This is a genomic window from Bacteroides sp. OM05-10AA, from assembly GCF_003439055.1.
Lineage (GTDB): Bacteria > Bacteroidota > Bacteroidia > Bacteroidales > Bacteroidaceae > Bacteroides > Bacteroides intestinigallinarum.
In genome coordinates this window covers 173,015-288,357 of the sequence record NZ_QSUR01000003.1, presented here as the reverse complement: position 1 = coordinate 288,357, position 115,343 = coordinate 173,015, and the positions used below count along the sequence as shown (strand labels likewise).

Sequence of the window (115,343 nt, the reverse complement as noted above, 5' to 3'; positions counted from 1 at the left end):
GGTATGGGAAGCTACGGTCGCAACGTGAACCAGACGGCAGGACGAGCCGGAAGCATGGCGGGCAGCGTGGCAGGCGCAGCCGCAGGAAACATGGTCGGACGTGCCGGAAAACTGCTGAAATAACAAATCGGGATGAGATTGTCAAGGTAGCTACAAAGACAGGCTAAAGGTAGCTACCTTGACAGAACATCCGTAAGACAACGTATTTGACAATTAAAAACGAATAAACAACAATGGAATTTAAGTCACTCAAAAACATCGAATCATCGTTCAGGCAGATACGCCTGTTCGGTATCGTCTTCCTCTCGTTGTGCGCCGTGATAACGGTATGGAGCGTGTGGAGTTCCTACCGCTTTGCGGAACGGCAACGGGAAAAGATTTACGTGCTGGACAACGGCAAGTCGCTGATGCTGGCACTCTCGCAGGACTTGTCGCAGAACCGTCCGGCGGAGGCAAGGGAACACGTGCGCCGCTTCCACGAGCTGTTCTTCACGCTCTCGCCCGAAAAGAGCGCGATAGAGCATAACGTGAAACGCGCCCTGCTATTAGCGGACAAAAGCGTGTACAACTACTATTCGGACTTCGCCGAGAAGGGGTACTACAACCGCATCATCGCCGGGAACATCAACCAAGTGCTGAAGGTGGACAGCGTGGTATGCGACTTCAACGGCTATCCCTACCGTGCCGTGACCTACGCCACGCAGAAGATCATCAGGCAAAGCAACGTCACCGAGCGCAGCCTCGTGACCACGTGCCGCCTCTTGAACTCGTCCCGTTCGGACGACAATCCCAACGGTTTCACCATCGAGGGATTCACCATCATCGAGAACAAGGATTTACAAACCATCAAAAGGTAACGGACATGAAGAAAATCAGGAAATCATTTTGGCGTGCGTACTGGAAGCTCCACGACAAAAAGAAAATGCTGGTGGCAAGGCTCAAAGGCTATCTGGACGGTTTGCCCCCGAAGACACGCAGGCGCATCGTGCTGGCGATGCTCGCCGCCTTCGCGGTGCTTGCCCTCTACACCTTCGGAAAAGCCGTCTATGACATCGGCAGGAATGACGGCAACCGGATAGTGACAGACCATGCCGGACAGGTGGAACTGTCCGTAAAGCCGGACAACAATCATAATGTAATACCTTATTTATATGGAACAGACGAAGAATGAACCTAAAAAAGAGAACAAGGCGGCTCCCGACAACGGGAAACCGAAGAAGGAGCGCAAGCCGCTGACCGAAGCCCAAAGGCTGAAACGTCAGAAAATGATAGTGCTGCCCGCTATAGTGCTGGTATTCATCGGGGCTATGTGGCTGATATTCGCCCCGTCCTCCGACAAGGAGCAGCAACCGGGGACGGGAGGTTACAACATCGAGATGCCCGACGCTGACAAGGCGAACCGCCAGATCATCGGCGACAAGGCGAAAGCCTACGAGCAGGGGGCGATGGAGGAACGGCAGGAGAACCGCAGCCGCGCCATGCAGGAACTGGGCGATATGTTCGACCGAGAGGTGGCGGAAACGGACGGCGGCAGGGACTTCGACCTTGCCAATCCCGGAGACACGGAAGAAACGGTGAAGTCCGCCCCGAAAACCATCCAGTCCTCCGCAGCCGCCTACCGCGACCTCAATGCCACGCTCGGCAACTTCTATGAGCAGCCGAAAAACGACAACGCGGAAATGGACGAACTGTTGGAGCGCATCGCCTCGCTGGAAACCGAACTTGAAAGCGAGAAGGGGAAGGCGTCCTCTATGGATGACCAAGTGGCACTCATGGAGAAATCCTACGAGCTGGCGGCGAAGTACATGGGCGGTCAGAGTGGCGGCAAGCCGGAACCGGTGCAGGTGGCAGAGCCTTATCCCGTGCAGAAAGCCGGGAAGAACACGGCAGCACCTGTCAGGCAAGTAGCGCATCAGGTAGTGTCTTCGCTCAGTCAGCCGATGAGCAACGCCGAATTTGTCGCCTCCTTTTCGCAGGAGCGCAACCGCAGTTTCAACACGGCGGTGGGTGTCACGACCGTATCGGACAAGAACACCATATCAGCGTGCGTCTATGGGGCGCAGAGCGTAACTGACGGGCAGGCTGTCAAGCTCCGCCTGTTGGAGCCGATGGCTGTGGCGGACAAAATCATTCCCCGCAACGCGGTGGTGGTCGGCACGGCAAAGATTCAGGGCGAACGGCTTGATATTGAAATCACGTCACTGGAATATGCGGGTACGATTATCCCGGTAGAGCTGGCGGTGTATGACACGGACGGGCAGCCCGGCATCTTCATCCCCAATTCGATGGAAATGAATGCCGTCAGGGAGGTTGCCGCCAACATTGGTGGCTCGCTGGGCAGCAGTATCAATATCTCCACCAATGCCGGGGCGCAGCTCGCCTCCGATTTGGGCAAGGGGCTGATACAAGGCACGAGCCAGTACATCGCCAAAAAGATGCGCACGGTGAAAGTGCATCTGAAAGCCGGGTACAAGGTCATGCTCTATCAGGACAGGAATTGAAAACAGAAAAAGTAACAACAATCCAATTTTTATTTACCACTAAAATCCAAAGTAAAATGAGAAAAGTAATCATCATGTTTGCCCTCGCTATGGGCATCGCAACTGCCAATGCGCAGGAGAACGTAACCGTTGGAACGGACAACGGAAGTGAACAACCGACCTTGACAAAGGAAGTCTATCCGCAGAAGGAGGCGGACGGTGACCTGTATCACGGGCTGACAAAGAAGCTGACCTTCGACCGCATGGTTCCCCCGCACGGTTTGGAAGTGACCTACGACAAGACCGTCCACGTCATTTTCCCGGCGGAAGTGCGCTATGTCGATTTAGGCTCGCCCGACCTGATTGCGGGCAAAGCCGACGGAGCGGAGAACGTCATCCGAGTAAAAGCTACCGTGAGGAACTTCCCGAACGAAACCAATATGTCGGTAATCACGGAGGACGGGAGTTTCTATACCTTCAACGTGAAATATGCCGCTGAACCGCTGCTGCTCAACGTGGAGATGTGCGACTTCATCCATGACGGCGAGAAAGTGAACCGTCCGAACAACGCGCAGGAAATCTACCTGAAGGAACTGGGCAGCGAAAGCCCGATGCTGGTGCGCCTTATCATGAAGTCCATCCACAAGCAGAACAAGCGCGAGGTGAAGCACATCGGCTGCAAGCGATTCGGCATCCAGTACCTGCTGAAAGGCATCTACACGCATAACGGTTTACTCTATTTCCACACGGAGATAAAGAACCAGAGCAATGTGCCTTTCGATGTGGACTACATCACATGGAAAATCGTGGACAAGAAGGTGGCGAAGCGTACCGCCGTGCAGGAGCAGATCATTCTGCCGCTCCGTGCGCAGAACTACGCCACCTGCGTGCCGGGCAAGAAGAGCGAGCACACGGTGTTCACGATGACGAAATTCACCATCCCCGACGACAAATGCCTTGTGGTGGAACTCAACGAGAAGAACGGAGGTCGCCACCAGTCTTTCGTGATTGAGAACGAGGACTTGGTACGTGCCAATACCATCAACGAACTTCAAGTACGCTGACCATGAAGAAGTGCCTATTTATGATTATCGCGTCGCTTGCCCTGTGTACGGGGCAGGCGCACGCCCAGCGATGCCTGCCGAAGATGCAGGGCATCGAGGTCAGGGCGAACATGGCGGACGGCTTCAATCCCGGCGGCAACGACGGCGGGTACAGCTTCGGGGCGGCTCTCTCCACCTACACGAAAAAGGGGAACAAATGGGTGTTCGGCGGCGAATACCTGTTGAAGAACAACCCTTACAAGGACGGAAAGATACCCGTGGCACAGTTCACGGCGGAGGGCGGATACTACTTCAAGATACTCTCCGATGCCCGAAAAATCGTGTTCGTCTATGCGGGTGCTTCGGCTCTCGCCGGATATGAATCGGTGAACTGGGGCGAAAAAGTGCTGCATGACGGCTCCACGCTCCATGACCGGGACGCCTTCATCTACGGCGGTGCGCTGACGCTCGATGCGGAGTTTTACGTGGCTGACCGTATCGCTCTGCTCGCCAACCTCCGGGAACGTTGCCTGTGGGGTGGCGACACGAGAAAGTTTCATACGCAGTGGGGCGTGGGCATCAAGTTCATCATTAACTGACGCACCGCATGGAACGGACGGAAATCGATGCCATGCGGCAGATACCCCTTGCGGACTTCCTTGCACGGTTGGGACATGAGCCTATCCGAAGAAGCGGCAACGAGTTGTGGTATCGTGCACCATACCGCAATGAGCGCACGCCTTCTTTCCGTGTGAACGTGAAGAAACAGCTTTGGTACGACTTCGGTACGGGCAGGGGCGGCGACATCTTCACGCTTGCCGGGGAGTTTATCGGAAGCGGTGACTTCATGGAACAAGTGAAATTCATAGCGGAAACCGCCAATATACCTATGCCTGTTCCCGAAGTGAGCAAACTGACTTTCCAGCCTAAACCGTCAGAACCTGCCTTTGAAGGAGTGGAAGCCGTACCGCTGTTTCGTTCTCCACTGACGGACTATCTGGCGGAACGGGGCATTCCTTACGCTGTTGCATCACGTTACTGCTGCCGACTGAATTACGGAGTGCGTGGCAAACGATATTTTGCCGTCGGTTTTCCGAACGTGGCAGGCGGATATGAAATCCGCAGCCGTTTCTTCAAGGGATGCGTACCGCCGAAGGATGTGTCGCTGGTCAAGGCGAAAGGCTCTCCGGCTGACGTGTGCAGCATCTTTGAAGGATTCATGGACTTTCTTTCCGCTGCCACGCTCGGATTGGAAACGGGCGACTGCCTTGTGCTGAACTCTGTCGCCAACGTGGAAAAGGCTATGAGGTATCTGAACGGTTACGGGCGCATAGACTGTTATCTCGACCGTGACGAAGCCGGACGGCGCACATTGGCAATACTGCAAGAATACTATGGCAGACGTGTCTGCGACCGTTCCGCCCTCTATGACGGTTGCAAGGACTTGAACGAGCATCTGCAACTGACAACGAAAAAAGAACAATAACTTAAAAATCAAAGAACAATGAACATACTGAACAACAAGAACAAGAGAAAATCAATCTTCAAGGCGTTGGCACTCTGCCTGTTCGCCGCCGTTTCGTTCACGCTCGTGTCGTGTGACGACGACATGGACATCCAGCAATCCTATCCCTTCACGGTGGGAACCATGCCCGTGCCAAACAAGGTGACAAAGGGGCAGACGGTGGAAATTCGCTGTGAGTTGAAAAAGACGGGAGATTACGCCAATACCCTCTATACCATCCGATATTTCCAATTCGAGGGGGAAGGCACGCTGAAAATGGACAACGGAATCACGTTCCTGCCCAATGACCGCTACCTGCTCGAAAACGAGAAGTTCCGGCTGTACTATACGGCGGAGGGTGACGAGGCGCACAACTTCATCGTGGTGGTGGAGGACAATTTCGGCAACTCCTATGAGTTGGAATTTGACTTCAACAACCGCAACGTGAAGGATGACGGGGTTATTTCTGTTGTCCCCATCGGCAACTTCAAGCCCTTGTTAAGATGATACGTGTATTCATGGCTATCCTCTGTTCGCTTCTGGCGGTCTGTTCCGTGTTCGCACGGGACAGACACCATGAAGGAACGGACAGGCAGGCGGCTATCTATCGACTGCCGCCATTTGAGAGGGCGGTGCGATGCACGAAGTATTTTGAAGGCTGGCACTCGGAAAAACATCACCCGTATGTGGGATATGGGCATAAGTTGTTACCGGGTGAAAGGTTTTCGGCACGCACCATGACGAAGCGGCAGGCGGACGCGCTTCTGCGGAAAGACCTACGGAAATTCTGTGCGATGTTCCGGCAGTTCGGGAAGGATAGCTTGCTCCTTGCCACGCTTGCCTACAATGTCGGTCCATACCGTTTGTTGGGAAGCGGGAAGATACCCAAAAGTACGCTGATCCGAAAGCTGGAGGCTGGCGACAGGAATATTTATCGGGAGTATATCGCTTTCTGCAACTACAAGGGAAAACGGCATTCCATGCTGCTCAAACGGAGAAAGGCGGAGTTTGCATTTCTGTATATACCTTAAAAACAGGGGACTGTGTGTAAGCACAGTCCCCCTTAAAACTTATACTAAAGCCCATAACATCACCATCGCAGACGTTAATGCCATAATGACTTTAGCCAAGTCGATTTTAACGTCCACTTTAACATCAATTTTCATATCAATTAAAGTATTGGTTAAAAACGCCTACCAGTCAGGATGTCACATATTCATCTCCTGATATTCGATTATCTTCTGTTGGTAAATCTGGATGAATGTCAGACTCCAACTCAATATGAATTGAGCAAAAAATGTGCCAAACTCAATCATCGTAGATTGGGACAAAGGTTTCTTTGCCTACTTTCTTATCCGCCATCATGCTCATGAAAGAAAGTAGGCGGCTTTCGCCGCCCTCCTCTCAAAAACGGGTGTAAAGCCCCGTCACCATCGTGAACATTTCCTCCAGCATATCGCAATATATCCCTTCATGCGTTTCGATGTCTTTCGTCTTGCTCTCGAATGTATTTTTGCTGAACGTCCTGCGGTAGAAGCGCATATTGTAGAGGTCTGCCCCTGCATCATAGATGATGTCAAGGCGGTTGGCACTCGTCTTGTTCCTCGCAAGGCTCATGCGTAAGCCGTTGCCCATGTCTATGAAGTCTTTGCTTCCCGTCATGGCGGCAAAGCGTCTGCCACCTATCTGCTCCAAAATCGTCTTTGCTATCATATTCATTCTTCTTTGGGTGTTATGTTCGGGCGGTGCGGACACCGCCCGAATGTTCAAAATTCTGTTTTCTCGACTATGGGTGTGTTTCTTTCCAACCATGTTTTCACGCACTCCATGTTGTACTCGCTCGTTATGACTGTCGTGTGGGTGTCAATGGCGGTGAAACGTGTACTTTCGTAGTCCTCTATCCATCCTTTAAGGGTTTCCACTCCCCACGCTCCGGCATCGTCAAAGATGCCGTCCAATTCCGTGATGGGCTTGCTGAACTTGACTATCAGCGTTTGGTAGCCTGCTTCGTTCATCGCTTGTCCTCCTTTCCTCTTTTTACCGTCAGCCACTTGTCCCGTGCGGCTCGGCACTCGTTTAATGTGGGTTTGACGCAAGAAAACAATTCCCCGTCCGTGTGGCGGTAGTCGTACTGCACAAGTGTCCGCTTGCGTCTGCCGATACCCGTCTGGAATTTCTCGTACTTCTCCGTACCTGCCTCTGTGCAGGTGCTTACTCCGTTGATGGTCATTCGTGTACTCATAATCGTTGCTTTTAGATGGTTAGAAATGTACTGACAGCACTCTGTTTTGCATCACCATTTCGGGGTCGCTTGTATAGCGTTGGTGCAGGTAGAAATGGTGTGAGCCGAAGCCGTAAAGGAAGAACTTGTCAAGTTCGTTCTTTTCGGCGAAGTCCTTGACACTTGCCCTTAACTGCTCCTCATTCATTGCAAGAGTGAGGAGGTTCATAAACTCAAGGAACATCGTGGGGATTTTGTCATCCCACAAACAAATCATGTTTTCAAATCTTACTTCCATATTATTCTGTATTATAGGTTGATATTATGCTGCGTTCATCCGCTGACGGATAAGTTCGGTATTGTTCTCCACAAGTCGGATGATGCGGTCGTGGTACTCGGTATTGGAATTGCATACCCCTCTGCTCTGTACCACTTTCAGTGTTTTCAGTGACACTTCTATCGTTTCAATCCGTTTGCCGTCAATGGTGGCGGATAGGATAAGGGAGTTTGCCTTGTTGTGATAACTGCCCACACAATGGTGCATCATCCGTCCTTCCTCTACCATTTCCTCAACGCTCTCTATGACCTTGATGCAGATAAGGCTGTCGGAGAACACAAGTCCGAAGAAGATGCCTTTGGCTTTCAGATAGTTCTTCTCGTCCTCAATCGCCTTTTGCCGTTGCTGTTCCGTCCGCTCACGCTCCCTTTGCAGGTTGCGTTTTCTCACCAACTTGTCATGTTCCACTTTGAGGTCGGTAGGGCAGACGTACTTCGGGCTGTTCGTGTCCTTGCCGAAATGTCGCAGGAGGTCTATGGTGTCGCACCATACGGAGCCGTCCGAAATGGTGTAGCCGTTGCGGATGCAAATCTTGACGGATGCCCAATACCGTCCCATGTCAAAGGAACTGCGGATATAGTGGTGCAACATGGCGTATTGCCCTGCCTTCAAGAGTGTTTCGGCTCGGCTGTCGGAAAGGATAGCTGTGAAAAGGTCATACGGCAGTGTGTTGTGATAGTCCCCGTTGAAGCCGTTGCGTTTCAGTTCGGGGATGAAACGCTGTCGGGGATAGGTACACATAGGTGCTATATCGTATGCGTGAAGTCCGTTGTTCTTGCGCACCTCCATGTCGCTGTATTCCGCCCATTGGTCGTAATACAACATTGACATACCACGAAGTCGGGCAACGGTGGTGGTTGTGCCTTTGGGCGAAATCCACCTCTGCACCACTTCATAAATGGAATACTCGGCTGCTTGCCCTGCCTTGTATCGGGACTTGACGAAGAAGAAGCGTATCACTTGGTACTGCTTGCTGGTGGTGACGATGGAGAAGTATTCGTTCTCGCTGAAAACGCTCTTTCGGGTGCGCAACGCTTCCAACTGCATACCGCAATGGGGGCAGGTACATCCGCAAATGGTGTCCGCAAGGTCGTGGTCGCTCTTCCACGAATGTCCGCACTCGGTACAGATGTTCGTGCCGTCCGCTCTCTTGATTGCGTAGTGCTTGAAGCAATGACGGAAAGCGTATGCCTTTTGCGTGGCGGTCAATCTCGATAGTCGCTTGCTCAGATGTGCGACTTCCTGCTGTATGTATGTTCTCGGTTTCATAAGCCTAAATCAAATAATGAGGGTTGTTGTACTTCTTGGGTGGTCGCTTTGGTTGCGGTTCTCGGCTTGTGGCGGTTCTGCAACTTGCGGACTTCCTCGTCTTGGTATTGACGGATTGCGTTTTGCCGTGCTTCCGCCTTTTCCTCTGCGGTGAGTTCCACCACATGGTTCACGGCTATTTGGCATTGGATAGGCTTGCCCACCTCTATCTCGTTCTCGTCATAGTAGTGTACGGCTTGTCCGTATATCTCCCCGTCCGTGAAGCCGTTGCAACCGCTTTTCTGCACATAGTTCAGAATGTAGGTCACGCAATCGTCTATGTTCTTGGCAGGGTTGCGGTAGTTCTTGGCAAATAGCGCATCTTCCGCTGCACGTTGCTCCAAATACATCTGTATCGTTCTCTTGAAATGGTCTGTCGTTTTCATATCGCTGTTGTTTTAGATTGTCTGTTTCAGTATCTCTCTCCAATAAGTCGGCTCCACCTCGCTCAAAAGGAAGTCTGTAAAGTCCTTCCGTGCGTCTTTGTTCAGTTCGTGGTAGAGTTCACGGAACACGGATATGTTGCCGTTGATGTACGTTTCCACCATGTACTCGAAGATGTTGTCCACCCCGTAGTATCTGCACTGCTGCGCTGCTGTCTTGCTGTTTCTCTTTGCCATGTCGGTAAGGATTAAAGGGTGAATAACCAAAGGATGAAGCCGAAGAAGACGATTGTGGAAAGAATAGCCACGATTATGCCTATCGCCACTCGGAACACTCCGTTTACTATCTCTCTGACAATACCCCAAAGGATGTCTAACACCCCAAAGACGGTGCGCACGATGAGGGAGCATATCGCAAACCCTATGTATTGCGCCATTTGTCTGAAGTCCATTGTTGCTGTCATAATGTTTCTTTTTGAAGTTCCACAATTCGGTCTATCCTGCCGTATAGGTATCTGCGAAGCCCTGTCTTGTCCGTTGCCTTGTATTCCGTCCATTGTCCGTATTGGCTTACGAGGTAGGTGCGGAGAACATCGGAGAAGTCAAACCTCCAGCCTTGCAGGGGGACTGCGTTCTTGAAGTAGGTGTTGCTGTTCACCTTTTCTGTGAGCCAATCCTTTTCCTCTCGGTTCATCTGTCCTCCGTTGTTCAGTTTCTCACGGAGATTGTAAACCTTACTGCCTTTCAGTGCTTCCAATGTCGGCACTTCCCAAGCCACGAATTTTGTTGCCATTGCTGTTCTCATATCCGTTTTGTTTTTGATTTTTTATTTTTAATGCGGATTCAAGAGCTGAGGGAGTTGAGTTTCAAACTATCTTATCTGCCTCTCGTTTATCCGACATTTTTTTTATGCGTCTTTCTGTCGCATCGGTCGTTTTCGTTTCGGGTGCTTAAAAAGGTAGGGATTAGGGAATGCAAGGTTTTTCGAGAAAAATACTACCCGCAGGGCTGGAGATTTTTCCCGAAAACAGGAGGCTTGACCTTGCTTTCCCGTCAAATCCCGGAGTTACCTTTGCGCCCAGAACGGAAATGACTGCCTGATGCGGCCCACTGAAAGGCGCGAAAATGGAGGTAAACGGAAGTAGAGGCAGATTAGACAGAAAACTTCAAAAGAGAAATCCGTGAAAAAAGGAAGTCCCCAACAAAAAAAGGACATAGCCGGTAGCGTGAAACCGGGCAAACCACCTGCAAGGAAGTATGGTTTTATCTGTCTGGCCGGACGTGTCGGGGCGGGCAGATAAAATCATTCTTCCCGGTTTGCCTGCTGTGGGTGACGGCTTGTTACATTTATGGACAAACGGTCATACACGGCTTTCCGCTTCCGGCTCAAAGGAACAGCGAAAAAGAAAAATCATCTGAAAAACCGTAAAAGCACCTCTTTGGCATAAGCACAAAAGAAATGGGCTTTGCCTCATCAGTCTAAACTGTTGCTTAGGCGTGAGGCAAAGCCCTTTTCTCAGCTTATGCGATAGTCGGCACACGTTCGTTCAAAATTCTTTTGGGCGATGGTGTACTGACGAATAAAGCCGCTTTTACGGAAAAAAACGATGAATGAATTTTTGTGTATCTCAGACACTGGCATAATGTCACAACATGCTGACATAACGTCATGATATTCTTAGTCGTAAAGAAATAGCACTATAAAATTGATTGGAACTGATTTTGGCATGAATATTGTATAATTAATTCTGTGTTAATTTAAGAAAAAATGAATAAGTACGAAAAAGAAGCAAGAGTTTATCCAGCCATCGTGGGTATGATAATCCCCATTATCTTGACTACATTGTATGTCACATCGTTTATTCCAGATACCTTGGACGTATGGAAATCAATAATTGCCAAAATTGGATTGTTTATTCCGGTAGCTCTAATTTATGGTGCATTAGCCTATTGGGTTCGTCAACTGTTTATTGATGCCTCAAAACAATTGTTTCAATTCCGTCTATTTAAGGAAGATGAAACAGAAATGCCTACAACAAAACTTCTTCTTTGGAGTAGCGCTGAGCGAAAATCTGAAGCGGATATAAAACAGATTGCGGCAAAGGTGGAGGCTGATTTTGGCATTCGGCTGTTGTCAAAAGATGAAGAAATTGCTAATCCATCCGAGGCTAAACGTGCTATTGTTGATGCAGTTGGAAAGATAAGGGAGGTAACTCGCAAAAACGAAAATCTTCAACAATATAATCGAAAGTATGGTTTCTGTCGTAACTATCTTGGAGCATGTGTGTATGCTATAGGTGCAATCATTTTTGCTCTTGTTGTAAATTTCATTCTAGAGATGCCATATACAAAAGTATTGATGATGGCTTTAGTTGCTCAGGTATTGTTTGGTATTATCAATTATGTATCTTACAAGTCCAAAGCCTACGATTACGCAAGAGCAATGTACAATGCATATATAACAGGAGCAGAGTATGAAAGAGAATAAAATGAAATATGAATATGAAGCCCTAAAAGTGGGAGATGCTGATGCAATACTTATCAGGCACTATATAGGTAATGAACAGTTCATCATATTGATTGATGCTGGCAATGCAGGTGATACTTCTATTATAAAAAAGCATCTTAATGATTATTATGGAAGTTATTACATAGACTTAGCTATATGTACGCATCCAGATAGTGACCATAAAGATGGCTTTTTCGATTTACTTCAAGATGATGAAATTACTATAAAAACATTCTGGCTAACCGATCCTGCCCAATATCTTGATGTCAATGACATACAACGTTACAAAAACAAAGAGAATGCAACAAAAGCAGTCCGTAAGATTTGGCAAAAATCTACAAACCCCAATCTCAACCTTATTGATTTGGCATTGGATAAATGCACAGAGGTAATAAGCGTAACCGATGGTGTCCAACACCCAATCCTTCCAATAAGCATTGTTGGTCCTTCGGATAAATATTATGGCGAGGTAGTAAAGGCAATGGTCGCAGACTATGGTATTAAGACATATGAAGATAGTTCAAAAGAAGCATACGATGATACGTTCAAGATTGACGAGAAGGATATAAAGAGTGTAATCGACAATGATGAAGATTCATCCCCTTACAATGCTTCTAGCCTAATTATCTTGTACGAACCAGAGGATGGCAAAAGACTACTTTTTGCAGGAGATGCAAATACTACCTCTCTTCAGATGATGCTGAACAAATACAAATGGTTGAGAAATGTGGATTTTCTTAAAGTTCCACACCATGGAAGCCGTAGAAATTTGAATACATCAATTATAGAGGCTCTTTCTCCCCAAAAGTGCTATATATCTGCTGCTGGCAATAAGAAACATCCAAGTGGACGTTTAGTGTATTGGCTTGCAAAATATGGAAACGTTTACTCTACCCATACTTGTAATTCCTATATACATTGTCAGTCGGCAGCTATGCCAAATAGAAATGGTACTGTAAAATTATATCCATTAAAGAAAAAAGAATAGAAAAAAATGGATACTTCCATCTGGCTGAACAAGTTCTGTTAGATGGAAAATATTCATTTTTCAAGTTTGCCAGCTGTGTGTGGTCGCTTGTTTCATTCATGGGATAGGTAGCCACACAGCTTCCTTTTTTCGCTTTCGGATTAAACTACTCGCTTTTACGGAAAAACTATGAATGAGGGAATAAAAAACAGGGAAATCATATCCAAATCTCGGATAAAATAGCTACTTTTGCATACGAAGAGTTCTTTGAAGGTTACGCAACGCGCAGAGGAATAATGCAGTAGATAAATTAAGACATAAGACTTACAAGAATAAGAAATATGTAAAGCGTGTAGATGAAGCTGTTAATTGTTTGTTGGATGTAACTAGATTCGATGATATACTGTTCGATTATAACTGCATCTATGGTTTTTATCGTAACCTGATTGCGACAATATTTATGGATGGTATTGTCTTGTTTGCTCTTGCTGCTATCAACAACTGGGGCTTGTCACTACCACTTGGACGTTTCTTCTTGTGGGGAGGAATTACCTGTGTTATAGTCTCGTTTATTACCACATGGTTTGCATATACAAATGGTAGAAGATATGCAAAGAGATTATATAACGTCTTCTTGAATTTAGATGATGATAAGAATAACTACTAAAAAATAAGCTATGGAACATATTATTAAATATTATCCCGTGGGCAATGCAGATTGCACGCTGATTAAGTTAGATAACGGCAAGACCATTATAGTGGATTGCCAAATACTTGAAGACCTGACTGATGGTCATGGTAAACAAGTAATGTTTGATGTAAAGGCTGACTTGCTGCAAGAGTTGCATAAAGATGTCGCAGGTCGTCCGTATGTTGACCTATTCATCAGCACTCACCCTCACGATGATCATTGCAAAGGATTTGTAGAAAACTTCTATCATGGAGATGTGGCTGATTATGACAAGGATAAAAACAAAGACGAGATTATTATAGAAGAGCTGTGGATTACTCCTCGTGGCTTAAACAATAATTTGTCTGCACCTGCTGAAGATATACGCAAAGAAGCGAAACGTCGTAGAAAGCTATACGATGATGATGCGAACTTCAATGGTTCTAAAGGTAACTATTTGAGGATTATCGGATACGATAAAGACAAAGAGTTCGACAGCAGATATTGTTACGTTCCTGGCAAACTCGTTACAACTGTTCATGGTGCAAGTCTGTCTTGGTTAGACATTTTCATCCATGCTCCGTTTAAAGAAGATGTTGAGACAAGTAAGAAGTATGACGACAAGAATGCAACATCAGTCGTTGTGCAGTTTGGTTTTAAAATAGATGGATATACTGGTTACAAGAGCCGTGTGCTTATGGGAGGTGATGCTGAATACGAAATTTGGCAACACATTCTTGACAATAACACAGATGAAGAAAAGTTGAAGTGGAATATATTCCTTGCTCCTCACCATTGCTCTTGGTCGTTTTTCAATGAATCAGACAATAAGAAAGAAATAAAACCGTCTGCAGAGGCTATATTGAAAAAGCAGATTGGTAATTCTGCACATATTATAGCTTCTTCAAATGAAATAAAGAACAATGATAACAATCCTCCTTGCTACGAAGCTAAACAGCAGTATATAAAGAAACTGAATTCTGGTTCTTCGCATTTCCTTAATACCGCTACACATAGCAAAGTAGGGAATATACCACAGCCCATTGTCTTTAAGATTAACGAAAACGGAAAGACACTTAGAGAGATTTCTACAGTGGCGGGAGCATCATCTATTTCTAATCCTGCACCACGAGCTGGCAGATGAAAGATTATAACCATAAAATAACAAATGGCTCTCCAATTAGAGGTGAATACCTAAAACTTTCGAGAGCCAAGGCAATCTATAAGGCCGCCATGGTACATCCTTACACAAAGGATGTACTGTGTTATGTCAATGGCAAGGGGGATGCCATTGTCAAAATGCGCATGACGCATCTTGAAATTCCAGACGAACCTATTTATGAAATATGGGACGAAGAGGAAATAGCAATTATTTGCCATTCAAAAGATATCAATATACCAGAAGTATATGCACTAAGAAAAGATTTTCCAACGGAGCTACCTCATTCAAATGCAAAGCCGTTTACACGGCCTGTATCATTATGTGTGTCGGATGTCGCATTTGCAGATATTCGACCACAGTTTAATGCACACGATTTCTTGAATTCCATAAGACGATGGTTTAGCTTGAATAGCATAAACAAATTGCATGAGTCAAACCGTCCACTGGAGGTCTTCTTCGGGTTTCAAGAAGTCTGTTGTATTTTGAATGAACGCTTAGGTGGTAATCCATATATTAAGTACTCCCCAAAGACGAAGTATTCTTCTACCTTGGAATTTGTTGAGAAAAGTAAAGCTACCCACTATTTAATTGGTATTCCTACAGAAAAAATCCATGCAAACAATTTTGTACGAATACCTCAAACGATGGGAGATTTGAAAGACGTCCAGTCAACTGACGAATTCTCTTTGACAGACAGTCTTTTGGCTGTTTTGACAAAAAGTGTAGCAGGGAAGGCTACACTTCCGTTAGTTATATCGATTTATATCACTCAGACAAGCAAAGATGACAAAAAGACTTCACAGGAATTGTTCCTCATCAAAACAAACTGTCTTCCTAAGGATATAGTACATAAAAAGAAGGTTCTTACTAAGGATGCGTTTGAAAAATGGTTTTATGAATTGTCTGTAGAAGTTGTACTATTAGAATTTATGACTTCACGTAGTGGAAACGCCATCAATAATGGAATCAAAGAATGGTTCAAGAAAGTGGGAGTTATCGGAACTGGCACACTTGGCTCTGCTGTAATCGATCATTTTGTGAGACAAGGATGCTCTGAAGAAATCTGTCTAGTTGATTGTGATATATTGTTGCCACATAATCTTAGCCGTCATACACTTACCACAGACAAAGTGATGACCTCAAAGGTTCGTGCCATCAATGATAGCTATCATGGCATCTTGTTTCAGAAAATAAATGCCATAGAAGGAAACTTTCTGACGTTAAGCCGAAATGATAGAGAGCGTCTATTTAAGGACACTGAGTTGATAATGGATTTTAGCACTTCCATAGCAGTTGAAAGGAAACTTGCAGACGAAGAACATACATTCCGTAGATGTACCTCATTCTTGAACCCCAAGGGTGATGATGTCGTGTTGCTAATAGAAGATAAGGACAGAAATTCTCGTCTTGACTTGTTGGAGATGGATTATTATCGTAATCTGATAGTGGATGAAAGGTTTGCTCTTCATTTGGAACAATCAGGAACCGTGCGTACGAATACTTTCAGTTGCAGATCAGAATCGATGATACTTAATTATGAAAATGTACGTGTATTGTCGGCCATCATTTCTAAACAAATCAGGAAATATTATACGTTGGGGCAAGCTTGTTTGAGTATTTGGCACTTTGATGCCGAAAAAGGAACAGTGTCAAGTTTGCCGATGACAATCACAAATTGGCACCACGAAGTATTGGGAGATATTCAAGTTTATATCTCCGATGCTGTAGAAAAAGAAATTCAAACAATGACATTCACATCACCAAATAAGGAAACTGGCGGTTGTTTGTTTGGTAGCTATGACCGCGATCATAATAGCATTTATGTATATTATATGGTTCCAGCTCCAGAGGACAGTATTCATAGCCCTGTATCTTTTGTTCGTGGATTTAAAGGATTGACTGCGGAATATGAGAGAATAACGAAATTGACATATCATCAAGTGCGATATTTGGGTGAGTGGCATTCGCATCCCAATATGCCTAACACTCCAAGTGAAACAGACAAAAAGCAGTTTAAAGAATTGTGGGAAGAACAGCAATCTCAGGATCTACCTTTTGTTCAGATGATATATGGTAATAATGGATTGTTTGTTGCTGCGGTAATGTAAGTTTCGAGTCAAAGGTTATATAAAAAAGGATAGTCTAATTCATCTGAGGACTGTCCTTTTTCATTTATTTAGGGATATTCAGTAAATATCCAAACAATTGTTCTACAGAATGATATAAAATTTGTAACTTTACAAAGAACCCCCGACAGACCTTCACAGGCTTGGTTCGGGGGTAATTCTTTAAAAAAACGTTGTGAAGTTACAAAAAATATCCCAAATAGAACCTACTCTGCCGTTGACAGAGTTTGATTTTCTAAAAAAATGTCCTTTCCTGAAATAGGTTGACTCGGTTTGCAAACCGAGTCAACCTATTTCAGGAAAGGACAAATACTTCAAAAAAACAATGAGTTATATATCGAAATTTGGTCATATTGTTATTTTTCACTATTTTTGCATTGTTCCAATTTAGCCTATCAAAGCTAAGCAGAACAGCGAACTCTTCACGTTGGATTAGACGTTGGACTTTGAAAACTTGATTAAATAAGATATTGGTACAAAAGGGATTACGACTTGAGTTCGAGTCCCGTACGCACCGCAAAGGAGAATGAGTAAAATCATTCTCCTTTTTTATTGATAATAAATGCTTATCTAATTCACAGTTCTATCTAATAGAGAAAAAGAAATTCTCAACGACCTACCTGCCGTTGCTGTTCTGCATTATATCGGTCTCCTATAACAGGAATAGCTACAACGGCATCCTCCAATTCTTTCCACTCCTCGGGCGAAAGAGCAAAAGACAACGTATATAGGTTTTCCTCGAGATGTGACAGTTTCGTCGTTCCGGGAATTGGCACGATCCAAGGTGCTTTCTGCAACAGCCAGCCGAGTGCTACTTGCGCCGAGGTCATGCCTCGCGTGCGGCCAAAAGCTTGTAGAACATTCACGATACGGGTATTCATCCGCATCGCTTCCGGCTGAAAACGTGGCAAGGTCTGGCGGTTATCATTGTTCGGATCAAAAACCGTGTATTCATTGATACAACCACCCAGAAAACCGCGATTTAACGGACTGTATGGAACAAACCCGATACCCAATTCCCGACAGGTGTCGAGCACTCCGTTTTCTTCCACCAAACGATGCATCAAATGATATTCACTTTGAATCGCTGTGAGCGGACATACAGCATGAGCCTTGCGAATACTCTCGGCACTCACTTCACACATTCCCCAACGCTGCACCTTCCCTTCTTTCATCAGGTCGGCGATAGTCGATGCTACCTCTTCCACCGGAGTATCCGGATCAGCACGGTGCTGGTAAAACATGGGAAGTGAATCAAGTCGGAGGCGACGGAGTGACTCTTCACAATAACGACGGATGGTTTCCGGGCGGCTGTTCTGACGCCCCGTGGCTTTTCCGTTAATTACCTCATGTCCGAATTTAGTCGTTACGTTAATCCGGCCTTTAAATTCGGATAATGCTTCCCCGGCTAGTTCTTCATTCGTTAGCGGTCCATAGATAATGGCGGTGTCGAAGAGCGTAATGCCACGATCTACCGCTTCATGCAACAAGCGGATGCACTGTTTCTTATCCGGATGTTGACTGCGGTTGTAAGTCATCCCCATCACACCGAAACCAAGTGCCGATACTTCGAAAGCCGCCTTACCTGTACCCAATACTCGATGCTCTCTGATACGTGCAATCCCATTATCAGTACGGGATGTTTCGGGTTGCTTCGTTTCAGATGCAAAAACCTTATCTAATCCAGTCGGCACAGCCAATGCTGCTCCCGCCAGTGCCGTCGCCTTGAGAAATCCGCGACGGCTAATATTCATTTTATTGTTCTCTTCCATAAATCTACGTTTTTATATTACTCCTTTCGCCCACTCTCCGGCTTGCTTAACGCTTCCGTTCAACAACTGCCCTTCTCCCCATGTAATTTTTGGATAAAGTTTCTTGAGTTGTTTTACACTATTAGTTATCGAGCTTCCTCCGGAAGTAGCGAATGGAATAACGGTTTTACCGGAGAAATCATATTTCTCAAGGAATGTGTTGACCGGACGCGGACATAAATTCCACCATATCGGGTAACCAAGGAATACCACGTCGTAATCTTTCAGTTCAAGCGCTTCTCCCCCCAATTCCGGACGTGAATTTTCAGTCGTCATTTCAATTGAACTACGGCTACTCTTGTTGTTCCAGTCGAGATCTGCCGAGGTATAGGCCGTAGCGGGAGTTATCCGGTAAAGTTTTCCGCCAACCGTTTTTGCAATGGCATCGGCAGCTTTTTCTGTAGTTCCAGTACAAGAGAAATAGGCAACCAGGATTTTCTTATCGGACTGTACATTAGTATCCGCTATCTGATTCTGCGCTTTTGATGAGCAGCTAAAGCAAAGGAGACTCATAAATATGAATATAATCTGTTTCATTTTATTTTGATTTTAAATATTTCTTATCACTAATTAATTTAGACATTATCACGATGGAGCAATCCCACAGGCGTTTTCATTCTTCTATTACTTTGATAAAATGTGCAGGAACACCACCTACAACCGTATTCGCTTCCACATCTTTTGTCACTACAGCTCCGGCACCTACAACAGCATTATCACCGATAGTCACTCCCTGAAGAATCGTCGCGTTAGAACCTATCCATACATTCTTACCGAGCACGATAGGTGCAGGATAAGTCGTTTTACGGTCTTGCGGAGCCAACCCGTGATTAAGTGTAGCAAAAACGACATTATGCCCGATTTGACAACCGTCGCCAATAGTCACACCACCATGATCCTGAAAATGACAGCAGGCATTAATAAACACACCCTCACCAATGGTAATATTCTTACCAAAATCCGTATAAAACGGTGGAAAGACCCGGAGCGACGATGGCACCTGATAACCGAACAACCCGGAAAGTAATCGGCGCACTTCGTCCGGTGTATGATATGCCGTATTCAGTTGGAAGGTGATACGTCTTGCCTCATTGCTCATATCGTCCATCAAACGATGTATTTCTTCTGTATTAAGCGCCTTGCGCATCTTTACATATTCCTTAAATTCCTCGGTAGTCATATTATTTCCTTTCAAAAGATAAAACAGGATTAACAAAAATCATCGTTTAGTCTGTTCGAGTTTGTTATACTCGTCATCTGTAACCGGTTCAAGCCACTCATTGGAAGTGTTTTCACCGGAAACTTCGAAAGCCAGATGAGCAAACCAACTGTCGGCAGCAGCTCCGTGCCAGTGTTTCACATTGGCAGGAATATGGATAACCGTACCAGGCAGAATCTCTACCGCCGGTTTACCTTCTTCCTGATACCAGCCTCGACCGGCTACACCGATAAGCATCTGTCCGCCACCTTTCGTTGCACGGTGAATATGCCAGTTATTGCGGCAACGCGGTTCAAAAGTAACGTTAGAAATATTCACCTGCTCGCGCGAAACCGGAGCAAGATAACTGTTACCAATAAAATACTGTGCATAGGCTGTATTGGGTTCGCCAATAGGGAAAATCATCTCACGCTGGAAAGCTGTTTTAGCATCCTCACCAACAATATCTTCAGACCATACTCCTTTTGCCAAATTGAACGCCGCCCACGCCTTCGGCCAACCTGCATAAAAACCTATATGAGTGATAATCTCTGCGATCTCCGTGCGGGTAATGCCGTTCTTCTTCGCCGACTGAAGATGATAAACGAGCGAATTGTCCGTGATTCCCATACTGATAAGGGAGGTAATGGTTACTAAACTACGGTCACGCAAACCGAGTTTGTCAGTGCGGCTCCAAACTTCTCCAAAGAGAACATCGTCATTGAGTTCCGCAAACTTGGGGGCAAACGTTCCTAACTGGTCACGTCCTGCCGTCTGTACTATCTTTTCTTGTGCCATAACATTGAGTGTTAAAATACTAAATACTGAAAATAAAAGGAGTTTATTCATAATCATTTCGTTTATTGAATGAAGTTATTAATGCAATTTGCGGGGTTAAGCGGCGTTTGGTCAGAGAGTACGAGAGTCTTAACCATGTGCAGCGTTCCTTGCTTGTACTTTTGAAAATGCTCCGATGCAATATGAGATTTATAAGCCTCCTGACTCGCATAAGTTTCAAGAATAGTTATCCTGCCGGGATTCTCTTTTTCGCTGACGGCATACATAGTCAGCACTCCCGGTTCAGTACGCAAGGAGACTTCACCCACTTCGGTCGCATATTTCATATATTCTTCAAGATACTCCGGATAAACCTCGATTTTCGATAGCCGTACAATACCGTCAGCCGCCATAGGTAATTTGGCGCACATACCAGGCTGTTGTTTTGTATCCTTTTTCCCTGTCATACTGCATGATAACATAACGAATAAAGACAAAACACTTAGAATTATTTTTCTCATCATCTTCTATCTTTTCATTGTTAAACTTCTGATTGCAAATTTACTGCGATAAAATGAGTGAGCTTGTATATGATTTACTGATATTTGTACCCAAATCCTCGATTCTGTAATAAAGCCATCTATATTTCAAAGAAAATGAATTATATTTGCGATAAAGAAAATTAAAGAAAGGATTATGGAAGAGGTTATTAAACTTGATGAGGTAGATAAATACAACAAACTTTTCGGACTCGAAACACGACACCCGTTGGTAAGTGTTGTCGATCTGTCAAAAGCAACGCAATGGCCGGAACATTTCAAGATCAACTACGGCGTGTATGCTCTTTTTCTGAAAGATACTTATTGCGGAAATATCATGTATGGCCGTCAGAACTATGACTATCAGGACGGCACGATTGTCAGTTTTGCTCCGGGACAGGTGGCAGAAACCAAGATGGTTAAAGATGTCCAACCAAACGCTCATGGCATCCTGTTTCACCCTGATCTGATTCGTGGCACAGCACTCGGTCAGGAGATCAAGAACTATTCTTTCTTTTCCTACGAAACCCGTGAGGCATTACACCTTTCAGAGGAGGAACGAGAGACCGTGATGGATTGCCTGCATAAGATTGAGATAGAACTGAAACACAACATAGACAAGCACAGCCGCCGATTAATTTGTGCCAATATCGGACTACTGCTCGATTATTGCATGCGTTTCTACGAACGACAGTTCACAACACGCGAAGAAGTGAACAAAGATATCATCGTCCGTTTCGAGCGGTTGCTGGATGAGTATTTCGACAACGAGACTCCGCTACGAGAGGGATTACCTACCGTTAAATACTTTGCCGACAAAGTATTTCTATCAACAAACTATTTCGGAGATATGATTAGCAAACAGACGGGACAGACCGCCTCGGAATATATCCAGAATAAACTGATCGAACGCGCTAAAGAAGCTTTGCTGGCAACAGACAAGACTACAAGTGAAATTGCTTACGGATTGGGATTCCAATATCCGCAGCATCTAAGCCGGATGTTCAAGCGGATTACAGGTTGTACCCCCAATGAATTCCGCTCACAGAATTAGTCTTTATATGAAAAAGGTAAGAATAAATATGCTATGATTTAGAACGTAATCATAAATGACGACCCTAAAGTAAGCATATTCATATACTCACCACTGTTTCTGCTATGTGACGGAAGTAAGTTATAATCGAGAAAAAAACGGATTCCATAATATTCCTTTGCTTTGAACGTCAAGGAAATCCCACTTCCCATGCAGAAACCACTTCTTGCAGAAACCGACCGGTCAGTTAATTCCAATTGTGGATAATGCACGTATCCACCCAGAAGTTTACTGCCTATCAGCCATCGTGAAGACAACGGATATGAAAAATAGCTTCCTCCGCAAAGCGATATCGCATCAAATGTGTTATTCTCTGCCTGTTCTTCATTGACAATAATCAAAGTATTGGAAACTGTGAATCGTCCTCCAACGCCTACATACGGATTAAAGAAATAGGCCCCCTCCACACCGGCCGAACTGCCTGATGAAGTACGGAACTCCATTTCTTCGTCGATATCATAACCGCTCAACGGAATATTCAGCCCGAGATACAAACTGACAAATGAAGGCTTATCCATCCTGTCGAACATATTTTCATTCGCAAACCTATTGATCCCTTTTTCCCTGAATATCAGATCCGCAAAGTAATACCCCACTTCCGTTGACAATATTCCGATTCCTGCACCCGTCAATACATCACTTAACCAATGCTTGTTGTTTGCCATCCGCATAAGACCGGTTGCAGTAGCCACACTATATGCTCCGACACCTACCCACGGACTTTTATGTCCGTATTCCTTAGTAAACATGGTAGCAGTCATAAATGCCGTAGCCGTATGTCCGGATGGAAAAGAGTGTTTGTTTGAGCCATCCGGACGCTCGACGTTCGTCGTTTGCTTCAAAGTATTTACCACACCACCCATCAGCAGTGCAGAAAAAGCATCGGAAACGAGCATTCTACCCCATGAACTACGACTTTGCACTCCGGCTACTTTCATACCAAGCATCACCGCAGCAGGGGCATATTGCATATAATCATCCAAATGACGATTGAAACGGGGCAGATATTCGTTACGTAAACCTCGAAAATGATCGTCCTCACTTTTTACGATCAAGCCACCGACAATTAACGGAACGCCGATATACGTCATCTGATAGAAACGGGAAGATGAGAATTTATCAAGCCTTCTACTAAAATTGGTTGTTGTAGAGATACGCAAACTATCCCCTCTTTCTGCCATTACATTATCTGCCGAATTTTGAGCCGATAAGAAAGAAAAGCTACAAATGCCAACAATGCATATTACAATCTTTTTCATGCTATCATAAATCTTCTTGAATTAGGATAGCAAAGATAACAGGCAACTTTGTGGAAAGTTTGAAGATTTACAAAAATATGACTGTAAATTCATGTTTTCCATCGGAATAGGTATATGAAATTTTCCAGCCATGATAATCACATACGGCTTTTACGATAGCAAGACCGAGCCCGTTACCTTTCACCTTCTCCGACGGGCGGTAGAAACGATTGAATATCAATTCCTTATCCAATGCTTCCTCATCGGATGTATTCGACACCATTAACTGTTTGTCTGACAAGGCTACAGTGATTTCCCCATCAGATTTATTGTGTCGCACGGCATTTACGATAAGATTATTTATCATACTTTCCAATAATGGACGATTGGCTTTTATAGACAAAGAATTTACCAAAAAATCCTTTTTTAAGACCAGTCCTTCGGAGAGACTTTCGAGATAAGGCAGAAGTTCTTTTATCACCGCTACAACGTTGATAGATTCTGTCCGACTGAACTGGTTATTTTCCATTTTTGCCAACAATAACAAGTTACGATTCAGGCGCGACAGACGACTGTTCATCTGGTATAAATCCTGTATAATGGAGGCCTGCCGTTCGGTAATCTCCGGTTGTTGGAGCAACAAGTCAAGCTTGCTCTGGAATACCGCCAATGGAGTTTGCAACTCATGCGAGGCATTTTCGGTAAACTCCTTTTGCAGTTGGTAGCTGTGGAGACTGTCCGTCATCAGCCTCTCCAACGCCACATTCAGTCTCGTAAACTCTTTAATATCGCTTTCCGCCAATTGCGGGCACACCCCATTTTCCAGTTTAAAACACTCTATCGCTTCCAATGCCTTGTCAAACGGCTGCCACAACCGTTTGGAGATGAAGCGCATCATCAGTACGATAGCCGCCCCCAACACAGTGACGATAAGTGCAAACTGTATCATGATACCGTGCAGAATATCTTCTTCCAGATCAAGGGCAGGAACCGGTTTCCCTTGCTGTACGGCTTCGATAATATCTATCATGTCCTCGGCATAGAAACTTTTAGTCAGCCAATAAAACAAGGGGGTTGCCAACAGGAGAAGCAAGACCACACAGATGATAAACTGTGTGAGCGATTTATACATCAGACTCTTCTTTTTCATAACTCTGTCCATTTGTATCCTGTTCCATACACATTCTTAATGCAATCCTTACACCCCGCAGCAGCAAGTTTCGCTTTCAGGTTCTTTATATGTGTATAAACAAAATCGTGATTATCCATCATATCCGCCATCTCCCCACTAAGATGTTCGGCCATTGCGCTCTTTGATATGACACGATCTTTATTGCCAATAAAAAACAGCAACAGATCATATTCCGATTTAGTAAGCTCCACCGGCGTGTCGTTCACCATAGCCGACTTATTCAATAAATCAATCCGGATTCCGTTACTCTCCAATATATTATTTGCCGAGAACTCTTTTCGACGAATGATAGCATAAATACGCATACTCAATTCAGGCAAATGGAAAGGCTTGGCAAGATAATCATCCGCACCTATTTCCAACCCTTTCACCTTGTCATCGAGCGAGTCTTTTGCCGATACGATTATCACGCCTACCGGATTACGCTGTTTACGAATATCACGCAAAATGTCGAGGCCATTTCCACCCGGCAACATCAGATCGAGTAAAACACAATCATACTCATACATGTTTACCTTCATTTTGGCATCTTCATACGTGAACGCTTGCTCGCACAAATACTTCTCACTGTTGAGATATGCAACGATGCTATCCGAAAGGCTCCGTTCATCTTCTATAATCAATATCTTCATAGCTTCTGAATTTCATTAACAATATCACTCTTTGTTATTACAAATTTAATTATTTATTATCGGTTCGTTCTCTCTTTTTATAAATTAACAATATCATACTCGGCAATACCAGCAGAAGCAAGGGCAGCCCGACAGTAAATCCGCCTATAACAGCCACAGCCAACGGTTGCTGCATTTGTGCACCAAGTCCAATACCGAGAGCCAGAGGCATGAGGGCTAGTACGGCACCGATAGCCGTCATCAGTTTGGGACGAATACGCAGAGCTATGGCATAATCCACGGCTTCAAAAACATCTCCTCCCGAATGGCGGTTCATCTTGTATTGCCAAACGGTGAAGATAGCATTCTCCGCAATAATACCCACCACCATGATAATGCCGGTATAACTGCTTACGTTAAGCGGTACACCCGTCAGCCACAAAGCCAGTAAGCAACCACAGATACCCAGTACGGAGATAAACAATACGACGAGCGATATGCGCCATTCACGGAAAAGAAACATCAGAACAGCAAATACCAACAATACGGCAAGCGATAAAATCATCATCAGTTCGTGGAATGACTGTTGTTGTTCGGAGTAAGCTCCGCCGTATGAGATGCTGTAACCTGATGGCAAGTGAAGTTGCGTATCGAGAACTGCTTGCAAGTCAGTTACCGTACTACCCAAATCCCTATTCTCAAGCCGGGCGGTAAGAGTGATGTTGCTTTTCAAGTCTTCACGCCGTTGTTCTATTTCACCCGGAATGACACGCACATCGCAAAAGAATTTAAGCGGACGGGTGCTGCCATCGGGCAGGAATATGGGCTGTCCCTCCAGTCTTTCGAAAGAATTGTCTTTAAAATCCGTGAAACGAAGCAAGATACGACGCATCTGTTCGCCATCCTGTACGGAACCTATTTGCAGTCCGCCTGTCATGGCGGCCTGTGCAGGATTCGGTTCTATCATGTTCACAGGCTGGCAAAGAGGAATACCACCCGTATGTGCCGTAAGCTGTTCCTGAAAATCAGTCAGTGAAATACCGAATTGCGAGAGAAGCTCCTGATTGGGGGTAAAGACCAATGAAGCTCCGGCAGGCACAAGGCCATTGTCTATATCGACAATACCGGGAACGGATTGCATAACCTTCTCCGCATCGCCTGCCAACCGTTGTAAAGTTGTATAATTATCACCAAAAATCTTCACTTCGATAGGTTTGGGGGTACTCATCAAGTCACCCAGCAAATCGGAAATACGTTGACCGAAATCGATGGTCATCAATGGAACAGCAGCAGATAGTTGTCGACGCAGATCACTGATTACTTCGGGAGTACTTGCTTTACGGTCTGTTTTCAGTTGAATCAGGTAGTCACCGAAATTACTGGGGCGTGTTTTAAACGACATACCGAGGGCCGTACGTCGCGAGTAGGTCTGTACATCGGGATGAGCCATAATAATACGCTCCATCTGCCGACACAAGCGGTCAGTCTCTTCTATGTCCGTTCCGGCAGGTGAATGGTAATCGAGTACAATCGTTCCTTCATCCAGATCAGGCAGAAAACCTGAAGAAAGCCGGGAAGAAGCATACCAGCCTCCCATTCCTAAAAACAGGACAAATCCGGCGGCAATCAACGGTTTGCGGTAAACGACAGTCAGGAAATGAACTTTCCTGATGGAGTTTTCTTCGAGCATCTTTGCATCCAGATCCTTCGGACGCAACTGCTTCTTATACCCTATAACAAGATGCAACACGGGCAACAGTAACCATGTTACGAGGAACGATGCAACGAGCGTAAGTTGCATTGTGTCGGAGAGTTCTTTGAAAAAACTTCCTGCCAGTCCGCTCATCAACCGGAATGGAAAGTGAATAACAATCGTTGAAAGAGAGGAAGCTATCATAGCCGGGAAAAGGTTACGGATGGCATGGCGCACTACCGTGAAACGGTCTGTGCCGGGCCGCTCTTCATGTTCCCGATAAATCTGTTCAATAACAACAATGGCGTCATCGATAATCAGCCCCACCGAAGCTGCCATTGCACCGAGTGACATAATATTAATAGTAATGCCCGCCAGATAGCAGAGCAGGATACTGAAAGCAACCGTGACGGGAATAGTCAGCATAACTACCAGGCTCGACCGCCACGAGCGAAGGAACAGCACCATGACGATAATGGCAAGAAACAACCCCTCATAGATAGTTTTCAATACACTATGAATACTGTCACCCACAAAAGCACTCTGATTATAATAAGGCTTGAGTTCATACCCCTCCGGCAGTTGCTTTCTTATCTCGTTCGCCTTGCTTTCCACGTGTTTTGCAAAATCGATCAGATTCACGCCCGGTTGTTTCACCAAATCAACGAGTACAGCATCTTTTCCATCGGCATTTATCTTCAAGAATTCCTGTTGTTCCTGAATCTCCACTTGGGCAATATCCGACAGTCGGACCGTGCGAATGCCGTCATTACGTATAATTACATTCCGCAGTTCTTCCATATCGTTGATACGCGTATCAGTCAAAGTCAGATACAAACGGTTATAGTCAGCCACATTACCGTTACCCAACACAAAGTTCGTTTGCGCAAAAGCCGTCTTTATCTGTGCCGGAGTGATACCAAGAGCTGTCATCTTCGAGGCATCGGGTTTTACAACAAACTCCTTCGCCTTACCACCTCGTACCACGACATTACTAATGCCGTCCACTTGCGAGAACATCGGACGAACTACCAAGTTTCCCACATCACGCAGGGCTATCCGGCTGTGTGTCTTACTCTCCAACGTGAAGCCATAGACCGGAAACAAAGACTGGTTCATCGCTTCGGTTGAGATGACCGTGCCGTCGGGTAGAAAATTCTTAATCTCATTGATACGGCTCTCCAATTGGGTTTTCAAAGCATAAATATCCAGTCCCCAGTTAAAATAAACATCTATCACGCAACTACCCCGACTAGTACTGCTTTTAACCACCGTCGTGCCCTGCACTTTCTTCACTGCACTCTCCAACGGCTTGGTGACAGTAATCATCATGCGGTCAACAGGTTGCTGTCCGGCATCGGCTATCACCGTAATACGGGGGAACAATACCTCCGGAAACAGATTGGTCTGCATCTGCGTGTAACACCACGCTCCGGCAAGCAGTAAAAGCAGCCCTATGAACAGAATAGGGCGACTATATAAGTGATGGAGACTTCTTTTCTGTATCGTGTTCATAATGCAACCTCCTATTTCGTGATAATAACCTTCGCCCCTTCTTCCAAACCGTAGCCACCAGTGAGGATAATGCGATCTTGCATCGATAAAGTAGTCGATTTGATCTCAATTTCCGAAGTATTACTGTTGCCAACTTCTACAGGCACTCTGATCGCCGTACTGTCATCGAGCAATTTCATGACCCAGTATTCGGAAAGTGTCTCATCACTCTGCACGGCACTTTTGGGAAGTATCATACTCTTCTCTGATGATAAACCATTTGCTATAAATATGGCCTTGACATTCATTCCTTCGGGCAGGAAATGGGTAGTTGCCCGTGCGATTACCCGTTCCGATTGTGAAGCTGTATTCATCGTTACCAATGGAACATGAACGGTTGCATCCAGGCGTGTTCCGTCAGGCAATTCCAAAGTACATTTACTCCCACTGTGTACATACCGTTGTTGTTCATAGGGAACATTCACCTCAAAGACAAGGCTTTTAGTCTCGGCAACGGAACAAAGTATTGTGCCTTCAGTTACATAACTTCCGGCCTGCTGTTGCACATCAAGAACGATGCCGCTACATTCCGCTTTTATGGGAATAGCCACACGATTACCGTCACCCAAAGCATGTTGTTCCTTACTCTCGATCCGGTAGAGAACCTGCCCAGTGTTCACTCTTGTACCAGGTTGTACGAGAACCTCTGTGATGAATGCCGGAATCGGTGCACTGACGACCGATTTATTTTGATATACCGTTGTTGCGGACAGGAAAATTTCCTTCTCTATTCTGCCGAAAGCCACGTGAGTCAGCGTGACTGCCGTCCGGGGCTTCTTTTCCTGTGCATTTCCGTTTGACGCTTCCCGTTGTCCGCATCCGTTAAGACTCAATATAAGTGATAATAAAACAATAAAATATTTCATGATTGTGATGATTTTAAATTACCAATTCCAATAATTATAGGCAGCTATGACAAGTTGCCGGTTTGTCTTTAGCAACAAACGATCTTTCTCTGTCTGAATCCTGTTCCGTAGTACCGTGATATAGTCCAATACAGATACCTGTCCGACATTCATCTCTTTGCCATAATCGGACAAGACGGTCTCATATTGCATCAGCTGACTTTCCAATATCCTTTCTCTTTTATCGTATTTACTCAATTCCGAGAGGCACTGCCGGATTCTCATACTCCTCTGATATTCAGAATTATCTTTATAAGCCCGGATACTGCTCTGCTGCAACCGTATCTGACGCTCTTTCCAGCGTTTCTGCCGACCGTCGAAGATTGTCCACGAAAATGTCAGACCGGCACTCCACCCGAAATGCCGATACCATCCGGCAAAGTCACCGACTTGGATACCTCCGTTTACGAACAGGTCGAGCCTGGGTTTGTATTGCAGGTTGAAAGAACGCAAGGATACCAATGTATTCAGGCTGTCTAATCGGTATTGCTCGGTGAAAAGACTTTGTTCGTCGTTCCTCTGTAACCGGACAGGTAAATTTATATCCGACAATGCCACATCAGTCGTATCATCGATACCACAAAGTAGATTTAAGTCTATCAGATGGGCATGATAAGACTGGCAGGAAGCGACATGCAATTCTGCATTCGCCTCCTGTTCGATCATAAGCAATTTCAGATCCGATTGTTTGGATAAACCACTTTCAACCATTTTTTGTACGATATTCATCCGACAATCAATCACATCCCCGATTGAATCTGTAAAATCCATCTGTGCCCTGTCGAGCAGGCAAAGCAGGTATTGTTCCGTTACGGAACGCTCCAGCTGATGTTCTTCCATACGGATGCGGTTATTCACTATATCCGTATTAATTTTTTCCTGCTCCTGTGCTACCTTATATGTGCTTTTTCCCAAAAGGGGCTGTGTCCACGTCACTCCGGTATGGAAAGAGCCACTACTTTCTCCTAAATCATAACCATAATAATCTGTAGCCGACCGCGCATTCCATTGGAAGACAGTTCGTCCATCATCCTTTGAAATAATAGGTACAAACAAATAATCACCATTCAGTTCCAGATGGGAATGTGTGTACATGGCTTTCAGCCGTTCAAGTTCCGCTTGCTCTATTTCCGTTTGATTCCGATAATCCGTTATCAACGGGCTATTCTCTTTGGCAGTTTCTATGTAAAAGTGTAGAGACCTGCCATCTTCCTCCTGCCCATACGAATACAGGCTGATGACGCCAACTGAAAATAACAATAATAACCGATTCATAATTTTATTTTATTTTTTCAGCAAAAGTAGAAGGCGATTTTGGAGAAATTTGGTAGAAAAATATATCGTTACCGTATAAAATAGGAAAACAATAGACAGTGAAATATTGGCGAAGAAATAGGTAACTATCTAATCTTTCTTTTAGAATAGTGAGATAATTTTAAATACTAAATTTAGAGTTATTTTTTTACGCATATCAAATTATATGATTCTTCACAGAGTCTTTTTATCTCATCATCCGGCAAAATGATATTTGCATCAGGCAGAAGAGAGATATAAAAAATAGAATTATACCAACTAATTATTATATCTTTGTACCCATGTTATATATACTTGTAATTGGACAAGCGTTTCTACAAACTACCGTAAATAGTTACTTATAACAGTCAATTAAAAAAAATACTATAGTTATGAGTTACATTACAACTTTTACGGGGAAGCATTTCGACCCCACCCACCCTGTTCCTGAAAAAATTGATGTGAAAGACATCGCTCATGCCTTGTCTTTGATCTGTCGTGCAAACGGTCATACCCGTTTCTTTTATTCTGTTGCCCAACATTCTATCGCGTGCTGCAAAGAAGCTAAAACACGAGGGCTTTCCAACCGTATACAGTTGGGATGTTTGTTGCATGACAGCAGCGAAGCTTACATGTCAGATGTGACACGTCCGATAAAAGCCAAACTTACTGAATATCTTAAATTCGAAGATCACCTGCAAAATATGATTTGGAATCATTTTATTAGCGAACCTCTCTCGGATACAGAAAAGAAAGCAATATTTGAAATTGACGACGAGATGCTTTCTTATGAATTCATACACCTTTTGCCTGAAAGTATTTCTGACGATTATAAATTCATTTTATCCAGACCAACATTAGAATTTATAAACCCTACAATCGTTGAGGATGAATTTATAAGTTTATCTGCAGAGATTGGTACCCCCACAAGCTAAATGGCATGCGAACTCTGTTTTTAAAACCGATAAGATACTTTTATCTTCAGACTCTTGACAAAGGACTTTTTATGTTGTATCTTTGAGAGAAGAAAAAGTATAAACAGCATGAAAATAGTAAGAAATAATCATACATAAATCATAAATAACCTGGTATTTTACAATACCACTCCTATACGATATGGGGCAATAGTCGAATGATTATTGCCCCATTTTGTTTATAACTCAGCTTAAAATCTCTCATCTGATTCTAAAACTGTTCTACAATAGTTTATAATAAACTCGAATACCGTTTTACTAAAACTATCAAAAAGTTTATTATAAACAGCATCCGGGTTTATTAAAAACCACGTTTCCTTTTGTCAAAAATAGAGTAAACAAGATTTCTAGGATTCACCATAAAAAGATCTGCTACAACCTTACAAGTAATATAAACATACAATTTTTCATTTACTTCTTTATTTACACAATCGTTTTCCTCCCTCACATTTCATCTCTCTATTTTTCCAATTCGTTAATTAAATCAAAAACTTCAATTACAATTTGCTATATCTACCATATTTTTACATACATTTGCGTCTGACACATGTGTCAAACACAAGGTCTAATTTAAGATATTTGGTATATGAATGCATATAAAGTGGGGTTAGATATAGGCTCTACTACCGCTAAGATGGTAGTATTGGACAAAGATGGAACTACAGTCTTGTTTTCCGGATACAAAAGGCATCAGGCAAAAATACAAGAATGTTTACTCGGATTTCTTTATCAAATAAAGGAACAGTTGGGTGATATTCCTTTATCTTTCCATATTACGGGCTCTGTTGGAATGGGAATTTCAGAGAAATGCTCTCTGCCGTTTGTGCAAGAGGTTGTAGCTGCAACAAACTATGTGCGCCGGGAGCATCCGCACACAGCCACTATGATCGATATTGGAGGAGAAGATGCGAAAGTTGTTTTCTTTCAGGACGGACAGGCTACAGACCTGCGCATGAATGGAAATTGCGCCGGCGGAACCGGGGCTTTCATTGACCAGATGGCTATTCTGCTTGGAGTCTCCATCGACGAATTGAATGAACTGGCACTTCGTTCCAATCAGGTATACTCTATCGCTTCACGCTGCGGAGTATTCTGCAAAACGGACATACAGAATCTGATAGCCAAAAATATATCCAAAGAAAATATAGCAGCTTCCATTTTCCATGCAGTAGCCGTACAGACCACTGTCACACTTGCACGCGGTTGCAATATCGTAGCTCCGGTATTACTCTGCGGTGGCCCATTGACTTTTATTCCGGCCCTTCGGAAAGCATTTGCCAACTATCTGAATCTGTCACAAGATACAGATTTCATATTACCGGAAAAAGGAAATCTGATCCCTGCCTGGGGAGCAGCATTAACAGAGAGCAATGAAGAAAGTATTCATCTCTCCAACCTGATACAGGTAATAGAAAACAAACTAAGTGTTACCTCGCCTTTCCAGAGTGAGCTTTCTCCTATATTCGACAGTGAGGAAGAATATAGGTCATGGAAAAAGGAAAAAGACCAGTATAAAATTCAATATGCCAGTCTGCGTCCCGGATTGCAGGAAGCAACCATCGGCATAGACTCCGGCTCTACTACCACCAAAATCGTAGTACTCGACAACGATTATCGTATCCTTTACTCCTATTATCACGACAACAACGGAAACCCTATAAAAACAGTAGAGAACGGCTTGCAGAAACTACATGAAGAATGCCGGAGACGGGGAACTACCCTGCGCATAAAAGGAGGATGTTCTACCGGTTACGGAGAAGATCTGATAAAAGCGGCTTTCCACATGGATGCGGGAATCATTGAAACCATCGCTCATTATGCTGCTGCCAAACATATCAGCAAAGAAGTTTCTTTTATCCTGGATATTGGAGGGCAGGATATGAAAGCCATCTTTGTGAACGACGGAGTAATCAACAGAATCGAAATCAATGAAGCCTGTTCCTCCGGTTGCGGTTCTTTTATCAGCACATTTGCGCAATCGCTGGATTACAGTGTGGAGGACTTTGCCAAAGCAGCTTGTTTTTCGCAAGCACCATGTGATCTGGGTACGCGTTGCACAGTCTTCATGAACTCCAAAGTAAAACAGGTGCTTCGGGAAGGAGCGTCCGTAGCGGATATAGCTGCCGGATTATCTTATTCCGTTGTTAAAAACTGCCTGTATAAGGTTCTGCAATTAAAAGACACGGAGATACTTGGCGACCATATTGTCGTGCAGGGAGGAACCATGCGTAATGATTCCATCGTACGAAGTCTGGAAAAGCTGACCGGGAAACAAACCTACCGCAGTAACTGTCCTGAATTGATGGGTGCTCTTGGCTGTGCCCTATATGCCAAGCAAATCGAAAATGCCCGGGTGACGGAGCTGAACGAGATGCTCCAATGGGCACAATATACTTCCAAGCAACTTCAATGCCGAGGGTGCGAGAACCAGTGTGCCATCATGCGATATACGTTCAACAGTGAAAACCATTACTTCTCCGGCAACCGATGTGAGAAGGTGTTTTCCAATAAAGGAAACCATGCGGACAAAGGCATCAATACGTATGATAAAAAGCTGGAATTATTATTCGACCGGAGCGCAGACATTCCACAACCCCTATTTACCATAGGTATTCCACGTATTCTGAACATGTATGAGGAATACCCTTTCTGGCATACCTTATTTACTGCTTGCGGCATTCAGGTACAGTTGTCGGAACCTTCTACATTCAGCAAATACGAGACTGCTGCCGGCATGGTGATGTCTGATAACATCTGCTTCCCTGCCAAACTTGTGCACAGTCATATCCGTAACCTGACGCAACAAAACGTCAACCGGATATTTATGCCGTTCGTCGTTTTCGAAAAAAAGGATAAGCAACAGCAAAACAGCTATAATTGCCCCATCGTTTCCGGTTATTCGGAAGTCATCAAAAGTGTACAGGAAGAGAATATACCGATAGATGCTCCGACTATCACCTTCAAAGATGAAGCGTTGCTGTATAAACAATGCAATGAATATCTGAAATCTTTGGGTATCAGGGATGAGGTATGCAAAAATGCCTTCTCACGCGCATTACAGGAACAATATGCTTTCGAAGAAAAAATTGCTGCCTATAATCAGGAAGTTCTGAACGAGGGACGGGAAAAACACAAACTGATTATCTTACTCGCCGGACGCCCTTACCATAGCGATCCACTGATACAGCACAAAGTTTCGGACATGATTGCTGCGATGGGAGTTTATGTGATAACTGATGATATTGTCCGTCAGCAGGAGATTTCATTGGAAAAAACTCATTACCTCTCTCAATGGGCATTTACCAACCGTATTCTGAAAGCAACCAAGTGGGCGGCAATGCAAGAGGGTGACATACAATATATGCAGATGACTTCTTTTGGCTGCGGTCCGGATGCTTTTCTTATAGATGAGGTGCGTAACTTGCTGAAACGATACGGCAAGAATCTTACTTTGCTCAAGATAGACGATGTTAATAATATCGGCTCCATCAAATTACGAGTCCGCTCGTTGGTGGAAAGCTTGACTTTCAGTTTGAAACATTCTCAAGCGAAAGATCCCGAGCCATTTGTTTCAACTGCTCCTTTCACCAAGAAAGACAAAAAGAAGAAAATCCTCGCTCCATTCTTTACGCCTTTCATTTCACCACTCATTCCATCCATCATGAAAGTGGCCGGATATGAAATGGAGACTTTACCGTTGAGCGACACCGCATCTTGCGACTGGGGATTGAAATACTCCAATAATGAGGTATGTTATCCGGCAACATTGATTGTCGGCGACATAGTAAAAGCCTTTAAAAGCGGACGTTATGATCCTGCCAATACGTGCGTTGCCATCACACAAACCGGTGGGCAATGTCGTGCCAGCAACTATATTTCACTGATAAAAAAGGCATTGATTGAGAATGGGTACACCAATACACCGGTGGTATCACTTGCTTTCGGCAGTGGTATCGAAAATGAACAATCCGGTTTTAAGGTAAACTGGCTCAAGGTTTTGCCAATCATACTTGCGTCTGTGTTATACAGTGATTGTATCGCTAAATTCTATTATGCAGCCGTCGTTCGTGAGAAAGAACGGGGACAGGCCGCCCGTCTGCGCGATCTTTATCTGGATACAGCACAGCCCATCATCCAGAAAAATAAACCGGAGGACTTGTTGAGTTACTTATATCTCGCTGCCAGAGACTTCAACAAAATCTGTGAACAGAGATCCTGTCACAAAGTAGGTATTGTTGGAGAAATATTCCTGAAGTTCAATCCTTTTGCTCAAAAGGACGTCACCTCATGGCTCATCAACCAGAAGATCGAAGTGATTCCGCCACTGATAAGTGATTTCTTCATGCAGGGATTTGTCAACCTGAAAGTAAGACAGAACCAACACTTGCAGCGAAAACTCACTCCCGACTTTGTTATCGACTGGTTATACAAGAAAGTCCAGAAACAGATTAATAAAGTGAATGAAATCGGCAAAAGTTTCAATTACTTCACGCCGTTCGAATCAATCTTTGAAAAGGCAGAAAAAGCTAAACAAGTCATCTCCCTGGGCACCCAGTTTGGAGAGGGTTGGCTGATATCCGGTGAAATACTATCCTTTGCTTCCCAAGGAGTCAATCATGTCATTAGCTTGCAACCTTTCGGGTGCATTGCCAATCACATTGTAGAAAAAGGAATAGAAAAACGTATAAAATCGCTGTGCCCTCAAATGAATATACTATCTTTAGACTTTGACAGTAGCGTCAGCGATGTGAACATAACAAACAGATTATTACTTTTTATTGACAACATAAACAACTAAATTATGGCTACAACGGAACATAGCGATTTAGAGCAGCAAATAATAAAAACTGCCCAACAGCTTTTTATAGAAAAAGGATTTGTGGAGACCAGCATGAGTGATATTGCTGCAACGGTAGGAATCAACCGACCCACTTTACATTATTATTTCAGAACCAAAGATAAGATGTTCAAAGCCGTATTCGGCTCGATAGTCATGTCTTTAATGCCGAAAATACAGGATATAGTAAAACAGGATATCCCATTTATGGAGCGACTGAGCATGATTCTGGATGAGTATATTGAGCTTTTCACAAGTAATCCCTGTCTTCCCAGATTCATTTGTGGGGAAATACAGCGTGATGTAAACCACTTGCTTGCCACTGCAAAAGAACTTCAGTTCGGAGATGCTTTATCCCAAGTGAAAGACAGTATACTGACAGCAATGGAAGACGGTAAACTTAAAAAGGTTCCGATACATATTGTATTTCTGACTGTCTACAGCCTATTGAGCTATCCATTTCTTGCCAAGAACCTGATAGTATCTTTATTCTTGGAAGATGAAGCCGCTTTTGCAGATTTCCTGCAAGAATGGAAACAAAACATCATCAACCAATTGCAGAACTTATTGTGTTATGAGGAATAGTATAGACACTATATAAGAGAGTCAAAACACAGATTAACGCAAATTATCGCAGATTATTTCAATTATATTAATATATTAATCAAGGACTTATAAAATTATTTCTGCGATAATTTGCGTTAATCTGCGTTTTATTATTCATTATGCCACACCTTCGCATTACCATTCCAATCATCCCATCTTACACACTATCCGAGCACAAAATCTTCCGATTTAAAATTACTATAGAAACGTCCTGAAACAGCAGTAAACTTCAATACACAGTAATCAGGGTCCGTCACTCCCTCCGGATAATACATGGTATCTCCCTCCTGCCAGATCATCTCTTTACTGGCACTATCCGTCAAGACCTCCATCGTACCGCGTAGCATGACACCTCTAAAGAATCTCGTATCACAAAAGTAGATACATGCATGGTTGTTCTCCCGGTATTGCGCCACACGCATGGACGAAGTATTTGTTGTCAGATAAATCGTTTTTATCCCCTCTCTTTTTCTGGGTTGCAGCATCGCTTTGATAGTAGGAAATCCTTCACCGTCTATCGAACCGATAAAAGCTGTTTTCAGCTTATCAATCATGTTGCCTACTGTTTTTTCCGCGTCTTTCATCATTTTACTTTTTTATTATTGGTTTATTATCTGATGCGAAAGTAGAGAAATGCCAGGAAAGCAATGCAATAAAAAGAAAGGTAGAAATAGCACTTTTTACGGTTTGTGCGCTTTACGATACAATAACGGAGTTTCTCCCGTATGCTGCCGGAAGCTACGGATAAAATAAGAAACCGTTGAAAAACAGAGTTCAAATGCAATATCAGCTATAGGAAAGTCCGTATAAACAAGCAGCCTTTTAGCCTCTTCCATCACCTTGCCCTGAATATATTGTTTTGCGCTGAACCATGGTCGAGGTTATCATCTCATTGAGATAGTTAGGAGTAATGCAGAGCTTATCCGCATAATATTGAACCGAATGTTGCTCTTTTGCATGTGTCGCAACCAAATTCATGAATTTACTTACATGATTATTGGAAACTTCCCTACTTCTGCCCTCCTCCATCGAAGTCATTTTAAGATAAGCACGATCCAACAACATCAGGACTTCATAAAGCAATGCTCTCAAAACGTGTACATCGCCCTGTTGATACGAATCAATCTCCATCTTTATATCATGCAAGGTTTCAAGTATGCGTGTATAAAGCTCATCAGACAAATGCAGTCGCGATGAAAAACTTTCTATCTGAAAAAACGAAAGATGCCGTACAAACAAAGAATCTTTAAAGAGGGAAGACAAAAACTCTTCTTCGAAAATCAGCGCATACCCATTGATGATATGATGAGTATCCCAGTTCCGGATTTCCCCCGGTTTAGAGAAAAGGACGTCACATGGAATTGCTTCATAGGTTTGGTTATCGACTGCAAAAGCTCCCTTACCTTCTGTTATGAAAGTAATATCATAATAGTTGAGAGTGTGGACAGTACCTTTAGCCAGGAACTTCTTCACATACTTCAGTTCTACTACATCGACCAAAAGTTCACTCCCATACTTATGCTTATAAAAAGTATATCGAGGTATTGAGTTTTTCATTCAGAATACAAAAATAGTATTCCTTACCAAATAATCCAAAGACTTTTCAAAATCGATTCAATTGAATAAGCCATGAACCATCTGATAAGGAATACATAGAAAAAATATGTCTAGGTTATATTTCCTATTTAGAACTTCCGGCCAGATACCCCAAACTGGTTACATCTGCCCCCAAGTAATGATTAATGTGCTTCAGTGGTACCCTGTACAGAATATCCGGGATTTCCGCCAATAAAGAGAGATACCTTTCCCTTACTGTCAGTTTGCGGGCACTCATATCCTCTTCCTCTTTAAAGTAAAACTGATACTCCATCAGTTGACGGACCAGATTCGCAAATGAAATTGAAGATGCACACAACTCTTCAATCTCCTCTTCACTGATGTAATAAGCAGTACATTTCGTCAGTGTCTTGATAGAGTACTGACTTGAATTATAGCATAACACAGCATCACCCGCAGAGAAAAACCGGTTGGTTCTCTCCTCTCCTTCATGAGTGGTATATGTATGCAAAATACCGGAAACAATAATGTACAAGCTCTGCTCCGGCATTGTGGCAGAAGCAATCGTTTCTCCTTTATCCAGATACACCATTTCCATTCGAGCCAACAGCTCTTTCACTTCTCTTTCATCTACCTGATACTCAAAACAGAGTTTCTTCAAATAAGCTTCCATACAAAATAGATTTTAGTTAATATATGTCACTTAAAAACACCTAATTCGACATAGCAGGCATCATTGTGCCTCTCAAATATAATTTCCTTTGGGTATATCGTAAATACCAGATACAAATCAATAATGAAACGACCGTTGAAATGGGTGGAGCAAATCCCATGATAAACAGCGACGAGCTATCTATCTGGCTGAACCAGTATGACAACGGTATACGGAACAGGAAAGTAGCTATCAGACTGTGAATCATCGGGAATAACGAGTTTCCTTGTCCGCTGAAATAAGAATTAATGCAGAACACGAAACTAACCACGATACAGTCGATGCTATATCCCCGCAAATAATCTGCCGCCATTGCCACCACAGCAGCATCTTTCGTAAAGAAAGCAGTAAGAGTCTCCGGCAGGAATTGCGAATACACGCAAACCGACACACCGAAAACAAGAGCAATCCCAATCCCCGAAGCCAGACATTTATTCATTCTCTTGATAAGTCCCGCTCCATAATTCTGTGCAGTCATGGTTGCCACAGCCGATGATATAGCCATCGGAGGCAGCATAGCAAACACGATGATTTTCTCAACAACACCCAGGGAAGCAGATGCAATGACTCCCATCTGATTGACAATGACAGTGATAATCAGAAAAGAAACATTGATTAAAGCATCCTGCAAAGCAATAGGTGCTCCCAACACCAAGATCTTTTTAGACAGGTTCCGATTCAATCGAATATCCTTCCGTGAAAAGTCAAAATGGAATCCGTGCCGGTATAAGAACCAGAGTGCTATTCCAAAGCTGACTCCCTGTGCAGTTACAGTAGCGATAGCCGCTCCCGTAGCCCCCCAATGGAAATAACCGACTAATATAAAATCGAGCACTATATTTATCACACATGCCAGCCCAACAAAATAAAGTGGTGTTTTAGAATCACCCAGTCCACGCAAAATACCACATACAACATTATATCCCACTATAAACAGAATACCCAGAGAGCATACCAAAATATAGCTTTTCGTATCTGCCATAGCTTCTACGGGAGTATGCATCAGTTCTGCTATCCGACCATGAAAAAGTACCATGACCAAAGTTAGCACTACGCCGGTTATTGAAAACAACCATACGGAAGACCCGATAGTAAAAGCTACTTTCCGATTGTCCTTGGCTCCGGTAGCAATAGCAATCAGCACTGTTGTCCCGGTGGTAATACCCAGAACAATACCTGTTATTGTCTGCATCACCTGACTACCAATAGCTACGGCTGCCACACTTGCCGAATCATCATATTGTCCGACAACGAAAAGGTCAGCCCCGCCATAAAGTGCTTGGAGCACATTAGCAATCAAAAAAGGTACTGCAAACTGCAACAATACCTTCGGTACGCTTCCTTGTGTCAAATCTAACTCTTTCATAGTTTCTTCGATACTTTTCCTCTTTATCTTATTTTGTTATAACATAAAAAAAGTGCCGGACAAGCGAATGATTTGCACCATTCATCTTATCCAGCACCATAATTATCATTATAGCACCCTCCGATGAGGATTTTATGCCTGTCCCTATTTTAGGGCTGCAAATATGGGCTTTGTTTTCATAACTACCAAATTTTAATCGGTTTTTATTTTCTCACGGAGATGTAACCAGCTATATATCAACTATTATCAGACGAGGTTTGATCCATAGGATTTCCGTTAGAAAAACGAAAGAAAGCTGCCAACCGATCCGGATTCAGCGTATAACGTGCGCGTTCTTTTAATAAGGGTTCCGCATTCATTACGGCACAAGAATGAGAAACCACGGACATCATCGGCCAATCCTTTAACGAATTTCCTACAACTAAAGTGTGCTCAGAAGATAAATTCAAAACCTTACATAACTGAATCACCCCCTCTTTTTTACTTGCTTCAGGATGAATGACTGTTATCAGCGGAGCTTTATGAAAGACCTGGCAGGGATTTTCTTTCAACCGGGTAAGAATAGCTTCTCTCTGTTCTTTATCACGTACCAATATACTATACTTGTAAACCACTCCTTCATAACTATGAATAGTGACTTTTGCAGATTCTCCATATACCTCCGGATATACTTTCACCGGCAAACACCTGATCTGGCCCGAATAAGATAATAAACCTCCATCTGCAAACACTCCTCCCCTGAATAAATAGAAAAGAGCCTTTCCCAGCTTTTTCTTCGCCTGCTCCATCGACAGAGAAGTGGCAAGATATAAGGAAACGGACTGTGCCATATATCGCAAAGCGTTAGCATAACTTTCAGGAACTTTTCCCTGTGAATCAGTCAGTGTTCCATCCACATCGAAGAAAACTGTCGTAATAAGTGGCTTGTCAGGTATTCGCCAGAACGCCCCTTCTCCCATAATTCGATGTAAAGGGTGATTGTTCAGGTTACTGAACGCAATATAGCAATCACAAACCTTCCTCTCGCAAGATAGCGGCACAATAGCTCCATCACCTTGATAAAAATTACCAATCTTCACCCGGCTTCGGGGACAAGCATACATATCCCCTTTCCAATCGATAAAACAATTATTCCTTCCTCCTGCGCAAACTTCCCATTGTGCCGGAGCATTCTTCAAGTCATACTCAAAAAGATTATCCAGTTGACTGAAAAACTGAATATCTTCCTGACTTAATGGTGCCCTTAACCCTTGCATAGCATTAATGAATAAATAAATATCCGGCAAAAGAGTATTCCGTAAATCATTGAGTACGGCCTTTGCAGAGGGATTTCCTACCGCTCCGGCACATACCTGTATTCCCGCATGATGGAGTATATGAATCTGATGCGCAAATTTCTCTACCGAAGTCATCTCTGGATGAAAACTGGCCCAGAGCCTTATCTTACTTATCACAGTGGGAGTCACACGAATCTCATCAAGCCAGTGTTTAGCCGGAAAAGAAAGGTTAGTCTGACAGGAAATTCCAGCCACCTGTGGCAATGCTGCCAAATGCATCATTCCTTTCCGATAATAACGATGGATCAATGCTTCACCGTAAGGAATAATAAATAACTGCAACGGCTCCCCTTTCCATTGTTCAATAGCTGCTATAAAACGATTCCATGCCTGTTCATCCTGTGTCGTATCTGCCAGATGCGACTTCTTGCCGAAAGGGCAATAAGAACAGGTATAGTTGCAGCTATTCAATTTGCCGCGATAATATATATGCCTGAAGGAAAGTAAAGAGCTTTCGTTTTCCATTTCTATTTCGTTCAATAAGAATAAGTTTCCATCAGTTCTCTTATTTCAGGAGTAATGAACAACTGACCAATATAATCGGAGTATGCCATTCCTTCGGAAGTCAGACAAACACGACCGTTATCCGTATTTTCTATCCATTGCCGTTCAGCTAACTGTCGGAACAACGTCACATTATCCGGTGATTCTCCAAAGCGACGCTTATATTCGGTCTTGTCAAGCCCCATATAATACATCAGATTCTTAATGATAAAACGTTGCCGCCGTTCTTCCTGCGAAAGAATAAATCCATTACGAGCCACTGTAAAATCAGTAGTGCCCATATAATCATCTATCTCTCCGGCAATACAACGCTGGCAAACAGTATACCGGGTGGCATAATGCAAATTACCCAGGTAACTGCGCCCCCCGGAGCCACACGACAGCATCACTTCATCCCCACATGAGATTTCCGCATCAGTAGACGGATGATGAATAAAACGTCGCATCGAAGTTTGTAGAAAACCTCTGTCTTTCAACAAATCACAAGCGGCACAATACATCTGAAAACAGACATCATCGGATTCCCGCTCCGTGATAGCCGTTCCCGGTCGTACATATAGCGGATAGATAAAGAGTTCGTTAGGCTGAAACAGAAGAGCCTGTTCCAATGAATAAAGAAAACTGGCTACAGTTTGTCCTTTGATTCCGTAAATCAAATCAATATTAAAAAATGGGAATTGCCTCTTCCGGATAGCCTCCAGCGCCCGATTAATCATGTCTTGCCGGGGATGTCTTTTCAAAGCTGTTAATTCTTCGTCAAGGAAACTCTGTACGCCAATACTCACACGAGCCACTCCTGCTTGCTTCAACAAGTCCAAACGGGCAGGATCGGCATATTCCGGCGATGTTTCTACGGAAGTAAAGGTATGTGAAGGATGCACTCCGAATAAGGCAGCCGTATCCAGTAAGTATTCCAGTTGAGGAACAGTGAGAAGCAACGGTGTGCCTCCTCCAATGGCGAAACTATCAAATGCCAGTCCGGTGGTGAGTGGAGACAACTGTTGCGCCTGCTTGTGAAGAGTTTCCAAATAAGTTGCGATATAATCCGCACGATTTGTTTGCAGAGAAAACAGATTGCAATATCCACATTTATGACTACAAAAAGGAATATGGAAATAAAGCGATGCTTTCTGTCCTTCCACCTGTTTCAGGTAAGGAACCAGCGAAACCGGGGACGGAAAAGAACGATAAGCAGTTTTATGTGGATAACTATACATATAGTCTACATATCGTGGTAGCGGTTGATTCATTTTTTCGTTAAAATAAAGTGTTTATAAGGGACTGTATAAACCGTTTCGTGAGATATGCAATGATATTCATATCCATCCTCTCCATAGCAAGTGCCATGATCGGAAAGAGCAATCACCAGCGTATTTCCCCGCTTCTGAAAGGCCTGAAATAAACGGGGTAGCTGACTGTCGACATATTGCAGCGCGGCAGCGTGTGATTCCTTATCATCCTTCATTTTGCCTTCCACATAATGGCAGTTCGGATAATGAATAGCAGAAAAATTGATATACATAAAAATACGTTTGTCCTCCGGATAGTTTTCGAGTTTCTTCAATGCAAAATCAATTTGTTTTTCAGTACTATCGGGCGCCGTGCATCCAAAGGTCGGCAGCCAATAACTTTTAGTAAAGTAACCGGGAAACACACGCCCCAGTTCATTACGCTTGCTGAAGAAGTTCACCCCTCCTATACAAATCGTTTCATAACCTACATTGGCAAGGCTTTGCACAAAAGTTGCTTCCGTAAACGGATAACTTCCCGCAGGCGGAATACGTCCCGTACCAGCTTGCACAGGGAAAAACAACCACTTACGGCTGCGTAGCGAATGAGGTTCCGCCGGAGAAGGCAGAAATCCTGCAAAGATGGCAAAATGAGACGGGTAAGTAAAATTTCCCGGCGCATGTCTTTTTTCCCATTCTCCTCCGTGACTGTTCAGTACAGGTGTTCTTCCGGCCGCTTCTTCCTCCTTGCTGACATCATAACGCAAGGTATCAAAGCAAAGCATCAATATATCATGAGTACCCACCACCTGATTCATATCCAGATCCGGATTTTGGGTCTGTTCGCCAGCCGGCAGTTCATCTATTTGCATGGTTATATCTCTTTTTTATGTTTTTTATCTGTTGAATATAAATAGAATTATGAGCAAACATATCCTGATACACATGATCTCCCTGTCCGTTGACTTCTATTATATAAGGAATATCTGTTCCTCTCTCCATCAGGACATCCACTCCGGCATACTGCAAATCCAAGGATTGAACCGCTTCCTGACACTGAAAATAGATTTGTTGCCGCACTACTTCCGGCAAAGACAACTCGTTCCACCAATGTGCCTTATTGTTCAGATGCAGATTGGTTATGCTTCCTTTACTACATCTCACAACGATATAATCAATTTCAGATTCCCGGCACACTACCCGGAGATCATAATTCTCTCCCTGCAACTGCTCTTTAGGAATCCATTCTTCTAAAATAGCTTCTGTTTGCATCACCGCTTCCGCCAACGGGATCATCTCTTTTTCCGTACTCAAACGGTGGATACGTTTGGTGTTATGAATGACTCCATCCACTTGTTGCAAGGTAGTATAGACTACCCATTTATTCCGGTTGGGTTGATAGCGAACAGCCATAATGCCTCCCGCCCCCGAACCGTAACGGGGTTTCAAAAAGCATCCTCTACCGCAACCGGCAAGAAGCTCTCTCAACTCATCAAAAGAATGGGGAGAAGGTAACATCGGAGTCACTCTCAAACCTCTGTCCACCAGCACTTGTTTAGTCTCCTTTTTGTCAAGAGCACGTAATAAAGCATGGGGAGTATTCAAAAAGGACACGTCATCAGATAGCCTTATCCCGCCCAAACGTTGCAGTGTTTCCTTATATGCCTGATTCAACAGCGCATATTTCAGGAAATCCGTTTCATCGCTTACACAAGGTTCCAGTTTGATAACTGCCTGCCGTAATTGCGGCAAGCAGTTAAAAAGTTCCCCGTAAGTCATAAAACGAACTTCCGTCTGCAAGTGTTTGCCTGCTTCAATAAAGTATTCTATACGTTTGGACGGAGAGTTGCTGACAACGATTATCTGCATCTCCTATTCTGTAATCATCGGGGAATACCACAATTCACCATCATATTCATCCGCCTCTTCAGTTTCAGCAATATCTATTTTCATAGGAAGATTCTGCAGCTGTTTCTTCATATCCTTGCTCAAATAATTGTAGCGCATATTGATAAACTTCAAATGAGCGATCTTATCCATATTATCCAGCAATAATTGGGCACCTTCATCTTTGAGAGTACCGGCCGAAACATCCATTGTTTCAAGTTGGGGAAGAATATCCGACTCCAGGAACATTTCTACAATCTTGTCCTGTTCTTCAGAGTTGACGATCCCCAGATAAGTCAGCTTCGGGAAACGTTCTTTGGAGAACAACGGACGGAATATCTCAATATCAGCTTCAAATCCATAATCTTCCACACCAACATATAGAATCAGTTTTTCCAGATTGGGGAAATCAGAGCCAAGAATATCTTCTACCACTTCAGTAGGCAAGCCACCACTGATAATTTCCAGTGACCGCAACTCCGGCCGTGAAGTCTTTCCCAAACGCAGATTATTGGTTCCTTTGATTTTCAGATCCTTCAAATTAGGCATGGCATCGAGCAGCGGACTAATATCAGCTTGTTCAATCCATGAAATCTCCTGTTCTTCCTGCTCAATATCTCCCCAGAACAAGCCTTCTATTTGTGCGAACTTCTCCTTATTTTCAATCATTCCCTGTAATAAGGCAGAACAGTCGTCACCCTCATAATCCCAACAACCGATTGTTATTTGTTTATATTCAGAGAGATGTTTATCTTTCAATATCTTATCCAGAAGATTCACATTGTTTTCATACTCATCGTAACTCAAAGTATATTTCTTGGCTTCCACTTTCATTTCACGTGCAGTTTCTTCAGCAGTTTCCACATACCCTTTTTTGGTCTTTTCCGCAATCAGTTTGCCGGCTGCTTTTTCAGCCTCTTCAGTCGTTGCGTAGTTTTTCACTTGTGTTTGTCCGTCGGTCCCCAACTTACCATAATTTACAGTAACATCTGTTCCGACTACATCTATACTCCAGAATTTCTGCGATTTAAAATCTTGAAAAACAAATACTCTCTTCATAATACAGTTTTTAATGGTTGATATTTGCACACTCAACACAGAACGCGCATGAACAATACCTGCAAAAATAACCATTTTATGTAATGTACAAAGAAATCTGTTTACTAAACTTTCAGAGTATTCAAAAAATACAACCCAAGATATGCAACAAAGGCTGCCTTTTGGGGCAGCCTTCATTATTCTATTTCTGTAATATATCAGTTTAATCTTCAATAGTACATATACTTACACGGTTCCAATCCGGTTCAGTAAACATATCGCCTACACCCTGACCTTCAGCAGTGATACGAGATGCACTGATTTTATATTTGTTGACCAAGATCGTTTTTACAGCTTCTGCACGTGCTGCGGCAATTCTGGCATTCACTTCAACACTACCTTCCGGAGAAGCGTATCCCTTAATAACCACTTTAGAATCAGCATATTTCTTCAGGTAAGAAGCTACACGTTCCACATTAGGAAGTTGTGAAGCGTCAACTGACGATTTACCTTGTCTGAAAGTAATGATAGATTCGGGTACACGGGCGGTTTTCACTACAGTCTCCACCGGAACCACTTTTGTGCGGCATGCTTCAAGTTCTTCCTGCAATCCGTTGATACGTTGGTTTGCATTGCTGATCTCACCATCTTTGTTGTTTACATCTGCACGAAGTGCATTGATTGAAGAGTTCAGTCCGTCAATTTCGGCTTGATTATATACTCTCACTTTGGCAAAATGATGTGTTCCGTTACTTGTCTTAAAGTGATATGTCAATCCGGCTGTCAACTCAAAACCTGCGTTATTAGCATTGAAACGGCTCTTCGTTTCAGGATAAGTACCTTGCATATCATACACAATGGCAGGTTTGATTCCCAATGTCCATGCTTTACTTTCACCCAAGTTGAAATTGAAATTCAATCCCAAACGAGTAGACCAGGAGTTCTGATCGCCATCGCCATTCACATAATAATGTAACCAACCCATTCCGGCAACAGCTTCCACTTCAAACAAACGAGGTTCGCCCGTGTAACTTGCAAATAGATTCATCAAATTGACTTTACCCAATACACTGACATCCGAAGCATCGAAAGCCGTTTTACTGGAAGTGGTATTGATATATCCCATCCCTTGGAATCCCAAACCGAAGATAGGAGTTAATTGCTTTGAGACTCCCACTCCAAAAGTGGGACGCATACCTTTAAAGAAAGCACTGTGAGTAAGGGGAGTGACTCCACCGGCATTTACTCCGACAGACCAATTATCTGTAAGTTTGGTACCTTCTACAACTGATTGGGCATTTGCTACTGTAAAGCCACCCAATATAAAAGCTAATAAAATAATAGATTTTCTCATATTCATAAGTTTTTAAATGTAATGTTTTATCTCCTAAATCATTAGAAATGTATTGTTTGTTCATGTCTAACTTTCTAGTTCATTTTTTAATTCGTTATTCACTTTAAACAACATATCGTATCAAATATTAGTTCGCAAGCCATAAGCCCTATTAACATCTATTATGCTTTCGAAAAATCTAAAATATGGAAACATCAATGCAAACGCCTCATTCCCTGAAGAGAAAGGGATCCCAACATCGCTGACCATAATGCATCTTGTTTCATTATTCTACACTTTCATTCATCCATCAGGCAGGAAATACATAAACCGGACTCTACTAAAATACGAAGAATAGAACATAAACGGAAAGTTATCAGGTTGTTAATGCTATATATCGTTCTGATAAAGAGCGAATATTTTTCTTCCTTTTCAATTGGAATCTTGATTTAATTTCTAACTTTGCCGCCAACATCGGTTTCCGAAATGGCATTATCACCAGACGGAATTAAAAGGGAATCCAGTGAAAATCCGGAACTATCCCCGTAGCTGTAAGTTTTATCTCTCTCATAAAAAAGAGAAATGTTATGGCATTCATTTGCCACTGATTCATGAAACGGATCGGGAAGGCGCCACAACAAAAACAAGTCAGAAGACCTGCCGATAAAATTTCCGTTATTCCAGGCTTTCGGGTGAAAGGCAATAGAACGAATCGTACAGGTCCATTTTATTACAAGTCTCCAGAAATTGTCGTGCATGAATAACTATGTAGGCACTAAATCTATTTTGTTAATTCTTAAAATATAGGTATGATTAGTTCGGAGATATTCATTATCAAAAGAGACGGGAAAAAAGAAGCTTTTTCCCTCGACAAAATCAAAAATGCCATATCCAAGGCATTTTTATCAGTAGGTAGTTTTGCTACGCAAGATGTGATAACCAATGTGTTAAGCCGTGTCAGTATCAGTGACGGAACAAACGTAGAGGAAATCCAAAACCAGGTGGAAGTCGCCTTGATGGCAGAACATTATTACAGCGTGGCCAAAGCGTATATGCTGTATCGTCAAAAACATTTGGAAGACCGTGAAGTCAGAGACAAACTTAAATTCCTCATGGATTATTGCGATGCTTCCAACCCTGCCAGCGGTAGTAAGTACGATGCCAACGCCAATGTGGAAAACAAGAATATCGCCACGCTGATAGGAGAACTGCCCAAATCCAATTTCATCCGCCTCAACCGCCGCCTGCTGACAGACCGTTTGAGAGATATGTATGGTAAAGAGGCTTCCGACCGTTATTTGGAACTCCTGAATCATCACTTCATCTACAAAAATGATGAAACCAATCTGGCGAACTACTGTGCCAGTATTACCATGTATCCCTGGCTGATAGCAGGAACAACAGCAGTAGGAGGCAATTCTACCGCCCCGACCAATCTGAAATCCTTCTGCGGAGGATTTATCAACATGGTATTTATCGTATCCAGTATGCTAAGCGGCGCATGTGCCACTCCTGAATTCCTGATGTACATGAACTATTTCATCGGTTTGGAATACGGGCAGGATTATTATAAACACCCTGATAAACTGGCAGACTTGTCTCTGAAACAAAGATCGATCGATAAAATCATCACAGACTGTTTCGAGCAAATCGTATATTCCATCAACCAGCCTACGGGTGCCCGCAATTTCCAGGCAGTTTTCTGGAATGTGGCTTATTATGACAAGTATTATTTCAATAGCCTTTTCGAGCACTTTGTTTTCCCCGACGGAAGCAAACCCGACTGGGATTCGCTTAGCTGGTTGCAGAAGCGTTTTATGAAATGGTTTAATAAGGAGCGTACACGCACCGTTCTGACATTCCCTGTAGAGACAATGGCACTCCTGACCAAAGACGGCGATGTACTGGATAAGGAATATGGCGACTTCACCGCTGAAATGTATGCCGAAGGACATTCATTCTTCACCTATATGAGTGACAATGCCGACTCTTTGAGTAGCTGCTGCCGTCTGCGTAATGAAATACAGGACAATGGCTTTAGCTATACATTGGGAGCCGGAGGAGTCTCTACCGGTTCGAAGAGCGTGTTGACCATCAATCTGAACCGTTGTATACAGCATGCTGTAAAATCAGGTATTCTCTACCCTTTCTTCCTGGAAGAAGTAGTAGACTTGGTTCACAAAGTACAGCTTGCCTATAATGAGAACCTGAAATTATTGCAGGCAAAGGGTATGTTGCCTTTGTTTGATGCAGGCTATATCAATATGAGCCGCCAATATCTGACTATCGGTGTGAACGGACTGGTGGAAGCAGCCCAATTTATGGGAATCGACATCAACGACAATCCGAAATACGAGGCTTTTGTGCAGGAGATTCTCGGCATGATTGAGAAATACAATAAGAAATATCGTACCAAAGAAGTACTTTTCAACTGCGAAATGATTCCTGCCGAAAATGTGGGTGTGAAACACGCGAAATGGGACAAGGAAGCCGGATTCCAGACTTACCGCGAATGTTACAACAGCTATTTCTATATTGTAGAAGACAAATCACTGAACATTGTCGATAAATTCCGCCTGCACGGGCATCGTTATATCGAGCATCTGACGGGTGGTTCGGCTTTGCACATGAATCTGGAAGAGCATCTTAGCAAAGAGCAATACCGGCAGTTGCTTCGTGTTGCCGCTACCGAAGGTTGCAACTACTTCACATTCAATATTCCGAATACAGTATGTAACAAATGCCATCATATCGACAAACGTTATCTGCATGAATGTCCCGAATGTCACAGCGAGAATGTGGATTATCTGACCCGCGTCATCGGATATATGAAACGTATCAGCAATTTCTCCCAAGCACGGCAAAAGGAGGCCGATTTAAGATATTATGCTTCGGTACGCTGATTATGATATTGTTTTTCAGGAGATACCGGATGAGGTGACATTAGCCATCAACCTCTCCAACTGCCCCAACCATTGTAAAGGGTGCCACAGTGCATATCTAATGGAGGACGTAGGAGAACCGTTGACGGAAGAAAGTCTTTCTACCCTGCTCGGTAAATATGGAAAAGCGATCACCTGTGTCTGTTTCATGGGCGGTGATGCTTCACCCGCAGAAGTGGAACAACTAGCTGCTTTTTTACACAAGCAGACCATCACTCCGGTAAAAGTCGGATGGTACTCCGGGAAGAGCAAACTGCCGGATCACTTTGATGTGTCTCATTTCCAATATATAAAGTTGGGACCTTACATCGAGTCTCTGGGAGGATTAAAATCTGAAACGACCAATCAGCGGTTGTACCACATAGAAAATGGAATAATGGAGGATATAACTTATCGTTTTCTCCCCCATCATTCCAAAAAGATTTCTTAATAAGAGAAACGCTCAAACGGAGTATGTTATATTTACCGTTTGAGCGTTCTTTTTTCTAACTACTTCTTTTCATTCGTATTTATGATTTCAGTACCCGCTTCAATTTGTTCAATCCTTCTATCAACCGCTGTCGCGGACACGCAATATTGATACGGATAAACCCTTCACCAGTCTCTCCATACAGACTGCCTTCGTTCACCCAAAGTTTTTCTTTCTTCAACAAGTCTTTTACTATTTCTGCTGACGTTTGATTCAAGACCGAGCAATCCACCCAAACCAGATACGTACCTTCCAACATCATTACGGGAAATTCCGGAAGATATTCATCAAAATAACCTTTTAAATAGATGTAATTCGCAAACAAATAGATTTTAAGTTCTTCCAGCCATTCTTCGCCTTCATTGTAAGCAGCCATCAACGCCTCCACTCCGAAAGGATTCACATCACATACCTCATTTATATTAATCGCTTTATCTATTCTCACCCGTACATTTGCATCTGCAGAAATAATATTGGCTATCTGAAGCCCTGCCAGATTGAAAGCCTTGCTAGGCGAAACAAAGGTTACCGAATTCATGAGAAACTCTTCTGATATAGAAGCGAAAGGAGTATATTCATGCCCCAGAAAAACCAATTCACAATGAATTTCATCAGCGATCACAAACACATTATTCCGAATACAAATCTCACCTATCTGCCTTAATTCCTGCTTACTCCATACTCTTCCGACAGGATTATGCGGATTACATAACAACATGAGTTTTACCTTCGGATCGGAAGCTTTCTTCTCCAAATCATCAAAGTCAATCTGATACCCTCTGTTTCTATATACTAAAGGATTGGCAATCATCTCGCACCCGTTATTACGGATAGAGGAGAAAAAGCAGTTATATACAGGCGTCTGTACCATCACTTTATCGCCGGGTACTGTCAGTGCTTTAATTGCAGCAGATATTGCCGGCACAACTCCGGTAGTATAAATAATCCATTCTTTTTCTATCCGCCAGGTATGTCGTCGTGCAAACCAATTGGTTATCGCCTCGTAGTATGCGTCAGGCACGCGTACATATCCGAAAATCCCATGTTCCACCCGCTTCTTCAGTGCCTCCACGACGGGGGGAGCCGTACGGAAATCCATATCAGCCACCCACATCGGCAAGACATCCGCATCTGCGGACGAATCCCATTTATAGGAATTCGTACCTCTGCGTGGAATAATTTCATCGAAATTATACTTCATATTTCAATCAAAACAAGTTAGGTCGTCCCAGAGTTTCAATTCACAATTTCCCGGTGCTTTCATATTTTCATCCAAGATAATAGCTCCGAAACTTTCAGCAACAATACTCCCCGTACGAGGATTTTTCACACTATGAACCGGACTTTTAATCGTTGCTTTTACGCTACTGTGCTCAAAAGCAAGGTCAGCATCCTCCGCCATCGTACAATTTTCCATCACCAGATCATGTGCGTAACAAAGAGGTTGAGTGCCCGAAATCTTACAATTTACCAAACGCAGATTTTTAGAATGCCATCCCAGATATTCTCCGTTCAGTTCCGAATCATAGACAGTTACATTTTCCGTATTCCAAAAAGCATCTTTGGAGTTGATAACTGCATTACGGATTTCTACATTCTTGCAATATTGAAACGAATAGTTCCCATTTTGAGCGTAATTTTGTATATGAATATTCTCGCTGTGTATAAAAAGATAATCTGCTTTATCAATCTGTACATTCTTCAGTTCTATATTACGACAATACCAAAACGTTTCCAAGGCATTGGGCAACTGCACATTTTCGAGTTTTATCCCATCCATTTCACGGAACATCTTCGGTGCTTCCACCAAGGTATCCGCCATTTGCAGACTTTGAGAATACCACAGGGCGGCACGAGCTCCTTCTGTAAAAAGACAATTCTTCACTGTAAATCCGTTGGTGTGCCAAAAAGGATATTTCCCTTCAAAACGGCAGTTTATCGCTATGATATTACTACATTCTTTCAGTGCCGATTCACCGGCGTGAATCGTTACATCTTCCAACTGAATGTCATGGGTTGCAAATAGAGGGCGTTCACCTCCATATTCTTTATGTCTTATTTGTTGCATCATTTTATTTTTCAATCTGTTATTTCAAAAATTACACATAGTATATCCTATTTATGGTATTGAAATTTATTTCTTCAGATACTCCTTAAAGAAAGCTTCCAGCTTATTAAACGGGATAAGGCTCACACGGTCGTAAAGATCTACGTGTCCGGCACCGGGTACTATATACAGTTCTTTAGGTTCGGCAGCCAGTCGATAGGCATCTTCACTAAATTCACGTGAATGGGCATTCTCTCCGGTGATGAAAAGCATGGGACGGGGTGAAATAGTTTCAATATCTTCGAAAGGATAGAAATTCATAAATTTCACATTGCTTGAGAGCGTAGGGTGTGTAGTGGTCATAGGAGTTGCTCCGCCAGGAGTAAATTCTCCTCTCTGTGTACGGTAGAATTCATAAAACTCCCGCTCAATCGGACTGGACGTTTCTGTCAACTGATGTACAGTACCACTGGTATATTTTGTTTCCCCACCCAAAAATTCTGTATAACGCTGTTCCGCCGCTTCAGCCATTATTTGCTTTCTCTGTTCCAACGTTAATGAGTGATTTAATCCATTACGGTTGGCCGCTCCCATATTATACATACTGATTGTTGCAATGGCCTTGAGACGAGGGTCTATTTTCGCTGCACTAATAGCAAAGCTTCCGCTCCCACAAATTCCAATTACCCCAATAAGATTCCGGTCGACGAACGGACGCGTACCTAAAAAATCAACCGCAGCGCTAAAGTCCTCCGAATAAACCTCCGGCAAAACTGCATTACGCGGCTCACCTTCACTCTCACCCCAGAAAGATAAATCGATGGACAGTGTAACAAATCCTCTTTCCGCCATTTTCGTTGCATAGAGATTCGCACTCTGCTCCTTAACAGCCCCCATCGGATGTCCTACAATGATTGCAGGATATTTTTCCCCTTCTTTCATACTCTTGGGCAGAAAAAGATTACCTACTACTTTCATCTTATATTGGTTAGAAAAAGAGACTTTTTCTACATTCACCCGATCACTTTTATAAAAATTATCAGCATCTGTCTGTGCAGAAGAAAAACTGGTTCCGAGCATTATCATAAATACAGTTGTTAATAATAAAATCCGTTTCATATCTCTTGTGTTTTAATAATTAATGAATTGATTATCTACTTTCTATGATGCAAAAATACGATGAAAGAAAGAGACCGTTTGTAGACGAATTACTGACATTATAACCCCAATTACAGATTATAAAGTACAGGAAAGAATATAGGTCAATACAATCTCAAAATAATTCATCTTCAAAATTCCCCTATGCCAATTCATCTCACCCACTTCACGCTCATCTACCACTTCCTACAACAGTTATCAACCCCTCATCCGCAAAAAAAGTCAATACTTCAAATTTTGATAGTGTCTCAAAACTGATGCACCATCAGACTCTATTCTTACCAAAAGGACGATCTATTCTATTCCCTTTCAAACTTCACTGTCAGATCTCCCGACACACTCAAAGCCTTGATACCATCGCCATCAATGCTACCAATCAGAATCAAGTCACTGCTTTGCGACCATTTTTTATAAAAAATGGCCACATTTCCCCAAGGCGCATAAATCGTAATATCACCGGGAGCAGGCGCACATCCCCGTTTCACTCCTTCTATTGACAGTTTAGGTGATGGATAAAATATTTTCTCGGTATTATTATAATCGTTGAGTGTCACTTCCAACGGCAAACGGGAAACAAAATCCTGTGCTGCCGCATTGTTAGCCATGGTTGCAGTTATAACACGCTGCCCTACTGTTATTTTTATTTTCATACTTTCTGTATTAGGTTCTTCATCTCCGTTATTTATCTCTGTTCTTCTTGTCTCCGGATACTCTGTATTATCAGGATGCTCGCTACATGCTATCCAAACGGAAGCCAGCAAAATAGTAAAAGAGTATATCGAAAACCGCTTCACTCTGATTACTGATAGTCGAATTTTTCTATTCATATCCATACTTTTATTTATTTACTTGAAAACTATTTATTTGTATGGTACAAAGTTCTGAAAAAAGAAGAAAAATCCCTGTAGACAAATTACGGGTATGACAACCCCAATTACTGATTATTTTATTGCAGACTATTCAAAAAGCATGTCGGTTGCACGCCCAATGAATACAGAAGTCAGGCTTTAGCTTAAAGATTAGTACCCTTATTGAAGGGGAACTGTAATATGGGTAAATTAATCCGTAATTCATATACAAACAAATTTCAAATCCTGCAGTATCTTTGCAGTGTCATAAAGAAATAAGTAAAAACATTATTTAGAAAAACTGTTTGATATGTATTTAGAAAATATTTATTCTCCTGCAGATGTTAAGAAACTGTCGGAAAAAGAGCTAAACGAGTTAGGTGGAGAAATCCGTGCAGCACTCCTGCAAAAATTAAGTGAACATGGCGGGCATTTCGGACCTAATTTCGGAATGGTGGAAGCAACGATTGCTTTACATTATGTATTCAATTCGCCCAAAGACAAAATTGTATTTGACGTATCGCACCAGAGTTATGTACACAAGATGCTGACCGGTCGTAAAGATGCGTTCCTTCATCCGGAAAAATACGACAACGTATCAGGTTATACCGAACCGCAAGAAAGTGAACATGACTTCTTCATCATCGGACATACTTCCACTTCTGTCAGTCTGGCCAGCGGATTGGCAAAGGGACGTGACCTTACAGGCGGCAATGAAAATATCATAGCCGTCATAGGGGATGGTTCTTTAAGCGGAGGTGAAGCTTTCGAAGGATTGGATTATGTAGCAGAGCTTGGTACTAACATGATTATTATCGTTAATGACAACCAGATGTCTATTGCCGAGAACCACGGAGGATTGTACAAGAATCTGAAAGAATTACGTGACAGTAACGGCCAGTGCGAATGTAACTTCTTCAAGGTAATGGGACTGGATTATATGTATGTAAATGATGGTAATAACGTACAGGAATTGATTGAAGCTTTCTCTAAAGTGAAAGATATTCAGCATCCGATAGTAGTACACATCAATACATTAAAAGGTAAGGGTTATGCACGTGCCGAGCAAGATAAAGAGACTTACCACTGGCGTACTCCATTCAATGTAGAAACCGGAGAAGCAAAAATGAGTTATGAAGAAGAAGATTACAGCGAGGTAACCGCCCAATACCTACTGAAAAAGATGAAGGAGGACCCCCGTGTGGTAACAATCACTTCTGGTACTCCCACCGTTCTGGGATTTACTCCGGACCGCCGTCAGGAAGCAGGCAAGCAATTCGTAGATGTAGGCATTGCCGAGGAACACGCAGTAGCTCTTGCTTCGGGCATCGCAGCCAATGGTGGGAAACCCGTTTACGGAGTATATAGTACATTCATCCAACGCTCCTACGATCAACTTTCACAAGACCTTTGTATCAATAACAATCCGGCTGTTTTGTTGGTCTTCTGGGGTACGTTATCCGGAATGAATGATGTGACTCATCTCTGTTTCTTCGATATTCCGCTTATCAGCAATATTCCTAATATGGTTTATCTGGCTCCGACTTGTAAGGAAGAATATATTGCCATGCTGGAATGGAGTATCCGCCAGAATGAACACCCGGTTGCTATCCGCGTGCCGGCAACAGATGTAATCAGTAGCGGAGAACCGGTAGATTCCGATTACAGCATTCTCAATCGTTACAAAGTTACTCATCGCGGTTCGAAAGTGGCCATTGTGGCTTTGGGTTCATTCTATGGATTAGGACAGTCGGTTGCATCACTTCTGAAAGAAAAAGCCAATGTCGACGCAACACTCATCAATCCACGTTACATCACCGGTGTAGACAACGAACTGATGGATGAACTGAAAGCAGATCACGAGTTAGTGATAACATTGGAAGACGGTGTATTGGATGGCGGTTTCGGTGAAAAAATTGCCCGCTACTATGGTGCTACAGACATGAAAGTCCTGAACTATGGAGCTAAAAAGGAATTTGTAGATCGTTTTGATTTACAGGAGTTTCTCCGTGCCAATCACTTGACAGATGAGCAGATTGTAGAAGATATCACAGCACTTATCGGTTAAAATCAAACCCATTCACTATATATTCAACAGGTTGATGTATATTGTCGGTTAAGACAATTGCATCAACCTATTTCATTTCGATATGAAGTAACAATCCTTTCCGATAATTCAATGGAGTTTGTCCTGCATTCCTTTTGAAGAACTTACAAAAAGCTGCCGCATCACTAAACCCTAACTTGGAAGCAATCTCACCAACCGTAGATTTTGTAGAACTCAACAAGGTACGCGCTTCCATAACCAACAGTTCGTTTATAATACTATTGATAGTCTTACCTGTTCCAGCACGTACAATACGGGCCAGGTACTGCTCACTGATAGCCAGTTTATCCGCATAAAAGCTCACAAAATGTTCTTCCCTGAAATTCCGGGTAACCAATGCATGAAACTCCTGTAAAACGTGGTCTTTACGGCTGACCTCTTTTTTAATAATTGTCTTTCGGGAAAGAAAATCAGCTATATCAAGAAATAAAGCATTGCACGCTGCCTGTATGCGCCGGAAAAGAAAATGATGTTCAATATTCAGCAGGCGCATCAACACTTCCAGTTCCTTACGGATGATTTGGGCTTCGTACTCTGTCAACTGTATCGTATATTGTTTATTCTGCCTCATTGTAGCCAATAAGATGGCCGTTATTTGTGTCAAATAAGAATCGTCTGTCCGCATGGATTCGGAAAGGGCAAGAGTAATAAACTGAATATCACGGCTTGAGTAAAGATGCTCCGTGAGATAATTCGCTCCATGAATAAGCAGCATATTCGGCTCTATCGCAATAAACTCTCCATTCAGCAGAATCTCCGAACGACCTTCAAGAACGAATATCATATAAAGTTCCCGATTGAAATAACATTCATTTGCCGGATAACTTCTGTCTTTATATTCACTCCTAAAACAGACTACCTCCTCTTTATAATGAGGAAGTTCCGGATGCTCCTTTAATAGCTGTGTATTATCAAATATACGAGATTTTACCATTTACATCTTCTTTTTATGACGTAAAAATACGATTTGTTTCGGATATGACAAAAAGTGTACGGAATTAGATAATCTATTTCAGAGTAAAAAACGGGACCTTTGCATATCCTTTTCAATGCATGAAAGGAAAATAAATAAAGGAGGTCAAAAAAGTATGGAAATGAAAGATGTTTTCAAGAGGTATTTAGTATTTGTTATCGGACTCTATTTTTTAGCGGCAGGCATTGTATTGATTATACGCTCGGCACTAGGAACTACTCCCATATCGAGCATCAATTATGTATTAAGCTTGAATAGTCCTTTGTCATTGGGTACTTGCACCTTTATCATCAATATGGTTCTTATCCTGGGGCAATTCTGGTTAATCCGGAAGAACAGAACCCGGCAGGATATTATTGAAATTCTTCTTCAAATGCCGTTCTCTTTTATCTTCTCGGCATTCATTGATTTTAATATGATGCTGACAAGTGAACTGCATCCCGCCAATTATGGCATGTCAATCGCTTTATTACTTACAGGATGCATGGTGCAATCTATCGGAGTAGTTCTCGAACTTAAACCGAGAGTAGCCATGATGAGTGCAGAAGCATTCGTGAAATATGCGTCCCGCCATTATAACAAGGAATTCGGAAAGTTCAAAGTCTATTTTGATATTACTTTGGTTACGTTGGCCGTAATTCTCTCTCTCTTACTTACACAAGGTATTCAAGGAGTACGTGAGGGGTCACTCATTGCAGCCTGCATAACCGGATATATCGTGAGTTTCCTGAATCAAAAGATAATGACGAGAAAAAACCTCCATAAATTATTACCAGTCTGGAAGTAAATCCTGCGTCAATTTTAAATAAACACCTTATAAAAAAGTCGCTTCTTTGAAAGATTCAAAATCTTTTCAAAGAAGCGACTTTTTATTTCATCTATAATTATACTTGTATTTACTTCTTCTGCTTATCTATTTCTTTCAGAAGTTCATCGACAGCCACCTTTAATTGGGTATCCTCTCCCTTAACGACCGTCTCCGGATCATTAGCAACCTTCACATCCGGTTCCAACTGGGTGTTTTCCAAATAACTGCCATCAGGCAAACGATAGCCAACGATAGGAATACCAAAGACGAGTGAAGGATCTTGTAAAGTTTCCCAAGACACGCTCGTCATTGTACCCGGAACAGGCATACCGACAAGTTTTCCTATATTTTGATGTTTATATACCCATGGAGTTCCATGTGCATTCGAATAGTTGGCTTCACATTGCAGCATAATAGAAGGCTTGTTCCAACGACGGCTTGGCATATCACACGCTTCACGTCCACGGACTACTTGAGTGAAGTATTTCTGACCACTGAACAGTATTTCAATATCTTCGTACAAACGACCACCACCGTTGAACCGGGTATCAATCACAATTCCATCACAGTTGTTATATTTTCCCAGAATATCCGAGTAAACGGTACGGAAACTGTCATCTCCCATGGATTGAATATGAACATATCCCAAACGTCCTTTCGACCATTTCTCAACATCTGCCGCCCGCTGTTTCACCCAACGTTTGTATAACAACCCATTCAGCTGGCCGCTCGTAACCGGCATCACAACTTCTTCCCAACGTTCTTTATTTTGCGGATTGTAGATTGAAATCAAAGTCTTCTTCCCTGCTTTATTATTCAACAGACAAGTGATGTCATGATCGGGAGTTATTTCCTCACCGTTAATCTTTTCAATGATACACCCTGCTTTTACTTTGGTACGCGAATGGTCGAACGGACCTTTCTCGATAATTTCGGCAATCTGCATCCCTTTTCCCTGATAATCCCAGTCGAACAGAAGTCCCAGATTGGAAGTAACATCACCTTTACTTTTGGGAGAATAGCGTCCTCCGGTATGTGAAACATTCAACTCGCCCAACCATTCACTCAACAATTCTGCAAAGTCATAATTGTTATCAATATGAGGCAGGAACTTGCGATAAGCATTAGTCATGGCATCCCAGTTTACCCCGTGCATATTGACATTATAAAAACGTTTCTGATGTTGTTTGTACACATGGTCAAACATCGCTTCACGTTCAGCTGCCAAATCCATTTTCATTTCAGCCTGATAACTGATTGATTTCAAAGCATCCGACTTAGCATCCATCTTTTGCATATTACGGCTTCCCAATAAGAAAATATCTCCTTTTTTATCCAGCATCAGCGATGCCCATCCGGTATTGAGTTTATGCAGACGCTTTGTCTCTTTCTCACGGAGATTCATTTTCCAAAGGTCATATCCATCTTCGAAAGCAGAGAAATAGTAGAGATCCTCTCCATCTTTGGATAGTATGGCACTGCCTAAGTCAGAAGAGTTGGGAGTCAGACGTACGATACGGTCTTCAATGCCGTTAAGCTCGACTACTATATCTTTCTGGTCTACTTTTTCCTCATCCGCCTTCTCCTTATCACCGTCTTTCTTCTTGTTATCATCTTTCTCCTTTGCTTTCTTTTGTTCCTTTTCAAGTTCCTTGAGCAATTCGAAATCTTCCTTGCTCAAACGGTAACGATCATAAGCATCCTGATTGAGGAATACCAACATAACATCCTGTTGAGACCCCCAAGAAGCATGTGCACGCATACCATAACGTTCGGTCTGGAAAAGAATGGCATTTCCATCGAGTACCCAACGCGGAGAACCGCTAATATATCCGCTATTAGTCAGATTGGTTATCGCTCCTCCCTGTGCACTGACAATACCTATATCCGAATAAGGATCGTGACGGTTGCCGATAAATTCAAGAGTAAACCATTTGCCATCCGGTGACCATTCGTAGTCAAATCCACCTCCGGTGTTATACCATGTAGAACCGTCCGTCACCTGACGTACTTTCTTCGTTTTCAAATCGAGTACCATCAAACGATTGCGGTCTTCGATAAAAGCCAGCTCTTTACCATCCGGCGAATATTGCGGATAGGCGCGTTCTACCGTTTTGGACGGTAATAAAACTTCCTCCTCAATAAGAGTGGCATTAGGGAAATTAGGGTCTTCCTTACGGCTTATTTTTGCAGTGTAAAGTTGCCAATTACCGGTGCGTTCACTGGCATAAACCAGCGTCCGATTGTCCGGAGCAAAAGAGACGGAAGCTTCTTTTGCAGGAGTATTTGTGATTTGCTTGGTTGTAGCATAGTCAGTTGAAGTTACAAAGACGTCACCACGTACAATAAAAGCAACCTGTTTGCCGTCCGGAGATACGGAAGCGGAAGTGGCTCCCTGTGAGAATTTAAGTGCAGCAACCTGCTCTTCATCGTCACGGACAAGCTCTACTTTTACTTTTTCCGGACGGGTACCGGGTTTCTGGGTATAAAGCTCACCGTCATAGGTATAACACAAAGTTCCTTTATCGCTGACAGACAAGAAACGTACCGGATGAATCTTAAAAGTAGTGACAGCCTTTACTTCTTGTGGAGTATTCAATGAGAAAGTATACACATTAAAAGAACCTCCATTACGTTCACTCAAAAAATAGACTGTATTACCATCAGGTGCATATACAGGATTACGGTCCTCCCCTCCCCGGTTTGTCAGGTTCGTATGTTTTCCGGTTTGGGTATTGTATAACCAAATATCTCTCGTAATGGATGAAGTGTGATGTTTTCTCCATTCATCCTCAAAACCTTTGCGGTCCTGATAAAGAAAGTTCTTTCCTGCTTTATCAAAACAAACGAGTTCGGCGGGAGTTGCCAATACTTGTTCGGTGCGTCCTCCGTCTACAGAAACTTTGTATAATTCTGTCATTGCTCCCGTAGGAAACAAAGCGCTGTTTGCAGGATCTTGTATGGAAGCGGAGAAAAGGACATACTTTCCATCCGGTGTAAAAGCCGAGGGAATTTCCGATGCGGAATGGTAAGTCAGTCTCCAGGCGACTCCTCCGTCGGCAGGCATGATGAACAGGTCGAAATTTCCATTCCGGTCACTGGCAAATGCGATTTGTTTTCCGTCGGGAGACCAGACGGGATTGGCTTCATAAGAGGCTTGTGTGGTAAGTTGAACGGCAGTTCCTCCTTGTGCGGGAACTTTATAAATATCTCCTTTATAACAGAAGACAATCTCGGTTCCATCCGGTGAAATACGTGCATCACGCATCCACAAAGGAGTAATTGCATAGCTGGATAATGCTGATAATACCAGTGCTAACGAAGTTATTAGTTTCTTCATATCAATTTATTATATATTTATTCCGAAAAATCAGTTTGAATTAGTTTTCCCGTGTAATTATAGAATGCTCTGTCACCAAAATCTTTGAAAAAGAAGGCGTATTTATCCACTCCCGTACAATGACAAACGCCAATTTGCCGGGGAAGGTATTCCTGCAAATAATCTGCAATGATCTGATATTTTTGTTTTTCCGCATTATGAATGTGAAAACCTCCGAGAAGTAACTTGCAGGGAGATTCAGGAAATGCAGCCCGAACGGTACGCAAGATATTGGTGATCCCCCGGTGAGAACAGGCGCTCAACACAGCAACTCCTTCCGGTTCCACTAACACCATTGCCAATTCATCCTGAAAGGTATCCGGTATTTTGCAACCATCTTCTTGCTGAACCCAGAAGCGTTCAAAATGGGTATCCTCCTGATTGATAATATCAATAGATGGAAAAAGAAAGACTCCGGGAAGCAGTTCGGTCTGCTCTGTGATAAAGCGGAAACGGGAAAGATCAAGATTTTGCGTATGCTTCATTCCATTCTCGCGTTCATCCTTGAATTTAGGAGAAAAGATTTCACGTTTACAGACAACGGTTGCCTGTGTATTCAATTCCAGAAAATAACGCAGTCCCCCCGTATGGTCACTGTGACCGTGGGATAATATTAAATAATCAACTTTTTGTAAATCAATGTGCAACAGACGGGCATTACGGATAAACAAGTCAGATGCTCCCGTATCGAAAAGAATTCTATTCCCTTGGATCTCAATATAGAGAGAAAGACCATGCTCTGCCTGCAATTTACGTCCATAGACACAATTCTCCACAAGAGTCGTTATTTTATAGCTCATGACGTTTAGTTATCAAACAAATAATGTAAAATAAAAAGTTCTGCCACAAAATTATAATAATTCTGTGGCAGAACAAGCAATCTAATCAATTAAAATTCTTGACTTTTCAATCTTTCTGATTGAATCCTTATTTTTATCCTTCAAAAGGTTATACCATTTTCCCCATCTTGTAAGCTTCCTGCATATAGGGAGTATCTTTAATTTCCCCTACCTTCCATGCACCAATTCCATAAACCGTTCCCTTTTCCTGCGGTCCTTCCAGACAATCGAGGAAGCCACGGAAACCATCAATGGTACGTTCCATCATTGCTTTATCGTTTTCCGCAGCCGCAATAATGAAATAAAATTCCTTATTGGTTATTTCCGTATAGCGTGCACAGCAGCGGTCGATCATAATCTTCATCTGTCCGCACATGGTATAAAAATAGACCGGAGTTGCCATCACAATCACATCTGCAGCAATCATCTTCTCTACAATTTCCGCTGTATCATCTTTCTGCGGACAAGGTTTGCCATACATACTGCAAACACTGCACCCCGTACAAGGATGAACTGTTTTGTCTTTCAGAAAAATCTTCTCCACTTCATTACCTGCTTCGAGAGCACCTTTCATAAATTCATCACATAATAAATCAGAATTACCACCTTTACGTGGACTGGATGAAATAATCAAAACCTTTTTAGCCATAACTTTACTTTATTACTTTTTATTTTCAGAATTCTTTCTATCAATGATTCACTTTGCAAAAGTAGGGAAATAAAAGTATATCGAATGTAGATAAATTACAGAGAAAGATACCTAAATTACAGATTCCATGTTTTGCCATTATTTTTATCCAATCCCTTGTACATATTTATTCTACATTCATGATGGCTGTATTATCACAGTTATATATTTCTCCTCGAGCATCAGAGCGTCTCTAGTAACTTTATGAGACGTTCTGCATGTTCCACCGACATAGCTTTCTGCTGTTCAATGAGTTCGGGAGCAGTACGACTACCGTAGCTCACGCCACAAGTATATACACCCCCGCAATACTCCATCTGCGTCAGCCGACAGGTGGCTTTGTAGCAGGGCAGAAATTCGTCGATAGTGTAGCCCATCGCCCCCTCATGACTATACAGTGCTTCGGGTGCTCCCGTTGTGAAAGAGAGAACGAGTTTCTTGCCTTTGAGCTTGTCTCCGGTACTTCCGTGTGAAAAACCGTGACGGAAAGTCTCTTCCATCCAGCGTTCCAATATGGAGGGTGCGGAGTACCAGAAAAGGGGGAACTGCAACACGATGATGTCTGCCCGGAGCAATTTCTGCTGTTCGGCTTCCACGTCGATTTTGAAGTCGGGATAGAGTTCGTCCAGCTTTACGATTTCGGTTTCCGGCAGCCGTTCATTCAAGGTTTCGAGAATCGTTTTATTGGCTACGGATGCGGCAAGGTCTGTATGGCCGCTGATAATCAATACATTTTTCATATTCATTCTTTTTATTGTTATTTCTTATGCACCTACACCGCCATCCACTTTATAGTCGGCCCCGGTTACGAAACTGGCTTCGTCGCTTGTCAGAAAAGCGACGACAGCGGCAACCTCTTCGGGTTGTCCCATTCGACCGAGAGGTACGCTTTTAGTTACCATATCTTTGTGGGCTTTCGCGGCTTCGTCCGAAAGTTCGGTCTTGCCGTAGATAGGGGTTTCGATAGGCCCTACCCCGAGTGAATTGACACGCACGCCATCTTTAGCCAACTCTTTTGCCCATGCACGTGTCATGGTATAGACAGCAGCTTTCGAGGCGGCATAGTTTGCCATCGTTGCGATAGGATTGGTTGTCATGGTTGTCGTGACGTTCAGGATATTGCCTTTTACTGCTTTTATCATCGGCAGGCAGGCTTGTGTCAGCATGACGACGGCGCGCACGTTGATGGCAAATACCTTGTCGTATTCGTCGATTTTCATCGTTGCAAACGGGGTGACGGGCGCCCATCCGGCATTATTGACGAGAATATCGAGACGACCGTACCGTTCTCCGATAATCTGGATAATAGATTCTATTCCGGCTTCCGCTTCGAGATCGGCAGCAAGAAAGGTTATCTTATCACTATAGGAGGCTGTTTCGGCAAGTGTCGGTTCCGTGCGGCCTACAATCAATACGTTAGCGCCTTCATCGGCCAGACGTTGGGCGATAGCTCTTCCGATACCTGTTCCGGCTCCGGTTACAAGAGCTGTTTTATGATTTAATGATGGATACATATTTCTTATTGATTTTCTTATTTGATTTTGTTGATTTTAAAGGAATGACGTCCGCCTCCCACTTGCGTTCCATCAGTGAGTATTCGCTCTGTACGGCTGTTATAGGCGTAACGGCATGGGCTGCCTTGAGTTGTTCGAGGGTGGGCTCGGATTGTCCCCATGCACGGATTTTTCCTTCCTTATTTTCTTGTTTTCATCATTCTGTATCTTTTACTTGTTTATCTTACGAGTTTTATGCCCCAATCCATATTCCCGGTAGCACTAAGCGCGGCTACCCAAAACGCACCGAGCATTTCAGTGTAGCGGGACATACTGATATTTCCTAAATCAAGGGTATCCTCCCAGCCGAAATCCTTTAATAAAACCGCTACTTCAGCTTTCGCGTCAGCATCGTTACCGCAATAGAAGCCCGTAATGGCTTCCGGTAGTTGCTTCGGATGAACCATCAAATGATTGCAGAGATAGTTCAGTGTTTTTACGACTTTTGCGTCCGGCAGAATTTTTTGGGCTTCTTCTCCCAAGCTGGTTGTTCCGCTCCATCTCGAATCGAGCGAGATATGTCCGTCTTTGTAGATGTATGGATTTGCCAAGTCGATCAACAGTTTCCCGTTCAGATTTTCTTTTCCGGCAGCGTTTAGAGCTTCGAGCGAGTGGATGCCCTGCACGCAGTTGAATACTCTTTCACCGAATCGTGCAGCATCGGCAAAAGTGCCGTGAGAAGCCCGCTCGCCATTAGTTTTCGCCCAGTTCGCAGCTTTTTCGTTGGTGGCATTACGCGCCCCCATCATAACTTCGTGACCGAGTTCGGTCAATTTCGTGGCGATGGCGTGAGCCACATCGCCTGTTCCTAAGATTCCGTATTTCATACTTTCATTTTTTATTGTTCGGGTTAAATTGCTTGTCGTAATTCAGAAGGAATTTTACGAGTTCGGGATTACGGTGCGACCAGCGGAAGTCGGCCGGTTTGTCGAGCGGACGGATGCTTTCCATATCTTCCGGTGTGAGTGCAAAATCGAATACATCCAGATTTTGTTTCATTCGCTCAATGCGCGTGCTTTTCGGAATGGCAATGATGCCGCGTTGCACCAAATAACGCAGAGCGACTTGCTGTACCGTTTTATCGTATCGCTCGGCTAAGGCCGTCAGTACGAGATTGGTCAGAAGGTCGGGATCGCCTTGTGCCAGCGGCGCCCAAGCCATGATACGTGTATCATAAGGATTCATTTCGGCTTCAGCGTCCCACTGCTGACTGAATACATTGGTTTTCAGCTGATTTATGGCGGGTTTGATTTCGGCACATTCAGCCATGTCCACGAAGCGGTCGGGATAGAAGTTCGAGAGTCCGATAGCACGGACTTTTCCGGCCTTTAATGCTTTCTCCATAGCCCGCCATGTTCCCGGATAGTCGCTAAACGGCTGGTGGATAAGAAGCAGGTCGATGTAATCGGTGCGTAACTTACGGAGCGATTCGTCGATGCTGCGGGTTGCCTTTTCCTCGCCCGCATTGGTAATCCACACCTTTGTCGTGAGAAAAAGTTCATCACGGGACACACCGCATTTGGCGATGGCATTACCCACGCCCTCTTCGTTATAATAAGCCTGCGCCGTATCTATCAACCGATAACCTACGCTGATGGCATTGAGTGCACAACGCTCGCACTCTTCGGGCGATACCTGAAAAACACCATATCCTAATATCGGCATTTTAATGCCGTTGTTCAATTTTACAGTCTGCATATAATTCTATTTTAAGGGTTCATATTCTATTTGAGCAATATCGGCGCTCTGCATATCGAAAGCCTCTTCCGCTTTTTCCGCAATGTCGATGTGTGTCCGACTCCGGAGCAATACGTCGAAAGCGGCCTTGTCTTTAAGATCGACGACCATCATCACGGCATCGGGACGTCCAAACAGTCCGCGTGTACGACCGACCGTGATGTCTTCAATAACCGTTTCTATCTCTTTCATGGCACGCATTTCAGCCATCTTTTGTTCTACCACGTCATCGGAAATTCCTTCCTTGACGTTGATGATAAATATATGACGTAACATATTTCTTTTTTATAAATTATTCGTGTATGCGATGTAACCCGATACCTTTTACCGTAGGTAAGTCCATATCGTCGTAGATGGGGCTTTTTCCTGTCTCCAGCAGGGCGATAGTATCCATTTCCTCTTTGGACAGCGTAAAATCGAGAATATTGAAGTTCTCGATCATCCGTTCCTTGTGTACGGATTTCGGGATAACCACGATGTCACGTTGATTCAGCCAGCGAAGAATCACGGCCCCGACGCCCTTATCGTGTCGCTCTGCTATCGCTTTCAATGTGGGATGATTGAATATGTCATTCTGCCCTTCGGCAAAAGGCGCCCAGGCCTCGTGTTGGATACCTTCCTGCTGTAAGAAGGCATTGGCAGCCTGCTGCTGGAAAAACGGATGTGTTTCAAGCTGGTTTACGACAGGTTTTATTTCGTTATGTAAGAAAAGGTCTTGCAGACGTTCGTTGGAGAAACTCGTAACCCCAATAGCCCGGATACGTCCCTCTTTATAGAGCCGCTCCATAGCCCGCCATGCGGCATAGTAATTCCCGTATGGTTTGTGCATCAAATAGAGGTCAAGGTAATCCAATCCGAGCTTTCTCATCGAGAGGTCGAAAGCCCGTAGAGCATCGTCGTATTCGTAGTCTTGCACCCACAATTTGGTGGTTATGAAAAACTCCTCTCGTTTAATGCCGCTTTGCCGAATGGCGTTTCCCAACTGCTCCTCATTGAAATAGGCCGCAGCCGTATCGAATTTCCGATAACCGACCCCAATGGCATCGAGCACCACACGTTCCGTTTCGTTTTCAGGAATCTGAAAGACACCAAACCCGATGGCAGGCATCATTACACCATTGCTTAATCTTACATTTTTCATATCCTTTATGGTTTTTAATTCTGATGCAAAATTACAGAATGCCTATCATTTTATCGTTGCATTATTCGGGGAGGAATTTTCACTATTCGTGGTTTTTCGTTATTTTTGCAGGAAATGAAAGAATAAATGAAACATACAGACTTCGATGGGATTATTTTTGCTGATACATTGCAGGAGTTTAATACCTTACGATATGCAGGAAGAGTAATCCATATTCTTTGCAGCGGAGGAAATATGGGTTTCACATTTCAAGATACCCGTTATAACATCGCGGCCGGGGATTATGTAATTCTACCCAACGCCACGCTCGCATCGGAATTTTCGGATTCCGAAGACTTTCAAGGTATCCTGATGAACCTTTCGGATGCGTTCGTTTCCTCAATTGCCATCCGCAGCAATTACGGTATTATCGGGTATCTGTCGCTTTTACAGAATCCGGTTATGAAACTTTCTGCCCATGATTTTCAAGTATGTGAGCAGGCGATGCATTGTATTCGACAGCGTTTAGCAGACAAAGAGCATCTGTTTTGGGAGGAGTTGATGGGAAGTCTGCTTACGGCACATATTCTCGACCTTTATGATATTCATGCACGCAGTCAGAATAACGTGCAAGTATCGGAACATATAACTTCGTTGCTACGGAAATTCATAGAACTATTATATAACGGCGAGTATATCCAAAACCGTGATCTTGATTTTTATGCTTCTCAACTTTGCATAACGCCTCATTATCTGTCGGAGATATGCAAAAAGGTAAGTGGCAAACCTGCGACTTATTGGATTGACCGCTTTACACTTCAAGAAATCACCCGTCTGCTGCGGCAAAAAGAGCTTTCCTTGACAGCAATTGCAGAACGGTTGAATTTTTCCTCTGTCTCTTATTTTAGCCGCTATGTGCAGAAGAAAATAAAAGTAACTCCGTCAGAGTATCGGAATGATACATCTGTTTGATAATACCTTCTTACGTTCATTTGCCCTTATTCTCATTTTTTATCCTTATCTTTGTTCAGAATACGAACAATATAATACTAATGAAGAAGATACTACTGACCGAATCACATAAAGAAAAGCTATTTCAAATCCCTCTCTTCCGGGACTTACCTCTGAATATCAAACTTTCTTTGCTTGAAAAACTGGAATTTGTAGTCTATGCAGCAGAAAAAAAAGAGATTGTTGTAACGCAAGGTACTCCATGCAATAAACTATATGTATTATTGGAAGGTAAACTACGCACAGACATTATTGACGGACTTGGAAACGAGGTGATGATTGAATATATTATCGCTCCACGTACCTTTGCCACTCCGCACCTCTTCAGTTCAAACAATACATTGCCCGCCACTTTTACCGCTCTCGAAAACAGTGTGGTATTGATGGCAACCAAGGAATCGACCTTTAAGGTTATCAGTCAGGATCCACAGGTTCTTCATAATTTTCTTTGCATCGCCGGTAATTGTAATATCTGCACAGTGTCCCGTCTGAAACCTCTTTCACGTAAAACAGTGCGGGAAAGATTCATTGTTTATCTATATGAACATAAGAAAAAAGATTCATTGGTGGTAGATATCATGCATACTCAATCTCAACTCGCCGAATACTTAAATGTGTCACGTCCCGCTCTATCTAAAGAAATCAATAAGATGATTAAAGAAGGACTTGTCACTATGGAAGGAAAACGAATAGAGATTTTAGATCAAATAACTTTAGAGAAATATCTGTAATAATCTATCCCATAACAATAAAGATAATTATCAGGGAAGTCTCTAAAACAAAAAATCATCCCTACTGCAATATGTGTAGTAAGGATGATTTTATAAACTCAAAACTTTTCAAAAATTCTCTCTCTATTTAATTCTTATTATTTCCTTGGATTTACCACTTTACAAACAATATTTTCGGATTGATATTCAATGATACCCAACCCCAGTCCTGCCAGCTTTCATGATTGCCCGTTTTCACAGCATCCATTGTCTTCGTGCCACGCATAAAAGAATATCCGGCAGAGAGTTTCACATCCTTCATGATTGACCAGTTAATCTGATAATCAACTTCCGAACCTAATGATTTCTTTAAATCCTGAACTTTAACTGCTGTACTAAAGTAATGGTAATTAAGTTCCATATCTACCTTGTCAGATAGACGGAAACGACCTCCGATACGAGCATCCATCAATCCCGGTGCATAACCGTTTGCAAATGTAGAAGCATAAAAATAATCCATTGCTCCATAGAATTTATGATGGGTTCCATAAAGAGGATCAAAAGCCTTATACTTACCGCCATTTCCTTTATCACCGCTTAAATAATCAAAACTAGCCACGGCTCCCCATGTCTGATTAAACGTATAGGCGGCTTGTATGCTTCCCATCAAAGCTGAAACTTTCTCCGCAGCTTTATTCTTACCCATCTGATAGTAGAAAGCACCATCCAGATTCCAGTTACTATTCTTATAAGTGAGGTAAGTACCCATTGTTTGTAAATAGCGGGTATGAGAATCATCCGTGGCTTTATCACCCGTTTCCAATCCCAGATTCATAAACAATAAAGAAGCTCCGAACGGAACATTGTCCGCTTTATAATGATACCAGACGGTTTGCATATTCTTATAAGGCTGTCCGGTAGAAGAATCATAGTAAGTACCTCCACTTGTTCGATTGTCATTATTCTGGTTAAAAGCAAGAATCAGATGGACTTCATTATTTTTGTTGGCATATCCCAGCTTCAATGCATCGTGGTAACGGCCCGCTACATTCCAATCCAGTCCTCCCAAAATACGTTCATCATCATAAATCAATGACTGACGTCCTAGTTGAGCAAAGAACCCTTCACCAAAGTTCAGTTTCGCCCAAGCCTCATTCAACATAAAACGCCCATTCTTCTCAATCTGCGGGTCTTGTCCCCAAACACCGACATGCTGTGCCGACATCTTTAGTTCCAGATCCGAACGTTTATAATCCATCGAGAGGCGTGCACGGTTATTGATGAAAGATGTAGGAGCTACCCCTTCATCCCGTGGAGTCAGTGCACCATTCCGATACTCCGCACGAGGTCTGATTTGCATAGACATCGTAAATTCATTCTCTTTCTCCGTGTTTTGTGTATATGCCATGCTTGGCAATAACATAAGCAAGAATGACCAATAAAGTGTTTTCATTGATATTGAAGTTTAAGTGATTCGATATTTCAATTTAAATTATAAGTATGCACACTGACTCCCTGTGCGGCCGGAAGGTAATTGATTCCATACCAGCACATTTGCAACAGGACAAATGATACTAACAGAATAATCAACGCAGGACGTGCCTTCAATGGATTGCCTAATCTGAAATGGATATACACCAGATAAGCGAACCAGGTAGCTGCCGCCCAAGTCTCTTTCGGGTCCCAAGCCCAGTAATGCCCCCAGGCTTCTTTTGCCCAGATAGCTCCGGTAAGCATACCTAATGTCATAAATGCCAGACCTACATAGGTGAGGTTGTCACACAAATCCATTTCTTTCCGTTCAATCTCCTTCTTTTTGAACCAAAGCAGATAGACGGCCATCACCGTCGCCGCTCCCAACATAGCATAAGCAAACATATACACAATGACATGAGGGGCAAACCACGGACTTTGCAAAGCAGGCATCAACGTCTTATTATGAATCTCCGGTTTGAAGATATTGATACAAATAAAGACCAATGAAAGGATGCAACTGAAACTTAAAATCCATTTATACTTCCAGCGTGCATAGGTTATCAATCCCGCCAACGGAAGGAAGAAAGAATACCACAGCCGTGTCTCTCCCATTGTCCGCATCGGAGGACGTTCTAATGAAATCCACATTCCGATAATGAAACTGAAGAAAATAGCCAGACCTAAGAAAGTTAATCCATAAGCCCATCCCGGTTTTGTACCTTTCCAGGCAGCAAAAGCTCCCAAAGCCCAACAAACCAGTGCAGCTATTGCAAATAGTATAAAGTATTCCCAACTCATGCTTTGTCCTCCTCTTTCCTCTTTTGTGCGCTGACAAACAGACAGATGGCTCCTGCCATCATCATTATTATTCCTGTGTAAACAACCGGCAACCACGGATCGCGAACCAACTCAAAGACACTGACATCGCTCCATCGTCCCTTTGTTTCATCATAACTAAGTTGATAAATTTTCCAACCTTCTATCTCCATCGGACGGTTCACTTCAATGGTTCCTTCCGTGATCGTTCCTTCTTGTGTGTAAATCTTCACTTCCGATGCAAATCGCTGCGGTTCCCGTTCCGGCATTACAATACTGGTTAAAGAATCCAGCCGGATTGCCTTATAGGGAAAAAGAAAACTACCGCAACTTACCCATCCCTCTTTGGTTGTTTGATTCTTCTGATTGACTGCTTTCAGATAGACAGCATAAGTCGCTCCCATCGAATGAAATTCAGTAAACTTCAAAGTATCTTCGGTAGCCACAGAAGCAGCCATCGGAATAGATTGCTCAATAGTTAGCTGCCAGTCCTGCAAGCTGCCATTTGTCACTCCCTCTTCCAACAATACATGTACAGGAGATTTTTCGGGAAGCGTACGGCCGGTTTCATTATCAATCAACATCAGTTTCGGAGGATATTCGTCGATAGTGAAATCTTTCAGTTCGATAGCCAGCGGAAGTTCAATCAGTTGACCTTTATCATCCGTAGCCCGCCATTCGGCACTTCCCATCCGGGTTGTCATTTTCAACCTTTGCATATCGGCATTTCCCAAAGTGGCTGTTATCAGTGCAATAAACAATCCGATATGATTCAGAAGGAAAGAAATCCTGCTGATCTTCAAAGAAAAACCGGTGCGAAGGATTGTCAGCCCCAAGGCGGTGACCATCCAAAAGTAGAGCAGGACAAAAGGCCAGGAAGAAATCATCTGCGAAAATCCCAGCAGATCAGCCGGAGCATGACCGGAAGGAGCCTGCCGGATCAGTCCCATCACTACCGTCATGCCGACCACCCACAATAGAGACGAGACAGCAGCGGAATAATGACTCAACCATCCGAATAAATAGACACGTTTGCGAAGAAGGTGCATGGCTACCAAAGCAATGATATAAACCACTAACACAATCACATTGACCGGACAGGCAAACAGGTCCCAATGAATGGCTCCCACTGTCATTTGCAGCAATAACCCTATCACCAGTAATCCTGCGCCAATCACCAGCCCTTCTTTATAACTCCATGGTTTGCTCCACATATATAAATTTTCTTATTTCTGTGCCAGACGGCCGTTTTCTTTCGCTTTCTCCAACCATGCCGGAACAGTTGTTTTCAGGAATTTCTCCTTAGCCGCTCTTTCAGCATCCATATCCAAGCCGATATATTCCTGTGCTTTTGCCTTTGTTGAAATGTCCGGCATCGGAACATCTCCCGTATATCCATTCTTCGCCAATACTTTAGATACAGCCAGACGGGCTTGCATGGCACGATCCAATCCATGAGAAAGAATTCTCTGAATTTCCTGCGGTGCATGGAAAGAACCTCCGTGTGAAGCTACTCCGAAATCCCAACGCCATTGTGCCTGACGAATCAGTGCGAGCACATCTTTCATCTGTGTTTCTGTAGCACCCTTGTCCCAGGCAAATTTAGCTTCGATATGTGCTTTTGCCAGTTCCTGTTCCAGACGGTTACGGATTTCATTCGCTTTACGTTGGCGTTCGTACACATTATTACGTAAAGTCTCTTCACTTTCACGGTGACAAACCTGACAGGTGCGGTCAATCATAGCCAACGGGCTTTGGATATGGTGATCGCTGAATTTCACACCACCTTCACTCTTATACGGCATGTGGCAATCGGCACAAGAGACACCTCTCTGTCCATGGATACCCATCTGACAAATCTCATAGTCAGGATGCTGCGCTTTCAGAATCGGAGTACGGCTCAATTTATGAATATAATCATAAAAACCGGCCTCATCATAATAAGCCTCCATATCTTCTACCGTAAAACCTTTGTCCCAAGGGAAAGTCAGGTATTTACCATCCCCTTTGAAATAATATTCCACATGACATTGTGCACATACCAATGAACGCATCTCCTGCGGAGTAGCTTTAGTGATGTCTTTACCCTGACGTTGGAAAGCCTCTATCAAAGCGGGACGACTGATATGAAGATTCATTGTTTCGGGATCATGGCAATCGGAGCATCCGATAGGATTCACAATTTCAGCACCCATAGCCCCCCATTTATTGTTATAGAAAGAATCGACACCTAATGCCTCCATCATACGGGGGACATCCGGACTCTTACAAGTCCAGCAGGTAGACGGTTGAGGACCTTCGGTCGGGCTCATGGGCGAACCGGTACGCAAAGATGCCGTAATATCCTCAATGGCATGCATGTGTCCCCGTGGAGTGGAATAATCTTTTGAGAAAGCGTATCCCGCCCATAGAATCACCATTTCAGGACGTTTTTCCAAAGCATCTACAGCAATATTTCCATTAAATTCACTCTCAAAGTCAGTCTTTGCAGTCTCCGTCCAAGTCTGGTATTCACGGGGAAAGTCATCCTTAAACAGTTCATTTCGTGCTTCAATCCCCTTGATAACGTTTTTACGGTTATTGAAAATGCTGGCAACTTCCGCCCTCCGTTCCATCAACGCAGAAACGCATAATCCCAAAACAAATACAACGACCATTGAACCTCCGAACAACAGCCATCCTTGCCATGATTTTAATTTCTTTTCCATTGTATATCGGTTTTATTATTTTATTACGTATTTCATTTCTTATTTATCTTTCTGATTCACCATCTTCCGGAGCCATTCGGGAACAGGCGATTCCGGAAGAGGAACAATCGCTCCCGGAGTACCGGACAGGGAATTCTTTCCACCATGAGGAACATCACGATGGCAATCCCAGCAAGCCTTCCCCTCTCCTACCTGTGACATCATATAATCGATCTTCCCCGTCTTCACAAATTCCGTATTGAGTTGTGTATGACAGCGGATACAATTATTCATAATCACTTCGGAACTGGCTTCATGAGCCTGAATGACCTGCGGCTCGCTTTTGGTAAGAAATGCAGCCACGTGTTTCATACCGTCCATACCTTTAAAGGTCCATTTCTTCACAGCATTTTCATGCGGCACATGACAATCATTGCAGGTGGCATTCCGGGCATGTGAACTATGGAACCAGGTTGCATAGTAAGGAGTCATAATGTGACAATTCACGCATGCAGCCGGGTCATCTCCAAGATAGGTATGCGCCCGGAGCATATACATAAACAGTGCTCCTCCACCCACAATAACACCGCCAATGATGACAGCCGCTACCTTCCATTTATAAGAAGGAAAGAGTCGATTTATTATTGGAAACTTCATCATACGAAAAAGTATTTTTCACAAAAGTAAAGGATTGGAAACAAAAAAGGTGTAATATCTATTACACCTTTCGAAAGAAAAAATACTCATTACGTAAAAAAACAGTATATCTATCGTCCTGTAGCCAGCAGATATTCCAGTTTCTTTATCTGATATTGAGAATAGGCATCCACATAAGTATCCCTACTTTGTTGAAACATAGACTGTGCATCCAATAAATCACTCATACTTGTGGTGCCTGCCTTGTAATAATCTTCATTCAATTTCAGATTCTCCGTTGCCTGTTCAATGGACTTCCGGGCAATCAGAATCTGTTTGTAAGCATCATCAACATCATTCCATGCTTTCTGCATCTTAATCATCAACAATTCTCCCGTATCATCCCGTTCGTATTCCGCATACTTTAATTGTAACTTCTGCTTTTTAATGGCATGAGAACCACCCCACCAGTTAGATATGGGAATAGAAACGGTGGCAAAAGCAATACCAAAAGGATGAGATTTATCCATCAGGTCATCATACATATATCCTGCGCCAATAGCAATCGTAGGCAGATTCTTTCCGATTGCCAGATTTTTCTGCAGCCGGTTAGCTTCCACATTTTTCTCTAACAGATGATATTCAGGAGTCAGCACTAATGAAGCATGATGGTCCCTGCGAAGTTGTTCGGGAAAAACCGGAATGTCTTCCACCGGAATATCCGTCTCTATTTCAAAGCCATCGCCTGTTTCACCGATATATTGTGCCAATACCATTTTGCTAAGAGACAACGCATTCTCTAACTTTATCCGGTTGCTGGCTACTTCATTCCTTTTCAGTTCCACCTGAAGCAGTTCGTTTCTTGTGGTCATTCCGGCTTTGACCGCCACTTCTACATCCTGATACAGACGGTCCAGCATTTTCTGCACCGTAGTGAGCGTGGTCAACTTCTCCTGCAAAGTGACTACCTGCCAGTAATATTGTTCCGTGGTATAACTCACTTCATTTTCCGACTGACGCAACTGCCATTTACTCACTTCCACGCTCACTTTCGCCAGTTTGTTGCTATTCACAATCTGTCCGCCCGTAAACAAAGGTTGCGTAGCCGTAATGCTGCCCACAATTCCATTCTTCAACATAGACATTCCCATCCCTGGAGCCAATTCCATTTCAAGCAAACCTTTATTTGCATTAAATCCGGCTCCCGTAGCTCCCACCGTAGGGAAATAACCGGTAAATGCTTCTTTCTTTGTCTGCTCCGCAGCCTTCAAGTCTGTGTGAGCTTTCTTCATTTTTATATTGTGTGCCAATGCCATAGAGCGGCATTGCTCAAGCGTATAAGTCTTTTGCGCACACAAAGGAAACATCATGAATCCGCACAAAGCGAAAATCACTACTTTTTTATATTTATCCTGTCTCATTGTCTTTTGTTCTTCATTTAATTATTCCAATTCCAGTTTGGCAGACCGACTGCGTTTCCGCGTTGTTCCGCTCATCATCAACCAGTAACATACCGGCATCACAGTCAGAATAAACACCATTGTAATCAGTGTGCCATAGAAAATAACGGTTCCCATCGGCATCCACAGTCCGCTGCCTCCCAATATCATCGGAATGACTCCCATAGAAGCAGCTGCCGATGTCAGGAAGATAGGGCGCATACGTCGTTGTGCCGAATGATAAATAGCCTGATGCGCCGTCATTCTTTCATTATTCCGAAGCTCTTCGGCATAGTCGATCATAATGATGCCGTTACGTACCAGGATTCCCATCAGGCTGACAATTCCCAACACGCAAGTCACACCAAAGTCGACACCCTGTATCAGAATACCGACAGCCGTACCGAATAGGCAAAGCGTCAGGCACATCAACATCATAACTGCCGTACTGATACGTTTAAAGTGCCAAAGAAGAATGAAGAAGATAATCACAACAGCAATGCAGAGTCCTGCCATGATATTAGGCATCTGCTCTTCATTTTCTTCCAGCTCACCGCCATAAGTCAATGTCACTCCCTCCGGCAAAGATAAACCGGACAACTTCTCCTGCACTTTGGCGGTTGCATTCATCACGTTTATTTCACGGCCTACTTCCGCCATTACAGTAATGGTCCTGATTCCGTTGCGGCGTACAATCTGTCCATCGTTCCATACAGGAACAATCTTTGCAATCTGGCGTAAAGGTACAGTTGCCAGTCCGCCGGATGCGGCAATCCGCTCGTCTCCGAGGTCCTGATAGCGGGCAGAGTCTGCTTTGGTGCTTTTCAGCACAATATTGATATCATAATCGCCTTCCCAGGCAGTGGCAACGGGAAAACCACTTCCGTAGCGCATAGCAAGTGCCGTTTCCAACGAAGCGTTCGTTATTCCCAGCCGGATGGATTCATCTTCATCCAGTTCAATCCGGGTAGCTGCCAACGGTTCATTGAAGTTAGTCCGTACCAGTTCCAGTTCCGGCATTGTACGCAGGATCTCCACAATTCTGTCAGCCTCATTCTTCAATACGGAAAGGCTATCGCCACTGATACGCACTTCCACAGGATTGACCGCCTCACTATATCCTAATTGTTTGAAACGCACTACGGCTTCCGGAAAATAACCCGAATATCGGGGAGTATATTCATCCAGAAGTTCCAGTGTGGCATCTACTCCGGTCGTATTCACGATAAATTGGGCAAAGTTGCTTCCTCCCATTTGTGGTGCATACGAGTTTTGGAAACGGGGTGAAGAAGTTCCTTTAAAAGAAGCTACCGATAACACCCGGGAATCCTGACGGAGAATATGCTCCAGGCTATCTGCTACCTGTGTCGTTTTCTCTACTGCCGTGCCGGTTGGCATATAAATCTCTACGGCAAACTGATCCCGTTCTGCGGTAGGCATCAGCTTTTGCGGCAAACTTCCCACCAGCACGATGCCTACAACAACAGAAAGTACCCCTAAACCAATCGTTATCCGTGGATAAGCGAAACATTTATCCAAGAGCCAGTTGTATCCAGTCTGCAAGCTGTCCAAAAAAGAAAATTTCTTCTTTCCGCCCTCTGGGAACTCACTTTTAACAGGCTTCCGGATAAAGTAAAACTGCAGAAAAGGAACCAACAGTTCGGCAACCAGCAATGAAATCATCAGTATCAAGGTAGTAGCCCACGGAAAGCTCATCAGGAAGTCATGTGTCATGCCCGTCATTGTAAACAGGAACGGGAAGAAAGTAATACTGATAGCCAAAGTTGCCGAAAATATAGATTTGAAGAAATGAGTGGCACTCTCAATAGAGGCATGCCAACGGGACATTCCTTCCGATATTTTTTCCAGATAGCTATCGATTATCACAATAGAGTTATCCACAATCATTCCCAATGTAACGATCAGTGCTGCCAATGTTACCGTATTCAATTCAATACCAAAAGCGTAGAATAAGCCCAGAGAAATAAATATAGTGACGGGGATGGTGGATGCCGCTACCATCGCCACTCTGAAGGGCATCAACAGCATTACTACAATAATCACAGCAATAACGGCAATCAACAGTTCTTTCAGGAAAGTGATTACACTGTCGTTCACTACCTTACTCTGATCGGTAATCTTAAACAGTTGCACGTCCGACGGTAAGGTTTTCTCATATTCCGCCAGCACTTCTTTCACCTCATTACCCATACGGACAATATTCTTATCTTTCTTCATTTCCACACTAAGAAGCAGGCATTTTTTACCATTGTTCGTAATTACCGATTCCGGTACAGGGTATTCTTTTACAACTCTTGCTATATCTTTCAGGCGAACCGTATTTCCCATCGGATCGGAATAAACAATCATCTCCTGCACATCCCGCAGTGTATTCAGAGATTTAGCAATATAAACGGGAGAGATGTAGTCGTCAGTTTTTATCCGTCCGGCAGTGGTCGTAAACCCTTTTGTAAACAGGGTTATTGCAAGGGTTTGGTCGTTAATTCCGTAATGAGACAGGCGGTCACTATCGAGATAGATCGAAATCTGTTCTTGCTGCATACCGTACGTGTTCAGCCGTCCTACACTTTCTATCCTTCTCAATCTGTCTTTCAGCCCGTCCATATAGGTGTTCAGTTCGCGATAGGTTTTGTCCCCGCTCTCCATCGTAACCAGCAAAGCCGACGTATCGCCAAAATCATCCATCACCTGAACAGCCAACACTCCTTGCGGCAATTCACTCTTAAACTGCCCGACTCCATGTTTAAACTTGCTCCAAAACTCATCTTTATTATTCAAGTCATCATTCAACTGTACCTGAATAATCACCATGCCATCCTTACAGGTAGAATGAGTTTTTGCTTTCTTCACCTCTTTATAACTGAATATGTAGTTTTCCAAAGGCTTGGCCACCTGCTCTTCCATTTCCGCAGCAGTAGCTCCCGGATACACAGCGGCAACAACTCCCTGCCGGATCGTAAAATCGGGAAACTCATTCTTTTTCATCTCGGACAGTCCGTAGACTCCAAATGCCATCAAACAACAGGTAATCAAAATAATAACCTGTCGGTAATGCATCGCCCACTCAACGACGCTACGCTTCTTTGTCTTCATTTCCTTTTTCATTTTTCCGTTGTAATCCGTGTCTGCACACTTACTTTCTGCTGTCCTTCAACAATCACTTCATCTCCGGAAGTCAGTCCGTTTTTAATCACTACTCCCCGATCGGTCAGTTCTCCTGTCTGCACCATTCTTTTTTCTGCTCTCCCGTGTGTATTCACCCACACAAACGAACGGTTATTTTCATCCAGCTGAACAACCTGAACCGGCAGCACAAATGCCTTCGCTTCTCCCTCCGATTTATTCATATACATCTGACAAATCATACCCGGCATCAATACCTGTTCCGGATTATCTACCAAAACTTTTACTTCATACGAACGGGACAAAGCATTTGCCGCTACTCCTTTCTCAATGATACTGCCTTCAAACACCCGATTATCCAACGCAGGAACCATAATCCGGGCAGTCTGTCCAATCCTGACTTGTGCTATTTCATTCTCGGGTACAGCCACTTTGACTTTCACCTGATGAATAGTGACCAGTTTTACAACCGGCATTCCCGGCATCACATTCTGTCCGGTTTCCACACTCTTTTCTGAAATAATACCGCTAAACGGTGCACACAACCGGCAATCGTCCAGACTCTTTCTGGCAATCTGTTCGGAAGCAGCCGCCTGTTTCAATTTACTCTGTGCTTCCACCCACTGTATTTCAGGCAGACTGCCATTGTCGTGCAACTGTTTCAACCGCTGATAAGCATCTTCGGCTTGAGCAAGCAACGCGGCAGATGCATTATAAGTGTTCTGCAAAGTAGACTCGTCTACCGTAGCAATGATTGCTCCTTTCGCGACCCGCTGACCAACTGTTACCGCTATCTGCCCTATCGTTCCTCCCACCGGGAAACTCAAAGTAGAACCTGTCATTTCTTCGATAGTTCCCGAAAATCCCTGCGTGCCATTCAACGGGATTTCTTCCATCGTCACTACTTTTACCTTCACAGGTTCCATCTCTGTCGTCTCTCCTGTTTGTTTGCATCCCATCAATAGCATGCCGAACACTAATGTTACCCAATAATAGCTCTGTTTCATTTTAGTTTTCATTTTACTGATTACATCATTTTCTTTTTTCGCCTGCGAAGATGTAGATTTTTCGAACAGTTGCAGTGTTCTTTAAAAGCCAGCAAGTGTTCCATTTTTCAAGAAGATATGCCTAATAAGAAAAACAGAACACTATCTCCGCCAAATCGGACGCATCATCTTTGGAAATAATGACCATATTTGCAGAAATAATAAGTAAGAATGGAACAATGGAAATGAAAGAGAGCAATATTATCCATGAGATAAATATGGATAATATCAAAAATGAGGAAGCCTTGGTTGGTCTACTGAATTATATGGACGGAGACATTGCTATTGCAGATGATATCAGGGAACTGCCCTACAATGATAATTCTACCATACAACTGAATATGCTGATTATTATCATGTGTATCAAAGGTAAGTTGCAACTGGATGTCAACAGTAATACGTATGTGGTTCATTCGAACGATCTTTTGTTTTGCCGTCCCAATATTTTATGCAACAATTACATGCTTAGTCCGGATTTTGAAGGAAAAATAGTGGGATTCTCCGAACGCATTCTCCAACATTTCTTTTTCAACAGCAGGAATATCTGGAACAAAGCCTTATATATCAGCAAAAACCCCATTATACATCTGAATGAAGAAAAACAGAGCAGTTTTGAACATTACTATGAATTGATTAAACTGAAAGTCAACCAACCGCCACACATCTATCATAAAGAGATTATGCGTTCTCTCCTGCAAGCTGCCCTTTACGAATTACTGGTGGATTTGGATAAGCTCATATCATCTGACGAAGACAATTTGATGAGACAGGGAGATATTCTGTTCAAGAACTTTATGAAATTACTAGAGCAGACTAAAGGAAAAGAACGTTCGGTGGCATACTATGCCAAAGAGCTGTGTGTCACTCCTAAATATTTATCTTATGCCTGTAAAGTTGCCAGTCAGAAAACGGCTTTGAAATGGATACATGACTACACGACGGAAAATATCAGGTATATGTTGAAACACTCCGAGAAATCGATCAAAGAGATTTCTGACGAACTGAATTTCCCCAATATTTCTTTCTTCGGAAAGTATGTGAGAGCCCATTTCGGGATGTCTCCAAGAGAAGTGCGGAAGACTTTTTGATATACGACGGTTTCCATATAAAGAATTCCCCTTTATTTCAGCCTTTCCAACTTACAAGCCAGGCTAAAATAAAGGGGATTTCTCCGTGTTCAGCAAGTTGTCTTATTCATCATGGTGATGGTCTTCGTCTTCCACCTCATTACTCAATTTGATATTGCGTGCGATATAAGATTCGTTACCTGCGGCATCCGTGCAATAAACCATCAAATGATAATCTCCTGCAGTAGCATTGGCCGGTATTACAATATCGTGATGATGAATATGGGCGGTTTTCTGTCCGGACACATCGTAGGATCTGTTGAAACTAAAATCTACTGTTTCCTGTGCAGCCCTGCTATTACCTCCGTGTGAATGGTGGTCGAAATTACTATGAATTTCAATCTTATAGGATTTCAGCATGACATCATCCGACAAATCCATTTCAAAATGAACCCCATGTTCGTTTCCTATCTCCAAAGCCTGACCTTCTTCCGGTTCGTGAAGTTCAATCAGAGGTTTGGTCGTATCGCTGGAGTCATCATTATCACAAGAGGAAAACATGAAAGTAACTGTTGCCAAAAGGCTAATCATTGGGAGATAAAATTTATTTTTCATTTCAGTAATTTTTTAAATGGAACTTTGATTAATATCTGGAAGTTACGTCCCGGTTCGGGGATTTCAACTTTCCTGTAAAAACTAAGATGATTGTAATATCGGGTATCGAATATATTCCGGGCGGTCAGGGTTATTTCAATCTCATTGTTTCCACCTATCGGAATATTCAATGAACCACCCAGATGAAAGAGATTTGCTCCGGCTGTACGGTCTTCGTTACGGTCCACTCTATTTTGCCGGGCAATGCTCTGCCATTCTGCATACAGCATATACCGATTCTTTTGCCAGGTTAATGTATTGCGCATAACAGGAGGTGGCGAGAAACTCAATGGAATATGTTCATCACAATTATAGGTGTAAACGTATTCAGCGGAAATCCGATAATTGAAGTTACGCAGAAAATCAACATCTACGGTAGCTTCAGTTCCTGCAAATAGCGCTTCTGCTCCGGTATAGCGATAGATTTGTCCGGCATGAGGCAATACAGACCACTCTCCGGTAGGACGCAGAAAGATGTAATTGCTGAACCAACTGACAAATGGAGAGACGGAGAAAGAAATTCCCCGGTACTTCAGATGATAAGAAGCGTCCAGTTGCCAGCCTTGTTCGGACTTTAGGTTTGCATCTCCCTGTTCATGGCGGAAAGTGCCGTGATGTACACCGTTGGCAGCCAACTCATTCGCACCGGGCAGGCGGAAACTACACCCGATATTCACCTTTACCAGATGTTTGTCGGAGGGAGTCCATACCAATCCCAGAGAAAGAGAATAATCACCGTAGTGCTTATTCACAGAGTGACTGTTCCACTTGTAGAAGTCTATCTGTTCCGGATCATAGCCCTGTTTCCGAAGATAATCGGCAAGGTAAGTATCTTCATGCGAAGAGATATTCATATATCCGTAGTCATATCGCACTCCTCCGCTGACGGAAAACACATTGTTGGGCCTGTATGTCGTAAGCCAAAGCATTCCGGTAGTGAAACGGCGATATTCAGGCAGTAAAAACGAATAGCCGGAAATATCGTTCCGTTGATGTTGTCCATCCCACCCCAATGTATGTTCCCACGAAGAAGAACCAATAAAACGAGCTTTCACCGAAGCACTAAAAGTGTTCAGATTAAAAGCAAGTTCCTTGTCGGGGTCTTTCTCCGGTACGGGTTGCGAACCGTAGTGAGTATGGAAAGCACTCCACTCTTCACGGTGATTGTTCTGGAAACCTAAATCGCCTGACAAGATCAGTTTCTCCCATGCATATTGCTGGTGGGTAGTCACTTTCAGGTGATTCACTTTACTGAATGGCAATTCAATATTACGGCTGTCTCCATCATCTTCCACACGTGACGCATCGGGTATGCCATGTGCCCCCGGGAAGAATCCCGTCTTTTGATATACATTACTCACAGCATAATTCGCTTTATAGGCTCTTCGTTGATATTGGGTAAAAAGTCCGATATTGCGTTCAATGCCTGCTGTATTCTTGAGTTTACGCCCATATATGGGAATTCTTTGTGTCAGGTAGACAATAGAATCCGTCGGAATACGATAGTCACCGAAATGTTGTTCCGAATAACGGATATGGGAGTACCAGGCATTCTTCCTGATTCCCAGCATCAGTGATCCTCCGATGGTTCCATTGACTGATTTACCCAGCAGTGTGACATCTCCGAATACACGATTATCAGCAGGAACAGCCGACGGAACAACATCAATCACTCCTCCCATTGCATCACTGCCATAGAGCAGTGAAGAGGGTCCTTTCAATACATTGACTGCTCCGATATTGAAAGCATCCAGTTCTAGTCCGTGATCGGCTCCCCATTGTTGTCCTTCCTGTTTGATTCCGTTTTCCAATACAGCAATCCGGTTGAATCCCATTCCGCGAATCATCGGTTTGGAGAAGCCCGAACCAATATCCATTGCCTGTACTCCGGGAATATTCTCCATCGCCTGCATGAAGTTTCCAGTAAAATGTTTGCGCAAAAAATCCTGATCGGCTACATCAACCGTAAGAGCAGACTTTTTCGCTTGACGTTGCTGGTACGTTTCGGTTACCACAACATCAGGCAAAAGCATGCTCTTGATTGAATCGGATTTCTGTGCATGGACGGATAAGGTTACAAATAGCCCTATTACGCCCGAAATAATTCCGATACGCATCAATTACAATCTTTTATTTAATGTGTAAAATGAATGTGAGGATAGATTGAAAGCCAATCTATCTCCATTGAAAATATGAATATGTAATCATGCGAACGGAGGCCCGCGTAAATGATGCGAATAAGTTCGTTTGCAAACAACCTTATCCTGGTAAATAATCGGCTCGTAAGGCACGAGCGTCAGTGTGCAATGAAATTCTATCGGTTGAGGTTCAGTAAAGAAAGAAAGGGAGTATTGGCAGATCGCACAATCATCAGATGATTGGTGAGAATGCTTTGCATGGGAACACGACTTTTCATCCTCACTTCCATGATAGTGAAAGGTCTTCACCACAAAGAAAGGAATGAATGTCATGAATAACATCCATGCTATATATACCCTTATATTTTTCTTTTGATACATTCTCCCTCTATTGATTAATAGAATAGCGGGACAAATATAACAGTATGAAAAATAATCAGCAAGTTATACATCTTAATATGTGTTATCAGTAATAGAGTTCACCTCCCTTAATGTCCAAATCTCTTCATATTCATAAGCCTCTCCCGGCTTTAGCTTAACCATAGGACTGTTCGGTTCCATTTCCAAAAATTCATCATTAAAATAAATCATGTTAGGAAAACACACCTGCAAATTATTATCATATTTCCCCTGTGGAACATACTTATTTTGTTTGATATACAAATAATCACTGAACTGATAGAAATACATACCGTTTGTAGTATTTATCCCATATTTCTTTTGTTCGTCTCCTCCGGGAAATGCGGTAAAATAATGATTCTCTACATGAATACGTTCTTGCGAATGATAAGAGGGAATTAATGTATCTGCTGATAATGAAATCTCACTAAATCCCAATGGATATTGTGAGCTTGGAATCGCTTCGCAATAGTAAATCCCACCGGCAGGCAGCAATGTACGTGTCCAGAAACAATATTCAACCTCCCCATTTGAAATATTAGACATTCGCTGTTTAATATGCAGAACCGGCTGCTTCTCTTCCAAAAAGTAAATCCGCTCCACCTGAATACCCATCGCCTGTGAGGGATGGCTGACCAAGCGCAATTTATCTTCCTCAATAAAGGTTTGATAAGGTCCTGCCCAAATTGAATCATGGATATTCTCCGTTTTACGTTCATTACCGATATCAAATCTACCGGCATCAGGACTTCGTCTTGTTCGTATATAGTTCTCTACAGTCCAGCCGTTGATAACAGAATCACTCCACAATATATTATCTCCACGACTCTCTAAGCCGAAATATAGAATTTGTCCGCCATACGTCGGATTAACAATTACAGAAACAACCCTGTTAGATAGCTTAAGGCAGTTCTCCCACCCTCTGTAAGAAACTGTATCAACCTCCTGAACCGGACAATGTGAACAGGATAAACAGAGAAAAAACAAAAGAATGAATAGTATATATCTCATAAAAGGCCAGCCTCTCTTGATTTATTTTAATTCCTTTGGAGAGGATTTGAGAAGTCCTCTCCAAAGGATCATTTTATACCGGAATAATTTCGACAGAGAATGTAGAAGATATTGTTTTATTAAGCCAGATTACGAGGCTTCCTCCTACTTTATCACTCAAATAGTCACTATCAGACACCAACGTCTTTCCATCAACCTTGACCGTTACATTTCCGCTTCCGGTCCAATTATCAATTCTAAATACAGGATTCTTCACTGCGCCGGTAGGGTTACAAGTAAACTGACAACTTCCCGTACCTGTCGTTTTCATCAAAACCATCTCCCGTTTGGAATACCCTGTTACATCCGGATTATAAGAAACTCCGTTCAGATTCGTCGGGCTTCCCATATACAACCACCCTCTTGTATACGCATCTATATCAGAAGCCGCATCAGGTTGATTGATACCCAACAGCATCAAATATACTCTATATTTATTTCCATCCGAATTAATCTGATAAGCAGTATTCCAGGAAACGTCCCCTTTAGCCTCCACGCCAATCAATGAAGAATGAGAGACCTGTGACGGCCAGGTAGCCGTTGACTTATCATAATCCCCATAACGGGCATTTAAATAGGGTTGTTTATCTACCGGCCAATGAGACATCTGATAATTTATATCATGCCAGGTCAAGTCATTCTCAATCGGCAACGGAGAGACTTCCGGACGTTCGGGAGTATAAGAGAAAACAGAAAAAGCATCAGGAGCATTATTTAAATGAGCAGTATAGATTTGCTCTTTCCAGTTTTTCACATTCTGGTTGACTTCATCAAATGGTTTAGCCGGATAAAGATCATACCGGTTGCCTGAAAGATTAGAAATACTAAAAGCCGGTTGTTTCACATGATCTGACGGAATGGATGAACTGCCGGAAATAACCATGGGCTCACTCAACTCATGATAGCGATAATAAGCCTGTCCCGCCTGTTTCTGAATATACTCGATGCGTCTCACGCCTACTCCGTCAGCATAGAAAGTATAATACTCGTCTACTTCCGGATATATCCCGTCAGGATAAGGAGCCTTATAATCCGGATTTACCAACGCATAATGGTACTTAACCACTTTCCTTACTTTATTATTCTCTATGATATCCACTTTCGCATGCGCCAACAAACGATCCGACATTGGCTCGAAGCATCCTTTACTCAAATCCGACCATGTTTCAGCAAACTCATAACAATAAAGCAATTCGTTATTCATGTGCCAAGCAGGTACAAAGTTTGCTTCCGACCAGAAAACAAATTGTCTGTTTTGTGCAGCAGCCGGGCAATGTTTCGGATTGAAACTGATTACCGTCGCATCCCCCGGAAAGCCGGCCCACGTAAAATCACGCTGTTTCACATCAAATTCCGGAGAGGACTCCACAACATCTTCAGCCGAAAACTCTTCAAAACGAATATCTGAAAAGTTCACTTCTGTCGAGTTTTCATTACCATTCCTGACTATCGGACAAATAAAATAGTTCTGTCCCTGTCCTCCCCAATCTTTCGATTGAGCAAGTTCAATCCAGTTCTCATGAAATTTCCCATCAATTTCTTTTCCAACACTCACATAAAAATGAAAGAAACCGGATATCTTATTCCTGATGATACGTGCCTTACCTGTAGAAGCTGTAAAAGGAACAGAAAAATAGCTATTATTGAGAGGTATGGAATAACGGAAAGAATAATCGTTTTTATTTATCTTCTTCGTATGATCCAAAACGTTATCTATTCCGTCCTGACGATCCAATACCCGTACGGTCGACACACCGGATTCTGTACACACACTCACCGAAGTATAATTATTGAAATCCGGTTTCCCGTTCTTCTCCCGGACAATAGCCAAGCCAAAGTTAGTTGTTTTATCAGCTGTTACCTCCGCAATAAAATGTCCCTGCGCAATCTGTGGCAGACAAACACCATAAGTAGAATTCTTCCCGTTTAACCCTATTTTTACAGAGGAACCGGAAACATCAAAACGACCATTAGCCCCTACCGTTAAAGCGATAGGCTGATACTCCGTAACCACAGGAGGAGCCGGTTTTTCTTCTGGATTAACCGGCATATAGGGATCATCCAAAGTGCAAGCTATCAGGCTGGAAAGCAGACAAGCTGCCAATATATTATTCATTATCTTCTTCATTTTTATTATGTATTAATAGGTCCGATTGAGATATACATTTCACAATCAATTGACTTGATTTACCGAGAGATATTTCAATTGCTTCTCAAAAGCCGCCGCTGAAAGATGAGTCTTCACCTGAACCACTTCCTCTTTTCCCGGTATCAGCGTTACGTAATTCTGCTCAAAGAAACTTTCATCGTCATCTACATAAAGATAAAGCCCTCTAATCAGTGCAGAAGAACGAAGCCGTAAATTGACTCCTTCATTGGTTTTCTCCACCGTTATAATAGGAGTAACCTTTGAATAGGCATATTGATTGGAATAGACCGGATAATAGATGTTCGAAGAAACCGTTTTACCATTTTCATTCAACGTCACATAAGTGAAAACTTCGTTCTCTTTCTTACCTCCATAAAGTTCCGTAGCTGTTATCGAAGCCACATCTTCACACCCATTAGCACCCAAATCAAATGAAACTTTCTTTGAGAACACCGTCTGTCCCTCCAAAGTCAGAGTCGTTATCTCCAACTCTCCTTTCATCTTTTGCAAACGATCGGAGATGACCTTGAATACGACTTGTTTTCCGGAAGCATAAGGAGAAACCAATACCTCGTCATATGCATCGCGGGCATAATACTGTAAAGCCTTCCATCTGCCATAATAATCAATACTTGACCACGAAGCTACCGGCCAACAATCATTAATCTGCCAATAAAGTGTTCCCATACAGTAGGATTTTGCACGACGATGGGCTTCAATTCCAATTTTCACCGCCTCCGCCTGCAAATACTGGCTCATATAAACAAATTCACTAAAATCATCGGGAACTTTAAAATATTTCTCCATATACATCTTCATCATATTATTCCCGAAATTCGGATCACGAGTCTGGTCATTGCGGGCACGCTGATGAGACAACATAACTTCCGAATCCAAACGCAAATCATGTTCACTTGCAAAACGACGGATGGTGCGCATCTCCGGATAAGACTGGAAACCATACTCACTCATAAAGCGACCTATGTTTTTAGCTTCCGTGTACTCTTCAAGCCATCCTCCTTTCCAGACAGACCAGAAGTGTACATCTCCCATATTATAATCTATATTATTATAGCCGGTCACAGGAGATGTCGGGTGATAATACCTCGTTTCATCCACAGCCTGTATCGCTTCCGGAATTACGTCATAAAAGAGTTTATGCAGATTACTCTGATAAATTCTGTCTTCTTCGGACGTATAACGATCTTTCCATCCCCATCCGAAATATGAAATCTCATTTTCATTGTTTCCATTCCAGAGTGCAATACAAGGATGATTACGCAAACGTTTCACATTGTCCTTCACTTCCTCGGCCACACTATTCAAATAATGCTCGTCAGCGGGGAACATACCACAAGCAAACATCATATCCTGCCAAACAAGAATACCGTATTTGTCACACATCTCATAAAACGCATCCATCTCATAAATACCTCCGCCCCAAATACGCAACATATTCATATTCACATCAGCTGCCGACTTGATGATATATTCGTACCAACTTTCAGGCACCCTGTTCGGAAAATTATCCAAAGGAATATAATTGGCTCCTTTCATAAAGACCGCTTCTCCATTCAGCTTTACAAACATCGACTGCCCCTGTTCATCTTTTTCACGAACTATTTCCAATGTACGGATACCCGTCTTTACACGGTCTGTCACCTTACGTCCTTCTTTATCCAATACAATATCAAAATCATACATCCGGGGATTGCCTAATCCGTTAGTCCACCATAATTCAGGATTCTTCACTTCGAAGTCTACCCGTACCGTGTTCATCCCTTTAGTTAATGCTACTTGTTTACGAACAGCCTCTTTCTTATCATATCCCACCGTAAATGTTACCTTCGTATCTTCATCACTCATCACCGTGCAAACAGCCTCCATCTTCGCTTTTCCCGACTCCAGTTTCCGGGTAATAATTTGGGTTCCATCGATATGGATATCATCCCAGTATTCCAGATAAACATCTCTCCAGATACCGGTAGTAATCAAACGAGGGCCCCAGTCCCATCCATAATTATATCCGGCTTTGCGGGCATAAAGGCTTAACATAATATCCGACTGATCATTATTAGGCCATGCCTGCAACTGGAAAGGAGACGCCAGGTACTTAGGCATATCCACCTTAAATATAGAATGGAAATAGATACGGATAGTATTCTCCCCTTTCTTCAAATAAGGAAGAGGATTCAAAGTCCATGTACGAAACATATTGTCACACTTCATCACCAGATAATCATTGATATAAATATCGGCATACGTATCAAGTCCGGCAAAAACTAGCTGTACATTGGGCGCTTGAAGCAGAGCCTCATCTACTATGAAAGTCTTTTTATATTCCCAATCCTTTTCTCCAATCCATTGCAGGGATTTCTCATTTACTCCGTAAAACGGGTCCTTTATCATACGATTATTCATCAAATCGGTATGTACGGCTCCGGGCACTTGTGCCGGGAGCCAACTTTGAGATATAGATTGCTTGAACTGCCATTCATCATTCAGACTGATCCGGCTTTTGTTTTTCGCCGTAACAGGTATCAAACAGGTAAATAACATAAGCAACAATATATATTGAATCTTTTTATGCATAATACAAATTAGTTAAATGATAAGTGATTGCTTAATCCCGGTCACTCTCTACCAGAATAGTACTCTGAAAACGAGTTGCATTTCCCGATTTCGGGACAATAAATGTAATCTTGGCAACTGCTGATTTATAACTCGTGTCATCGCCCAACGAAGGTGATATATTATAATTTCCCGGTTTACCGCTTTCTTCTACGGCTTTAAAGTTGTCATCTTCAAACGTTATATTCGGACAAGAGAACTCACCTCCCCAGTCTTTCTGATTATAGAATTTGAATTGAACCCATTTACTGACAATGACAGTCTGTGAATAGACAGTTTGGGTAGCATCTTCCGATACTTTACGGAAAATAACTGCATTATTAAAATCCCAATCCGGATTATAGTTCCACAATTCCGGGCGACCGATTCCCCAACCATTCACAAACAAAACTTCCGGATAGGAAACATTAGTAGTTAACGGATTTTCCGCACTCTCTACAAAAACAAAGTTGAACATCGTATTCATATATAACGTCACATTACCTGTCTGCCCGATATACATCAACTTATCTCCTTCCAGTTTAAAGAAATCCGGATCAAACTTCAACACATTGAGATCAATCAATTCTGTCCTCACTTCTTCACCGTTTGTCAAAGAAACATTCTGGGCACGAAGTGTATTATTTACAAAATCATTATCCGACGCATTCTTCTTATACAGCATGAAGACAACATCATTTACTGTCATTTCCTTTTTCAGAGGTGAAATCTCAAAAGAAAAAGCATCGAATACCACCTCTCTCACTTTCTCTTCCGTACTTTGTGAATCACAAAGGGAAACCGGACGCGACGAAGCCAACTCACAAGTATTCGTACTGGCATCAAATCCCCATACCATTCCTTTCTTTTCCGGCTCGCTATATATAAACACATTTGTATTATTCGGCAAGTCTACAGTAGCCTTATATAAATAAGGAGTTAACGGATTACTTTCATCCCTTTGCAGCACAATTTCTTCCCCTGTTTCACCAACCACTAAATATAATTGTGCAAAATCCGGCCTTTCCAATGGAATCTCGTAAGATTGTTCTGCTGTTTTCACATTTTTATTTGTAGCCACAACCTCCAGAGAAGCAAGTTGCTCGCCACACAAACGTCCGAACGGCACTTCGATTTCCTCTTCCACTTTCAACGTCTTTTGATTATTTCCCGGAAGAGTTTTGGAATAAAGCACCGCCTGATTGGCAACCAAGCGTATTTCTACGTGCGACAAAGCATCTGCATCCGTCACCTCCACGTTCAATTTTACCGACCCACCATATTGCAACTGTTCCTGATTCAAGGACAATTTTCCAATAACAGGTGCTTCGGCAGACGGATCGAAAAACATTTCATCCTGATTCTGGCAAGAAACAGCCAGTAGCCCGATAAATATATAGAATGAAACAAGCTTATATAAATTCGTTTTCATATTTCTTCATTTAAAGATTAATAAAGGAAGAGGATTAATTATATCCCGGATTTTGAGTTAGGTTCGGATTACGATCCCTTTCTTCCTGCGGAATAGGCATCAGCAACATGTGTGCGGGAAATTTACCCGTAACAGTCGTTTGCTCTCCATCCACAATTTCCGACCACGTCAGACTTGACAGGGTGCTTTGAGCAATTCCATAACGTTTCAAATCAAAGAATCGCTCTCCTTCGTAAGCCAGTTCCAAGCGTCTTTCTTTCAAAAGAAGCCGGGTCAGTTCTTCTCTTGAACTGGCATTCAATTCTTGAAGTCCGACACGGGTACGAATCTTTTGCAGATTGGGTTCCGCTATTGCAGTTGCCGGACCGGACAAAGCATTGACTGCTTCTGCATGCAACAAAACAATATCAGCCAGACGGAAAATATAGATCAAGTCTCCGCAATCCCATCCTACCCGGTTCTTTGCCCTGCACTTGTAAGGGAAAGGCAATGTACGGGTTTCCCATTGTCCATTCTTCAGTTGCGCATAATACTGGTCGAACCAAATATTGTTAATGTCCTCAAAGATGACCGTAGAGTTTTTACGAACCTGATCTCCTTCATCATCAAAAGCTTTCAGCAAACTTTGGGAAGGTGTCAGATATTTACGCCAATTCTGCTCTGTCATGGAAGGAGGCAATAGAAGAACAGGTACGTAATTATTTTCCGTACTGTTGGCGATATACTGTACAGCCAGAATTGTCTCACTATTATTACGATGTTCATCATCAAACAGATGGTCATACGTATCCACCAATCGGTATACCGGCGAATTCATCACTGCTTCCGAATAGGTCTTCACCTTATCCCATTCCACATTGCCGGGTGCACCTTTCGTTGCATACACTTTTGCAAACAAAGCGTTAACCGCCCCTTTACTGGCAAATCCCCTGGTTTCAGCTTCCGTAGCACGCTTGTCCGGTAAACGGGTCAACGCAAATTCCAAATCTTCAATGATACGTGCATAAACTTCCTCTTCCGAATCGGCACGAGGCACTTGCACATCAGCCGGAGCAGTGCTTCCGGTAGTAGTCACAACAGGCACACATCCCCAAGTCTTTACTAAGTTAAAATAATGCAACGCCCGCAAGAAAGAAGCTTCTCCAAGCATTTCTTCACGTTTACTCACTCCGGTAAAAGCTTCTGCGTCCAACAACGGATCATTAATTTGAGGTATATATTTCAAAGCTACGTTACAACGCATAATACTTCCGTAAAGCGACTTCCATGATTTCATAACAACCGCATTACGGGGAGTCAGGTCGCGTAAGAACACATTATTGATATCCACATCATCACCACCACTGTATGCATTATCCGCAAAACAGTCTGCAAGAATCATATAATACCACATATAATATTCTTCATGCCCCTTCTGTATTCCGTCATAGCAACTGATAATCAGTGCTTCCGCATCTTTTATGGAAGTAAAAGCATTGGCTTCGGTCAGTTCTCCCTGCGGTGTTTCTGTCAGGAAACTATCACAGGAGGTCAGCCCTACATTGAGCAGCAAAGCTGCGGATATAAATATAGAATATATCTGTTTCATGTCTTTTTTAGATTTAATGAGTTGAACAATGCTCAAAATACAATAGTAGCTCCCAGAATATAAGTTCTCGCATGGGGGAAGACACCCTGGTCGATTCCCATAGCCGAAGAACTGCCTCCACCGATATTCACTTCCGGGTCATAACCTCTGTAATTGGTAAAAGTCACCAGGTTATCCCCTGATATATAGACCGTCACTCTGTCCATCAAAGCCTTCCGGGTCAGCGGACGCGGCAAAGTATATGACAGTTTCACATTTTTCAGTTTAAAGTAAGATCCGTCTTCTACAAAACGGGAAGAAATAGCCGGGTATTTATCTTTCTCCGCACGGGGCACAGTAGTGTAGTCTCCCGGATTACGCCAACGCATCAGGACACGGTCGGACTGGTTACGGGAGTCAAACATTCCTTCGGTAAACATACGGGTAGCATTATAAATATCATTCCCGTATGAACCCTGAAAGAAGAAAGACAGGTCAAAATTCTTATATGAAAAGACATTGTTGATGCCATACAAAAATTTCGGCTGTGCACAACCCAAGATCCGGCGGTCTTCATCTGCACTCAAATCTTCTTCATACACTAACATTCCGTTAGCCTTTTCGTACATCATACGTCCGTTTTGCGGGTTTACTCCTGCTGCCTGAAAACCATAAAAAGAACCTAAAGCCTGTCCTTTCTGAATGATAGACACATTTCCGGAGATTTTCTTATCAAGTGACCCAGTAAAGATAGCAGGACTTCCTGCCATATCTGTCACCTCATTCTTATTAGTGGAGATATTAAAATCTGTTGTCCATTTTAGTTCTCCGGTCAGATTACGCGTGGTCAGTTGGAACTCCAATCCTTTATTTACCACGCTCCCTACATTTTGCATACCCGAATCGAATCCGGAAGTTTGAGGCAGTTTTACCATTAACAGCAAATCGGTTGTTTTCTTATAGTATGCATCGGCAGTCAACGTCATTCTTCCATTAAGGAAAGAGAAGTCGAGTCCCACATTGGTCTGGGTAGTTCTCTCCCAACGCAACTTATCATTCCCTATCTGGCTCTGATAATATCCTGGTAAAATAACGCCATCCATATTATAATTGGCTCCGATTCCATAAATTCCATAAGAACTATAATAACCCACCTGGTCATTACCAACCTGTCCCCAGCCGACACGCAGTTTCAAATCACTCAACCAATCCAATGGTTTCATAAATTCCTCCCCAGTCAGTCTCCATCCCAAAGAGAAAGAAGGAAAATACCCCCAACGGTTGTTCACGCCAAACTTGGAAGAACCGTCAGCACGGAAATTGACAGTGGCGAGGTACTTATTCTGGTAGTCATAGGTCACTCTCCCCAATACAGAAGCATTGGTAGATGCACCATAATCTTCACTTGGCTTGTTTAATACAGTTCCGGCGTTCATAGAATGTATTTTATTATCAGAGAATCCACGTATAGAACTGTTTGCCGATTCTCCCACATAGCGGGAAGCCACAAACCCCGCCAAAGCCGAGAAACTGTGATCTCCTATCTTCTTAGTATAAGTCAGAATTTCTTCGTTGATCCATTTGTAATTTAACGAAGTATTATAACTCGCTTGTCCCTGCTGGTTACGTCCCCAAGCTGAACTGAACGGGTCCAGAAATTCTTTATACCGGGAAGCACCCATTTCGATACCCATGCTTGTTTTTAACTTCAGATCCGGAGTAAAAGAAATCTCCGCATAGAGGTTACCCAACAATTTATGATATACATAATCACGAGTATATGACTCTACCGCACTTAAAGGATTCTCCAAAGAAGACAAAAACGGTAGCGTAGGAAATGTTCCGTCCGCATTATATTTACCTACCACAGATGGAGTGGTGATGGCTTGCAGAATAACGGTCTCGGAATTTCCATCCGAAACGTCGACATCATTGATCTTACTGTAACTTAGGTTCGTTCCGATCTTTACCCATTTTTTCAATTCCTGTTCCAGATTGATCTTAAAATTCATACGTTCAAATGAAGATGGCTTTACAATACCATCCTGTTTGATAAATCCGGCTGAAATGTAATAAAGGGATTTTTCGTTTCCACCGGAAATGGATAACTGATAATTCTGCATGGCCGCATTGCGAAACATTTCATCCTGCCAGTCGATATTGGCATTATACACGGAGGTATCCATGGCCGGATACCCCAAATCGGAAAGTAAATCCTGATATTCATCTTTATTCAAGACATCTATTCTCTTGGCACGTTCCGAAAAACCATAGTAGGCATTCAACTCAATTTGCGCTTCACCTTTCCGGCCTCTTTTGGTGGTAATCAGTACTACCCCATTCGCACCTGCATTTCCGTAGATTGCAGCAGAAGAAGCGTCTTTCAATACCGTAATACTTTCTATTTCGGAAGGGTTGATCGTTTTTGTGTCACTGGTCGGCACTCCATCCACCACATACAAAGGTTCGTTTCCTGCATTGATAGACGTAGCTCCCCGGACACGGATAGAGAAACCCTCATTCGGCTTTCCCGAAGGGGTGATAACTTGTACTCCCGCAGAACGTCCGGCAAGTGCTGACCCAAAATCATTCACGGGAATATTTTCTATATCTTTTGCCAGAACAGTGGATACAGCTCCCGTTATATCTTTCTTCTTCTGTACGCTATAGCCTACTACAACCACCTCATCCAGTTTCTTCACATCTTCCTCTAAAGTTACATTCAGCATCCGGTTGTCTCCGATTCTTTTTTCCTGGGACAGATAACCGAGAAAAGAGTATTGAAGTACTTGATTAGGATGATCGATTTTGATTTCGTACTTACCATCCATATTGGTCACCACTCCATTATTACTTCCTTTCACCATCACACTGACACCTATCATCGGTTCGCCGGAACTATCCGTAACTTGTCCTGTCACGTTTCTGGCAGTAGCCCCCTGTGTAGATTCTGCGTCTTTCTGCCTGACATTCTTGGAGATACGGACAGTTTTGTTATTGATATCGAAAGAGACATCCTGTCCCCGAAACAGATTATTCAGTACATCTTCGATCTTTTGTTGTTTGGCGTCTATTGAAACTTTTCTTTTTGTATCAATATCCGGTGTTCGAAGAACAAACGTGTAGTTGTATCGCTTATTGATTGTTTCCAACGCCTCACCAATTGTCTTATTTTTGAGACTAAGCGTGATAAGTTCTCCATTATTCTGCGCCAATACCGGATTCGTCCAGATAAATAGCGCCAATAGAATTGGTAAAAGATTGCTAAATAGCTCTCTAAAATGAGCCGGTTTTTCATGATATTTCATACCTTTGGCAATGATCTAAGTTAATAATTAATTTTGTTAACTGATTTCCAAAACGGGAAAGTGTCGCAACCACTTTCTCGTTTATTTTTTTATTTGTTTATCCATCCATTCCACACATGTATTTTAAGGTTAATAACTGGGTTGTTTATCTCGTCTTTCTTGAAATTTCAATAATATCCTGATCTCGCTTGATACATAATTCATTGTCTATATTCAATGCTTCAAGCATCTCATCCAAAGAAAGTCCCTGGGCAAATGTGACAAAGAAATTTTCTTTGAGTAACGCTTTATCCCTTATCACAATCTGAACATTGAACAGACGTTGAAGTTCCGTTATAATCTCTTGCAGTGTCTTGTCTCTGAATGTATACTGCCCGTTCCGCCAGGATTGATACCCATCTACGTCAAACTTTTCAAGTTTAAGTTGTTTTTTATCCAATATGGCTTTCTCACCCGGAACAAGGAAAATATCCTGCTGATTTAAATCTCCCTTCACCAACAAAGAAATACTTCCTTCAAGCAGTGTGGCTTCCGTGCCTTTATCTTCCGTATAAGAACGTACATTAAATCTTGTTCCATGCACTTTGATGCTTAAATCTTTTGTATCTACAATAAAAGGACGTTCCGGATCTTTTGTCACTTCCAGAAAGGTTTCTCCGCTAACAAATATCTGACGAACCTGGGTAAACCGTTCGGGATAGATAATATGTGTACCGGAGTTCAGCCAGACTTTACTCTGATCGGGCAAAACAACTTCTTTCTTTTGCCCATATTCGGCATAGACTTCTATCCAGTTGACTTGTGATTCCTTGTTATCCAGATATAGATAAAGAGTAGCTCCCAATAAAGGAATAAACAGAATAGCTGCAACACGTATCAGATAATGTATTGTTCTCGTGAATGTACTCTTTTGAGGAGACGGAGCTACTCCGCCAATAGCTTCACAGACCTTCACAAATGCAGAAGAAGTCATTTCGCGGTCACAGGCTACTTGAGACGATTCTTTCCAAATTTCTTGCAATTCCTGATCGAATTCCGGTTTAGACTCATTCTCTATGAACCATCGTCCAAACGCACTTGAAGTGATATCCTTCTTCAAGTTATAGAAATAGTCTTTCAATATTCCGGGAGGTAAAAGTTTCATTTTTCTTCGTATTATCTGGTTATATCTGATATACGGAAGCTAGAAAAAGTACACCCAATGCTTTTTTGACTTTAACATTTATAAACCATTAATTGGGGATAGAGGTGTAACAAAAAGTAGTATGGCAGAGCGGAAAAATTAAAATCAGAGAGAAAGAATGAACAAAGCAGCAATCCAATAAAGAAACCCTCCCAGTTTTTCACGAAGTATATGCAACGCTATATTCAGATGGCGTTCTACCGTGCGTTTGGATATTCCTAGTTTAGAGGCTATCTCATCATTAGACAATCCTTGCAAACGACTCATGACAAACACTGCACGACGTTGCGGCGGCATATTATCCACCTCTTTCATCACCAGTTCTTTAATATGCGATAGATCATAAACACTTTCTATCATTTCATCTGTATGATCGCTATCCTTCAGATATGAAATGCTTTCCAAGGGTTCTGAAATGACTAAGGAACGGAAATAATCTGTTATCTCATTCTTTGTGATGGAATACAAATAGTTATTAAACTTCCGTTCGCAATCAATCAATTCTCTTTTTGTCCAGACCTTGATAAATACATTTTGGGCTATATCGTCGGCAACAAAAGAATCTTTCACTATCCCCAATGTGAAGAAACGCACTTGAGAATAGTAACGATCGAAAAGAAGTTTAAAAGCATTTATATCTCCGGAAATCATTCGAGAGATAATATGACTCTCATTTTTCATAAACAGTTAGTGCAATATTGCAGATTTTATTGTCTCATACTTCCCAACATTTCCATCCCTTATTAGCACAAATGTACACCACATATGTCCGTACATTATAATTAGGAAACTTTTCCTTAGTGTCTTCACCGTATCTTTTCACCTGTTCCACGTGCTCGGGAAGAGGCTCGGAAAGTGCAAGCATCTTTTCAGCTTCTTTCATACGATAATATTTAAATTCGACCACACGATCATCCGTATAGTAATCTGTACCGGGAATACCGGTCATTTCAAAGTCTGATCGGCCTACTGAATTATTCTGTTCGATGGCAAAGGTATAACAACTACTTAAATAACGCGATACCAGTTCGTAGAAAGAACACCGGATAAAGTTTTCATTGATCTTATCAAAAACTTGTGCTGGAAATTGTCCCAAATATTGTTCGAAATAATTCTGAACGAGTGGTTCTAAGCTTCGATTGGAATCATAGTGCCGATACACAGGAACATAACGTTGTGCATTGCCTTCTATTTTGTTCAGTTGATTATAGTAGTCCATGTATACACTACGCATCGTCATATTAGGCAATGTGGTCACAAATTTATCCTTCAACGTCGTCATTCCCAAATAAAACAAACTAATGGGATAAAACTCTTTATCAAAAAACTTTTTCTTATTAAACTTACTAGCAAGATCAGCCACATTATAAGGCAATTCATCGTCAATTACCAATGCATCCAACATCGCTTTCGCATTATCCAGCGAAAGAGTCAACCGACGAATCCAATGAATGTCAGTACGTAGATTTTCATCTACCAATTCGTCCGGAATACTACCGGCATTGGCTGCAAATTTCTTGAAGAAGTAAGTAAGGATGGTGGCATTGAATAACCGATCTCCATTCGGACGGAAACGATAACCATCATAGTTACTCACTATTAGTTGCCATATTTCGTCAAAGCGATCCTGTCCTGTAGAATACTTATCAAGCACATAACGTAGATATGTTTCAGTTTCTTCGTATGTAAACCCAAGCATATTCAGGAAATTAGGCTCAAGAGTCAATATCTCTGCAATATTATATCCACTAGTCAAATCATCCATAGTGACAGGCAGCACACCTGTACAAAAACAAGTACGGATACTCCCTTCACCAATACCTTTTTTAATTACTTTAAAAAAAGTACGCAGAAAGCTGTCATTAGTAGTAACTTCTTCATAGAGTGGATCATTATAGGCAGTAAGTAATTGATTGGTGAAATTATCATATTCATCAATCAAAATATAAACTTTAGGCAATTCGTGAGAGCGGGCGTAAGTAAGCACTTCTTCCAGCATTTTAGATGCATCGCCACGATTGCTAAATTCAAAATCACCAAACAAATCACGATTATGTGCTACCATTACTTCTACCGGACCGCAATTCAGGTCATTAAAATTCTGTGCCAGCCCTTGAATATGGTCTGACATTACCATTGCGGAGAAGTCATAACGGATTATCATATAACGGTTATGTTCTTTTGTCGGATGATTACCAATCCACGTGTCAGCAAACAGTTCTTCAAACCGATGCGCTTTCGTACGGTCATAATAGCAAGCTAGAGTAGAGACTAACAAACTCTTCCCAAAGCGACGGGGACGCAGAAATACAGGAGCCTTATAATCTTCAAGCTTAGCTATATATTGGGTCTTATCTACGTAATAGAAACCACGTTCACGCATTTCTATGAAATCTGCTACTGCATAAGGAATTGTTATACTTGCCATAATCCTACTGTTTTTTCTATAGACAAACAAAGGTACAAAATTGTTAGCAATAACAAGAAGAAATCTTTGAATTGATTGTCATTACTCTTGTTGCCAGACATAAAACACGGTTCTTCCAGCCCCACGTTTACGAAGAATCCCTTTCTCAATGAAAGTATTCAAATCATCTATTGCTTTCAGTCGGGAAAGTCCGGTCAGGCTACTATATTCCAATCGGGTAATACCACCATTTTTCTTTAGAAATTCCTGTAAAAGCTGCTGGCGTTGCTCCATAGAAAATTCCACTTTTTGAGAAGAGTGTTTGGATTTGTCCACACGTTCCAACTCTATCTCACGCTTAATCTTCCTTTTGAACTCTTTGGAAGTACGCAAATGCACGTTATCAAAACAGATTGATTCGGCACGAATCTCCCGTTTAGTCATTACTTTATGCGTACATTTCAAAGAGATGCTAAAATGCCCGAGTTCGCCAAGTTCTACGATATATCCCTCTGCTAACGTTTCGGCTAGTTCATCCAATACAACTCCTACCACCGCATCTATCACGTTATAGTTAAAAGTCTGGGAAGAACGAGATACACGTTCCAGGAATTCTTTTTTCGAGTAAGTTCCATTTGGAACGATACGGGCATGCAAAGGCTTTTGTTCTCCGGTACAATCAGGATCCGGTGTTTCATACAAATCATATTGAGCACTCATAAGTATATCTTTTTATTAGTTCATACATTTATTACTTTCACTACGTATATTTAATCGCCTGTTCATTGAACTTTAATCTTCAGTTCATATAAAAATAATCGTCTGACAGCTGTATCTTTTTCGTCTGACAGTTGTCAGACGGAAAGATAACAGTTGTCAGACGAAAGTTCAACAGCTGTCAGACGATTAATCTATCGCATACAAAGGTATAACTTTATGCGATGCGACCTTTAAATCTTAGGAGAAAAAAGACAATTCCTCCCAAGAATTTAATCACCCAACAGTAATTTAGTCACAGCGGCAGTATTCAATGCCCATTCACGAGTATATATCTCGTCCGCCTCCGGAATATCAACTAACTTCAATCCCTGCGCCTGTGCTTTGACAGCTAACAGTTCACCAACAGTTGTTTTCGCTTCCAGCTTATCCAGATACTTTTCGATGGTCTGTGTATCCAAAGAAAGAATCGTCTGTCCACCAAAAGGAATTTCCAGCCAAACGATTTCCCGTTCTTTCACTTTCAGAACTCCGAAAACAAGCCCTTTCTGCAAACTTTGGGAAACACGTACCTGATGTTGCACGCAAGAAGGATCGTAAGCTACTCCTGTTCTTTCCGATATCTTCATTGGATAGGCAGAGTTCATCCAACCTACCACCAGATTAGGAGAGATAGTCCCATTGCTATATGCATTGCAAGTGAAAGCGACATATTCCGCACCTACACGGTTCAGTTCATTCAAATCCAGCTCGATATATTCGGCAGTACCTTTCTTATTAGGAATACTTCGGATATCCCCGCTATGTTTAGCGCCAATAGCTTGCAAGTTGAAGAAGGAGCAAACTTCTGTTGTGGAAGGCAAAGTGATATGACAACTCAAGTCCATATCAAGATGCTGTGCCGGAAGCCCTTTTCCCCACTGCATAAACAATCGCACTTTATCCCCCTCTACCGGGAAACGTGTTCCCTGCAAAGCACAGGAAGTATCCTGAATTGTTTCGCTACGATCGCCGATAGCCAACGGAATATGGAACAACATAGGGTCAATATACATACTTTTGTTTTCACTTTCGACAGCTGCACTGGCGAAACGGGCAGCTACGACTTCCTTACACAAATCCTGTACATTCTTCACCATCGCTTTTAGCTGATCCTCCATATACAGACCCACCAAATAATGTGGTTCTATCAAAAGAGCATTCCCCCCTAAAGGTTTCACCATTCTCTTACGTCCCGGTTCAAAATAGCTCTCTGCATACATACCCAAAGTAACGACCAAACGTGCCGGCAACAAATGAACCACTTCTTTAAATGCAGCCAACGTCTCTTCCGCTCCGAACCAAAGCATATTCGCAAATAAAGAACGTGCAAACATACCCGGTCGCTGCTTTAACAAAGCAAATGTCTGTTCCGCATCCGCCTTCAAACGGTTGCGCTCCACTTCTCCCTGCCAAACGGTATATGCCTGGCGGTAGAATACATCCATCAATTCCTTCAAATTTCCGAATTCCGGCTTACGGGCATATTCCGCCAGACGCAACGCACGTATCATACGTACCCACATCTCTCTTTTCGGATGCATGATTTCGCAAGCCTTCTCCGGAGCCATTGTCAGGTTGTTCAACCAAAGAGCTACCATTTTACATTCACGACGCGTATATTTCAACTTCAACTCCTCACGCTTCGCTTGAGCTGCCGAACGACTTTTATCCAAAACTCCACATATATGTGTGTTGTTTCTACCTGTTTTACGGATAACAGTCTTAGGCTCTATGATTTGGAGGAATCCGGTTTTCTTATACCGCAGATAACGCAATATATCATTCGGAGTAGAGAAATAGATTTGTGCTTCCTGCGCTCTATCCTGTTCCACCAATGTATCTATCACCAACATCAATGTCTCCTTCATTTTGATTCCGACTGCCGGTAACGGAAGTTCGCCAAGCATTATTTTCAAGCTATCCGCTTGTGTGGCATCAAGAGCCGTACGCGATTCAAGCAAGTCACAGAAAAAAGCATTCAGCTCCTTGTCCTGCCAAAGTTCCAGCACTTTCAGCTTACTTCCCTGTCCGAAGTATTCCGTAGTAGCCGTTTGGAATGGAGTTCCGCAGAACGGACAACCATTGTACCGCTCCATAGGGAATGTATTATCAGGGATCACGTGCCCGCAAGGTAGTTTAACGCCTTTCTGGCTATTAAACAGGTTAGCGATCCATGTAACCAGATGATCCAAACGCGTTTCTCCGGTAGGTACATCCCACCCTTTCACCAATGGAGCCCAGTTTAGCGTCACGTCCAATGCTTCTTTCATCACCTGAAGAATCATCATCTGTTGAGCCGGATATAACTGATTAACGGCATGCAGCAGTTCTTCGGACAAGCTATATCCTACTTTACGGAGTTGGGCTACCAATGCAATGGTAGTCGAAGTCAACTCTTCCTGTTTTTTCTCTTCTTCTATCAAAGGCAAATAGATTGCATTCTGCCTGATAGACACTTTCAACAAATCTTTATTCATAACTTTGTTTTTTTAAGTAAGGTAATCGGAAGACTGTGAATCAATGGAGCATTCCTGCGGTTTTGAAGTAAGTCTTCCTTGACCTTAGTTGATAAAAAGAGGTAGAACAGGCCGGATTCGAACCAGCGTTATCCACCGTTAAGAAGTAAGCCCCGGTTGACCTCATTTCAGATAATCCCGAAGCTACTGTCCTACCTCTATATTTATTTTTTGTGGAGCAGGCCGGAGTCGAACCGACGACCGTCACAGGATAGAAGTAAATCTTAATTGACCTTTTTCATCAGGATAATCTCAAGATTATGTATGATGCTCTACCCACTGAGCTACTGCCCCTTTACGAAACAGGAAAACAGATAATCATATGAGTCAATATCTTAACAGGATGTATGGAAGTAACCCGTACTTGACCTGTTTTCTTGTTTCTTCGACAAAGATAGATGCAGTGGTGCGCAGCCTTTTTGCGCAGCTAAAACTTTTTTGCTCTTTTGAAGAAAAAAATAAATTCCAATACCTGCATCGTTTAAATAAAAATCAGCGATTTGCCTTACGATTCTTTACTTCTTCTACAAGTTTTGTAAAAGACTTCTCCTTTTTACGTTTCTCATGTTCGGAAGCAGAAAAGTGCCACGCTTCCCGGCGAAGTTTCAGATAGCTTGCATAAACTTTATAATCTAACACACCGCTATTGACTGCTTCTAAAACAGCACAACCCGGTTCGTTGATATGCTTGCAATCTTTGAAACGGCATGATTCTGCATAGTCAGAGATTTCAAGTACTTCAGCCAGTGAGTCTGGATTGTCGATAACCAAGCCAAATTCACGCACACCCGGAGTATCGATTAAAACACCCGAATCATTCATCAATACCATTTCCCGACGGGTCGATGTATGCCGGCCTTTTCCTGTGGACAGGCTTATATCGGAGGTAAGCAACACAGATTTTTCACAGAGTGCATTTACCAGAGAACTTTTCCCGACACCCGAAGAACCGACAAACACAACAGTTTCTCCTTCTGATATGGATTCCCGCAGCCGGAGAATCGTTTGGGGTTGATGAATGCTCGTAAAAAATACGGGTATCTGATTGGAGATATGATTTATTTGTTCTTCAACACTCTGCCTGTCAAAATCTAAATCGGATTTATTAAGTACCAATACAGGCTTGATGTTTTCTTCTAATACCTGAACCATAAAACGTTCTACTCTGCGGACATTGAAATTATCGTCAAGGCTCTGCACAATAAATGCTTTATCGACGTAAGAAGCAATGGCCTGCCTATCGGCAACTGTACCGCTTTTCTTGCGATACAATGTCCGCTCACGAGGTAGCATATCGACAATAATCCCTTTATTCTCATCAAATGGTTGAAAAAGCCCCCAATCACCCGTACAGGGTAATTCAGTATCAGATTTCCCATACATCATGTTTCCCGTGAGTTCACACTGAAACAATCCGTTTTCGGAAACGACCTCGTAGCAGGTACGATGTACTATGGATATACGTCCATGAGGAAGAGTGCTGTAGAGTGATTCTTGTTTTAGTTGGCTTAGTTTATCATTCCAGCCATACCAGTTTAAATTAACGTCAAATTTGTGAATTGTTTGATTTTCGTTATTCATGATCTTAATGTATACAGCGTACACGTTACAAAGCACCACGATGCTTTTAGCACCCTTGTACGCAAGTTAAAAATTGAATTTATAAAGACATAAAGAGTACTCCCGGAAGGAATCATCCGAGAACAAACGAAAGGACAATCTGTATCAGAAACACAGATTGTTTACTAAACCAAATCCGATTTATTATTTCTTGTCATGCGACAAAGATAGACTATTTTTATTTAATGGCAAAACGAGCCGTCATTTCATACCGTAGCTTGATAACCCGGTACTGCTCGGTAGCTGCCGTACCCATGCTTACATTGCTCTGCGCCTCGAAAGGAAGATAACGGCTTATGTTATTATCGGCAGGTTCGATGATACGAATCACTTCACCCAACTGCTGCCCCATCGCTTCCACCAGATAAGATGCTTTCTCACGGGCAGCCTTCAGTGCTTCAATCTTACCTTGTTTCCGATACATTGGCAAATCCTTATGTTTGAGTTCTCCGATGCGCATGGACTCAATTCCCCACGTATTGACCGAACGAATAATAGAGTTAATCTGCTCAAAATCCGTAAGCCGGATATCCAATTGCTTACCTATCAGAAACTCTTTTCCTCTCTGACGCCAATAATCTCCTATTTCCTGTGTGCGGATAGCATCATCCGTTATTCCTATTTTGCGCAAACTTTTACGCAAATCTTTCTCTATCATTGCCAATGGCACTTTCGTCCGGAAATCTTCTTCTTTTTTTGATTTACCGGTGTATTCTTCTTGCCAATACTCCTTAATCTGAACCAGAAAATGAATCTCATCCGGAACGACTTCTATTTCAGAAGAACCGGTCACTTCAACGTATCGTCCATCACTTTCCTGTGCATTCACAACGATACTCCAAGTAAACAAAACAAAAGCTAATAAACATACCTTTTTCATATCTTCCATCTTAATAGTACAACCTCTTTTACAGAATGCGAATTATCATTTCACAAAGCTATTAAAAAAAACTGTAAAACCGATTTTATCCCAAGAAATCAATCAGGCTTTTTCGATCCATCAAAATAGTATCGCCATTCTTTACCTTACACTTGGAAGATGTTTTGCCGGAAAGTAAAGAAATATACCCTTTTTCAAACAGCAGCTTCAAGCGGGTACTGGAAAGAGGCAGACATCTTTTTATCAATGAGGATAATTTAAGGCTCAAGTCGAAATCACACTTGACTTGGATACTTATGATCTCACTACTCATATTCAGGATATCTTCTAAAGAGACGGTATTTATCACCTCATATTCAACACTGTCATAATCTAATTGAAGATTATTCCTACTTGCCACTCCGGCAGAAAAGGCATATTGCCAGGTAACTTCCCTGTCATTCATAGAAAAGCTGTGAAAGAGCTTTTTATCAATCAAGTCGGGTTTAGTTCGTGACAACAGAGTCATATTACAAGTGTTATCACATTTCACACATCTATAAATCAGCCAGACATCAATGTTTTTCTTCTGTGCATTCATCCTGAACTTATCACTGCAATAAAAGCGGTCACTATCACAGTGACTGCATTTCTTAATTAATAAGGGGCAATTCTTCACCCTTATCTCCCATGTAAATGTTGTTTCCATAACTATACAAAAGCAATTATCTTTCTTTGTGAATCAATTATATTTCTCCGCAAAGTTGGATAATAGCCATTTGTATAATTCACAAGATGTCACAAGACGCCCTGAAATTTATCTGTCAAGCTCATCCATCATCTTTATAATCTGTTCTTTCAACTTATCCAGAAATTGGGTTCTGCTTTTCTTTCTATTCCTGATTTCCAAGAATATACGATAAAAATCACCTATCTCGATATTAAACAGTGTTTCGCAACAAAAAGCAATGTCTTTCAAACTCGTATTTCCATTATTAAAGCATTTACCTGCATACAAGGCGTAGATAAACTCAACCAAAGCAACTTTACTGTCCGTCCATTGCAACAGTTTACTGTCTACAATGGAAGTGAATTTAAGATGAAGTTTCTCTGTCAGCTGCTCTATTTCCTCCGACACATATTCTATCAAGCGATTATTCGCCAGAATTTCCGCAACACTCGAATCATGCAAGGTGGTAAAAGAAATATCTCTATCCAGTAGATGACAATGTATATCAGAAAGAATATCATAATTCTCCCGAATAAAATAGCGGTTATCAAGCTCTGTTCGACCGGCACGGTAATATTCATAAAAGTCATTATTCAAAAATGATTTTTGCAGGTTCTCCAATTCAATCTTCAGATATCTGCATTGGGATGACAGAGATTTGTCGATACGATTCTTTTCAATCTGATACAAACGGACATAAAACATCAACAGACCGGAAATCTGCGGTTTCGATACTTTAAAGAAAAGAATCTCTTCTTCAGCACTTCGAAACTGATATCCGACAACAGTTGTTTTCAGCGAAGTCAGCGAAACCTGTACGACACCAATGATCTGCCTGATTCTATCCAAAGGATCAACCGGCTGCAGCTCAATCCTTTTTATTTCTTCTTCTATGTTCAGCTTACTATTTCTTACGAAATTTTCCATTCATTCCCAACGCACCCACCACTCCCATCTGATTACCATGAACCGGACTAAAAGCCTGAATACCTTAATTGCATCAGTTTTGAAAAACGATGCAGTGAATAATAAAAATGATAAAATGAAAAACCTGTTCAAGTATAGAACTACTCAAACGAAAGAAATTAGCCTGTGGTTTATGAGGCTAATATTAAGCTATAACAAATTTAAGAATTGTGCCCAAAATCATTGCTTTTAGAATTCAGATGCAAATATAATTGTTTTTTTAGGATGACATGAAGTTTATATGAAATTTTGAAATAAGCTCACCAGAAGTATAGAAAAATAGTATCTTTGCCTCCGACTTTTCACAGATACTGTGAGAAAGTAATTCTTTTAATTATATAAATAAAAAAGACTATGATCAGATTAAATGTTTTTGTTCGTGTAAACGAATCCAACCGTGAAGAAGCGATAAAAGCGGCAAAAGAACTGACTGCCTGTTCTTTAAAAGAAGAAGGATGCATTGCTTATGATACTTTCGAAAGCAGCACGCGTCCTGACGTTTTCATGATTTGCGAAACTTGGCAGAATGCCGAAGTATTGGCAGCACACGAAAAATCTCCTCATTTCGCTCAATATGTAGGTATCATTCAGAAATTGGCTGAAATGAAATTGGAAAAATTTGAATTCTAAATGAATTACGAGGCTGTTCGAGAACAGCCTCGCTAAATCCGCTATTCCTTATTTTTCCGAGTAAAATTAGTCAAGTTTCTTATGGATAAATGTTCCTTCAATCCAATAAGTTGCGTGATTCGATTCAAATTTCAACAAGACATAGCCGGGATCAGTGGGGCCACCGGGAAAATGATCGATAAACCAGTCCTGCCAAAGTTCCTGCTTCATCTTTTCGTCAGTTACAACTTCCACTTTCCCCGTTAACGCCACGCTGTCTCCTTTATCCTGAAAGCATAATCCAGCTTTCGAATTCAATAAGAAATCAATTGTTTTTAGTGAATCTGCTCCAGTAGACATCCAGATAGTGGAAATTCCTTCTGCCAGGATTTTGCTCATCGGCACAGGACGGGGATAACCTTCTTTATTCACAGAAGCAAGGGTAACTACTTCACATCTCTGCAACAATTCTGTTGCTTTCTCTTTCATTGTTTTTGTGGTCATAAGCTGATTGGTTTTTATTAACCTTGCAAAGGTAACGGCATATCCTCCCACTCTATTGTAAAAAAGCGACTTTTACCTATCTATCTTTGTGGTTCGATATAAGTAAGTGTAGTTTCTTCCGGAACGGTAAGGGAAAGAAAAGACGCAGGAGTGTTGCCGGACATTGACTTAATCTCTTTTGAGAAATGCGCTAAATCATAGTATCCTGCATCAACTGCCGTAGTCAACAGATTGGCTGATGTCGTGGTTCTCAACAATTCTACAGCATTCTTAAATTTGACAATACGGCTGTATTCTTTAGGAGTAAATCCGGTATAATGCTTGAACTTTCTCTCAAAATGACGCTGACATAAACAGACGTCATCCATCAAACTGCGAACTGAGCGTTTTCCTTCGGAATGATTAATCATGTTCACTGCCATAGCGACGTGAGAATCGGCAGGCTGATAATGGCGCGCCAAATATGCCAGCAAATACTCCTCCACTACCCGTATTCGATCTGCAACATGCTTCTGCTCACCCAATCTTTCAATAAAAGTGTCATCAAAAACAGCCTTCATCTCATTAGTACTGACTCTGCTATTCACAAATTCGTGTAGAGGCAGGTTTGTAAAGCAAGACAGCCCACAAGGTAAAAAACGAACGCCAAACATGTGAATCGATTCTGTATAAGTGACGAGTTCCGAATATTTTGTCATAGGTCCTACAAAATAGGAACGATAGGGTTGCATCATCAGACTTCCTTCTTCAACAGCATTAGCCACCTCTCCCAGCGTAAAAATAAAATCGGTACAACCATCCGGCAGAATATGGATGCGCATACCATAATCCGGATTGCCCTTAAACTCCCAATAGTTATCAATGTAGGGAACAAGTAAATGAGAAGGCTGATATTCTGTATACATGGATCTATTTTATACGCAAATATAGCGAAAATAAATTCTAATCAACGATGCGTCCGTTTGCCTTTGCCTTTTGAAGCCAGTCAGGGACAATCTCTTCGAGAAATTTATCTTTGCCCGCCTTTTCGGCAGCCATATCCAAACCGATATATTGCTGCGCCTTTTCTTTCGTTGTGATATCCGGAAGTGGAACATCATCTGTATATCCGTGCGATACCAGGATTTTGTTGATAGCCATACGGGCCTGGAATGTTTTGTTTAACCCATGTCCCAAAATACGCATTATTTCCTGCGGAGCATGAAAAGAACCACCATGCGATGCCACGCCGAAATCCCATCTCCATTGCGCCTGGCGGATCAACTGTAAAACTTCTTTCATCTCGTTTTCAGTAGCTCCTTTATCCCAGGCAAATTTAGCCTCGATGTGTGCTTTCGCCAAATCTTTTTCTAAAAGGGCACGCAGTTCATTTGCCTTTCGCTGACGTTCGTATACATTATTACAAAGTGTCTCCTTGTTATCACGATGACAAGTCTGACAAGTGCGTTCAGTCACAGCCAACGGATTCTGGATATGGTGATCGCTGTATTTTATTCCGCCTTCATCATTATAAGGCATATGACAATCGGCACATGACACACCACGTTGACCATGAATACCTATTTGGAAAATTTCATAATCAGGATGCTGCGCTTTCAATATAGGGGCACGACTCAATTTATGAACATAATCAGTAAATCCGATTTCATCATAGTACTTTTCCAAGTCTTCAACCGTGAAACCTTTATCCCAGGGAAAAGTGGGATATTTTATATCGCCTTTGAAGTAATATTCCGAATGACACTGGGCGCACACCAATGAGCGCATCTCTTGTGGGCTAGCCTGTGTGATGTCTCTGCCCTGACGTTGGAAAGCTTCGACAAGCGACGGGCGACTAATATGCAAATCCATATTCTTAGGTTCATGGCAATCGGCGCACCCGACGGGATTTACAATTTCAGTTCCCCATGTAGCCCACTTATTATTATAAAAGGAATCCACCCCGATAGCTGCTACCATACGGGGAACATCGGGACTTTTACACATCCAGCAACTGGCAGGTTGAGGCCCGTCACCAGCATGCATGGGAGCACCGGTACGAAGTGAATGTCTTAAATCATCCAAAGCATACATATGTCCGCGTGGTGAAGAATAATCTTTAGAAAATGCATACCCAGCCCATAAAATGACCATTTCGGGGCGTTGCGCCAACACATCAATGGATATTCTTCCATTCATATCACTACGCGAATCGATCGATGTGGTATCTACCCATGTCTTATATTCACGCTGATAATTATCGGAGAACAGAGAACTGCGTGCTTCTATCCCGGTTATCTCTGTCTTTTTGCGATAAACTGCATTTACGACTTCCGGCCTGCGTTCCGTCAGGAATGAAATAACGACCCCCAACGCAAAGACAATAGCCATTGCAAAACCAAACAGTAACCATCCCTGCCAAGGTTTCAGTATCTCTTTCATTCCTTCTTTTTTTTAGATGCTTTCTGTTTTTTGTATTAAATTGTACTTGCCAAAGATAAGACAACGGAAAAGCAACTGCCTTTTCCCACTTCGGAATCTACTTCTATACGACCCGCCAACCGTTCGATAATCACCTTAGAAATGGAAAGTCCCAAACCACTCCCCTGTTCAAATTCATCCGTTTTATAGAAGCGGTCAAAAATCATCATGAGTTCTTTATCGTCAATTCCTTTGCCAGTATCTTTCACGTAGACACAAACTTCCCGGTGTTCCTTGTCTATTTTACCTCCCAAAGTAATTGTTCCTTCTTTGGTAAACTTGTTTGCATTGTTCAGGAAATTGGAGATGACCTGCGTAAAACGCAAACTGTCAATATTGGCCGGTAAGGAAACAGTTTCGTCCAATTCGAGAAGAAAGTTCAATGAGGGTTGAATCAATGTTTGATAGGTCATATAAATCTCCTTCACTATTTTCGTGATGTCGCACTCCTTTATATCAAAGGATAAGTTGCCCGAATCCAAACGGGATATTTCCAACACATCATTCACCAGTTTTAAAAGCAGTTCATTATTGGTATTGATGATTTCGAGCATGGTTGCCTTTTCTTCCGGCTCTATTTCATCAGCTCCTTCGGCTATCAGCAGATTGGTGAAGCCTACAATAGCATTGAGCGGCGTACGAATTTCATGGCTCATGTTATTTAGGAACGATTGTTTCAGTTCGGCCTTTTCCGCTATCTGTTTCGCAAGAATCAACTGGTGTTCATGCTCCACCAGTTTCTGAATATTCTGCATGGTACCGGCCAGCATTATCTCTCCCCTGGCATCTTTCAAACTGCTACATCGTAGTTCGTACCATTCATAATCTGCGCCCTCTTTTCCAAAACAGAAACGTATCCGCTGTATTTGCATGCCGGGAGATTGATGCAAGGTTTCGTAGAATGAACTAAGTAACTGTACATCATCAGGATGAGTATATTGTATCATATCCTCTTTGGTGAACCTCCGTTGTTCCAGTCCGACCAACTGTGTATAATTGTCGTCAAACTCCAGAATACCTTCCTGAATATTCCAAAGAGAGATTTTTCCTCCATCCACAGAAAGGCTCAATCGCTTGTGAACCTCTTGCAGCATTTGAAGATTCCTGCGTTCTATCAATGAACGTCGATGGGTACGTAACAAGCTGATGGTTACGAGGATAAAAGAAATAACAAAGAGTCCGCCCAGTATATAAAGCTCTTTCCGGTAGCGGTCATAAAATGGATAGTTGATAATACTGACATCTTTCGGAACGTTGCTGATGTCACCTGCAAATTCGGAAAAATAGATCCAATCCAGTACATACTCTTTTTCCAAATCCCTTATTTTAGGCATTCCTACCTTTTCTTTCTTCAAAAGGCGTGTAGCAAGATCAGCGATAGCCTTTGCCGAGATACTTTCTGTTGCCATATAACCGCCTACAATCTTGGCGTTTTCGCCAAATCCCTCACAGATACAACTAAAAGAAGGAATATTCAAGGCAGTTACTATCGGAATAGCCATCATATCTAATTTATCCAACAAGAATGCTTGATTTTTCTGTTCTCTTTTTGATTGTTCCAGCATGACCAGCAGGGAAGCTCCCCTTATATAGCGGAAAGGACAGAGACTGATGGTTAAACCACTCCTTTTCACACGATCATTGACCAAACCGGGCGTCAGATTGAAGTATTCAATCATTTCCGTTAAGTGCTCATAATCGGACTCTTGCACAAATGCTTTCTGATAGCCCAGCACTCTTACACTTTGCCTGTCAACGACTTTGGAAAGTTTATCGAACGATTGATGTCCGAGGTAAGTAAGATCTATATTGTAAATGATCTCCATATTATGGGGATACAATGTTTTTATAAAGTCAATGTTACGTTTCAGGTCGGGGCTGTCACGCAATACATACACTTTCTGCAAATCGTATTCTTCTATCAGTTCTTCGTTGGGAAAACGCACATTGCAAGCTAACACGGGAATGGAAGACAACAGACGGTGGCGAGTAGATAGAAAGGAATAGGTTGCCTGGTCGCCAATGGTCAGAATAAGGTCAGTGGATTTACTTTCAAGCAATTCAAGATACCTCCGCGCATACTCTATTTCTTCTTTCTCATTCAGTTTAGTGCAATCGATATAGAATTTATCAAATATGGCTTCTATTCCTTGCCGATGGAATTCTTCATACAACAGTTTTTCCAGTTTTTTATTGCCGATATCATTTTTAGTCATGGAATAGATAAGAGAAATACGTTTGGGCGTCAGTTTGTTAGTGACAAGCCAATGTTTGTAATTTAGTCCGCCTATAAAAACAAACAAAGAAAGAATGAATATTAAAACGTATTTAGACTTAAAGTATGTTTTGTCCATGCCTTTGGTTTATATCGAACAAAAATAGTGTAAATTCTTTAAAAGAAGAGTTTTTTATTGGAAATGTTTCCCAAAAGTCCGTTTTAATTCAATTTTTAGTAAAAGCTTTCTATTTGCCAATCCTGTTACTATATTTTCTCCAACCTCATTTTTTATGCTATATTTGTATCCGAAAAAATAATAGAAACGATGATAAACTTTGCAGCTATCGATTTTGAAACAGCCAACGGCAAACGTACCAGCGTATGCAGTGTTGGTGTTGTCATCGTAAGGGAAGGAAAAATAACGAATAAAATCTATCGTCTGATCCGCCCCCGCCCCAATTATTATATGCAATGGACCACAGCTGTTCATGGCTTAACTTACGACGACACG

Annotated in this window: 99 protein-coding genes, 1 tRNA gene, 3 pseudogenes and 2 riboswitches (2 of these 105 running past the window's edge); of the genes and pseudogenes, 27 read left to right on the top strand and 76 right to left on the bottom strand. The window is 42.6% G+C overall.

Going from position 1 to position 115,343, the window contains the following annotated elements:
- From traJ to DXB58_RS03840, 9 genes are all read left to right on the top strand, one after another.
- Positions 1-123: the 3' portion of a conjugative transposon protein TraJ gene (gene traJ / locus DXB58_RS03880; protein ID WP_008141441.1), read on the top strand. The gene continues 882 nt to the left of window position 1, outside the view; 123 of the gene's 1,005 nt are visible here — the last part of the coding sequence; its start codon lies beyond the left edge, outside the window; the stop codon is at positions 121-123.
- 110 nt (positions 124-233) lie between these two features.
- Positions 234-857: a conjugative transposon protein TraK gene (gene traK / locus DXB58_RS03875; protein ID WP_004308925.1), complete on the top strand. Its 624-nt coding sequence runs from the start codon at positions 234-236 to the stop codon at positions 855-857.
- A 5-nt stretch (positions 858-862) separates the two neighbouring features.
- The gene (locus DXB58_RS03870; RefSeq protein ID WP_122135956.1) at positions 863-1,171 is read left to right on the top strand and encodes a TraL conjugative transposon family protein; all 309 of its coding nucleotides are present in this window, start codon (positions 863-865) and stop codon (positions 1,169-1,171) included.
- Positions 1,152-2,501 carry a conjugative transposon protein TraM gene (gene traM / locus DXB58_RS03865; protein WP_008141437.1) on the top strand — a complete coding sequence of 450 codons (1,350 nt, stop codon included), beginning with the start codon at positions 1,152-1,154 and terminating at the stop codon, positions 2,499-2,501. Before DXB58_RS03870 ends, traM begins: the two co-directional genes overlap by 20 nt.
- A gap of 56 nt (positions 2,502-2,557) precedes the next feature.
- Positions 2,558-3,544, top strand: a complete 987-nt coding sequence (gene traN, locus DXB58_RS03860; RefSeq protein ID WP_040311201.1) for a conjugative transposon protein TraN — start codon at positions 2,558-2,560, stop codon at positions 3,542-3,544.
- A gap of 2 nt (positions 3,545-3,546) precedes the next feature.
- On the top strand, positions 3,547-4,122 hold the full coding sequence (locus DXB58_RS03855; protein ID WP_008141433.1) for a conjugal transfer protein TraO: 576 nt from the start codon (positions 3,547-3,549) through the stop codon (positions 4,120-4,122).
- An 8-nt stretch (positions 4,123-4,130) separates the two neighbouring features.
- Positions 4,131-5,009: a toprim domain-containing protein gene (locus tag DXB58_RS03850; protein ID WP_008141431.1), complete on the top strand. Its 879-nt coding sequence runs from the start codon at positions 4,131-4,133 to the stop codon at positions 5,007-5,009.
- 18 nt (positions 5,010-5,027) lie between these two features.
- Entirely contained in the window at positions 5,028-5,534 is a 507-nt protein-coding gene (locus DXB58_RS03845) for a DUF3872 domain-containing protein (RefSeq protein WP_008141429.1), read from the top strand.
- Positions 5,531-6,058: a glycoside hydrolase family protein gene (locus DXB58_RS03840; protein ID WP_122135955.1), complete on the top strand. Its 528-nt coding sequence runs from the start codon at positions 5,531-5,533 to the stop codon at positions 6,056-6,058. The genes DXB58_RS03845 and DXB58_RS03840 overlap by 4 nt, the downstream gene beginning before the upstream one ends.
- Positions 6,059-6,431: 373 nt before the next feature.
- On the opposite strand, the gene DXB58_RS03835 is transcribed toward DXB58_RS03840, so the two are convergent.
- The 9 genes from DXB58_RS03835 to DXB58_RS03795 are packed head-to-tail and all read right to left on the bottom strand — an operon-like array spanning position 6,432 to position 10,081.
- Complete coding sequence (locus DXB58_RS03835) at positions 6,432-6,740, bottom strand: hypothetical protein (RefSeq protein WP_040311333.1); 309 nt, start codon at positions 6,738-6,740, stop codon at positions 6,432-6,434.
- Positions 6,741-6,793: 53 nt separating this feature from the next.
- Positions 6,794-7,099 carry a hypothetical protein gene (locus DXB58_RS03830; protein WP_054856477.1) on the bottom strand — a complete coding sequence of 102 codons (306 nt, stop codon included), beginning with the start codon at positions 7,097-7,099 and terminating at the stop codon, positions 6,794-6,796.
- On the bottom strand, positions 7,039-7,269 hold the full coding sequence (locus DXB58_RS03825; protein WP_040311334.1) for a DUF3873 domain-containing protein: 231 nt from the start codon (positions 7,267-7,269) through the stop codon (positions 7,039-7,041). Before DXB58_RS03825 ends, DXB58_RS03830 begins: the two co-directional genes overlap by 61 nt.
- A gap of 19 nt (positions 7,270-7,288) precedes the next feature.
- Positions 7,289-7,546, bottom strand: a complete 258-nt coding sequence (locus DXB58_RS03820) for a hypothetical protein (RefSeq protein WP_008142554.1) — start codon at positions 7,544-7,546, stop codon at positions 7,289-7,291.
- Positions 7,547-7,570: 24 nt separating this feature from the next.
- A complete protein-coding gene (locus tag DXB58_RS03815) occupies positions 7,571-8,854 on the bottom strand; it encodes a PcfJ domain-containing protein (RefSeq protein ID WP_122135954.1) in 1,284 nt (427 codons plus the stop codon).
- Positions 8,851-9,279 carry a PcfK-like family protein gene (locus DXB58_RS03810; protein WP_008142556.1) on the bottom strand — a complete coding sequence of 143 codons (429 nt, stop codon included), beginning with the start codon at positions 9,277-9,279 and terminating at the stop codon, positions 8,851-8,853. The genes DXB58_RS03815 and DXB58_RS03810 overlap by 4 nt, the downstream gene beginning before the upstream one ends.
- A 12-nt stretch (positions 9,280-9,291) precedes the next feature.
- The gene (locus DXB58_RS03805) at positions 9,292-9,513 is read right to left on the bottom strand and encodes a hypothetical protein (RefSeq protein WP_008142557.1); all 222 of its coding nucleotides are present in this window, start codon (positions 9,511-9,513) and stop codon (positions 9,292-9,294) included.
- A gap of 11 nt (positions 9,514-9,524) precedes the next feature.
- Positions 9,525-9,740 carry a hypothetical protein gene (locus DXB58_RS03800; protein WP_008142558.1) on the bottom strand — a complete coding sequence of 72 codons (216 nt, stop codon included), beginning with the start codon at positions 9,738-9,740 and terminating at the stop codon, positions 9,525-9,527.
- Entirely contained in the window at positions 9,737-10,081 is a 345-nt protein-coding gene (locus DXB58_RS03795; RefSeq protein WP_008142559.1) for a hypothetical protein, read from the bottom strand. Before DXB58_RS03795 ends, DXB58_RS03800 begins: the two co-directional genes overlap by 4 nt.
- A gap of 963 nt (positions 10,082-11,044) precedes the next feature.
- Between DXB58_RS03795 and DXB58_RS03785 the strand changes: the two genes are divergently transcribed.
- The 5 genes from DXB58_RS03785 to DXB58_RS03765 all read left to right on the top strand — a co-directional run bounded on the left by DXB58_RS03785 (position 11,045) and on the right by DXB58_RS03765 (position 16,692).
- On the top strand, positions 11,045-11,764 hold the full coding sequence (locus DXB58_RS03785; RefSeq protein ID WP_122135953.1) for a hypothetical protein: 720 nt from the start codon (positions 11,045-11,047) through the stop codon (positions 11,762-11,764).
- Positions 11,751-12,773, top strand: coding sequence for a ComEC/Rec2 family competence protein (locus DXB58_RS03780; protein ID WP_008142566.1), 1,023 nt, complete (start codon positions 11,751-11,753; stop codon positions 12,771-12,773). Before DXB58_RS03785 ends, DXB58_RS03780 begins: the two co-directional genes overlap by 14 nt.
- A gap of 352 nt (positions 12,774-13,125) precedes the next feature.
- Positions 13,126-13,419 carry a hypothetical protein gene (locus DXB58_RS03775; RefSeq protein ID WP_008142568.1) on the top strand — a complete coding sequence of 98 codons (294 nt, stop codon included), beginning with the start codon at positions 13,126-13,128 and terminating at the stop codon, positions 13,417-13,419.
- A 10-nt stretch (positions 13,420-13,429) separates the two neighbouring features.
- Positions 13,430-14,566 carry a hypothetical protein gene (locus DXB58_RS03770; protein WP_008142569.1) on the top strand — a complete coding sequence of 379 codons (1,137 nt, stop codon included), beginning with the start codon at positions 13,430-13,432 and terminating at the stop codon, positions 14,564-14,566.
- A complete protein-coding gene (locus DXB58_RS03765) occupies positions 14,563-16,692 on the top strand; it encodes a Mov34/MPN/PAD-1 family protein (RefSeq protein ID WP_008142571.1) in 2,130 nt (709 codons plus the stop codon). The genes DXB58_RS03770 and DXB58_RS03765 overlap by 4 nt, the downstream gene beginning before the upstream one ends.
- A gap of 626 nt (positions 16,693-17,318) precedes the next feature.
- On the opposite strand, the gene DXB58_RS03760 is transcribed toward DXB58_RS03765, so the two are convergent.
- From DXB58_RS03760 to DXB58_RS03740, 5 genes and pseudogenes are all read right to left on the bottom strand, one after another.
- Positions 17,319-18,482 carry an aldo/keto reductase gene (locus DXB58_RS03760; RefSeq protein WP_117934935.1) on the bottom strand — a complete coding sequence of 388 codons (1,164 nt, stop codon included), beginning with the start codon at positions 18,480-18,482 and terminating at the stop codon, positions 17,319-17,321.
- Positions 18,483-18,494: 12 nt separating this feature from the next.
- On the bottom strand, positions 18,495-19,058 hold the full coding sequence (locus DXB58_RS03755; RefSeq protein ID WP_122135952.1) for a flavodoxin: 564 nt from the start codon (positions 19,056-19,058) through the stop codon (positions 18,495-18,497).
- A gap of 76 nt (positions 19,059-19,134) precedes the next feature.
- Positions 19,135-19,701 carry a sugar O-acetyltransferase gene (locus tag DXB58_RS03750; RefSeq protein WP_122135989.1) on the bottom strand — a complete coding sequence of 189 codons (567 nt, stop codon included), beginning with the start codon at positions 19,699-19,701 and terminating at the stop codon, positions 19,135-19,137.
- Between the two features lie 39 nt (positions 19,702-19,740).
- Complete coding sequence (locus DXB58_RS03745; protein WP_004304034.1) at positions 19,741-20,568, bottom strand: carboxymuconolactone decarboxylase family protein; 828 nt, start codon at positions 20,566-20,568, stop codon at positions 19,741-19,743.
- Between the two features lie 11 nt (positions 20,569-20,579).
- Positions 20,580-20,936 (bottom strand): annotated as a pseudogene (locus tag DXB58_RS03740) (putative quinol monooxygenase); the annotation flags it as partial.
- A 256-nt stretch (positions 20,937-21,192) separates the two neighbouring features.
- On the opposite strand from DXB58_RS03740, the gene DXB58_RS03735 reads away from it, so the two are divergent.
- Positions 21,193-22,089: an AraC family transcriptional regulator gene (locus DXB58_RS03735; RefSeq protein WP_122135950.1), complete on the top strand. Its 897-nt coding sequence runs from the start codon at positions 21,193-21,195 to the stop codon at positions 22,087-22,089.
- A 38-nt stretch (positions 22,090-22,127) separates the two neighbouring features.
- Here DXB58_RS03735 and DXB58_RS03730 read toward each other — a convergent pair whose 3' ends face one another.
- From DXB58_RS03730 to DXB58_RS03705, 6 genes are all read right to left on the bottom strand, one after another.
- Positions 22,128-23,387: a phosphatase PAP2 family protein gene (locus tag DXB58_RS03730; RefSeq protein ID WP_122135949.1), complete on the bottom strand. Its 1,260-nt coding sequence runs from the start codon at positions 23,385-23,387 to the stop codon at positions 22,128-22,130.
- Between the two features lie 67 nt (positions 23,388-23,454).
- Positions 23,455-24,516, bottom strand: coding sequence for a cell wall metabolism sensor histidine kinase WalK (locus tag DXB58_RS03725; protein WP_122135948.1), 1,062 nt, complete (start codon positions 24,514-24,516; stop codon positions 23,455-23,457).
- Entirely contained in the window at positions 24,513-25,190 is a 678-nt protein-coding gene (locus tag DXB58_RS03720; protein ID WP_122135947.1) for a response regulator transcription factor, read from the bottom strand. Before DXB58_RS03720 ends, DXB58_RS03725 begins: the two co-directional genes overlap by 4 nt.
- Positions 25,191-25,239: 49 nt before the next feature.
- Positions 25,240-28,377: an efflux RND transporter permease subunit gene (locus tag DXB58_RS03715; RefSeq protein WP_122135946.1), complete on the bottom strand. Its 3,138-nt coding sequence runs from the start codon at positions 28,375-28,377 to the stop codon at positions 25,240-25,242.
- Positions 28,378-28,388: 11 nt separating this feature from the next.
- Positions 28,389-29,282 (bottom strand): efflux RND transporter periplasmic adaptor subunit, encoded by an 894-nt coding sequence (locus DXB58_RS03710; RefSeq protein WP_122135945.1) that lies wholly within the window; start codon positions 29,280-29,282, stop codon positions 28,389-28,391.
- 18 nt (positions 29,283-29,300) lie between these two features.
- Complete coding sequence (locus tag DXB58_RS03705; protein WP_122135944.1) at positions 29,301-30,596, bottom strand: TolC family protein; 1,296 nt, start codon at positions 30,594-30,596, stop codon at positions 29,301-29,303.
- 303 nt (positions 30,597-30,899) lie between these two features.
- Positions 30,900-30,996: riboswitch (purine riboswitch) on the top strand.
- Positions 30,997-31,006: 10 nt separating this feature from the next.
- Between DXB58_RS03705 and DXB58_RS03700 the strand changes: the two genes are divergently transcribed.
- From DXB58_RS03700 to DXB58_RS03690, 3 genes are all read left to right on the top strand, one after another.
- Positions 31,007-31,549, top strand: coding sequence for a phosphohydrolase (locus DXB58_RS03700; protein WP_122135943.1), 543 nt, complete (start codon positions 31,007-31,009; stop codon positions 31,547-31,549).
- A gap of 625 nt (positions 31,550-32,174) precedes the next feature.
- Positions 32,175-36,386: an acyl-CoA dehydratase activase gene (locus DXB58_RS03695; protein WP_122135942.1), complete on the top strand. Its 4,212-nt coding sequence runs from the start codon at positions 32,175-32,177 to the stop codon at positions 36,384-36,386.
- 3 nt (positions 36,387-36,389) lie between these two features.
- Positions 36,390-37,010: a TetR/AcrR family transcriptional regulator gene (locus DXB58_RS03690; protein WP_004304037.1), complete on the top strand. Its 621-nt coding sequence runs from the start codon at positions 36,390-36,392 to the stop codon at positions 37,008-37,010.
- A gap of 185 nt (positions 37,011-37,195) precedes the next feature.
- Here DXB58_RS03690 and DXB58_RS03685 read toward each other — a convergent pair whose 3' ends face one another.
- The 10 genes and pseudogenes from DXB58_RS03685 to DXB58_RS03640 form a co-directional block, all read right to left on the bottom strand.
- Positions 37,196-37,618, bottom strand: coding sequence for a pyridoxamine 5'-phosphate oxidase family protein (locus DXB58_RS03685; protein WP_199487892.1), 423 nt, complete (start codon positions 37,616-37,618; stop codon positions 37,196-37,198).
- A gap of 93 nt (positions 37,619-37,711) precedes the next feature.
- A pseudogene (locus tag DXB58_RS03680) lies at positions 37,712-38,588 on the bottom strand (helix-turn-helix domain-containing protein).
- Between the two features lie 124 nt (positions 38,589-38,712).
- Positions 38,713-39,261: a Crp/Fnr family transcriptional regulator gene (locus DXB58_RS03675; RefSeq protein ID WP_122135941.1), complete on the bottom strand. Its 549-nt coding sequence runs from the start codon at positions 39,259-39,261 to the stop codon at positions 38,713-38,715.
- A 40-nt stretch (positions 39,262-39,301) separates the two neighbouring features.
- On the bottom strand, positions 39,302-40,666 hold the full coding sequence (locus DXB58_RS03670) for an MATE family efflux transporter (protein ID WP_122135940.1): 1,365 nt from the start codon (positions 40,664-40,666) through the stop codon (positions 39,302-39,304).
- 236 nt (positions 40,667-40,902) lie between these two features.
- Positions 40,903-42,468: an STM4011 family radical SAM protein gene (locus DXB58_RS03665; RefSeq protein ID WP_122135987.1), complete on the bottom strand. Its 1,566-nt coding sequence runs from the start codon at positions 42,466-42,468 to the stop codon at positions 40,903-40,905.
- Between the two features lie 11 nt (positions 42,469-42,479).
- Positions 42,480-43,757: an STM4012 family radical SAM protein gene (locus DXB58_RS03660; RefSeq protein WP_122135939.1), complete on the bottom strand. Its 1,278-nt coding sequence runs from the start codon at positions 43,755-43,757 to the stop codon at positions 42,480-42,482.
- Entirely contained in the window at positions 43,754-44,608 is an 855-nt protein-coding gene (locus DXB58_RS03655; protein ID WP_004297058.1) for an STM4013/SEN3800 family hydrolase, read from the bottom strand. Before DXB58_RS03655 ends, DXB58_RS03660 begins: the two co-directional genes overlap by 4 nt.
- Complete coding sequence (locus DXB58_RS03650; protein ID WP_122135938.1) at positions 44,595-45,605, bottom strand: STM4014 family protein; 1,011 nt, start codon at positions 45,603-45,605, stop codon at positions 44,595-44,597. Before DXB58_RS03650 ends, DXB58_RS03655 begins: the two co-directional genes overlap by 14 nt.
- Positions 45,606-45,608: 3 nt before the next feature.
- Positions 45,609-46,682, bottom strand: coding sequence for an STM4015 family protein (locus DXB58_RS03645; RefSeq protein WP_122135986.1), 1,074 nt, complete (start codon positions 46,680-46,682; stop codon positions 45,609-45,611).
- Positions 46,683-46,884: 202 nt separating this feature from the next.
- Positions 46,885-48,021, bottom strand: coding sequence for an OmpA family protein (locus DXB58_RS03640; RefSeq protein WP_008774604.1), 1,137 nt, complete (start codon positions 48,019-48,021; stop codon positions 46,885-46,887).
- A gap of 431 nt (positions 48,022-48,452) precedes the next feature.
- Positions 48,453-48,674: riboswitch (cobalamin riboswitch) on the top strand.
- 129 nt (positions 48,675-48,803) lie between these two features.
- Between DXB58_RS03640 and nrdD the strand changes: the two genes are divergently transcribed.
- On the top strand, positions 48,804-50,897 hold the full coding sequence (gene nrdD / locus DXB58_RS03635; RefSeq protein ID WP_009000010.1) for an anaerobic ribonucleoside-triphosphate reductase: 2,094 nt from the start codon (positions 48,804-48,806) through the stop codon (positions 50,895-50,897).
- Positions 50,881-51,366: an anaerobic ribonucleoside-triphosphate reductase activating protein gene (gene nrdG / locus DXB58_RS03630; RefSeq protein ID WP_117934962.1), complete on the top strand. Its 486-nt coding sequence runs from the start codon at positions 50,881-50,883 to the stop codon at positions 51,364-51,366. The genes nrdD and nrdG overlap by 17 nt, the downstream gene beginning before the upstream one ends.
- Before the next feature lie 79 nt (positions 51,367-51,445).
- Here nrdG and DXB58_RS03625 read toward each other — a convergent pair whose 3' ends face one another.
- The 4 genes from DXB58_RS03625 to DXB58_RS03610 all read right to left on the bottom strand — a co-directional run bounded on the left by DXB58_RS03625 (position 51,446) and on the right by DXB58_RS03610 (position 55,437).
- The gene (locus tag DXB58_RS03625) at positions 51,446-52,606 is read right to left on the bottom strand and encodes a MalY/PatB family protein (protein ID WP_122135937.1); all 1,161 of its coding nucleotides are present in this window, start codon (positions 52,604-52,606) and stop codon (positions 51,446-51,448) included.
- Between the two features lie 3 nt (positions 52,607-52,609).
- Positions 52,610-53,473 (bottom strand): DUF3737 family protein, encoded by an 864-nt coding sequence (locus DXB58_RS03620; protein WP_122135985.1) that lies wholly within the window; start codon positions 53,471-53,473, stop codon positions 52,610-52,612.
- Positions 53,474-53,539: 66 nt separating this feature from the next.
- Positions 53,540-54,571, bottom strand: a complete 1,032-nt coding sequence (locus tag DXB58_RS03615; protein WP_122135936.1) for an alpha/beta hydrolase — start codon at positions 54,569-54,571, stop codon at positions 53,540-53,542.
- A gap of 338 nt (positions 54,572-54,909) precedes the next feature.
- Complete coding sequence (locus DXB58_RS03610) at positions 54,910-55,437, bottom strand: cyclophilin-like fold protein (protein ID WP_233527225.1); 528 nt, start codon at positions 55,435-55,437, stop codon at positions 54,910-54,912.
- 331 nt (positions 55,438-55,768) lie between these two features.
- On the opposite strand from DXB58_RS03610, the gene DXB58_RS03605 reads away from it, so the two are divergent.
- Positions 55,769-57,526 carry a 1-deoxy-D-xylulose-5-phosphate synthase gene (locus DXB58_RS03605; protein WP_122135934.1) on the top strand — a complete coding sequence of 586 codons (1,758 nt, stop codon included), beginning with the start codon at positions 55,769-55,771 and terminating at the stop codon, positions 57,524-57,526.
- A gap of 67 nt (positions 57,527-57,593) precedes the next feature.
- Here the strand turns inward: DXB58_RS03605 and DXB58_RS03600 are convergent, their stop codons facing one another.
- Complete coding sequence (locus DXB58_RS03600; protein WP_009000001.1) at positions 57,594-58,499, bottom strand: AraC family transcriptional regulator; 906 nt, start codon at positions 58,497-58,499, stop codon at positions 57,594-57,596.
- 154 nt (positions 58,500-58,653) lie between these two features.
- Here DXB58_RS03600 and DXB58_RS03595 point away from each other — a divergent pair, with 154 nt between their 5' ends.
- The gene (locus DXB58_RS03595; protein ID WP_122135984.1) at positions 58,654-59,325 is read left to right on the top strand and encodes a YitT family protein; all 672 of its coding nucleotides are present in this window, start codon (positions 58,654-58,656) and stop codon (positions 59,323-59,325) included.
- A 109-nt stretch (positions 59,326-59,434) separates the two neighbouring features.
- On the opposite strand, the gene DXB58_RS03590 is transcribed toward DXB58_RS03595, so the two are convergent.
- The 10 genes and pseudogenes from DXB58_RS03590 to DXB58_RS03545 form a co-directional block, all read right to left on the bottom strand.
- Positions 59,435-62,686 (bottom strand): S41 family peptidase, encoded by a 3,252-nt coding sequence (locus DXB58_RS03590; protein ID WP_122135933.1) that lies wholly within the window; start codon positions 62,684-62,686, stop codon positions 59,435-59,437.
- Positions 62,687-62,703: 17 nt separating this feature from the next.
- Complete coding sequence (locus DXB58_RS03585) at positions 62,704-63,525, bottom strand: MBL fold metallo-hydrolase (protein ID WP_122135932.1); 822 nt, start codon at positions 63,523-63,525, stop codon at positions 62,704-62,706.
- 148 nt (positions 63,526-63,673) lie between these two features.
- Entirely contained in the window at positions 63,674-64,213 is a 540-nt protein-coding gene (locus DXB58_RS03580; RefSeq protein ID WP_122135931.1) for a flavodoxin family protein, read from the bottom strand.
- A 221-nt stretch (positions 64,214-64,434) separates the two neighbouring features.
- Positions 64,435-64,992 carry an NAD(P)H-dependent oxidoreductase gene (locus DXB58_RS03575; RefSeq protein ID WP_122135983.1) on the bottom strand — a complete coding sequence of 186 codons (558 nt, stop codon included), beginning with the start codon at positions 64,990-64,992 and terminating at the stop codon, positions 64,435-64,437.
- A 24-nt stretch (positions 64,993-65,016) separates the two neighbouring features.
- Positions 65,017-65,766 carry an SDR family NAD(P)-dependent oxidoreductase gene (locus DXB58_RS03570; protein WP_122135930.1) on the bottom strand — a complete coding sequence of 250 codons (750 nt, stop codon included), beginning with the start codon at positions 65,764-65,766 and terminating at the stop codon, positions 65,017-65,019.
- Positions 65,744-65,938 (bottom strand): annotated as a pseudogene (locus tag DXB58_RS03565) (aldo/keto reductase); the annotation flags it as partial. The pseudogene DXB58_RS03565 and the gene DXB58_RS03570, both read right to left, overlap by 23 nt.
- Positions 65,939-65,984: 46 nt before the next feature.
- On the bottom strand, positions 65,985-66,632 hold the full coding sequence (locus tag DXB58_RS03560; RefSeq protein ID WP_099146800.1) for an NADPH-dependent F420 reductase: 648 nt from the start codon (positions 66,630-66,632) through the stop codon (positions 65,985-65,987).
- 4 nt (positions 66,633-66,636) lie between these two features.
- Positions 66,637-67,503 (bottom strand): aldo/keto reductase, encoded by an 867-nt coding sequence (locus DXB58_RS03555; RefSeq protein ID WP_122135929.1) that lies wholly within the window; start codon positions 67,501-67,503, stop codon positions 66,637-66,639.
- A 6-nt stretch (positions 67,504-67,509) separates the two neighbouring features.
- Positions 67,510-67,818, bottom strand: coding sequence for a Dabb family protein (locus DXB58_RS03550; RefSeq protein ID WP_074557951.1), 309 nt, complete (start codon positions 67,816-67,818; stop codon positions 67,510-67,512).
- Positions 67,819-67,834: 16 nt separating this feature from the next.
- Entirely contained in the window at positions 67,835-68,683 is an 849-nt protein-coding gene (locus tag DXB58_RS03545; protein WP_074557952.1) for an aldo/keto reductase, read from the bottom strand.
- A gap of 126 nt (positions 68,684-68,809) precedes the next feature.
- On the opposite strand from DXB58_RS03545, the gene DXB58_RS03540 reads away from it, so the two are divergent.
- A complete protein-coding gene (locus DXB58_RS03540) occupies positions 68,810-69,634 on the top strand; it encodes an AraC family transcriptional regulator (RefSeq protein WP_122135928.1) in 825 nt (274 codons plus the stop codon).
- Between the two features lie 80 nt (positions 69,635-69,714).
- Positions 69,715-70,404 carry a Crp/Fnr family transcriptional regulator gene (locus DXB58_RS03535; protein ID WP_122135927.1) on the top strand — a complete coding sequence of 230 codons (690 nt, stop codon included), beginning with the start codon at positions 69,715-69,717 and terminating at the stop codon, positions 70,402-70,404.
- A 151-nt stretch (positions 70,405-70,555) separates the two neighbouring features.
- Here the strand turns inward: DXB58_RS03535 and DXB58_RS03530 are convergent, their stop codons facing one another.
- The 8 genes from DXB58_RS03530 to DXB58_RS03495 all read right to left on the bottom strand — a co-directional run bounded on the left by DXB58_RS03530 (position 70,556) and on the right by DXB58_RS03495 (position 81,588).
- Positions 70,556-71,836 carry an alginate export family protein gene (locus tag DXB58_RS03530; protein WP_122135926.1) on the bottom strand — a complete coding sequence of 427 codons (1,281 nt, stop codon included), beginning with the start codon at positions 71,834-71,836 and terminating at the stop codon, positions 70,556-70,558.
- A gap of 29 nt (positions 71,837-71,865) precedes the next feature.
- Positions 71,866-72,657: a cytochrome c biogenesis protein gene (locus tag DXB58_RS03525; protein ID WP_122135925.1), complete on the bottom strand. Its 792-nt coding sequence runs from the start codon at positions 72,655-72,657 to the stop codon at positions 71,866-71,868.
- On the bottom strand, positions 72,654-73,889 hold the full coding sequence (locus tag DXB58_RS03520; protein ID WP_122135924.1) for a cytochrome c biogenesis protein ResB: 1,236 nt from the start codon (positions 73,887-73,889) through the stop codon (positions 72,654-72,656). Before DXB58_RS03520 ends, DXB58_RS03525 begins: the two co-directional genes overlap by 4 nt.
- 12 nt (positions 73,890-73,901) lie before the next feature.
- A complete protein-coding gene (nrfA, locus tag DXB58_RS03515; RefSeq protein WP_004304071.1) occupies positions 73,902-75,383 on the bottom strand; it encodes an ammonia-forming cytochrome c nitrite reductase in 1,482 nt (493 codons plus the stop codon).
- A 39-nt stretch (positions 75,384-75,422) separates the two neighbouring features.
- A complete protein-coding gene (nrfH, locus tag DXB58_RS03510; protein ID WP_004297093.1) occupies positions 75,423-76,022 on the bottom strand; it encodes a cytochrome c nitrite reductase small subunit in 600 nt (199 codons plus the stop codon).
- 107 nt (positions 76,023-76,129) lie between these two features.
- A complete protein-coding gene (locus tag DXB58_RS03505) occupies positions 76,130-77,419 on the bottom strand; it encodes a TolC family protein (RefSeq protein ID WP_074557963.1) in 1,290 nt (429 codons plus the stop codon).
- Between the two features lie 21 nt (positions 77,420-77,440).
- Complete coding sequence (locus tag DXB58_RS03500) at positions 77,441-80,551, bottom strand: efflux RND transporter permease subunit (protein WP_122135982.1); 3,111 nt, start codon at positions 80,549-80,551, stop codon at positions 77,441-77,443.
- Positions 80,552-80,559: 8 nt separating this feature from the next.
- Positions 80,560-81,588: an efflux RND transporter periplasmic adaptor subunit gene (locus DXB58_RS03495; protein ID WP_074557999.1), complete on the bottom strand. Its 1,029-nt coding sequence runs from the start codon at positions 81,586-81,588 to the stop codon at positions 80,560-80,562.
- 218 nt (positions 81,589-81,806) lie between these two features.
- Between DXB58_RS03495 and DXB58_RS03490 the strand changes: the two genes are divergently transcribed.
- Positions 81,807-82,715: an AraC family transcriptional regulator gene (locus DXB58_RS03490; protein ID WP_158571546.1), complete on the top strand. Its 909-nt coding sequence runs from the start codon at positions 81,807-81,809 to the stop codon at positions 82,713-82,715.
- Positions 82,716-82,817: 102 nt separating this feature from the next.
- Here the strand turns inward: DXB58_RS03490 and DXB58_RS03485 are convergent, their stop codons facing one another.
- From DXB58_RS03485 to DXB58_RS03400, 19 genes are all read right to left on the bottom strand, one after another.
- Positions 82,818-83,309 (bottom strand): DUF4625 domain-containing protein, encoded by a 492-nt coding sequence (locus tag DXB58_RS03485; protein ID WP_004309723.1) that lies wholly within the window; start codon positions 83,307-83,309, stop codon positions 82,818-82,820.
- A complete protein-coding gene (locus tag DXB58_RS03480; protein ID WP_122135923.1) occupies positions 83,306-85,465 on the bottom strand; it encodes a TonB-dependent receptor in 2,160 nt (719 codons plus the stop codon). The genes DXB58_RS03485 and DXB58_RS03480 overlap by 4 nt, the downstream gene beginning before the upstream one ends.
- A gap of 87 nt (positions 85,466-85,552) precedes the next feature.
- Complete coding sequence (locus DXB58_RS28395) at positions 85,553-85,867, bottom strand: hypothetical protein (RefSeq protein ID WP_122135922.1); 315 nt, start codon at positions 85,865-85,867, stop codon at positions 85,553-85,555.
- Positions 85,868-85,939: 72 nt separating this feature from the next.
- Complete coding sequence (locus tag DXB58_RS03470; protein WP_122135921.1) at positions 85,940-86,896, bottom strand: hypothetical protein; 957 nt, start codon at positions 86,894-86,896, stop codon at positions 85,940-85,942.
- A gap of 73 nt (positions 86,897-86,969) precedes the next feature.
- The gene (locus DXB58_RS03465; protein WP_233527224.1) at positions 86,970-89,063 is read right to left on the bottom strand and encodes a hypothetical protein; all 2,094 of its coding nucleotides are present in this window, start codon (positions 89,061-89,063) and stop codon (positions 86,970-86,972) included.
- A 45-nt stretch (positions 89,064-89,108) separates the two neighbouring features.
- On the bottom strand, positions 89,109-91,676 hold the full coding sequence (locus DXB58_RS03460; protein WP_122135919.1) for a glycoside hydrolase family 2 protein: 2,568 nt from the start codon (positions 91,674-91,676) through the stop codon (positions 89,109-89,111).
- A gap of 31 nt (positions 91,677-91,707) precedes the next feature.
- Positions 91,708-93,126, bottom strand: coding sequence for a DUF5125 domain-containing protein (locus DXB58_RS03455; RefSeq protein WP_122135918.1), 1,419 nt, complete (start codon positions 93,124-93,126; stop codon positions 91,708-91,710).
- Between the two features lie 34 nt (positions 93,127-93,160).
- Positions 93,161-94,714, bottom strand: coding sequence for a RagB/SusD family nutrient uptake outer membrane protein (locus DXB58_RS03450; RefSeq protein WP_122135917.1), 1,554 nt, complete (start codon positions 94,712-94,714; stop codon positions 93,161-93,163).
- Between the two features lie 32 nt (positions 94,715-94,746).
- Positions 94,747-98,001 (bottom strand): TonB-dependent receptor, encoded by a 3,255-nt coding sequence (locus DXB58_RS03445; RefSeq protein WP_004304088.1) that lies wholly within the window; start codon positions 97,999-98,001, stop codon positions 94,747-94,749.
- 145 nt (positions 98,002-98,146) lie between these two features.
- On the bottom strand, positions 98,147-99,145 hold the full coding sequence (locus DXB58_RS03440; protein WP_122135916.1) for a FecR family protein: 999 nt from the start codon (positions 99,143-99,145) through the stop codon (positions 98,147-98,149).
- Between the two features lie 144 nt (positions 99,146-99,289).
- The gene (locus tag DXB58_RS03435) at positions 99,290-99,865 is read right to left on the bottom strand and encodes an RNA polymerase sigma-70 factor (RefSeq protein ID WP_122135915.1); all 576 of its coding nucleotides are present in this window, start codon (positions 99,863-99,865) and stop codon (positions 99,290-99,292) included.
- Between the two features lie 34 nt (positions 99,866-99,899).
- The gene (locus DXB58_RS03430; RefSeq protein ID WP_122135914.1) at positions 99,900-101,612 is read right to left on the bottom strand and encodes an ATP-binding protein; all 1,713 of its coding nucleotides are present in this window, start codon (positions 101,610-101,612) and stop codon (positions 99,900-99,902) included.
- 81 nt (positions 101,613-101,693) lie between these two features.
- Positions 101,694-102,311 carry a DNA-binding protein gene (locus tag DXB58_RS03425; RefSeq protein WP_122135913.1) on the bottom strand — a complete coding sequence of 206 codons (618 nt, stop codon included), beginning with the start codon at positions 102,309-102,311 and terminating at the stop codon, positions 101,694-101,696.
- Positions 102,312-102,580: 269 nt separating this feature from the next.
- Positions 102,581-104,827: a hypothetical protein gene (locus DXB58_RS03420; RefSeq protein ID WP_122135912.1), complete on the bottom strand. Its 2,247-nt coding sequence runs from the start codon at positions 104,825-104,827 to the stop codon at positions 102,581-102,583.
- A 213-nt stretch (positions 104,828-105,040) separates the two neighbouring features.
- Positions 105,041-105,160: transfer RNA gene (locus DXB58_RS27645), tRNA-OTHER, on the bottom strand.
- 198 nt (positions 105,161-105,358) lie between these two features.
- The gene (gene rsgA, locus DXB58_RS03415) at positions 105,359-106,447 is read right to left on the bottom strand and encodes a ribosome small subunit-dependent GTPase A (RefSeq protein ID WP_122135981.1); all 1,089 of its coding nucleotides are present in this window, start codon (positions 106,445-106,447) and stop codon (positions 105,359-105,361) included.
- 217 nt (positions 106,448-106,664) lie between these two features.
- Positions 106,665-107,366 carry an SIMPL domain-containing protein gene (locus tag DXB58_RS03410; protein ID WP_122135980.1) on the bottom strand — a complete coding sequence of 234 codons (702 nt, stop codon included), beginning with the start codon at positions 107,364-107,366 and terminating at the stop codon, positions 106,665-106,667.
- A gap of 85 nt (positions 107,367-107,451) precedes the next feature.
- A complete protein-coding gene (locus DXB58_RS03405) occupies positions 107,452-108,054 on the bottom strand; it encodes a DUF1062 domain-containing protein (RefSeq protein ID WP_122135911.1) in 603 nt (200 codons plus the stop codon).
- 108 nt (positions 108,055-108,162) lie between these two features.
- A complete protein-coding gene (locus tag DXB58_RS03400) occupies positions 108,163-109,002 on the bottom strand; it encodes an RteC domain-containing protein (RefSeq protein WP_122135910.1) in 840 nt (279 codons plus the stop codon).
- A gap of 393 nt (positions 109,003-109,395) precedes the next feature.
- Between DXB58_RS03400 and DXB58_RS03390 the strand changes: the two genes are divergently transcribed.
- Positions 109,396-109,671, top strand: coding sequence for a putative quinol monooxygenase (locus DXB58_RS03390; protein ID WP_004297114.1), 276 nt, complete (start codon positions 109,396-109,398; stop codon positions 109,669-109,671).
- 66 nt (positions 109,672-109,737) lie between these two features.
- On the opposite strand, the gene DXB58_RS03385 is transcribed toward DXB58_RS03390, so the two are convergent.
- The 4 genes from DXB58_RS03385 to DXB58_RS03370 all read right to left on the bottom strand — a co-directional run bounded on the left by DXB58_RS03385 (position 109,738) and on the right by DXB58_RS03370 (position 114,968).
- Complete coding sequence (locus tag DXB58_RS03385) at positions 109,738-110,154, bottom strand: pyridoxamine 5'-phosphate oxidase family protein (RefSeq protein WP_122135909.1); 417 nt, start codon at positions 110,152-110,154, stop codon at positions 109,738-109,740.
- A gap of 80 nt (positions 110,155-110,234) precedes the next feature.
- Positions 110,235-111,059: a helix-turn-helix domain-containing protein gene (locus DXB58_RS03380; RefSeq protein WP_117937552.1), complete on the bottom strand. Its 825-nt coding sequence runs from the start codon at positions 111,057-111,059 to the stop codon at positions 110,235-110,237.
- 37 nt (positions 111,060-111,096) lie between these two features.
- The gene (gene nrfA / locus DXB58_RS03375; RefSeq protein WP_122135908.1) at positions 111,097-112,575 is read right to left on the bottom strand and encodes an ammonia-forming cytochrome c nitrite reductase; all 1,479 of its coding nucleotides are present in this window, start codon (positions 112,573-112,575) and stop codon (positions 111,097-111,099) included.
- A gap of 35 nt (positions 112,576-112,610) precedes the next feature.
- On the bottom strand, positions 112,611-114,968 hold the full coding sequence (locus DXB58_RS03370; protein ID WP_122135907.1) for a HAMP domain-containing sensor histidine kinase: 2,358 nt from the start codon (positions 114,966-114,968) through the stop codon (positions 112,611-112,613).
- 189 nt (positions 114,969-115,157) lie between these two features.
- Between DXB58_RS03370 and DXB58_RS03365 the strand changes: the two genes are divergently transcribed.
- Positions 115,158-115,343, top strand: the start of a protein-coding gene (locus DXB58_RS03365; RefSeq protein WP_122135906.1) for a 3'-5' exonuclease. The gene runs 363 nt beyond the window's last position; 186 of the gene's 549 nt are visible here — the first part of the coding sequence; the start codon lies at positions 115,158-115,160; its stop codon lies beyond the right edge, outside the window.

Coding starts and splice junctions, on each gene's coding strand:
- DXB58_RS03760 (WP_117934935.1), bottom strand. CDS start 18,482: ATGGAAGAGAACAATAAAATGAATATTAGCCGTCGCGGATTTCTCAAG.
- DXB58_RS03595 (WP_122135984.1), top strand. CDS start 58,654: ATGGAAATGAAAGATGTTTTCAAGAGGTATTTAGTATTTGTTATCGGA.
- nrdD (WP_009000010.1), top strand. CDS start 48,804: ATGATTAGTTCGGAGATATTCATTATCAAAAGAGACGGGAAAAAAGAA.
- DXB58_RS03405 (WP_122135911.1), bottom strand. CDS start 108,054: ATGGAAACAACATTTACATGGGAGATAAGGGTGAAGAATTGCCCCTTA.
- nrfA (WP_004304071.1), bottom strand. CDS start 75,383: ATGGAAAAGAAATTAAAATCATGGCAAGGATGGCTGTTGTTCGGAGGT.
- DXB58_RS03735 (WP_122135950.1), top strand. CDS start 21,193: ATGGAAGAGGTTATTAAACTTGATGAGGTAGATAAATACAACAAACTT.
- DXB58_RS03610 (WP_233527225.1), bottom strand. CDS start 55,437: ATGAATAGAAAAATTCGACTATCAGTAATCAGAGTGAAGCGGTTTTCG.
- DXB58_RS03505 (WP_074557963.1), bottom strand. CDS start 77,419: ATGAGACAGGATAAATATAAAAAAGTAGTGATTTTCGCTTTGTGCGGA.
- DXB58_RS03525 (WP_122135925.1), bottom strand. CDS start 72,657: ATGAGTTGGGAATACTTTATACTATTTGCAATAGCTGCACTGGTTTGT.
- DXB58_RS03645 (WP_122135986.1), bottom strand. CDS start 46,682: ATGAAGAGAGTATTTGTTTTTCAAGATTTTAAATCGCAGAAATTCTGG.
- DXB58_RS03855 (WP_008141433.1), top strand. CDS start 3,547: ATGAAGAAGTGCCTATTTATGATTATCGCGTCGCTTGCCCTGTGTACG.
- DXB58_RS03650 (WP_122135938.1), bottom strand. CDS start 45,605: ATGCAGATAATCGTTGTCAGCAACTCTCCGTCCAAACGTATAGAATAC.
- DXB58_RS03420 (WP_122135912.1), bottom strand. CDS start 104,827: ATGAATAAAGATTTGTTGAAAGTGTCTATCAGGCAGAATGCAATCTAT.
- DXB58_RS03425 (WP_122135913.1), bottom strand. CDS start 102,311: ATGAGTGCTCAATATGATTTGTATGAAACACCGGATCCTGATTGTACC.
- DXB58_RS03530 (WP_122135926.1), bottom strand. CDS start 71,836: ATGAAAACACTTTATTGGTCATTCTTGCTTATGTTATTGCCAAGCATG.
- DXB58_RS03825 (WP_040311334.1), bottom strand. CDS start 7,269: ATGAGTACACGAATGACCATCAACGGAGTAAGCACCTGCACAGAGGCA.
- DXB58_RS03465 (WP_233527224.1), bottom strand. CDS start 89,063: ATGAAGAAGATAATGAATAATATATTGGCAGCTTGTCTGCTTTCCAGC.
- DXB58_RS03730 (WP_122135949.1), bottom strand. CDS start 23,387: ATGAAAAAGATTGTAATATGCATTGTTGGCATTTGTAGCTTTTCTTTC.
- DXB58_RS03660 (WP_122135939.1), bottom strand. CDS start 43,757: ATGAATCAACCGCTACCACGATATGTAGACTATATGTATAGTTATCCA.
- DXB58_RS03800 (WP_008142558.1), bottom strand. CDS start 9,740: ATGACAGCAACAATGGACTTCAGACAAATGGCGCAATACATAGGGTTT.
- DXB58_RS03770 (WP_008142569.1), top strand. CDS start 13,430: ATGGAACATATTATTAAATATTATCCCGTGGGCAATGCAGATTGCACG.
- DXB58_RS03570 (WP_122135930.1), bottom strand. CDS start 65,766: ATGTATCCATCATTAAATCATAAAACAGCTCTTGTAACCGGAGCCGGA.
- DXB58_RS03670 (WP_122135940.1), bottom strand. CDS start 40,666: ATGAAAGAGTTAGATTTGACACAAGGAAGCGTACCGAAGGTATTGTTG.
- DXB58_RS03435 (WP_122135915.1), bottom strand. CDS start 99,865: ATGAAAAATGAGAGTCATATTATCTCTCGAATGATTTCCGGAGATATA.
- nrfA (WP_122135908.1), bottom strand. CDS start 112,575: ATGAAAGAGATACTGAAACCTTGGCAGGGATGGTTACTGTTTGGTTTT.
- DXB58_RS03585 (WP_122135932.1), bottom strand. CDS start 63,525: ATGAGCTATAAAATAACGACTCTTGTGGAGAATTGTGTCTATGGACGT.
- DXB58_RS03715 (WP_122135946.1), bottom strand. CDS start 28,377: ATGAACACGATACAGAAAAGAAGTCTCCATCACTTATATAGTCGCCCT.
- DXB58_RS03400 (WP_122135910.1), bottom strand. CDS start 109,002: ATGGAAAATTTCGTAAGAAATAGTAAGCTGAACATAGAAGAAGAAATA.
- DXB58_RS03695 (WP_122135942.1), top strand. CDS start 32,175: ATGAATGCATATAAAGTGGGGTTAGATATAGGCTCTACTACCGCTAAG.
- DXB58_RS03480 (WP_122135923.1), bottom strand. CDS start 85,465: ATGCGTATCGGAATTATTTCGGGCGTAATAGGGCTATTTGTAACCTTA.
- DXB58_RS03655 (WP_004297058.1), bottom strand. CDS start 44,608: ATGCAAATAGATGAACTGCCGGCTGGCGAACAGACCCAAAATCCGGAT.
- DXB58_RS03575 (WP_122135983.1), bottom strand. CDS start 64,992: ATGAAAAATGTATTGATTATCAGCGGCCATACAGACCTTGCCGCATCC.
- DXB58_RS03555 (WP_122135929.1), bottom strand. CDS start 67,503: ATGCAGACTGTAAAATTGAACAACGGCATTAAAATGCCGATATTAGGA.
- DXB58_RS03450 (WP_122135917.1), bottom strand. CDS start 94,714: ATGAAACAGATATATTCTATATTTATATCCGCAGCTTTGCTGCTCAAT.
- traN (WP_040311201.1), top strand. CDS start 2,558: ATGAGAAAAGTAATCATCATGTTTGCCCTCGCTATGGGCATCGCAACT.
- nrdG (WP_117934962.1), top strand. CDS start 50,881: ATGCTTCGGTACGCTGATTATGATATTGTTTTTCAGGAGATACCGGAT.
- DXB58_RS03850 (WP_008141431.1), top strand. CDS start 4,131: ATGGAACGGACGGAAATCGATGCCATGCGGCAGATACCCCTTGCGGAC.
- DXB58_RS03580 (WP_122135931.1), bottom strand. CDS start 64,213: ATGGCTAAAAAGGTTTTGATTATTTCATCCAGTCCACGTAAAGGTGGT.
- DXB58_RS03545 (WP_074557952.1), bottom strand. CDS start 68,683: ATGAAAAATGTAAGATTAAGCAATGGTGTAATGATGCCTGCCATCGGG.
- DXB58_RS03560 (WP_099146800.1), bottom strand. CDS start 66,632: ATGAAATACGGAATCTTAGGAACAGGCGATGTGGCTCACGCCATCGCC.
- rsgA (WP_122135981.1), bottom strand. CDS start 106,447: ATGAATAACGAAAATCAAACAATTCACAAATTTGACGTTAATTTAAAC.
- DXB58_RS03385 (WP_122135909.1), bottom strand. CDS start 110,154: ATGACCACAAAAACAATGAAAGAGAAAGCAACAGAATTGTTGCAGAGA.
- DXB58_RS03690 (WP_004304037.1), top strand. CDS start 36,390: ATGGCTACAACGGAACATAGCGATTTAGAGCAGCAAATAATAAAAACT.
- DXB58_RS03840 (WP_122135955.1), top strand. CDS start 5,531: ATGATACGTGTATTCATGGCTATCCTCTGTTCGCTTCTGGCGGTCTGT.
- DXB58_RS03625 (WP_122135937.1), bottom strand. CDS start 52,606: ATGAAGTATAATTTCGATGAAATTATTCCACGCAGAGGTACGAATTCC.
- DXB58_RS03380 (WP_117937552.1), bottom strand. CDS start 111,059: ATGTATACAGAATATCAGCCTTCTCATTTACTTGTTCCCTACATTGAT.
- DXB58_RS03500 (WP_122135982.1), bottom strand. CDS start 80,551: ATGAAGACAAAGAAGCGTAGCGTCGTTGAGTGGGCGATGCATTACCGA.
- DXB58_RS03785 (WP_122135953.1), top strand. CDS start 11,045: ATGAATAAGTACGAAAAAGAAGCAAGAGTTTATCCAGCCATCGTGGGT.
- DXB58_RS03835 (WP_040311333.1), bottom strand. CDS start 6,740: ATGATAGCAAAGACGATTTTGGAGCAGATAGGTGGCAGACGCTTTGCC.
- DXB58_RS03410 (WP_122135980.1), bottom strand. CDS start 107,366: ATGAAAAAGGTATGTTTATTAGCTTTTGTTTTGTTTACTTGGAGTATC.
- DXB58_RS03725 (WP_122135948.1), bottom strand. CDS start 24,516: ATGAAAAAGAAGAGTCTGATGTATAAATCGCTCACACAGTTTATCATC.
- DXB58_RS03720 (WP_122135947.1), bottom strand. CDS start 25,190: ATGAAGATATTGATTATAGAAGATGAACGGAGCCTTTCGGATAGCATC.
- DXB58_RS03445 (WP_004304088.1), bottom strand. CDS start 98,001: ATGAAATATCATGAAAAACCGGCTCATTTTAGAGAGCTATTTAGCAAT.
- DXB58_RS03745 (WP_004304034.1), bottom strand. CDS start 20,568: ATGAATAAACTCCTTTTATTTTCAGTATTTAGTATTTTAACACTCAAT.
- DXB58_RS03490 (WP_158571546.1), top strand. CDS start 81,807: ATGGAAATGAAAGAGAGCAATATTATCCATGAGATAAATATGGATAAT.
- DXB58_RS03685 (WP_199487892.1), bottom strand. CDS start 37,618: ATGATGAAAGACGCGGAAAAAACAGTAGGCAACATGATTGATAAGCTG.
- DXB58_RS03540 (WP_122135928.1), top strand. CDS start 68,810: ATGAAACATACAGACTTCGATGGGATTATTTTTGCTGATACATTGCAG.
- DXB58_RS03605 (WP_122135934.1), top strand. CDS start 55,769: ATGTATTTAGAAAATATTTATTCTCCTGCAGATGTTAAGAAACTGTCG.
- DXB58_RS03535 (WP_122135927.1), top strand. CDS start 69,715: ATGAAGAAGATACTACTGACCGAATCACATAAAGAAAAGCTATTTCAA.
- DXB58_RS03805 (WP_008142557.1), bottom strand. CDS start 9,513: ATGGCAAAGAGAAACAGCAAGACAGCAGCGCAGCAGTGCAGATACTAC.
- DXB58_RS03470 (WP_122135921.1), bottom strand. CDS start 86,896: ATGAGATATATACTATTCATTCTTTTGTTTTTTCTCTGTTTATCCTGT.
- DXB58_RS03815 (WP_122135954.1), bottom strand. CDS start 8,854: ATGAAACCGAGAACATACATACAGCAGGAAGTCGCACATCTGAGCAAG.
- DXB58_RS03870 (WP_122135956.1), top strand. CDS start 863: ATGAAGAAAATCAGGAAATCATTTTGGCGTGCGTACTGGAAGCTCCAC.
- DXB58_RS03700 (WP_122135943.1), top strand. CDS start 31,007: ATGAGTTACATTACAACTTTTACGGGGAAGCATTTCGACCCCACCCAC.
- DXB58_RS03810 (WP_008142556.1), bottom strand. CDS start 9,279: ATGAAAACGACAGACCATTTCAAGAGAACGATACAGATGTATTTGGAG.
- DXB58_RS03795 (WP_008142559.1), bottom strand. CDS start 10,081: ATGAGAACAGCAATGGCAACAAAATTCGTGGCTTGGGAAGTGCCGACA.
- DXB58_RS03780 (WP_008142566.1), top strand. CDS start 11,751: ATGAAAGAGAATAAAATGAAATATGAATATGAAGCCCTAAAAGTGGGA.
- DXB58_RS03440 (WP_122135916.1), bottom strand. CDS start 99,145: ATGAAACTTTTACCTCCCGGAATATTGAAAGACTATTTCTATAACTTG.
- DXB58_RS03705 (WP_122135944.1), bottom strand. CDS start 30,596: ATGAATCGGTTATTATTGTTATTTTCAGTTGGCGTCATCAGCCTGTAT.
- DXB58_RS03600 (WP_009000001.1), bottom strand. CDS start 58,499: ATGGTAAAATCTCGTATATTTGATAATACACAGCTATTAAAGGAGCAT.
- DXB58_RS03460 (WP_122135919.1), bottom strand. CDS start 91,676: ATGCATAAAAAGATTCAATATATATTGTTGCTTATGTTATTTACCTGT.
- DXB58_RS03640 (WP_008774604.1), bottom strand. CDS start 48,021: ATGAATATGAGAAAATCTATTATTTTATTAGCTTTTATATTGGGTGGC.
- DXB58_RS03430 (WP_122135914.1), bottom strand. CDS start 101,612: ATGGCAAGTATAACAATTCCTTATGCAGTAGCAGATTTCATAGAAATG.
- DXB58_RS03615 (WP_122135936.1), bottom strand. CDS start 54,571: ATGAAACGGATTTTATTATTAACAACTGTATTTATGATAATGCTCGGA.
- DXB58_RS03675 (WP_122135941.1), bottom strand. CDS start 39,261: ATGGAAGCTTATTTGAAGAAACTCTGTTTTGAGTATCAGGTAGATGAA.
- DXB58_RS03710 (WP_122135945.1), bottom strand. CDS start 29,282: ATGAAATATTTTATTGTTTTATTATCACTTATATTGAGTCTTAACGGA.
- DXB58_RS03665 (WP_122135987.1), bottom strand. CDS start 42,468: ATGGAAAACGAAAGCTCTTTACTTTCCTTCAGGCATATATATTATCGC.
- nrfH (WP_004297093.1), bottom strand. CDS start 76,022: ATGATGAAGTTTCCAATAATAAATCGACTCTTTCCTTCTTATAAATGG.
- DXB58_RS03390 (WP_004297114.1), top strand. CDS start 109,396: ATGATCAGATTAAATGTTTTTGTTCGTGTAAACGAATCCAACCGTGAA.
- DXB58_RS03755 (WP_122135952.1), bottom strand. CDS start 19,058: ATGAAACAGATTATATTCATATTTATGAGTCTCCTTTGCTTTAGCTGC.
- DXB58_RS03495 (WP_074557999.1), bottom strand. CDS start 81,588: ATGAAACAGAGCTATTATTGGGTAACATTAGTGTTCGGCATGCTATTG.
- DXB58_RS03590 (WP_122135933.1), bottom strand. CDS start 62,686: ATGAAGAAACTAATAACTTCGTTAGCACTGGTATTATCAGCATTATCC.
- DXB58_RS28395 (WP_122135922.1), bottom strand. CDS start 85,867: ATGTATCAAAAGAAAAATATAAGGGTATATATAGCATGGATGTTATTC.
- DXB58_RS03750 (WP_122135989.1), bottom strand. CDS start 19,701: ATGACTACCGAGGAATTTAAGGAATATGTAAAGATGCGCAAGGCGCTT.
- DXB58_RS03485 (WP_004309723.1), bottom strand. CDS start 83,309: ATGAAAAATAAATTTTATCTCCCAATGATTAGCCTTTTGGCAACAGTT.
- DXB58_RS03520 (WP_122135924.1), bottom strand. CDS start 73,889: ATGTGGAGCAAACCATGGAGTTATAAAGAAGGGCTGGTGATTGGCGCA.
- DXB58_RS03765 (WP_008142571.1), top strand. CDS start 14,563: ATGAAAGATTATAACCATAAAATAACAAATGGCTCTCCAATTAGAGGT.
- DXB58_RS03820 (WP_008142554.1), bottom strand. CDS start 7,546: ATGGAAGTAAGATTTGAAAACATGATTTGTTTGTGGGATGACAAAATC.
- DXB58_RS03550 (WP_074557951.1), bottom strand. CDS start 67,818: ATGTTACGTCATATATTTATCATCAACGTCAAGGAAGGAATTTCCGAT.
- DXB58_RS03620 (WP_122135985.1), bottom strand. CDS start 53,473: ATGCAACAAATAAGACATAAAGAATATGGAGGTGAACGCCCTCTATTT.
- traM (WP_008141437.1), top strand. CDS start 1,152: ATGGAACAGACGAAGAATGAACCTAAAAAAGAGAACAAGGCGGCTCCC.
- DXB58_RS03455 (WP_122135918.1), bottom strand. CDS start 93,126: ATGAAAACGAATTTATATAAGCTTGTTTCATTCTATATATTTATCGGG.
- traK (WP_004308925.1), top strand. CDS start 234: ATGGAATTTAAGTCACTCAAAAACATCGAATCATCGTTCAGGCAGATA.
- DXB58_RS03370 (WP_122135907.1), bottom strand. CDS start 114,968: ATGGACAAAACATACTTTAAGTCTAAATACGTTTTAATATTCATTCTT.
- DXB58_RS03845 (WP_008141429.1), top strand. CDS start 5,028: ATGAACATACTGAACAACAAGAACAAGAGAAAATCAATCTTCAAGGCG.